This is a genomic window from Actinomadura xylanilytica (assembly GCF_030283145.1).
Taxonomy (GTDB): domain Bacteria; phylum Actinomycetota; class Actinomycetes; order Streptosporangiales; family Streptosporangiaceae; genus Spirillospora; species Spirillospora xylanilytica.
Genome location: NZ_JASNWE010000001.1, coordinates 2,030,276 through 2,143,313 on the forward strand (window position 1 = coordinate 2,030,276; position 113,038 = coordinate 2,143,313).

Here is a 113,038-nt window from a genome sequence, read left to right on the forward strand (position 1 = left end):
GACCGGCGGGGCGGGGGTGCCCGCGCAGGACGGCGGAACCGTCGAGGTCGGTGAAGGGGAAGCCGGCGTGACCGGCGGCGCTCAGGAGGACAAGGTCCCGGAGATCGCCGCCGGCTGACCGGTGCCGTCGCCGGACGCTCCCGGCGACGGCACCGCGACCGGTACTACCAGGCGTGCAGCCGGCGAAGCCGGAACACCAGTTCCAGGTCGTCGGCCCGCTGGGCGTGCGGCGCGTCGACGTGCACGGTCCACGGGGCCGAGTACGCCTTGACGTTGTTGCTCTCGCAGCCGGGGCAGGGGTGATCGCTCCAGGGGTTCATGCACCGGTGGCCGTCATGCTCGTACACGATGCCCTCTTCGTGATGCCCCCCGCCGATGTGCTGGACCTCGAACTCCTCGTTCCAGGTCGTGAAGCAGCACAGGCACTCGTAAACCCAGCTCTCGTGGCTCGACCATGCATCGCGCACGGCTACCACCTCCTCGGTGACCGCCACTCTTCGCGCTCGGAGCTCCATAGTCGCCCCATACGCGCTACTACGGGGGGTTGTTCCCGTAAAGATTGAGTTGGGTGAGGTGACTATCTCCGCGCGGTGACGACGGCGTCGTACACGACCCGTTTCGGCAGCCCGTTCGCCTTGGCGACCTCGCCGATGGCCTGCTTGCGGGGCGTCCCGGCGTCCTCCCTCGCGGCGACGGCGGCGACCAGGTCGGCAGGTTCGGACAGGCCCTCCGGCTCGGGGGCGCCGCCGACCACGAGCGTGATCTCCCCGCGCACGCCGTCCGCGGCCCAGCCGGCCAGCTCACCGAGGGGGCCGCGGACGACCTCCTCGTAGGTCTTAGTCAGCTCGCGGCAGACCGCGGCGGGCCGGGCCGCGCCGAACGCCTCGGCCATCGCGCCGAGGGTGGCGGCCAGCCGGTGCGGCGCCTCGAAGAACACCATCGTGCGCGGCTCGGCGGCCAGCGCGTCCAGCCGCCGGGACCGCTCGCCGGGCTTGCGCGGCGGGAACCCCTCGAAGCAGAACCGGTCGGTCGGCAGCCCCGAGACCACCAGCGCCGTCGTCACCGCGGACGGGCCGGGCAGCACGGTGACCGGCACGCCCTCGGCGACGGCCGCGCGGACCAGCCGGTAGCCCGGGTCCGACACCCCGGGGAGCCCGGCGTCGGTGATCACCAGCACGTCCCGTCCGGCCAGCAGGTCGGCGAGCAGCTCGGCGGCGCGGGCCCGCTCGTTCTGGTCGAAGTAGGACACCACCCGGCCGCGCACCTGCACGCCCAGGTCGGCGGCCAGCCGGCGGAGCCGCCGGGTGTCCTCCGCCGCGACGATCGGCGCGGCGGCCAGCGCCGCGCGCAGCCGCGCCGAGGCGTCCTCGGGCCGGCCGATCGGCGCCGCGCCGAGCAGCAGCGTCCCGGGGGCCTCGCCGGACGGGGCCTCGCGGGCCGCTCCGTGGTGAGTCGCTCCGTGGTGGGCCGGTCCGTGGTCGGTTCTGTCGTCCGCTCCGTCGGTCGTCACCCGGCCATTCTCCCGCCACGGCGCGGTGGCGGGACCGCGGGACGCCCGAGCCGTACCGGAACCGACCGTACGATGACGTAATGGCGATGACGGATAACGCCCCGGCGACGGTCCCGGCGGAACGCATGGAGCGCACCCCGCTGCGCGTGTGGCTCGCCCCGCCGATCCCGGGCGGTGCCGCGTGGGGCTGGCTCGGGCCGCTGCTGGTGACCGTGTTCGCCGGGTTCCTGCGGTTCTACCGGCTGGGCGACCCGAAGGCGGTGGTCTTCGACGAGACCTACTACGCCAAGGACGCGCTGGCGCTGCTGAAGTTCGGCTGGGAGCACAACACCGTCAAGGACGCCGACAAGCTGCTCATCGCCGATCCGGACGCGCGGATCTGGGCGGACGGGGCCTCGTTCATCGCGCATCCCCCGATGGGCAAATGGATGATCGCCATCGGCGAGTGGATGTTCGGCGCGACACCGTTCGGGTGGCGGTTCGTGCCGGCGCTGGTCGGCACCCTGTCGGTGCTGATCCTGGCCCGGGTGGCACGCCGGATGACCGGTTCGACACTGCTGGGCTGCGCCGCGGGCCTGCTGCTCGCGCTGGACGGGCTCCAGTTCGTCACCAGCCGCGCCGCGCTGCTCGACATCTTCGTGATGTTCTGGATCCTGGCGGGGTTCGCCTGCCTGGTGAACGACCGGGACCGCTCCAGGCGGCAGCTCGCCGACAAGATCGAGAACGGCGCCCGCAGGTACGGTCTGTACGGTCCGTACGTCCTGCACGGCTGGCGGATCGCGGCGGGCGTCTGCCTCGGCCTCGCCTGCGCGACCAAGTGGACCGGCGTCTTCTACATCGCCGCGTTCGGCCTCATGGTGGTGTGCTGGGACTTCGGCGCCCGCCGGGCCGCCGGGGTCCGCAACCCGCTCGCCGGGGCGCTGACACTGGACGCCGTGCCCGCCTTCTTCCAGCTCGTCGTGGTCGCCGCGATCGCCTACCTGGCGTCCTGGTGGGGCTGGATCTTCCGGCCGGGCGGCTGGGGGCGCGGCGAGGTCTCGTCCAACCCGCTGTGGCGGCCGTTCGAGGCGATGCCGAAGCTGTGGCACTACCACTCCGAGATCCTCAACTTCCACACCGGGCTCGACTCCAAGCACCCCTACCAGTCGTGGCCCTGGGACTGGCCGATCCTGCGCCGGCCGGTGGCGTTCTTCTACAACGAGCCCAAGGGCGCCTGCGACGCCGCGCGATGCTCCCGCGAGATCCTCGGCATCGGCACGCCCGCGCTGTGGTGGGGGGCGCTGATCGCGCTCGTCGCGCTCGTGTTCATCTGGGCGATGGTCCGCGACTGGCGGGCCGGCGCGATCCTGCTGGGCTTCCTGGCCGGATGGCTGACCTGGTTCCCGTCCGCGTTCGCCGACCGCACCATGTTCCTCTTCTACGCCACCCCGATGATCCCGTTCATGGTGCTGGCGATCGTGCTCGTGTTCGGCTACCTGATCGGCCCCGCCCCCAACACCGCGGGCGCCCATGCCCCGTCCGCCGCGGGCGCGCACGCGGCCGGCGTGCCCGCGGCGGACCATGGGGCGGTGGGGTACGGCCCGGTGGGTTATGGAGCGGGCGACGGCGCGTTGATGGGGCTGTCGCCCGAGGACGACGACCCGGCCTCCGAGGCTCTGGTGGGGGCCACGGCCTGGCAGCCGCCGGCACCGGGCCCGCCGCCGCCCGCACTGCCCGCGGGCATGCGGCGGGTCGTCGGCGCGGCGGCGGTCGGCGCGTTCATGCTCCTGGTGCTGGCCAACTTCGCCTACTTCTACCCGATCCTGTCCGCCCAGGTGCTGCCGTACGACTCCTGGCACGCCCGGATCTGGCTCAGGACCTGGGTCTGACCCGCACCGCCCGGCCGGGGGCTACTTCTTCAGCATCGACCGCATCGTGGCGATCTCGGTCCGCTGCGTCGTGACGATGGCCTGCGCCAGCGTCTTGGCGGGGCCGTTGGCGCCCTTCGAGAGCTCGTCCCCGGCCATGGTGACCGCGCCCTCGTGATGCTCGATCATCATGGTGAGGAACCGCTCGTCCAGCGCGGCGCCCTTGAGCCCGGAGAACTTCTTCATCTGGGCGTCCGACATCATCCCCGGCATCCCGGCGCCGTGGTCCATGCCGGGCATCTGCCCGCCGGCCGCGGGCCGCTCGCCCGCGCCCCACTGCTTCAGCCAGCCGGTCATGGTCTGGATCTCGGGGGCCTGCGCCCGCTCGATCCGCGCGGCCAGCCGCTTGACCTCGGCGTCGCCGGAGCCGGCGGCGACCACCTTGGACATCTGCACCGCCTGCCGGTGGTGCGGGATCATCATCTGGGCGAACATGACGTCCTGGTCGTTGTGGTCGCCCTTGGCGGCGGTGCCGGCGGACATGCCGCCCATGTCGTGGCCGGGCATGTCGTGGCCCGCAGGCTTGCCGCCCGCCTCGCCGTCGCCGCCACCGCACGCGGCGGCACCGATCAGGACCGTTGCGGCGAGCACCAGAAATCGCTTCTTCACGTCGTCTCTCCTCCTGCTGTGACCTTCGGGCATGCGGACGGGACCGGCGCGCGTCAAACGGACGGCGCACCGGCTCACCGGCCTGTCACAGCCGCAGCACGGAGAGCTGGTAGACGCTGGGCGGTCTGGCCCGGGGCGGGCGCCCGCGTCGCCACCGCAGCACGGACGCGGCGCCGGGACGGGCGGGGATGAGGTCGAGGTCGAGGGCGCGTCCCGCCAGGGCCGCCAGGACGAGGGCGGCGGCGGTCAGCAGCGCGAAGCAGATGGCCCCGGCGATGCAGCCGTTCATGTCCATGCCGAGGCCCATGGGGGCGGCGCCCGCGATGTCCGCGTGGGCGCCCGGGACCGCGCCCAGGACCGCCGCCGGATTCGCGTCCGGGGCCGCGTCCATGCTCATGGCGGGTGAGCCCTGGTGGGCGGTGTGCGCCATCGGCTGGACGAGGACGGGCTCGGACACGTGGAGCGGCGAGGGGGTGGCGGTGACGCCGTGCATCATGAACAGGCCCGCGAGGAGGAGGCCGAGGCCGAGCAGCATCGGCCACGCGCCGCGTGATACCCCCCGCCCGTTCATCCTCCCAACTCTAGCGCCCGATCTCCCGGGAGTGGGCCGTCCTGGGCGCCGGTTCCGTCCGACGGGCGGGACTCGCCGGACGGGCGGAGGGCGCGCATGCCGAGGAGGCAGACGGCCAGGGCCAGGACGCCGCCGGCCGCGGCCCCGGTGAACGCGCCCGGCACCCCGGCCAGGCTCTGGCCGAGGCCGGAGACGGCCGAGCCGAGCGAGCTGCCCGCGCCGACCGCCGCGACCACCCAGGCGAACGCCTCGGTCACGGTGCCCTGCGGGGCGAGCCGGTCGACCAGCGAGAAGCAGCAGGCCAGCACGGGCGCGAGCATGATGCCGCTGAGGAAGGCCAGCACCAGCATGACGGTCAGGCCGGGCGCCCAGATGAGCGGCAGGTAGCCGGCCGCGAGGGCGGCGAGGAGCCAGGGCAGGCGGTGGTGCGGCCCGCCGGGCCAGGAGCGGGCGCCGTAGACCAGGCCGCCGAGCAGCGCCCCGGCCGACATCGAGGCCAGCAGCAGCCCGGACGCCAGGTCGTCGTCCAGGCGTTCGGCGTAGGCGACCACGGCCACCGCGTACACGCCGAGGGCGATCCCGGTGCCCGCGAGCGCGACGAGCAGCACCCGCAGGCCGGACGAGCGCAGCGGGCCCGCCCAGCCGGCGGTCCGGGGCGCGCCGCGCCAGGTGCGGGACGGCCGGGAGAGGGCGACGACGAGCGTCCCGGCGATGCCGAGCGCGCCGGTGAGCAGGAGCGCGGCCTCGGTGGACAGCGCCGCGGCGGCGACGACGAGCAGCGGCCCGACGGTGAAGAGGATCTCCTGGGCCGCCGCGTCCAGCGCGTAGGCGGCCTGGACCTGGGACGGGCCGGACAGCACCATCGGCCACAGCGCCCGCAGGCCCGCCTCCAGGGGCGGGGTGGCGAACCCGGCGAGGACGACCGCGCCGATCGCGACCGGCAGCGGGCTCGCGCCGGCCCAGGCGAGCAGCGCGAATCCGGCGGCGGACGCGCAGGCGGCCGGGAGCAGCACGCGGGACTGGCCGAGCCGGTCCATCGCGCGGCCGAGGACGGGCTGGCCCGCCGCCATGGACAGGCCGAAGACCGCCGCGAGCGTCCCCGCGAGCGGGTAGCCGCCGCCTCCGGCCCGGACGTGCAGGACGACCGCGAGCATCCCCATCCCGTTGGGAAGCCGGCCGAGCAGGGTTCCGGCGAGGAGCCGTCCGGCGTAACGCGCGCGCAGGAAGTCGGCATAGGCGCGCATTTCAGGCTCCCTGAGACGTCGAAGGCCAGTCATACGTACCACTGGATGAGTCATACGTACCACCTCACCCCCCGGCGGCTCTACCCTGTTTCCGACCCGAAGGCTCGCAGGGAGGCACCCGTGCCGGCGACCAGCCGTCCGACCAGCAGGGACGTGGCACAGGCGGCCGGGGTTTCGCAGTCGACCGTTTCGCTCGTCATGGGCGGCAAGTGGACCGGCCGGGTGTCCCCGGCCACCGCGCGCAGCGTGCGGCGGGCCGCCGCGGAGCTCGGCTACCGGCCCAACCTCGCCGCCCGCAACCTGCGCCTCGGCACCACCCGCACGGTGCTGCTGATGGTCCCGACGCTGACCGCGCCGTTCTTCGGCCCGGTCTACACGGGCGCCGCGCGGGTCGCGGTCCAGCACGGGTTCGGCGTCGTGGTGTACCCGTGGCCCGACGACGCGCGTCCGGCCGACAGCCCGTTCGCGGTGCCGCACGAGGCGATCGACGGGATCCTCGCCTCGTCGATGGCCGTCGCCGCGCTCGACCGGTTCCACGGCACGCCCGCGGTGATGCTCGACAGCGATCCGGAGGGCGCCGCGCCGACCGTCGACTTCGACGTCGCCGGCGGGATGCGGGCGGTCGCCGCGCACCTCGCCGGGCTCGGGCACCGCCGGATCGGCCATGTCGCCGCCGCGGTCGACCAGTGGACGTTCCGGGCCCGGGGCGACGCGCTCGCCGCCGCCGTCGCCGCGCTGCCCGGCGGCGTCCTCACCCGGGCGACCGCGGCGATCGAGGTCGGCTCCGCCAAGGCCGCCGCCGGGCGCCTGCTCGACCGTCCGGCCGCGCCGACCGCGCTGGTCTGCGACGACGACCTGATCGCCGCCGGGGCCTACAAGGCGGCGCTGGCGCGCGGGCTGACGGTGCCGTCCGACCTGTCGGTCACCGGGTTCGACGACGTGCTGCTGGCGACCGCGCTCGAACCGGAGCTGAGCACGGTCCGGCTCCCGGCCGAGGAGCTCGGCGTCCAGGGGATGACCGCCCTCATCGAGCTGCTCGGCGGCGGACGTCCGGCCGCCCGCTCGCTCCCCGCCCGCCTGGTCGTGCGCGGCTCGACCGCGCCGCCCCCCGCCGCGTAGGCCGCGCCGCCCCCACCGCGTAGGCCGCGCCGCATCCGGCCGGGCGGGCCGCGTCGCGTGGGCCGCGCCGGGCAGGTCCGCGCCGAGCGGGTATAAGAGGCCCCATGGCACACGCCCCCACCGAGACCGACCCCGATTCCCACCCCGACAACCGCATCGGCACCCGGCCGCCACGGACCCGGGCCTGGCGGGACGGCCGGGTGGAGGCCGAGGGGTTCGACGTCGCGGACGTGAGCGACCACCTCCAGCGCGAGCGGGTCACCGTGTGGCTGGACCTGTGCGGGCCCGGCCAGCACGATCTGCGGGTGATCGGCGACGAGCTGGGGCTCGACCCGGTCGCGGTGGAGGACGCGGTGTCCTCGCACGAGCGGGCCAAGCTCGACCGCTACAGCGGCTACCTCTTCCTCAACGTCTACGTCCCGGTGGTGATCAACGGCGCGCTGACGATGCACGAGGTCTCGGCGTTCGTCACCGAGCGCGCGCTGGTCACCGTCCGGCAGGACGCGGGCTTCGACGTCGACGCGCTGCTGGAGCGCTGGGACGACATCCCGGCGATCGCGCGCGCCGACGGCACCGGGCCGCTGACGCCGCTGCTGCTGTACGGGCTGCTCGACCTGGTCGTCGACCGGCAGCTCGACGCGGTGCAGGGGCTCGACGACGAGGCCGACGAACTGGAGGAGCTGGTCTTCGACGACCGGTTCCCGGTCCGCGAGATCCAGCGGCGCAGCTTCCGGCTGCGCAAGAACCTGGTCATGCTGCGGCGGGTGGGACTGCCGATGCGGGAGATCCTCAACACGCTGCTCCGCCGCGACCTGGAGTTCGTCTCCAAGGAGCTGACGCCCTACTTCCAGGACGTGTACGACCACGCGCTGCACGTCGGCGAGTGGACCGAGGGCCTGCGCGATCTGGTCGGCAACCTGCTCGACACGCGGATCGCCCTCCAGGGCAACCGGCTGAACGAGGTGATGAAGAAGGTCACGAGCTGGGCCGCCATCATCGCGGTGCCGACCGCCGTCACGGGGTTCTACGGGCAGAACGTCCCGTATCCGGGGTTCAGCCAGGGCTGGGGCTTCTACCTCAGCACGGTCATCATGATCCTTTGCAGCATCGGACTGTACCTCGTCTTCAAAATCCGCGACTGGCTTTGATCGGGGGCGGCGGACTCGTACCCAGCGTCGATATTGATTTGGATATGAAAAGGCATCCAATATCAATATTGGACATCACTCGCGCGGCTCTGCTCTGCTGTTCCGCATGCGCCTAACCAACCCTTCGAGATTCCGGACGATGCTGGGCTCGACCACGCTGGCGGTCGCCACGGCCATCGGCCTCGCCGGATGCGGCACCACCTCCGCTCCGGCCGTCCCGCAGAGCGCCAAGTCCCAGATCACGGTCGACACGTCCCGTCCCGGCGAGGCGCGGGCCGCGCAGGCCACCGTGGAACGCCGGCTCCGCGAACTGGAGAAGTCGTACCAGGGGCGCATCGGCGCGTTCGCCGTCGACACCGGAACCGGCCGCGTCGTCTCCCATCGGGCGGACGAACGGTTCCCGATGCTGTCCACGTTCAAGACGATGGCGGCGTCCGCGGTCCTGCGGAAGGCCCGCGAATCCGACCCCGGCCTGATCAACCGGGTCGTCTACTGGAAGGATTCGGAGGTCGTCGACAATTCCCCGGTGACCAAGGACCACGTGAAGAGCGGCCTCACCATCGCGCAGCTCTGCGAGGCCGCCATCACCCAGAGCGACAACACCGCGGGCAACATGCTGCTGAAGCAGATCGGCGGACCGGCCGGGCTGACCCGGTTCCTCCGCTCGATCAAGGACCCGGTGTCCCGGCTGGACCGCTGGGAGACCGATCTCAACATCTGGAAGCCCGGCCAGCGGGGCGACACCACCACGCCCGGCGCGATGGGGCGGAACCTGCGCGGGACCACCGTGGGGGGCACCCTCACCGCGCCCGACCAGGCCCGGCTGAACGGCTGGCTGCGGGGCAACCTCACCGGCGACGAGCGGATCCGCGCCGGGGTGCCCAAGGGCTGGGTCGTCGGCGACAAGACCGGCACCGCCGGCAACTACGGCGCGGCGAACGACATCGCCGTGGCGTGGCCGCCGTCCGGCGCCCCCGTGATCATCTCCATCTACACCAACCGCGACGCCGCGGCCGGCACGACCGACAACACGGTCATCTCCCGGACCGCGTCCATCCTGGTGTCCGGCCTGGGCAAGACCCGCTGACCGGTCAAGACGCCCCCGGCGGGGCGGGCGCGATCGCGCCCGCCCCGCCTGAACGTGCCCCGCTCCGGCGGTCGACACGGTGGTCATCGACACGGTGGTCATCGACACGGTGGCGCGCGGGCGGCGACGGGCGGGTGATCGCGGTCGTGGTGAGCGTGCAGCTCGCCGCGTCGCTCGGCTACTACGCGGTGATGACGCACGTCGTGGCGCACCTGCGGGACGACGTCGGCCTGCTCGCCGGCACGATCGGGCTGATCCTCGGCGTGCGGATCGCGGTGCAGTACGCGCTGTTCCTGCCGGTCGGCGCGCTCACCGACCTGATCGGCGCCCCCCGCGTCGGGGTGCTCGCCTGCGTGCTGCGGACGGCCGGGTTCGCGCTGCTCGGGACGGCGGGCGGACCGGCCGGGCTGCTCGGCGCCGCGGTCCTGCTGGGGACGGGCGGCGCGCTGTTCCACCCCGCCGCGCAGTCGCTGCTGGCGGGCACCGCCCCGGCCCGCCGCGACCGCGGCTTCGCCGTCTACGTGATCACCGGCCAGATCGCGGCGGTGGCCGGTCCCCCGGTGGGGCTCGCGCTGCTCGCGGCGGGCGGCGACGGCGGCGGCGGGTTCGGGCTGGTGACGGCGGGCGCGGCGGGCACCTGGTCGATCGCGGCGCTGCTGTTCGTCCTGCTGCACCTGGGCGGGGCCACCGCCGCGAGGCCGCCGCGGAACGGCGCGGCGGCCGGGGCGCGCGAGCTCGCCCGGAACGTCGCGGGAGTGCTCCGCGACAGGACGTTCTTCAGGTTCGTGGTGGTGGCCGCACCCACCACGCTGCTCACCGAGCAGACCATGACGGTCGTCCCGCTGAAGGACGTCGGCGCGGGCCTCACCACGGCGTTCCTGTGCCTGTCGGCGGCGGTCGCGGCCTCGATCCAGCCGTGGTGCGCCGCGCGGGGCCGCGCCGGACGGCCCCGCGTGCTGCGGGCCGGGCTGCTGTGCTCGACGGCGGTGTACGTGCTGCTCGCGCTGCTGCCCGGGGCCGGTCCGCCGCTGGCCGCGGGCCTGCTGGCCGCCGCGGTCCTCAACGGGCTGGCGACCGGGGTGTTCCAGCCCTCGGTCTTCCAGTCGATCACCCGGCACGCCCCGGCGGCGCGGATCGGCGCCTACCTCGGGGTCTACTCCTGGTGCTCCGGACTGGTCGTGTTCTCGGGCGGGCTGGGCGTCGGGCACCTCTTCGACGCCGGCCCCGCGGGCGCCGCGACCGCGCTGGCGGCCCTCGCCGCGGTCGCGCTGGCCGCCGCCGTCCGCTGCGGGACGGGACGCGGTCATGCAGATCCGATATCGTCCGCCGGACGATATGAGCCTTGATATCATCCCTGGTCGTGAACCTGGTGGGGCATCTGACCTCCTTCGTCGCCGTCGCCGAGGAGCTGCACTTCGGCCGCGCGGCGGAGCGGCTCGGCATGGCCCAGCCGCCGCTGAGCCAGCGGATCCAGCGGCTGGAGAAGGAGCTCGGGGTCCGGCTGTTCGACCGGTCGCACCGCAGGGTGGAGCTCACCGCGACCGGGCGGCTGCTGCTCGACGAGGCGCGTGACATCCTGCCCCGGGTGGACCGGATCTACTCCCTCGCCGAACGGGCGCGGCTCGGCGAGGCCGGGACCGTCCGCGCGGGCCTGCCCGCCGACCTCGGCGGCACGGTGGTCGCCGCGCTGATCGCCGCGTTCCGCGAGCGACGTCCCGACCTGCGGCTCGACCTGCGCGAGACCGACACCGCCGAGCAGGTCCGCGCGCTCGCCGACGGCGCGCTCGACGTGGGCGTCGTCCGGCACCCGTTCGACACCCGCGACCTGGAGCTCGGTCCGATACTCGGCCAGCCGGTCGGCGTCCTGCTCCCCGCCGGACCGCACCGCGACGACGGCGGACGGGACGCGCCGGGCGGACGGGGCGCGCTCGCCGACGCGCCCGAGGTGCACCTCGCCGACCTGGCGGGCCGCGACCTCGTCGCGTTCCCCCGGGACGAGGCACCCGGCCTGTACGACGAGCTGCTCGCGGCCTGCCGCCGGCACGGCTACGACCCGCCCGCCGTGCACGAGGCGCGGCATCCGCAGTTCGCCCTCGGCCTCGTCCTGGCCGGCACCGCCGTGGCGCTCGCCCCCCGCACCGCCGACACCGCCGGGGTCGCGTGGCGGCCGTTGCTCGGCGACCCGCTCACCTGGCGGGTGTCGTGCACGTGGCGTCCGGGCGACGACCCCGCACGCGCGCGGGCGGTGGCCGAGTTCACCGCCGTCGCCACCGAGGTGCTGCGCGGCGAGGCCGGCATGACGCCCCTCGGCGCAGCGCCGTCCCGCCGCGTCGTCCCCCGTCCGGCCTCGGGGTTCCTGGCGTGAACGGCCTGGACGCCGGGCGCGCCGGACTACGCGGCGAGAGGCGGGACGTGGACGCCGCGGCACGGATCGAGGCGGCGTTCCGCGACGCCGGGGTCACCGGCCGCCTGCACGCGGCCGACATCGACACCGGACGGGAGGTCGGCGTCCGGGGCGGCGAGCCGATGGTGCTCGCGTCGGTGTTCAAGGTGCCGCTGCTGGTCGCCTTCTACCGGAGCGCCGCCGCGGGCCTGCTCGACCCGACCGAGCCGGTCACGCTGCGTCCGGGCGAGCGCAGCATGGGCCCGACCGGCGTCTCGGCGATGCTGGACGAGGTGCGGATGTCGCTGCGCGACCTGGCCTGCCTCATGATCACGGTGAGCGACAACGCCGCCGCGGACGCGCTGCTCGACCGGGTCGGGATCGAGGAGGTCAACGCGACCTCGGCACGCCTCGGCCTGCCCGGTCTCCGGGTCGAGACCAACGGGCGCGACCTGCACGCCGGGCTCCTCGCCGACAGCGGCGCCGGCAGCCTGGGCGAGCTGTGGGGGCGGCTGGACGAACCCGGGATGCTCGGCCGGCTCAGCGCGCTCGATCCCGCCCGCACCAGCCGCGGCACCCCGGCCGAGATGACCCGGCTGCTCGGCCTGATCTGGCGGGACGAGGCGGCGCCCGGCGGCGAGTGCGCGGCGATGCGCCGCCTGTTCGGCCTCCAGGTCTGGCCGCACCGGCTGTCCTCCGGCTTCCCCTACGACGACGTGCTGGTCAGCGGCAAGACCGGCACCCTGCTCACGATCCGCAACGAGGTGGGCGTGGTCGAGTATCCCGACGGCGGCCGGTACGCGGTCGCGGTCTCGACCCGCTCGCTGCTGCCGATCGCGGTGCTCCCGCAGGCCGACGCGGTGATCGGCACCGCGGCCCGGATCGCGGTCGAGAGCCTCCGCCGCCGCCCGTCCGGCTCGTGATCCGGGCACGCGGGCGAGCCGTGTAGGGTTCTGCCGCTCTTCTCCCCTTATGCACGTTCTATCCGGAGGTATGCCCGCGTGACCGGCCAGAGTCCCCCGCCGCCGCCCGACCCGAACTCCCCGCCCCAACAGGGACCCGCGTTCCCGCCCCCGGGCGCGTATGGACCGCCCCCCGGGCCCCCGGGACCGTCCGGGCCGGTTGGACCGTCCGGGCCGCTCGGGCCGCCGGGGCCGCTCGGGCCGCCGGGACCGGTGGGGCCGGTTGGGCCGCCGCCCGCGCCGCTTCGGCGTGGGCGGTTGATCGGGTTGATCGTGGCGGGGGTCGTCGTCCTCGGGCTGGTGTTCACCGCCGCGACGGTCGTCGGCAAGCAGCGCAGGGACGCGGCCGGTCCCACCGGGCCCGTGAAGGCCGAACACTGCGTGAACCTTCGCACCGAGTCCGCTCCGTCGTCGTCCACCAAGACCATCCGGCAGGCACGCCGCGTCTCCTGCACGGCCAAGGACGCCAAGGCCAAGGTCGTGAAGGTCGTGAAGGCCGGAGAGCGGTCCGCCTTCGTCCTGCCCATGGGGCAGTCGGAGCCCGACTGCCCGGACGGCGCGGACGCCGTCATGAACGTGACGCTGAACGACAAGGACAAGCGCTATTGGGAGACCTGCACGCGCAACCTCGCGGGTCCGCACCCGGGCGACCCCGGCGCGGGCGGCGGGATGCTGGGTGCGGGCGACTGCGTCGGCGACCTCCAGATCATGGGGTCGGAGGAGCCGTGCACGGGCACCGGCTGGTACGGCAAGGTCGTCGCGCGCGTCCCCGCGGAACGCGACTGCCCCGCGTCCCGGACGCTGGAGACCGCGCGGCTGTCCAGGTTCGGCGGCAGCACGGTGCCGCGTCCGGTGGTGTGCATCGGCGCGGGCGGGAAGGTGCTGTCATCCGGCGACTGCATCGGCGACATCTCGTTCATGGTGAACGGGCCCCAGAAGCAGGCGTGCTCGTCGCAGAGCGCGATCGCCAAGATCACCGCACGGGTCGACACCCGGAAGGAGTGCCCGAGCGGGTCGGACAAGTTCCTGGAGGCCGAGAACGCCTACCGCCCCGTCCTGTGCCTCCACCAGATCCGCCCCACCTTCGACGAGAAGATCAAGTCACTGGGCGGAGGCTGACGGAGGCTCGCGGGGCCGGCCGGGGCCGGCGGTCACCGGGCGCGGTCCAGGGCCTCGGCGGCGATGCCGAGGGCCGCGACGCGGGTCGTGTGCGCGAACCGCTGCGGGGCCAGCACGCTCGCCGCGGCGATGTGCCGGTCGTACCGGAGCGTGATCGTCGCGGCGCCGACCTCGTTCAGGATCGCGGCGGCCCGGCCGGCGTCGAGCGACTCGCCCGAGTGCGGTCCCTTGGCGGTGAACACCACGACCGTCCGGGCCAGGAGGTGGCCGAACCCGTTGCCGGCGAGCAGGTCCAGCGCCCGCCCGGCGCTGCGCGCGCCGTCCGGCGTCGCGGGTGTGACCAGCACCTGGGCGTGCGCGCCGCCCAGGACCGCCTGGATGAGCTCGCCTTCGACGCCGGGACCGCAGTCGATGAGCGTCACGCCGAAGAACCGCGTCAGCGGAACGGCGGTCGCCCCGTAGGCGGCGGCGTCCAGCCTGCTGTCGCCGATGCCCGCCCGGTGCCCCGACAGCGCCCACAGCCGCTCGCCACCGCGCAGCAGGTACGGCTCGACGCCCGCGAAGGTCCGCGCCGCCTCCGCCTCGTCCGGCAGCTCGGCGAGGGACCGGCGGGCCCGGATGCCGAGGCGCGGCACCAGCGTGCCGAGATCGGGGTCGATGTCGAGGGCCAGCACCCGGTCCCGCCGGTGGTGCGCGAAGACGGTGGCGAGCAGCGCGGTGACGGTGCTCTTCCCGGCGCCGCCGCGGATGCCGGTCACCGCGATGCGGCGGCCCGTGGTGATCGGGCGCTGGATCCGCGCGGCCGACTCGGTGATCTCCCGGACGTCCTCGGCGGGCCGGAACGCCTGCGCCGCCCCGCGCCCGACACGCCGCCACCCCGGGTCGCCGTGGGTGGTGTCGCCGCGCTCGGACAACCCACTCCCCTTCAGAACGTGTCGAGTAGGCGCGAGAAGACGCCGAAGGTGCCGATGGCGACCGGGAGGAGCGCCACCACCGCCACGGCCTCGATCCGGCTGGTGATGCGGCGCAGCCGCGCCCGCAGATGCTCGGGGGGCTCGGCGGTGAGCACCACGATCGGGATCACCAGGGGCGCGAGCAGCATACCCAGCGCCGGGATCAAGGACCAGGACGGTCCGTCCGCCCACCGGTAGGCGAGCGTCCCCCACACCGTCAGGGCCGCCGCGAGCAGGACGGCCTTCTGCGGCATCAGCGGGAACAGCCGGGCCCGGCTCGCCACCACGACGGCGAGGAGCACCACCAGCGCGCCGGTCCACCCGTCCGGGCCGGACCCGTGGTCGCCGGACGCGGCGGGCCACCCGGCGACCACGACGGCCACCGCGACCGCCGCCGTCGCGATCACCAGGCTGCGGTGCGCCCCGGTGAGCGCGGACAGCACGTCGCCGCGCGGCACCCGCGCGCCGCCGCTGCGCCGGTCGTCCAGCGAGGTCAGGCCGGAGAGGGCCAGCGCGACCCGCGGCATCACGTTGAGCAGGACCACGCACAGGACCGCGAGCACCGCGCCCGTCCGCGCGCCGTCCAGCCCGAAGCCGGCGCAGGCCGTCCAGACGAGGCCGAGCAGGACGGTCTGCACCCCGCCGATCAGCCCGCCGCGGCCGAGCGACGAGGTCGAGCCGAGCCCCGTGACCAGCAGCCCGGTGAGGAGGGCCAGCGCCCCCCAGCGGCCCCAGCCGGCCCAGTGGTGCAGGTCGGCGGCGGACCAAACGGCGACCCCGCCGAGGGCGCCGCCAGCGAGGGTCAGCGCGGTGCCGAGCGACTCCCGCCACAGCGAGCCGGCGGCCAGCCCGCCCACGAGCAGGAGCACGGCGGCGGCGGACGCGGCGGCCAGCCCCGCGGTGCCGCCGAGGGCGTCCTTCAGCACCAGCCCGAAGGCCAGCGCCAGCCCGACCGTCGCGACGCCCGCGGCCCACTCGGCGGCGCGCGGCGACCACCGCCACAGATGGTCGGCGATCGCGCCGTCGACCGCCTCCGGGACCTCGTGCACGACCGGCGCGGGCAGCGGCTCGTCCGCCCGGACCATCCGCAGGACGGCCCCGTCGTGGATGCCCCGTCCGGCGAGGGTGGCGTCGCCGTGCAGCACCTCGCCCGTGGTGGTGACCAGGTGCCGTAGCCGCGCCGGATGCTGGACGGGGTCGCCCAGCAGCTCCAGCACGTCCGGCATGAGGGCGCCGATCGGCTCCCCCGCCGGGAGCACCGCGTCGACCCTGCGCTGCTCTCCGACCAGGGTGACCCTGCTCCACATGGTTCTCAGCACCCTTCGGTCTCTGTCGGGATCGGCCCGCGCCGGCTCGGGGTCCGGGGGCCGTCGTCGTACCCGCCGCGGCGGCTCACTTGGGGACGGCCGAGACCCGGGCCCGTTCCAGATAGCCGGCGCGGAGCAGCCAGCGGACCGTCGGGATCGCGGGCGGCCTGGAGAACAGCCCCGCGTTCAGCGTCAGCCTCGTCCCGCCGCCCGGGACCAGCGCGGTCGGACCGGACAGGGACGCCGCGACCTGGAACGGCTTGGCCACCCGGTAGCGCCGGTAGCCGGACGGCGTCTTCGGGTCGACGGTGGCGCGCGCCGACGGGGGCAGCCCGCGCTGCCCGAACGGCATCCCGTAGGGGAACAGCACCGACCCGCTCTCCTGTCCGAACTGGTCCACCTCCTGCCCTTGGGGCAGGAGGTAGGTCGCCGAGCCGCCGCCCGCGGCGGTGATCTTCGCACGGACGTCGGCGGCGAGGGCCGCGCCGCGCTGGAGCGCCTGCGGTTCCTGATCCGGCGGCGACGGCGGCGGCGGGGACTCCTTGACCACCAGCTCCCCGTACAGCCACCGGCTCGCCTCGTCCTCGGTGGCGAACTCGGCGCCGATGCGGCCCTGCTCGTACTCGACGACCCCGCCGGAGAACCCGTTCGCGCCCCGGGCGAGCACGTAGTAGCTCGACGTCTTGCCGGCCGGGGGACGCGGCTGCCCGGGGAGCACGAACAGGCCGGGTGGGACCTCCTCCTCCTCGAGCGCGGCGCGCAGCATCGGGAAGGTGACCCGCGCGCCGACCCAGCCCGCCGGGATGGGAGCCGCCCCAACGTCGGGGGCTGGGGCCTGCGCCTGCTGGGCCCGCTGCTGCTCCTTCTTCTGCGTCGCGAGATGGGACCGGAGGAAGGACCACCCCACCGTCCCCGCGCACAGCACCGCCGCCACGCACAGCCCGGCCATGACCTTCATCAGGCTCTCGTCGAACGTCCGGCGGGCCCGCTGGGGGCCGAAGAGCACCGCGTCGCGGAGGCGCCGGCGGCGCACCGCCACCGATTCCAGGAGCTGGGTGTCGTAGTCGCGTGCCAACGGCACCTCCTCTCCGGCTCAGGGGCCGCATGCCGTCCGTGGGTCCCGGACGGGCCCCGCCTGGATCAGATCGCCGCGACCGCCGCGCTCGCCTTGCCGAGCGCGGTCTGCGCCGTCTGGTCGTTGGAGGCGAGGGTGGCCTTCAGCAGCCGGATGATCTCACGCGTCTCGTTGGCGGCCTTGTTCCACCTGGCCTCCTTCGCGGCGTACTCGGGGGACACCCCGGTGGCCTCGAAGTCGGACAGGGCCGCCTTGACGTCGGACTCGTGCTGGCCGATCAGCGCCTCCAGCCGGGCGATGACGGCGTGGATGTTGGTCTGCGCCTCCTGGGAGGCGCCGGTGTCGTAGCTGCGTCGTCCGCCTGTGCCCATCGAGTTCTCCTCTCGGCCCGCGGCTCAGGCCCCGGTCCGGAACTTGGCGCCGTCGAAGTTCGCCGCGCCCATGTTGTGCTGGGCGTCCGCGGCCATGGTCTGGTCTCCGGTGACGAACGCCTTCTCCATGCCGGCCTGCCCCTGGTTCACCGAGCCGAGCCCGGTGGTCAGGTCCGCGATGATCTGGTCCGAATGGGCCTTGAACGAGTCGAACGCGGCCTTGCCCGCGCCGTCGAACTTCCCGGTCAGCGGCTCGGCCGCCGCGATCAGCTGCTTGACCAGCGTGGCCAGTTCCTGAGCCGAGCCCCCGGTGTTCTTCGCAAGGGTGACCAGGGTCTCCTGGCCGTAGTCCCATCGCCCCACGTGACTCCCCACCTATCAGTCGGTTCGCAGTTCTGTCGCAGAAGCCGACGGTGATCGCCAGGGCTCCATGCTCCCATACGTGACATCTGAGAGATAAGGCCCAAAGCCTAATCCAGTGGGCCGATCATCTCTCCCGATTTCCGCGCCAAATCCCCTCCCGCAGTGGCTCGGCCGGACGAGTCGGCGCACTTCGCGACGGGTTCTCGGGCGCCTGATCCCCTGGCCCCAAGTGGACGACCAGTTCGTCCAGAACGGTCCACGCCGCCTCCGCCGTCCCGTCCGTCCGGCCGTCTCCCAGCGGATACCAGACCGCGGGGAATCGGCCAGGGCCGAGCGGCACGGCCCGCGGGAAGTCCAGGGCCCGCTCCCGTCCGATCTCACGCACGGACGCGGGGCCCAGCGCCATGCCGATCGGCGCGGACGGCCCCGTCCAGTGCGGGACGGCCGTGAGGTCCGGACGTCCCGGCCTGACCTGCGCCTGCACGTCGACGAGGTGATGTCCGGCCGCCAGTTCCTCGACGAGAACCGCGACCCGCTCGACGGGCACGTCCTGCCCCGCCCGGTATCCGGCGTGCAGGGCGACCTCCTCGTCGACGCCCTCGGTGTTGCGGGTGACGTGCGTCGTCCCGATGGCCCCGGCGGCACCTGTGTGGCAGAACCGGGTGCCCTGCGGCGCCCGCTCGCGGCACAGCGCCGTGATGTCGTCCGCGTTCCAGGTCCTCGCGACCGGCTCGCCGGTGCCCCACCCGGACGGCCCCGCACCGGTGAGCAGCCGATAGGCGGCCTCGGTCGCGGCGCCCAGCCTGGTGGACTCCGAGGCCGGGTGGCGGACGCGGAAACTGAGCATCAGCCGGACGCCGTCCGCGCCCTCCGGGGTCTTCAGGAAGGGCCCGGCCCGCCGTCCAGGGTCCACCGGCACGAACCACGAACCGTCGAAGTCGAGCGGCTCCCCGGACAGCCCGTCGTAGAAGCCGTTCGGGTGCCCCGCCACCCAGCGCAGGAGAGGCGGCTGGAGGAGCGAGTGCAGCGGCATGGTGAGGCGCGCGTCGTGCGGCGTCACGATCTGCAAGGGGAGCCCGGCCTCCGCGGCGGCGCCGATCGCGTCGGCGATCCACCGGGTGAGCGGCACCAGGGGGCGCTTCTGCACGATGAGCGCCGCGCTGCCGGTGACCAGATCGATGGCCGGATGAGGACGGGTCACCGGTGCTCCTCCGGGTCCCAGACCACGCCGCCGAGCCCCGCGACCAGAGCACCGGCGAACACGCGGGCGCGGTCCCGGGCCCCGTCGCGCTCGGCGGCACGCGCCTCCACCCACCACAGCGGCGGGTCCAGCCCGGCGGCCACCGGCCCCAGCAGCCGCTCGGCCTCGCCGCGCACCTGGATCAGGACGGGCTCCTCGATCGACAGCAGGGTGCCGCCCTCGGCGTCGCACAACTGGACCACGCCGCCGTGCTCCAGCACGTCCACCAGGAGCTCCTCCCCGACCGCGCCGAGAGCGTCCAGGACGGCCCGCTGATCGGGCGGTTCCCTGATCAGCGCAACGACGTCATAAGTCACCAGGTCACCCTTCATCCGCGGGCCGTTGGAGATCATCTTGACATGGAAATCTGACACTAAGGGCCGATATATTCGCACTTTGATCCATGGTCGGTCACGGAGGCATGCGGCGTGGGAACCTACATAATCCACCCCGGCAACATTGAATCGATCCTCAATCGGACACGCGTCCACATACGTCCACTCGAAAAGCAGCGGAAGGCCCTCCGCGTCAACCTCGCCGACGCCGCCGAGGGGTGTCACAGCCCGATCGTGGGCGCCGCGCTGCTGCGCTTCGCGCAGCAGGTCGACCCGCGCCTCCTCGGGATGGGCAACCGGATCGTCCGCGCGACCGACGGGGCGTTCAAGGCGACCGGCTTCTACCTGGCCGCCGACCAGGAGATGGGCGAGCGCGCCCGCCGCCACGCCCGCAAGGGGGCCGCCGCCCAGCGCTGGGGACTCGTCATGCCGGGCGCGGACGGGCAGTTCGGGAAATGACCAGCATCGACCTGCGGACGCTGCCCGACTACACCGGCGTCGCCGAGAAGGTGCAGGCCGCCGCCAAGGGAGTGCGCAAGGCCGGGGGCGAGGTCCACGAGACCGGAGCCGAGGTCGCCAAGACCTGGACCGGCCTGGCCCCCTTCTACAAGGCGCCCGAGGCCGGCACGCTCCTGGCCGCGATGGGCCCGGTCAAGGCTCAGGGCGACACGGTCGGCTCCCAGAGCGGCACCGTCGCGAGCGCCCTGGAGGAGTTCGCGCAGGAGGTCGCGAAGATCCAGCAGCAGATGGTCAGGTTGCAGGGCGAGGTCGTCGCGTTCAACCAGGACGTCATGGGCGACCCGGACGCCATGAAGGACGACGGCAAGCGGGACCGCTACAACAGCCTCGTCAACCAGATTAAGGGCTGGGGCCTGATCGCGTTCCAGCGCGCCGAACGCGACTGCGCCAACAAGATCAACGCACTGACCGGCGGGCCGCACTACGTCCCGGGCGACTTCGGCGACGACCATGGCGGCAGGCTCCCCCCTGGCTACCAGCGGTACGGCTGGATCACCGTCCCTGGAAACGTCCCCCTCCCCTGGGGCAGGCCCATCGAGACGCCCGACCCCTGGTGGCAGCGGACGCTCAAGGGCTTCGGCGGCGCGGGCTGGGGCATGGTCACCGGCACCTTCTCCCTGGTCGACGTCACCGATCCAGAGGGCCTCGAAAGATCGTGGAAGGGCCTCTACCAGCTCGCCTACGGCGCGTCCCCCAGCACCTGGATCGAAGGTGCGGCCGGCGACAAGGAGGCCCGGAAGGCCCTGACCGCCTGGAAGCACCTCGGCCAGGAGCTCATCGGCTGGGACAAGGCCAAGAAGGGCAACTACGCCGGCGCCGCAGGCCAGGCCGCCTTCAACATCCCGACCACGATCTTCTCCTTCTCCAAGCTGGGACGCGGCGGCGCCGCGGCCGGACGAGGCGTCGGCAGGGCAGCCGGAGCAGTCGCCCCCACGCTCACCGGACTGGGCAATGCCGGAGCCAAGCTCGTCCGCAACGTGGCCGACGGCATCAATGGCCTGCGCGGTGGGAAGATGCCGCAGATCATCGACCCCAAGACCGTCCGCCTCCACCTTCCCGACACCCCCGCCCGGAACCCGGCCGGCCTCCCCACCGTCGGCGGCCTCCGCCGCGAGATCGACCAGATCGGCAAGCCCCACGAGCCGGCCTTCAACGAACTCGACCGCCGCCCCCGTCCGCCCGGCGACGACCTCCCGAACAGCGCCAAGCCCGGCTCCCCCGCCGACCACCCCAAGGTCCCCGCCATGGCCGGCGGCGCCCGCCCACCCCACGAGATCAACGCCGGCCACTCCCCGCCAGGCAGCAAACCTCCAGGCGGAGAAGGCACACCCCCCGGCCCCGAGGGCCACCCCGAAGGCCCGTCCCAACCCCCGGATCCCCACGAGGGCACTCCCGGTCATCCGGACAGTAATGGCTCAGAAAATCCGCCTCCCCACGAGCGGACTCCAGAAGATCCCGACACGACACCGCCAGATCTCTACCGAGCCGAAGACGGAAAACTACATCGCACAGGTGACATCAAAGACGGGAGTTACCGCACCCCGGACGGAAAGCTGCACTTCGACGGCGACCCGCCAGGGTCGCACCGAAATGACATAAATCACAGACTACATGGCCCCAGTGGGGGCTTTCTCAGCGATCCTCACGCCAGCAAGCCCTACGACCATCTGGCAAAACCAGGCAAGTCCCATCCCCATATCCCAACCCCGGATGCGGCCTCAAAAATCGCCGAACTGATCAGAGACCGAAACAAGTTCGCCAACATACGCAAGGACATCCGCGCCGACATTCGAAAGATTCTCGGCATCAGTAAATTTGGCGAAACGAACTACTTCGGCATCAAAGATATTCACGATCTCGGCATTGAAAAATGGGAGAAGAAGGAAGAGCAGATCCGACTGCGGATCGAGCGCGATCCCAATCTATCACCCTTGGAAAAAGGTCGACGGCTTGACGCTCTGGATTCGCTCAGTGACCTCACAGAGCACTACCGGGAAAGCGGTGTCGATCTTAATAGGACAAGCGAGCGAATGGGAATGGTCGGCGCAGAAGATCTTCTTAGAAAACTCGGTCCGCACACCAAGCTGACGCCACTGAGCGACGCCCCAGGCAGACCCGGAACGGTCGATATGGCCGCCGTCTCAGCTGACCGCTCTAGACTCACCATCATCGAAGCCAAAGGGGGAACCTCAACACTCGGCGGAAGGCTCGTCGAGGGACTGAAGCGCGCCCAGCAAGGGAGCCCAGAATATCTTGAGTTCATTCTCGCCCACGACCCCGACCTGGGCAGAGCATTTGGCGCCGACTCACACCTCAAAGACATATTGATGAAGAAACTGCAAAAAAATGAGCTAAGAATTGACGCATATCTAGTGAATGTGGACCAGACGGGGCGGGTATCATGGTCACAGTTCGACCTGACCCGTCACGGCAACCCCTTCGCGCCGAAACGAATCTCTGGACTCAATCCGACAGATTGACAAATAATGACCAATTTGAAATCTATGCCCTATTCGGAAATAATTGCCCTGGTCACGGATTTTCACGATCTCCAGTGGTCCTGGAATCCGGAAGAAGTGGACCAACTAGTCGCTCGCTTTGGCTGGACGGTCGAAGCCCGGCGGCGTCGAGGAATGCGATTGAACACCGGGTTTGGCATGGCCAGCGGAGACATCAGATTTCACCGACTAGAGCGTGTTGGTGAAATATCCACTAGGGTGTCATCTTCCGTGGCCGGTGAGACGGAAGATGAACGCGCCTGGCTTCAGGACATCTTCTTTCAGGCGGTGTCGGCTGCCGAATCCGTCCTGGGGGAGCCGACGGAGCGCCGCCCCGGAGAATCCCGGCAGGTGCGATGGAGGGCGGAAAACACTACCATCGCTGTCTCCTGGCTGTCTGTCGTTGTAAAGCTATCCATTTTCACCAACGAATATATCGACGAGCATGACGAGGCGGTGAGACTGGGGCTGTGACAAGCATGGACTGGGACGAGTTCAGCGCCAAACTGACGGTAACACTGGCCGACCTCCCGGCCGGGGCGCTAGTAGTCATATCCGAGGCCGAGGAAGTAGAGGACGGGCACTACACTCAGTTCGCCCAGGGTGACGACCATCTCCTCGCCTATGTGGTGGCCAACTGTTTTCTGGCATCGCATCTCCAGGCGTCCCAGGAAGGCGAACACATCATCTCGCAGGCTGGTTGGCATGAATCACCACCCGGCCATCCGGCCGACAACTGGTGGTACCAACTGCAGTGGCCGGCCTCTTCAGCTCAGTACCGTGAGCTGGCGGACATGGCGATCGTCGCTCTTCGGGACGGATACGGAATATCGAACCCCGACGGCTGGTGGTATCGCGCCTGGAATGAGAGAACCGGCAACGAAGCCATCGAGCTCCCGAGACTGGGCCTGCCACGAAAGCTCTGACATCCTCAACCGGTAAGAGTTCCCGACGAAATGCGGGATGGCCACAACCCTCCGATCGCGTAAATCGGCCTACTCGAACAGAATGCTTCTTCATTGTGTCCTCTATCGCGCAGCGGTGTAGATTTCGGCGGCATGGCTGATGACGGTGTGAGCGTCCTGCTGGTCCGTGCGAGCCGCTCGCTTGGCGAGTGTGAGTACTGGCTCCGGCATTTCGGGTTCGAGGACGGTGGTCTCGGGCCGCTGGCGGATGCGCGGCGCTGCTGCGACGAGGCCGAACGGAAGAATGTCCTCGGCGATACCGAGACTGCCGCGACCATTGCCGTCCTTCGCTCCACGGCGGCGGCGTTCGCGCTGCGGCACTGCGCGTGCTCCAAGGTGAACTGCGATTTCGACGACGCTGACGGCACACTCCTCGATGGACTGGGTGAGCACGACAAGGAAGGTCTCAGCCGTCCGCTCACTGAGCAGGCCATTCGAGCTGCGCGAGCAGCCCTGAACGCCGACCCCGAAGATGCCCTCGTGCCGCTGCACCTGGGGCACGCGCTGACCTGGTCCGGCGACCGTGACGGCGCCATCGCGGCCTATGAGGAGGCGCTGCACCGGGACCCGGGGGAATCCTGTGCCCGCTCGTGCCTGGAATATTTCGACGCGCTTCCCGCCGGACACTCGTCGCCCAACGAGATGTCATGGGACGAGGCGAGGATGTGGGGCGAGGAGCCACATATTTCAGAGATAAGTCACGGTCGCCACGGGTTTGCCCTGCTCCGTGTCTTCTTCGAGGTTAACAACAACGACTCGGACCATCGCTTCCTCCTGTTCAGCTCCGTCGCCGATGCGCGTACATACGCCGATGAGAGGCTGAGCATCCAGGGCATAGATCCGGCCGAGGATGACGAGGGAGAGGACGACGGTGCCGTTCTGCACATTCACCGGCCCGGACGTCCAGTCGCCGGGTACGACCTGAGAAGCCGAGTCCGAGCCGCACCGGAGGGCGGATCGTCCCGCGTCGACTGGTCGGACATTCCGGTGCACGAACCGCTGGAGTCACCGCTCCCACCCGGGCGCCCCCTCCGAATCAACACCAGAACCTGTTTCTAGCGAGTCCTCGGATCAAAGGTTCTCCCGCGCAAGGAGAAGTTGCTCGTGGTGGTGCATGGCCGCCTCGACGACGTCGTTCAGGTCCGCGAAGGGGCGCTGGTGGTGGGTGCCGTTCGGGTGGGTGTACCAGCGGAAGGTACCCGGGGGTTCGGACGAGATCGTCACGCCCGGGATCATCACAAAGGAGTGTTGGGGGTCGTGCTCGCACCGAGCCGCGTTCAGGCCACGGGCGGCGAGATGCTCTTGCAGCACCCTGGCGGCCTGTGTGATCGGTAGGTGGGGGGATCGGGGAGGGGTGCAGGATCTCGGCATCGGGACGCAGAACCAGGTCACCTTGCCGGACGTCGGTCGAGGGCTGAGCCTGGATCGGCTCTGATGCCAGCCCCACCGCGATGACAGCGCCTCGACGATCGCTATCCCTCGGCCCCGTTCGGTGTAGAGGCCGCCTTGGGCGGGATCGGGCTGGGTCCAGCCTGGGTTCGGGTCGAAAACCTTGAACACGAGCTGGCTGGTGGGGGTGGACCGGTGGTACGCCCATAGTTCGAGGGGGCTGCCGGAGGAAGCGGACGTTCGCCCGCCGACCAGCCCGTACCGCAGGGCGTTGGTCGCCAACTCGGATGCCGCGAGGGTGATGTCGTCGGCCACGCCGTCCGGCACGTCCAGGACTTTCAGCGGTGCGCGCAGGGACGAGCGGGCCGTGGCCGCGCAGGTCTCGTCCGCGGGCAGTGGCCAGGCCGAACATCCGCCGGTGAGCAGGTCGGGAAGGTGTCCAGTGGTCATCGGGACACCTCTATGAGTGAGATCCGCATATCTCCACCTGGGGGTGTGGCTGCCTCATCGGAGATCCGATCGCGCAGCTTCTTGATCGTTCTACGTAATCGCCTGCGAACGTTCCGTGACGAGCTAGATACTGCTCTCACCGCATCAAAGCTTCAAGTGGTTCGAATTAGATTCTCGAAATTTCGATGACTGAGTGTCGACTTTGGGAGGGACGACCGGGATGGCGAAGATCCAGGCGAGCGGCTACAGCCCGACGATCAAGAAACGCGCCCTCAGTCGGAAGCTCGTCGAGCTGCGCGAGCAGTGCGGCATGACGACCAGCGAGGTGTGCAAGCGGCTGCACTGGAGCCCGTCCAAGCTGAACTACATCGAGAAGGCCAAGTGGGTCGACCCCAACAGCGATGCCGTCGCCGACCTCTGCGAGCTCTACGGCGTGAGCCCGGCCGATACGCAGTCGCTGATCGAGCTGACCCGCGAGGCGCGACAGCGAGGCTGGTGGCGAAAGTACAACAACGTCTTCCGGGACGACTTCGTCGGACTGGAGGCCGGGGCGGCGGAGATCCGCACCTTCGAGTCAGTCTTCATACCGGGGCTCCTCCAGGTGCCCGGCTACATCCAGATGGTCACCCGCATCGCCGGAATCGAGGATCCGGACGAGATCGGGCGGCATGTCGACGCCCGCCTACAGCGACAGAAGATCCTTACCAGGAGACGCGATCCGAGCCGGTTGAAGGCTCTGATCGACGAGAATGCCCTGCTCAGGATCAGCGATCGCGAGGTTCTCGGCGACCAGGTACAGCACCTCATCGACATGTCGGCCCGTCTCAACATCGACATCCAGGTCCTGACGATCGCCGACGGGATCTATCCGGGAACGAGCGAACCATTTGTTCACCTGCGCTTTCCCGATCCCACCGACCGGGACATCATCTACCTCGAAACCACGGTCGACGATCGGATGTTGGAGGAGAAGGATGAGCTTGCGCGCTATATGGTCAGGTTTGACCGGATGTGTGCGGCTGCTCTCGACCCTGTCGCCACGTATGAGCACCTGACCCGACTGATTGAGTGAACTGAATGGACATTTCCAAGACGAGGTGGCGCAAGAGCAGCAGGTCCAGCGGTGGCGGCCAGAACTGCGTAGAGGTCGCACGCATGGGAGGCTCCGTGATGATCCGGGACAGCAAGGACGAGGCGAGCCCCGTCCACCTCCTTCCCTCCCCGGCCTTCCGGATGCTGGTCGGGCGGATCAAGCAGGGTGGGCTGGACCTGTAGGGCGACGGCGGGGCCGTCGCGAACTGGCGCAGGCCGACCGAGTTGGCCGATCGCGCGTACCTGACGAAACAGCTCGGGTGAGGCGACATGGATTCATCGCAGGCAGTCTGGCGTAAGAGCAGCAGGTCGCAGGTTGGAGGCAATGAGTGCATCGAGGTTGCCGCAGCCGGGTCGACGGTCATGATCCGGGACAGCAAGGACGGGGCGGGGCCCGTCCACCTCGTCCCCTCCCCGGCCTTCCGGAGGCTGGTCGGGCGGATCAAGCGGGGTGGGCTGGACCTGTAGGGCGGTGGGGCGCTTGCATCGATTGCGCAAATCAATCGCAGAACGGACACGGACCGCGTTCTCGGGGTGGTTCCGAGGAATATGGTCGTGCGTGACATCTGGGGTTGAGATTGGTCAAGCCGCCTAGGAGGCGACGTGACGGCGCGTATCGTCCATCGGCCGGCGCGGACGGTGCATCCGCTCCCTTCGCGGGACGTCCGGCAGGTGGAGGCGCCCCCCACGCTGCCCGAGGCGGGCGGGACGGGGAGCCAGCTGTTCGCCATCCTGCCGATGGTCGGGATGATGGGATCGCTCACCGTGATGACGGTGCTGCGCAACCCCGCGTTCATCGCGCTGGGCGCGGTGATGCTGGTCGTGGCGGTGCTGGCGGGCGGGGCGCTGCTGGTGTCGCGACGGGGGCAGGTGTCGCGGCAGCGGCGGGGGCAGCGGGAGCGGTACCTGGAGTACCTCGAGGAGCTGCGCGAGGACCTCGGGCAGGTCGAGCGGGACGCGCGGGCGCACGGGCGGCTGCTGCATCCGCCGCCTGAGGCGCTGTACGACGTCGTCCGGGATCCGGCGCGGTTGTGGGAGCGGCGGCGGCCCCATCCGGACTTCCTCCAGGTGCGGGTCGGCACGGGGACGGGGCCCGGGACGCCGCTGGAGCTGGGCGAGCAGGGGACGGCGCTGGTGCCGACCGATCCGTTCATGCTCGCGGAGGCCCGGGGCGCGATCGGGCGGTTCGCGACGGCGCCGGATATGCCGCTGACGGTTCCGCTCGACATGGCCGGCAACGTGAGCGTGATCGGTTCGCGGGACGACGTGCTGGCGGTGAGCCGGGCGCTGCTGGTGCAGCTCGCGTCGTTCCACGCGCCCGAGGACGCGGCGCTCGGGGTCGCCTGCGGGAGCGACCGGGTCGCGGACTGGGACTGGGTGAAGTGGCTCCCCCATGTGCTCGATCCGGCGCGGCGGGACGGGCCGGTGCCGGTGCGGCTGATCGCGTCCGGTCCGCAGCGGCTGAGCTCGCTGCTGGCCGACGATCTGCGCGACCGGACCGATTTCGCGACCGAGATCCGCCGTGGGCTCGGGCAGCGGGACGCGTACCGGTCGCTGCGGCGGCTGGTGCTGATCCACGACTCGTACGGGGAGACGGCGACGGAGCTCGTCCGGCCGGACGAGACGATCGGGCCCGGGGGGCTCGCCGCGACCGTGGTGCATCTGCTGGCCGACCGGACGCACGAGCCCGGGGACGTCGGGGTCCGGGTCATGGTGCGGGACGGGCAGGTGCAGGTGGAGGACCTGCGGGAGGGCGTCCCGGAGGTCCGGGCGGGGTCGCTGGACGAGGTCCCGGCGCCCACGGCGGCGGGGCTGGCGCGGATGCTCGCGCCGCTGCGGCTGTCCCGGGAGTCCGTGGAGGAGAACGCGGTGCAGAGCGGCGGCGTGGACGTCACGGCGCTGATGGGGGTGGAGGACGCCGAGGCGCTGCCGCTCGGGCGGCTGTGGGCGCCGCGGAGCGAGCGGGCGTTCCTGCGGGTGCCGATCGGAGTGGACGACACCGGGCAGCCCGTCATCCTGGATCTCAAGGAGTCGGCGCAGCTCGGCATGGGCCCGCACGGGCTGTGCGTGGGGGCGACCGGGTCCGGCAAGAGCGAGCTGCTGCGCACGCTGGTGCTGTCGCTGGCGGTGTCGCATCCGCCCGAGCAGGTCAGCATGGTGCTGGTCGACTACAAGGGCGGCGCCACGTTCGCGCCGTTCGCGTCGCTGCCGCACGTGGCGGGGGTGATCACGAACCTGGAGGACGACGCGGGGCTGATCGAGCGGGCCTACGCGAGCCTGTCCGGGGAGGTGCAGCGCCGCCAGCAGGTGCTGCGGGACGCGGGCAACATCGCCAACATCGGTGACTACAACCACCAGCGGACCCATGGGCGCCCGGAGCTGCCGCCGCTGCCGCACCTGCTGGTGATCATCGACGAGTTCGGGGAGCTGCTGACGGCGCGGCCCGACTTCATCGAGCTGTTCCTGTCGATCGGGCGGATCGGGCGGAGCATCGGGGTGCACCTGCTGCTGTCGAGCCAGCGCATCGAGGGCGGCAAGCTGCGCGGGCTCGACACCTACCTGTCGTACCGGATCGGGCTGCGGACGTTCTCGGAGGAGGAGAGCCGCACGGTCCTGGACTCCCCCGACGCGTTCCGGCTGCCCGCGCTGCCGGGGTTCGGCTACCTCAAGGTCGACACGAGCCTGTACCAGCGGTTCAAGGGCGGCTACGTGTCGGGGCCGTACCGGGGGCCGATGGCCGCGGAGGACGAGGTGGACGCGGGTCCGGCGCCGGTGCGTCCCTACGAGGCGTACAGCGCGGCGGACGCGGCGGAGCCGTCGGGCGATCCGCAGGAGGAGGACCGGCTGCCCGAGCGGACGGTCGGGCCGACGCTGCTGGACGTGCTGGTCTCCCAGCTCGTCGGCGAGCGGGTGCAGAACATCTGGCTCGCCCCGCTGCCGGCCGCGACGACGCTGGACGCCGTCGCCGGACCGGTGCGGGTCACCGAGCTGGGGGCGCGGACGGCGGCGGACGCCCAGCCGCTGCGGGTTCCGGTCGGGCTGCTCGACGAGCCGCGGCGGCAGTGGCAGGGCCGGTGGGATCTCGATCTGACCGTGGCGGGCGGCCATGCCGCGATCATCGGGGCGCCGCAGACGGGGAAGACGACGCTGCTGCGCACGCTGGTGCTCTCGCTGGCGCTCACCCATACCCCGGCGGAGGTGTCGGTGTACGCGCTCGACCTGGTGGGCGGGGGGCTCCAGGCGGTGGCGGGGCTGCCGAACGTCGGCGGGGTCGCGGGGCGCACCGACCGCGAGCGGGTGCGGCGCACGGTCGAGGAGGTGCGCGGGATGCTGGAGCGGCGGCAGGAGGTCTTCCGGCTGCACGGCGTCGACTCGGTGGCCCGGCTGCGGCTGCTGCACGCGGCGGGGCGGGTCCCGGAGCTGCCGTGCGCCGACGTGGTGCTGGTGATCGACGGGTTCGGCGGGCTGCGGGACGACTTCGAGGAGATCGACGATCTGGTGTCGGACCTGCTGCAACGGGGCAGCGGGTACGGGATCCACATCGTCGCGGGGATGCTGCGCTGGAACGACGTCCGGATCGCGATGCAGTCGAACTTCGGGCAGCGGGTCGAGCTGCGCCTGAACGACGCGACCGATTCGTCCATCGACCGGAAGCTCGCCGAGACCATCGGCGCCGGGCTGGCGGGGCGGGCCCTCACCGACGGCGGGCTGTTCGGGCAGGTCGCGCTGCCCCGGGTCGACGCGGTGCCGGACACCGGTGATCTCGGCGAGGCGGTCGAGGCGACGGCGCAGGCGGTCCGGGGCGCCTTCACGGGCACGGCCGCGCGGCCGGTGCGGGTGCTGCCGCACCGGCTCGCCGCGGCGTCGCTGCCCGGTCCCGGCCTGGCACCGGACGCGGTGCCCGTCGGCGTCGACGAGCAGGCGCTCGGAACGGTGCTGCTGGACCTGTTCGACGGCGACCAGAACCTGCTCGTGCTCGGCGACGGGGAGTGCGGCAAGACCAACCTGCTCAGGCTCGTCGCGGCCGGGCTGGCCGACCGGCATCCGCCGGGCGAGGTCGTGTTCGCGGTGATGGATCCGCGGCGGACCCTCGGTGATCTGGTCTCCGAGCCGTATCTGGGCGGGTACGCGACCAACGCGCGCGCCTGCGCGGGGCTCGCCGCAGGGGTCGCCAAGGAGCTGGAGGGGAGGGTCCCCGAGGCCGCGGGCGGCGGCGCGGTGGCCGGGCCGCGCGTCGTGGTCCTGGTGGACGACTACGACCTGCTGACCGCGGCCGGGCAGCAGCCGCTGGACGCGTTCCTGCCGTTCGTGGCCGCCGGACGCGACATCGGGCTGCACTTCGTGCTGACCCGGCGGGTCTCCGGGGCGAGCCGGGGGCTCTACGACCCGCTCGTCCAGGCCGTCCGGGAGACGGGGGCGACCGCGCTGGTGATGTCCGGCGACCGGTCCGAGGGGCAGCTCTTCCCGCCGCTGTACCCGGCGCCTCAGCCGCCCGGGCGGGGGATGTGGATCCAGCGCGGGCGCCCGGCCCGGCTCGTCCAGACCGCGCTGCTGGACCCCGCGGCGGGGCCGGACGAGGGGACGGGAACGGCCTCGGCGCGGCGTTGACCATGTTGTCCGGCTTCCGCCTGGAGCGGATGACCGGACCGGAGCCTCTTTCTGAAACGTAGGCTGATACCTCGGTTTTGATCTCTATTGGGGAGAACGTGTGCGGCTGCCGGAGCACCTTGAGCTACTGCTCACCGACGAGCCGGTCCTGGACGTCTACTCGCACGGGCCGTGGCGGGTGCCGGACGGGCTGTTCGAGGAGATCGGCGCGCGGATCGACGGGCTGGCCGCCGATCCGCGGTGCGCGGAGCTGACCACCGACGAGCACAAGCTGCTGACACTGCCGGCCTCGCTGGTGACCGCGGAGATCTTCGGGATCCTGGCGTTCCTGCCGGGCGGCGGGGCGATCAAGGCGGGGTCGCGGTCGCAGCTTCCCGAGCGGCTGCTGCACCGGCACCTGGTGAACCCGGGGCCGCTGAGCACGCGGATGACCAGGTGGGACGCGCCCGGCGGGCGGTGGCGTCCGCCGGTCGACTGGCTGATCGAGACGCCCGACCGGAAGCTGGCGATCGAGCTGGCCCGCGACTGCCTGGTGGCGCTGGAGGGCATCGAGCCGCTGGAGGCCCGGCGGACGGCGCTGCTGCGGCTGTACGACGAGCCGCCCGCGTGCGATGTGAACCTGCCCAAGATGGAGCTGCGGGAGCACTGGAACGCGCACGCGTCCGACGACACCGTCGCGGCCGTCCCCGAGCTGCTCGGGCCGGTCGGGTACCTGGAGTGGGTGTGCTCGGGGCTGCTCGCCGCGTACGAGCACCTGGTGCAGCTCGCGCCGCGCGAGGAGACGGTCGAGGGGCATCTGATCCAGCTCCTGCTCCAGGGCAGCCTGGAGCACGTCCCGGCCGAGCTGGTCGCGGCGCTGGGCGAGGACCGGTACCGCGATCTTCAGCAGCGGTTCGCGCATGAGCGGCGCGGGTTCAAGGCGGGGTCGTGGCAGGAGCAGACCCGGGCGTGGCTGGCCCGCGCGCTGGTGTCGGGGGGCGCGGACGCGTGCCGGGCGTGGCTCGACATGGCGATGCGGTTCGTCGCGATCGTCCAGGGGCTGCCGGGCGACCCCTGGTTCCCCAAGCCGGAGTGGATCCCGGTGAGGCAGTTCCAGACCGATCTGCGCCGGCTGTACGCGCCGCGGCGGCGGGTGGTGAACCCGCTGACGACCGGGCTGCCCGCGCCGGCCGAGCGGCCCGAGCCGCAGGCGCGGCCGGAACTGGCCAGCGCGCTGGTCGGCCAGCCCGAGGTGGCCGCCGCGCTGGCGGAGCTCAGCCAGGGCAGCGAGCCGGTGCGGCTGCTGCTCGCCGGGCCCGACGGGACGGGCAAGCGCGACGCGGCGCAGGAGCTCGGCAAGGCGCTCGCGCTCGGCCGCGATCCGCTGTGGGTGACCGACAACCTGTTCTCCGGGCAGCGGCTGCCCGACGCCGTCGCCAAGCTGCACGCCGACGTGCGGGACTGCACCGGCGACCGGCTGCTGATCATCGAAGGGCTGGACGCCATCGTCGCCGAGCCGGGCAACGGGGAGGCGCTCGCGGGCGAGCTGCACCGGCTGCTGGCCGTCCACCCCGACCTGCATCTGGTCGCGCTGTGCGGGGCGGGCGGCGACGAGCGGATCCGGGAGGTCAACCCGGTGCTGCCGCAGCGGTTCCGGATCGCGCACACCGTGCCGTTCACCGCTGAGGGGCACGCCGAGCTGTTCCGGCGGGCGGTGGAGCGGCGCGGGGCGCGCGCCACCCGGCACGCGATCACCGCGGCGGGCACGGTGCTGGCCGCGACGCCGCCGGTCCAGACTCTGCGGAACGCGCGGCTCGCGCCGCAGCTCGCCGACCAGGTCGTCCAGGCGGCCCGCGCCCGGACCGCAGCGTCCGCAGGGGCGTCCGGAGGGGCCGCGCCCGGGGCCGGGGCGGGCGCGGAGCTGGTGATCAGGAAGCAGGACGTCCCGGCGACGCTGGACACCGCGCAGGCGGCCGGCGACCCGCTGGCCGAGCTGCGCGAACTCACCGGGCTCGACACGATCAAGCACGAGATCGCGCTGCTGATCGCGGGCACGCACGCGGCGCGGCTGCGCGGCGAGTCGGGGCTGCGGGTCACCGCGCCGACCCGGCACATGGTGTTCACCGGCAACCCGGGCACGGGCAAGACGATGGTGGCGCGGCTGCTCGGCCGCATCTACAAGAAGCTCGGCGTGCTGTCGTCCGGGCACCTGGTCGAGGCGTCCCGCGCGCATCTGGTCGGCGAGTACATCGGGCAGACCGCGCCGCGGACCCGGCGGCTGGTCGAGCGGGCGATCGGCGGGGTGCTGTTCATCGACGAGGCGTACACGCTGACGCAGTCGCCGCTGAAGGGCGACTACGGGCACGAGGCCATCGCCGAGCTGGTGAAGCTGATGGAGGACCACCGGGAGGACCTGGTGGTGATCGTCGCCGGATACCAGCAGGAGATGGCCGACTTCCTGGTCGCCAATCCGGGGCTCGACTCGCGGTTCCCCAAGCAGCTCCACTTCCCCGACTACGCCGACGACGAGCTGATCGCGGTGTTCGAACAGCTCGCGGGCGCCGACGGGTTCCGGCTCTCGCCGGGCACCTCCGACGACCTGCTGGCGATGCTGCGCCGGGCGCCGCGCGGGCCGTCGTTCGGGAACGGCCGGCTGATGCGCAACCTGCTCGACGTCGCGGTGGCCAACCAGGCCGAACGGGTCGCGTCCGCGGCGCTGCGGGCCGCGCGTCCGGGCGGCGAGGACGGCGGCGAGAAGGTCGTGCCGCCGACCACCGACGAGCTCGTCACGCTCGGCCCGGAGGACCTGCCGCCGCTGATGGACCACCCCGAGGAGCTGTACGGCCTCTACCTGTAGGCGCGACCGCCCGCCAAGCCGCGGCCACCCCTAGGGGAGATGTCCCCTTCTCGTGGGTATGACGGTATGTGCGAGTCCCGGACCTGGCCGGCTTCCCCAGCCGACGGCGAGGAGGGCGTGCATGCCCGGACCCGACGACCAACGCCTGCCCGCGCTGCTGCGCGGGATAGCCGAGCGGGAGACCGCGCGGCTCCGCGACGGGACGCTGCCCTGGACCTGGTGGCTGGAGCACGCGGCCAAGCACGGACGGTACGGCTTCACCAACACGCTGCTGATCTGCGCGCAGTGGCGGGCGGCCACCGACGTGCGCGCGTACGAGGAGTGGCGCACCGCGGGACGGCAGGTCAGGAAGGGCGAGACGGGGATCCGGATCCTGCCGGACGCGAACGGTCCGCTTGGGCGCCGCACGACCCGGACGGCTGGGCCCCGGGCCGTGTTCGATTTCGCTCAGACGGACGGCCTCCCGTTCGGCCCGTCCGCTCCGGCGACCCCCCGGCAGGCATGGGACCGGCTACTTCCCCTCGCCGTCCGCTACGGCCTGCACGCCGAGCGTCCACAGGACGACCTCGATGCGGTCTGGCGGGTGGCCCACCAGCTCGCTCACGCACTAAGAAGCGGCGACCGAATCGACCCACCGGACCCGTCCGCCTGCGACGGGCTGCGCAGGATCGAGGCGGACTCAGTGGCGTTCCTCGTCCTCGCCCGGTGCGGGCTGGCCCCTCCCCGCACGGCGTTCCCGGCGTCCGCGCCGTGGGCCGCCGCGCCTCTGGGCGACCGGATTCTGCGGCTCGTCCAGACCATCCACGAGCAGGCGTGCTTCGCGGGCGACCTACTGCCTGCGGCGCATCGCTTCTTCCGGGCCCGTCTGGCGGACGGGTGGGTGCCCGCCTATCTAGAGGGGCGCGGTTTCCCGTCCAGCGTCCAGCAGCAGTGGCGGATCGGATACGCGCCGCGCGGGACGCACGCCCTCACCGACCACCTGCGGGGCCTGGGGCACGACGATGCGGCGATCCTGGCGGCGGGACTGGCCCGCCGGGGACGCGGCGGCCGGCTGTACGACGTGTTCCGGGACCGCGCGATGTTCGCCATCCGCACGGCGGACGGCAGGATCGCCGGGTTCATCGGCCGCCTGCCCGACGGCGGCACCGGCCCGAAGTACCTCAACAGCCCCGACTCGGCCTTCTTCCACAAGGGCGACCTTCTCTACGGGCTGCACGAGGCCCGGGAGCGGTTCGCGGGCGGCGCCCGTCCGGTCCTGGTCGAGGGGCCGCTCGACGCGATCGCGGTCGGCCTCGCGGCGGCGCCCCGCGAGCACGCGGCCGTCGCGGCGTGCGGGCTGTCCCTGACCGCCGCGCAGCTCGCCGCGCTGGGCCGGGCCGCCGATCTCGACCGGACGGGGCTCGTCCTCGCGCTCGACGGCGACCCGGCCGGGCGGACCGCCGCGCTGCGCGCCTGGGAGACCCTCGCGCCGGTCGGCGGGCCGGTCGAGGCCGTGCCGTTCCCGGCCGGACGCGACCCCGCCGACCTGCTGCGCGAGGAGGGCCCCGGCGCCGTCCGGCGGGCGCTGAGCGGCACCGCCGGGCTGATGGACCTGGTCGTCGACGGCGCCGTCGAGCGGTCCGGCGGGACGCTCGGCACGCCCGAGCAGCGGCTGGCCGCGATCCGGGCCGCCGCCGCGGTCATCGCCGCCGGGCGTCCGGCCGAGGCCGCCGCGCAGGTCGTCCGCGTCGCGGCCCGCCTCGGCGTCGATGCCGGCGCCGTCACCGACGCCCTCGTCGACGCCGTCAGCCCGGCCGCCCCGCCCTGACCCCGTCAGGCGGAGGATCCGGCTGTGACGCGTTCCGCCGCGGCGAACAGGAGGTCTTCGGCTCCGGCCCGGGTGACGAGCTGGACGCCGACCGGGAGGCCGCGCGACGTCCCGGCCGGGACGCTCAGCGCGGGCAGCCCCAGCGCGTTCCACGGGCACGTCAGGCTCATCAGGGCCGGCAGCAGCGGGCCGAACGGGCTGTCGCGGGTCCCGATCGGCACCGCGGTGAGCGGGACGGTGGGCAGCGCCAGCACGTCGTGGCGGGCCAGCAGGCCGGCGACCTCGCGGGCGAAACGATCACGGTCGCGGACGGCCCGCACGTACTTCCAGGCGGGCACCTCCCCCATCCGCCGCAGCCGTCCGAGCACCTCGGGCTGGAAGAGCTCCGGGGCGGCGGCGACGCGTTCGGCGTGCACGTCGTAGGTCTCCGCCGCCTGGAGCGCGGAGAACGTGCGGAGCAGCGGCGCCAGGTCGAGCCGTTCGGCGGGCGCGTCCGGGAAGGCGGCGCGGGCGACGCGTCCCACCTCGGCGTCGACCTGCGGCGGCTCGATCCAGCACACTCGCGGGGCGCTCTCCGCCCGGCCGTCCGCCGCCCGGCCGTTCGCCGTCACGCCGTCCGCGGCCCGGCCGGTGAGCACGCGGTAGGCGGTGCGGCAGTCCGCGGCGGTGGCGGCGAGGACGCCCACGTGATCGAGCGAGACCGCCATCGGGAACACACCGTCCGCGGGGATCTCGCCGTACGCGGGCTTGAACCCGGCGATCCCGCAGAGCGCGGCGGGGATCCGGATCGAGCCGCCCGTGTCGGTGCCGAGCGCGAGCGGCACCATGCCGGCCGCGACCGCGACGGCGCTCCCGCCGCTCGACCCGCCGGAGATCCGCTCCGGGTCGCGCGGGTTGCGCGAGGGGCCGTCGGCCGACACGTCGCCGCTGGACCCGGCCGCGAACTCGTGCGTGACGGTCTTCCCGACGATCACCGCGCCCGCCGCGCGCAGCCTGCGCACGCACTCGGCGTCCTCGGCGGCCAGGTGGCCGCGGAAGTGCGCCGAGCCCATCCCGGACGGCAGCCCGGCGACGTCGACGATGTCCTTGATCGCGACCGGGACGCCGTGCAGCGGGCCGTGGTCGGCGCCGCCGGCCAGGTCCGCGTCGGCCCGGCGGGCGGCGGACGCGGCGCCCCCGGCGTCGACGGTCACGAACGCGTTCAGCGCCGGGTCGATCGACTCCAGCGCCCGGCCCAGCAGCTCGGCGGCCGTCGTCCGGCCGGACCTCAGGTCGTCGCCGAGGCCGGCCAGCGTGCGTCCCGCGAAGAATCCGTGCATGCCGCCCCCGTCGTCACCGTCCGTCCGGGCAGCATGCTCCGCGCGGCGATCTTCGGTCAAGGCCGCGTCCGGACGGGCCGGGGCCATTCGCCGCACTCCAGGGACCGCTCGTCGCGCGGGGGTGCGGTCCGGTCAAGTTACGGACTGGTACGCGGCAAGCTTCTTCCCACCTGGAGGGCCGGCACCGGTTCCGTGGGGGGCGGGGCGGCGGCCCGGCGAGGACGCCGCCCCTGAAGCCGGTGCCCGGCCCGTGGACCGGGCGGGGAAAGGGGTCGCGGCGGACGGTCGAGGGCGCGCACCGTCCGCCGTGGCCCCATCGCGGGAATCGGCGCCGCGGCCCCCCGGCCGGGACCATGATCAGTTCCGGCGGCTGCCCGCGTCGATCCTCGAAGACGGCTCCGCCGCGGGTTCCGTCCGGACCGGCTCCGTTGTGGCCGGCTCCGCCGAGGCCGGTACCGATGTGGCGGTCTCCGATCTGGCCGGTTCCGGTGGCGCGGCGCCCGTCCTGCGGGTGGACCGCGCGAGCCGCCGGCCCATCCCCTGCATCGGCAGCTCGACGTACCGGTGGACGACCGCCGAAGCGGCCAGGACGCAGCCGACCAGCCCGACCGCCCATCCGATCCGCTCCAGGACGCCCGGCCTGCCGGGCACCTCACCGACGAACCGCCAGACGAGCTGCACGATCGGCGGATGCAGCAGGTAGACGGAGTAGCTGATCACCCCGAGCCACGGGAGCGGGCGCGGGAACCGGCGGTTCCGCACCGCCAGGCCGAACACGAAGGTCAGCCACGCGGCGCCGACCGCGATGCACCAGCCCCAGCTCGCGGGCAGCGCGGGTCCGCCGTCCGGCCCGAGCAGCGCGCTGCGCACCCCGGCCGCCACGGTCAGCACCGGGACGAGCGCGAGCATCACGAGCGCGGGCCCGCGGCGGACGCGGCGGTGCTGCACGGCATGCACCCCGGCCCCGGCGAACATCGTCGCGATGATCGCCATGCTCTCCATCCCGCCGATCCGGTTGTTGAAGGCGAGCAGCACCAGCGCCGTCCCGGCGAGCGCGACCGCCCCGCACCGGCGGGCGGCGGGGCGTCCGCTCATCACCGCGAGGAGCCCGCCCGCCATGAGCACCGCCGCGCCGATGACGGTGCCGGTGCCGGAGTGCGCACTCAGCACTCCCTTGGGCAGCCCGATGCCGACGAGCACCGCGCCCGCCGCGAACCCCAGCCCGGCGCCCGCGCCGGCGCCGTTGCGCCGGATCCCGACGACGAACAGCGCCGTGATCAGCAGGTAGAAGACCATCTCGTAGGAGAGCGTCCAGAAGACGTTCACCACGTTCGGCACCCCGAGCAGGTCCTGGAGCATCGTCAGGTGCGCCAGCAGGGAGATCCACGGATGCTCGACCAGGCCGTTCGGCGGGGCCCAGGCCAGCCCGCCCAGCGTGACGGCGAGGCCGATCACCGCGGCCAGCGCCCACGGCGGGTAGAGCCGGAACATCCGGCCGATCCAGAACTCGCGGACGCTCCGCCGCCGCTCCAGCGACGCGGGGACGATGTAGCCGCTGATCAGGAAGAAGACGAACACCCCGTAGCGGCCGAAGTCGAACCACGGGCTGGCGGTGCTGCGGACCTCGGGGAAGAGCACGTCCAGCGAGTGCTCGAAGACCACGACCAGGGCGGCGATCCCGCGCAGCCCGTCCAGCCAGTCGAGTCTTCGCCGGCCCGGAGCGCCCTCGGTCGCGGGGACGGCGGGAGCGGTGCCTGCGTCGGAGGTGATGGCCGAGGCTGCGGTGCTGGAAGGCATTCCGAGCCACATTAGGGGACGAACCTCCAAGCATGCTCCCACCGACCTGAACACTTCCTGAAGCCCGGATGGCGCGGCGGGGCCGGACCCGGCGCCGCGGAGCTAGCTCGGGCGCTCGCGGCCGGGGAATCCGGTGCCGAGCAGGCCCAGGACCGGCGCGGCCTTGACCGCGGTCTCCTCGTACTCCGCCGCCGGGTCCGACAGCGCCACGATCGCGCCGCCGACGCCGTAGCGGACGCGGCCGGGCGTGACCACCGCCGTCCTGATGACGATGCCGAGGTCCACGTCCCCCGTGACGGCGAAGTAGCCGATCGCCCCGGAGTAGACGCCGCGCGGGCCGCGTTCGAGACCGTCCAGGATCTCCATGGTGCGGAGCTTGGGCGCGCCGGTCATCGAGCCGCCGGGGAAGGCCGCGCGCACGCACTCCACCGGGGAGACGCCCGCGCGCAGCCGCGCCCGCACCGTGCTGACGAGCTGGTGGGCGCCCGCGTACGTCTCGACCTCGAAGAGCCGGTGCACGTGCACCGAGCCGAGCTCGGCGGTCCGCCCGAGGTCGTTGCGGACCAGGTCGACGATCATGAGGTTCTCGGCGCGGTCCTTCTCGCTCGCCGCCAGGTCCTTGCGCAGCACCTCATCCTCGGCGGGGGTCGCGCCGCGCGGGCGGGTCCCCTTGATCGGGCTCGACTCCACCCGCCCGTCCCGGGTCACCCGCAGGAACCGCTCGGGTGAGGCGCTCAGCACCGACAGGGTGCCGAGGGTCAGCAGCGCCCCGTGCGGCGCGGGGTGGGCGCGGCGCAGCCACCGGTAGGCGAGCCAGGGGTCCAGGCGGGTCCGTGCCTCCAGCATGTTGGTCAGGCAGACCTCGTAGCTCTCCCCCTGCACGATCGCGTCGTGGCAGGCGCCGATGAGGTCGAGGTAGCCGCGCCGGTCGTGCCGCAGGGACACCCGCGCGGGGACGGTCCCGGGCTCGGCGGCGGGCATCGGCTCGGGGGGACGGCGGGCCAGGTCGTGCAGCGTCCGGGACGTGTCGTCGATCCAGCGGCGGGCGGCGGCCCCGTCGCCGCGCCGGGCCAGGGCCAGCAGATGCGTGACGCCGGTGAGGTGGTCGAAGACGAGCGCCCGGTCGGCGAAGATCATCGCCGCGTCGGGGTCGCCGGACCGGTGCGCGGCGGCCCCGCCGCACTCGGCCTTCAGCTCGTAGCCGAGGTAGCCGACCCAGCCCGGGGCGAACCCGAAGGGCAGGTCGGGGGCCCGCGCCCGGGTCGCCTCCAGGTCGTCGCGCAGCCAGTCGAAGAAGCCGGCGCGCACCTCGCGCGACCGGCCTCCGGCCGAGCGGACCGTCACCACGCCCCGCGTCACGTCGGCGGTCGCCACGCGCGCGAGCGGCCCGGACGCGTCGCCCATCATCGAGAACCGGCCCGTCTCGCCGTCCCGCCGGCCGCTGTCCAGCCAGAACGAGGACTCGGCCGGACGGAACAGCGCGTCGAAGACCACCTCGTCCCGCAGCGGCACCCGCACCTCCCCGGCGAGGACCTCGAACGCGGGCGGGCGGAGCCGCGACCGGGCCTCCTGCCCGGCCTCCCGCCGGGCCTGCGGGCGGGCGCGGTGGCGGCTCCGGGGGCGGGACGAGGCTGTGAGGTCACGGAAGTTGCGCAGCAGGTGGCGGCCGTGCTCGGTGCAGATCGACTCGGGGTGGAACTGCACGCCCCAGCGGGGCAGCGTCCGGTGCCGGAGGGCCATGACGACGCCGTCCGGGGTCCGCGCGATCACCTCCAGGTCGCCGGGCAGGTCCGCGGCCATCAGCGAGTGGTAGCGGACCGCCTGGAACGGGGACGGCAGCCCGGCGAACAGGCCGGTCCCGTCGTGTTCCACCGGCGAGGTGCGGCCGTGCCGGGGCTCGGGCGCCGGGACGACGTCCGCGCCGTGCGCCAGGGCCAGGCCCTGGTGGCCGAGGCACACGCCGAGGAGCGGGATCCGGGCCGTTTCGAGGACGGCGCGGCAAAGGCCGAAGTCGCGGGGTTCGCGCGGGGTGCCGGGGCCGGGCGAGAGGACCACGTTGTCGAAGCCGTCCAGCCCGGCCCCGCCGGGAAGGGCCTCGTCGTTGCGGACGACGGCGGGCGGCTCACCGTTCACCTCGGCCAGCAGGTGGAAGAGGTTGTAGGTGAAGGAGTCGTGGTTGTCGACCAGCAGCGTGCGCATGGCCACCTCGTTCGCGGGCGCTCGGGGACGCCAGCCTCCCGCATCGGCCGCGGCCGTCGCCGCGCGGGGCGGCGTTGCGCATCCCTCGACTCGGCTTGACGCTCGCCATACCCGCCCCGGGGGAGGCCAAGGGGAGGACGGAGGGCGCCATGACCGGACCGGAACAGGTGATCGCCGGCTACGACGGGTCGACGGAGAGCGAGGACGCCCTCGCCTGGGCCGTCGAGGAGGCCAGGCTCCGGCGCCTGCCGCTGACGGTCTGCCACGCGTGGCGCTGGCCCTACCCCGCCAAGTACACCGACGCGGCGGCGCGGGCGGTCGTCCAGCGGATGGGCCAGCACGTCCTCGAGCACGGCGAGTTCGTCGCGCGGCGGAGCGCGACCGGGATCACGGTGCAGACGCGGCTGATGGACGGGCCCGCCAACGCGGCGCTGGCCTTCCAGTCCACCGGGGGCGCGCTCGTGGTGATCGGCTCGCGCGACCCCGACGAGGTCCCGGTGGGATCGACCGTGCTGCGGCTGCCGGCGCACGCGCACGGCCCGGTGATCGTCGTCCGCCGGGAGGGGCCCGCGGACGGCGCGGTCGTCGTCGGCGTCGACTCCTCCGCCGCCGACGCCGGCTCCGACGCCGCGGTCGGGTTCGCGTTCGAGGAGGCGGCGCTGCGCGGGCGGCGGCTGCGGGCCGTGTCGGGCTGCTGGGACCCCGGCGGCCCCGGCGAGGACCTGGCCCCCTACGCCGACCAGGAGGCGCTGCGGCGGCGCTGCGGCGCCCGGCTGGAAGGCTCGGTCGCGCCCTGGCGGGTGAAGTACCCGCAGGTGGACGCGCACACCTCACTGATCATGGACGGGCCGCGCCCGGCCCTGCTGGACGCCGCGAAGGACGCCGCGCTGCTGGTGGTCGGCGACCGCTCCGGTCCGCACGCGCACCCCCAGAACCTCGGGGTCACGGCGCTGACGATGCTGCAACGCGCGCCCTGCCCGGTCGCGATCGTGCACGCGATCCCGCGGGTGTGACACCGCGTCCGGAACAGGGAGATGACCATGCCCGAGGTGCTCGAAGCCGTCCTGGTCGGGACGGACGGATCGCCCGGCGCCGAGCGCGCGGTGGCCTGGGCGGCCGACGACGCGGCCCTGCGCGGACGGCCGCTGCACGTGGTGCACGCCGTCGAGACCTGGCCGTTCGACATCCCGGTGGTGCCGCCCACCCCGGGCGCGTACCGGCTCGGCGACAACGGGCGCGGGATCCTGCGGGCCGCCCGCGACCTGGCGCAGGCGCGGCAGCCGGGCGTGCGGGTGTCCACCGAGGCGGTCACCACGGGCATCGTCACGATCCTGCACGATCATTCGGAGGGGGCCTACGAGACCGTCGTCGGGCACCGCGGCCACGGCGGCTTCGCGGGCCTGCTGGCCGGGTCGGTGGCGCTGCGGGTCGCGGGCCGCGCGGCCGGGCCGGTCGTCGTCGTCCGCGGCACCGGCCCGGACTGGGACCGGCGGGCGCTGGACGAGCACCGGTGGGACGCGCACAGGGAGGTCGTCGCGGGCGTCGACCTGACCGACGCGTCGTATCCGGTGCTGGCCTACGCCTTCGAGGCCGCCGCCCTGCGCGGCGCGCGGCTGCGCATCGTCCACGCCCACCGGCTGGACCCCGCCTTCGTCCAGTCCAGGTACGGGGTGGACCTGACCGAGCTGGAGTACACCCTGGCGGCGCGGCTGCGGGACGCGTACGGGCGGTTCCGGCAGCTCCACCCGTCCGTGGAGGTGGTCGAGTCGCTCGTCCGGGACCATCCGGTGCAGGCGCTCGCGGAGACGTCCCGGAGCGCCGACCTGGTCGCCATCGGCGCGCGGGGCCGGCACCCGGCGGGCGCGGCGCTGCTCGGCTCGGTCAGCCACGGGGTCCTGCACCACGCGCACAGCCCCGTCGCGGTGGTTCGCCCGCGCGAGTGAGCGTGGCCTCACAGGTCCCCGCCGCATCTACCCTCGGGGTGCGGGGTCTCCCTGCGGTCCGGAGTCTGGGGAGGGGTGTTCGATGAGCGGCTCACGCCGGCGAGTGCTGGTGGCGGCGGTCGTGGCGGTCCTGGTCCTCGGGGTCATGGCGGTGGGCACCTTCACCGGACGTGACCCGGAGCACCGGTCCGGCACCGCGTCCGGCAACGCCTCCGACGACCCGTCCGGCGATGCCTCCGGCGACGGAGAGGAGGTGGCGCCGTCCCTGGACGGGGCCACCCCCGGCGGGCCGGCGACGATCCCCGGGCCGACGCCGCCCCCGGTCGACCAGACCGTCCGGCAGGGCGTGCCGAACGCGGCGGTCACCATCGTCGAGTTCGGCGACTACCAGTGCCCGAGCTGCGGGACGTTCGCCCGGCGCACCAAGCCCGAGCTGGTCCGCCGGTACGTCGACACGGGCGTCGCGCAGTTCATCTGGCGCGACTTCCCGTGGGCGGGCAAGGAGTCGACCCGGTCGGCGGTCGCGGCGCGGGCGGCGGGCCGCCAGGGCAGGTTCTGGCAGTTCCACGACGCGCTGTACGCCAAGCAGTTCCCGGAGCGGTCCGGCCACCTCACCGACGGCTACCTGCGCGGGATCGCCGGGCGGCTCGGCCTCGACCTGGCCCGCTTCGACACCGACCGGCGCGACCCGGCGCTGCGCCGCGCGGTCGACGAGGACTACGGGTTCGGGCAGCGGCTCGGCGTGCCGGGCACCCCGGCGTTCCTGATCGACGGCACCCCGTTCTTCGGCGACCAGCCGATCAAGGAGTTCGTGAAGCGGATCGAGGAAGCCCGGCGGGCCCGGTGATCGGATACCTCGGGGCGTTCCTCGGCGGGCTGTTCACCCTGGTCAGCCCGTGCGGGGCGCTGCTGCTGCCCGCGTTCTTCGCCTACGGCGTCACCGGCCGCGCGGCGCTGCTGGCCCGCACCGGGGTGTTCTACGCGGGCCTGGCCGCCGCGATGGTGCCGCTCGGCATGGGCGCCGCCCAGGCCGGACGGCTCGTCTTCGGGCACCAGCGGGCGCTGAGCGTCGTCGCGGGCCTGCTGCTGATCGGGTTCGGGGTGCTCCAGTTCGCGGGCGGCGGCTTCTCGCCGGTCGCCCGGCTGCGCGGCCGGGTCCGCGGCGACTCCTGGCCAGCGATCCTCGCGCTCGGCGCGGTGTCGGGCCTCACCGGCTTCTGCACCGGGCCCATCCTCGGCGCCGTCCTCACGGTCGCGGCCACGTCGGGCCAGGCGCTGCGCGGAGGGCTGCTGCTGGCCGTCTACGCCGCCGGGATGACCGCCCCGCTGTTCGTGCTCGCGGCCCTGTGGGAACGCTACGACCTGGGCCATCGCCGCTGGCTCCGCGGCCGGGGCGTCCGCCTCGGCCCGCTCCGGCTGCACACCACCACGCTGATCTCCGGCACGGTCTTCGCCGCACTCGGCGTGCTCTTCCTGGCGTCCGGCGGGACGACCCTGTCGGTCGTCCCCGCTCCTCCGTCGTCCTGGACCGACGCCCTGAACGACCTGGCGACCGGCGTCCGGGTCCCCGACCTGGTCCTCATCGCCGTCCTCGCCCTGGTCGTGGCCGCGCTGACCCTCTGGCGGCTGCGCGCCGCCGCCCCGAAGCACCGTCCGGACCCGGCCGAGACCTCCGACCCCGCCGACCCCTGAAGGTGCGGCCCGGCCGGGTCAGGCGGCCCGCGTCGCCGCCCCCTCGGTGAGCCGGCCGTCGGCCATCGAGTAGACCCGGTCGACCGCGCCGAGCTGGGCCAGGTCGTGCGTGACCATGACGGTGGCCAGGCCGTGCTCGCGGGTCAGCCGGCCGAGCAGGTCGACGATCCGCGCACCCCGGTCGTGGTCGAGGGCGCTGGTCGGCTCGTCGACCAGCAGCACCTCGGGCTCGTTCATCAGCGCGCGGGCGATGTTGACCCGCTGCCGCTCCCCGCCGGAGAGCTGGTGCGGGCGCTTGTGCGCCTGGCCGGTGAGGCCGACCGCGTCCAGTAGCTCGCCGGCCCGGCCCGCCGCCCGCCGCGGCGACCGGCCCGCCAGGTGCGCCATCACGGCGAGCTGGTCGAGCGCGGTCAGCGAGGCGAGCAGGTTGGGCTGCTGGAAGACGATCCCGATGTGGTCGCGGCGCAGCCGGGCCCGCGCGGCGGGGCCGAGCTCGGACACCTCGCGCCCGGCCACCGCCACCCGCCCGGACGCCGGGGCGATCAGCGTCGCCGCGACGGCCAGCAGGCTGGACTTGCCCGACCCGGACGGGCCGGTGACGGCGGCGAACTCGCCCGCGCCGACGCCGAGGTCGACCGCGTCGAGCGCGGTCAGGGTGCGGTCGCCGTCGGGGTAGGTCAGCGTGATCGAGGTCAGGTGCAGGGTCATCGGGAGGCTCCCAGCGCGGTCAGCGGGTCGACGGAGGTGATCTTTCGGATGGCCAGGGCGGCGCCCGCGGCACCGAGCAGGATCATGATCGCCACCGGGACGACCGTGGTCGCGGCCGAGAGGACGAACGGGACGCCGCCCTGCGCCAGCAGCCCGCCCGCCGCGGCGATGGCCCCGCCCGCGCCCGCGCCCAGCAGCAGGACGATCACCGCCTGGGCGAGCGCGTCGCGCAGCAGGTAGCCGGTGCTCGCGCCGAGCGCCTTGAGCACCGCCACGTCGCCGCGCCGCTGGATCGTCCAGACGGTGAAGAACGCGCCGATGACCAGCGCCGAGATCACGAACAGGAACCCGCGCATGAGCTGGAGCGAGCCGTTCTCGGCGGAGTACGAGGAGATCGCCGCCGGCGCGTCCGCGCGGGCGACCGTGGTGGTGCCGAGCTTGCGGTCGGCCGCCGCGAGGTCGGCGCCGCCGCTGGTGCTCAGGGCGAGCACCGTGCCCACCTGGCCGGGCCCCTGGGACGAGATCGTCCGCCAGTCGGACAGGTTCAGCCAGGCCACCGGGGCGTGGCTGTAGGACGAGGCCGCGCCGGTGCCCGCGACCGTGAGGGGGTGTCCGGCCACCTGGACCTTCGTCCCCGGCTTGAGGCCGCTCTCCTCGGCGAGGCCGGCCGACAGCACGACCGTCCCGGCGGACGGCGCCGTGCCGGCCGGGGCCGCCGCGGTGCCCGGCCGGACGCCGAAGAGGGCGGCGGACGCGCCGCTCTCGCCGCTCGCGCCGAAGGTGAGGCGGTTCATCGAGATGCCGAGCGGCTCGGCCCGCACCCCGGGGACGTCCTGCCAGCCCTGCCACGCGCGCTCGGTGATCCGGCTGTCGGAGAAGGAGATCTTGCCGTCGCCCTCCCCGCCGGAGAAGACGAGGTGGTCGGCCCGCAGGTCGCCGATCGCCGAGATGTTGTCCCGGGCCAGCCCGGCGGTGAGGCCCGACAGCATGGTCACCAGCACGGTGATGAGCAGCACGACCGAGCCCATGAGCGCGAACCGCCCCTTGGCGAAGCGCAGATCCCTGAGCGCGACGAACACGTCCCACCTCCGTTCTTTCGAGGGTCCGATCTGGACTCCTCCCAGCGTGCGGCGCCGGGCGGGGCCGGCGCATCGTGCGGTCGATCCGCCGGAATCAACCTTTCGATCGATGCGGGCACCGCACCTGACGCCTACGCTGAGTGAGACATGAGGGACGATCCGTTCTCGCCGGCGGTGCGCCTGCTCGGCTGGGCCGTGCACGGCACCTTCCTCGTGCTGCTCGCGATCGCCGCCGTCCAGGTGCTGAACGACGGCCTGTACGCGGCGGCGGCCGGCGGCCTGGCCCTCGGCGCGCTCTACGTGGCCGGCGTCACGTTCGGCCACTGGCGGACGTCGGCGGCCCAGGGCCGCGGCTGGCTGGCGCTGCTCACCCTCGCCTGGATCGCGCTGGCGCTGGCGTCCCCCGACTTCGTCTGGCTGGCGTTCCCGCTGTTCTTCGTCTACCACCACCTGCTGCCGCTGCCGGTCGCGCTGCCCGGGGTGGTGCTGATGACGGCCGCCGCGGTCGCGACCATCGGCTGGCACACCCACACCCTCACCCTCGCGCAGGTGCTCGGGCCGAGCATCGGCGCCGCGGTGGCCACCCTGATGTCCATGGCCTACCGGGCGCTGTACCGGGAGAGCGAGGCGCGCCGGCGGCTCATCGGCGACCTGGTCAGCACCCGCGAACGGCTCGTCCGGGCCGAGGGCGACGCCGCCCGGCTCGCCGAGCGCGAGCGGCTGGCCCGCGAGATCCACGACACGCTCGCCCAGGGGATGTCCAGCATCATCCTGCTGCTCCGCGCCGTCCGCCGCGATCTCGACACCGACCGCGCCGCCGCCGACGCGCGGCTGCTGGAGGCCGAGGAGGCCGCCGCCGAGAACCTGGAGGAGGCCCGCGGGTTCGTCCGCGCGCTGGCCCCGCCCGCGCTGCGCGGCTCGTCGCTGGCCGACGCGCTGCGCCGCGTCACCGAGTCGGCGGCGGCGCGCACCCCCACCCGGGTGCGGTTCGAGGTGTCCGGCACGCCCGTGGCGCTGCCCATCGGCCACGACGTGGCGCTGCTGCGCATCGCCCAGGGGGCGCTCGGCAACGTCGCCCGGCATTCCGGTGCCGGGAACGCGGGCGTGACGCTGACCTTCCTCGACGACCTGGTCGTCCTCGACGTCTACGACGACGGGTGCGGCTTCGACCCGCGCGGCGCCCCCGGCTCCGACGGGACGGGCTTCGGGCTGCGCGCCATGCGCGAGCGCGCCCGCGCGGTGGGCGGCACGCTCACCGTCGAGTCCGCGCCGGGCGAGGGCACGGCGGTGGCCGCCACGCTGCCGCTCCCGGACGAGACCCCGCCCCCCGGCGGGACCCCGCCCCCGGACGGGGACCCGCTGCCCGAGGAGGCGACCTGATGAGCGGCGCGCCGATACGCATCCTGCTGGTGGACGACCACCCGGTGGTGCGCTCGGGCATCCGCGCGATGCTGCTCGACCAGCCCGACTTCGAGCTGGTGGGCGAGGCCGCGACGGGCGAGGAGGGGGTCGCCGAGGCCGGGCGGCTGCGGCCCGACGTGGTGCTCATGGACCTCCAGCTCGGGCCGGGCATGCACGGCAGCGACGCCACCCGGCAGATCACCGGCAGCCCGCCCGGGGCGGCGGCGCCGCGGGTGCTCGTGCTGACCACCTTCGACACCGATTCCGACATCCTCGCCGCGATCGAGGCCGGGGCGACCGGCTACCTGCTCAAGGACGCCCCGCCCGACAAGCTGCACGCCGCCATCCGCTCGGCCGCCGCGGGCGACAGCGCGCTCGCGCCCAGCGTCGCGTCCCGGCTGATCGGGCGGATGCGCGCCCCCGCCGCGCTCACCGGCCGCGAGCTGGAGGTGCTGGGGCTGGTCGCCGAGGGCCTGTCGAACCGGCAGATCAGCAAGCGGCTCTTCCTCAGCGAGACCACCGTCAAGACCCACCTGGTGCACATCTACGCCAAGCTCGGCGTCGACTCGCGCACCGCCGCCGTCGCCGCGGCGACCCGGCGCGGCCTCATCCGCCCCGGCTGAGACCGGCGCCGCCCAGCGGAACCGCCGAACGCCCGCACGAACCCCCTGGCCGGCCGTTTGCGCAGCTCAAGCAGGGTGGCGTAACACGAAGGCGGGTAGCGTCACGCCCGATCGCCCGGCACCGCGACGTCCCGTGCGCCCGACAGGAGGAGGGCCGATGCGGCGGACGCCACCGGGCCGGGACGGCTCCCGTCCCGGCCCGGCGTCCTGCGGTCATGTCGCGGCGAGCGCCTCGGTGGGCGAGAGGCGGGAGGCGCGGATCGCCGGGTAGAGGCCGGCGAGGGCGCCGATGGCGAGCGTCGCCGCGATGCCGCCGAGCACCGCCCACGCCGGGACGACGACCGGCCAGCCTTGGACGAGGGCATAGCCGGAGGTGACCGCGGTACCGATCAGCGCACCGCCCGCGCCCCCGAGGGCCGACAGCAGCAGCGACTCAGCGAGGAACTGGCCACGGATCTGTCCCCGGGTCGCGCCCAGCGACCGGCGCAGCCCGATCTCCGCGCGCCGTTCCAGCACCGAGATGACCATGGTGTTGGCGACCCCGACGCCGCCGACGAGCAGCGCCACCGCGCCGAGCCCGAGGAGCAGCCCGGTGAACGCCTCGCCCGCGGCCTGCTGGGCCGCGAGCGCGTCGGACGGCCGGGACACCTGGACCTCGTTGGGCGCCTCCGGGTTGGCGGTGGCGCCGAGCAGGTCCCTGACCCGCTCCACGCCGTCCTCGGCCGAACGGGTGTAGACGGTCGTCGGACGCCCGTCGAAGGCCAGTGCCGACTGGGCCGCCGGCCAGCCGATCAGCACCGCGGCGTCCAAGTCGGGCGCGAGCTCGGACGGGGCGAGGATGCCGACCACGGTGAACCACCGCCCGCCGGCCAGGATCCGCGCACCGGGTCCGGCGTGGCCGATGCCGAGCCGTTCCGCGGCGGTCGCGCCGAGGACGGCCGCCGGGTACCGTCCGCTGGCGCCGTTGAGCCAGGTGCCGCTCCTCAGCCGGACGCCGACGGTGGCGGTCAGGTCGGTGCGCGCGGCGTAGACGCCGATCCCGTTGGTCTCGCTCTTGGGGATTCTGCCGGTGCGGTACACCTTCGCGTCCGCGATCCGGCCGACCGCCGACACCGACCGCACCGACCCGATCCGTTCCACCATCGCCTCGGCCTCCAGCGGCAGCCGGGCCTGTTCCCCGGTCAGGGTGGTGCCCGGCGCGACGGTGAGCAGGTTGGTCCCGAGCGCGGACAGGGTGCGGTCCAGGCCGGCGCGGGAGGAGGAGGAGATGCCCACGACGGCGACCATCGCGGCGATCCCGATGGCGATCCCGAGCGCGGACAGGAACGCCCGCATCGGACGGGTGCGCAGCCCCACCGCGCCGACCTTGACCACGTCGCCCGGCCCCAAGCGGGCCGGACGCAGCGTCCCCGCGGCCGGTGTCGGTGCTGACCCGGCGGCCATCAGCCCGCCCCGGACGCGACGTCGGCACTTCCGGCCGCGGCCGGAGTGATGCCGGGGACGGCCGCCGTGCCGCCGGGGACCGCGGAGATGCCGCCGGGGGCCACCGAGTCGGCCACGACGAGGCCGTCGCGCATCCGGATCTGCCGGGGCAGGGCGGCGGCGATCTCCCGGTCGTGCGTGATGATCACCACGGTGGTGCCGGCGGCGTGCAGGTCGCGCAGCAGCCGCATCACCCCCTCGCCCGAGACCGAGTCGAGGGCGCCGGTCGGCTCGTCGGCCAGCAGCAGCGGCGGATCGCCGGCGACGGCGCGCGCGATCGCGACACGCTGCCGCTCGCCGCCGGACAGCTCGTGCGGCTCGTGGTCCACGCGCTTGGCCAGGCCGACCCGCGCCAGCGCCGCCGCGGCCCGCCTGCGCCGCTCGCCCGGCCGCAGCCCCGAGTACAGGAGTCCGTCGGCCACGTTGTCCAGCGCGGAGGTTCCCCGTGCCAGGTGAAACTGCTGGAACACGAAGCCGATGCGGGTCGCCCGCAGCGCCGACAGCTTCGCGTCCGACAGCCGTCCGGCATCGTGGCCGTCGATCCGCACGGTGCCCGACGTCGGGCGATCGAGCGTGCCGAGCACGTTCAGCATCGTCGACTTCCCGGACCCGGACGGGCCCACGATCGCCACCAGTTCCCCGCGGGCGACGTGCAGCGAGACGCCGCCGAGCGCGGTGACGCCGCCCGGGTAGGACTTCGTCACGTCCGTCAGAGAGATCATTTCGCCGTCCCCACCACAGTGCCCTCGGCGATGCCCGCGCCGGAGACCTCCACCCGGCCGGCCGCGAACAGTCCGGCGGTGACCGGGACGTAGGACGTGCCGGTGCCCCTGACGACCTCCAGGCCGAACCCGCCGCGGTCGAGCGCCACCAGCGCCGCGACCGGCACGGTGAGCACGTCGTCGCGGGTGCCGGCGGTGAAGGTCACGTCCACGGCGGCGAGGGCGTAGGCATCGGCCGCGCGTTGCGCCTTCGCTCCCACCAGCTCCACGATCACCTCGACCTTGGTGGACGGGTCGTCGTCCGGCCCGGCACCCGGCTCGATCACCGTGGACACCTCGTCGATCCGACCCTTCACCGTGGTGTTGTCGGGGAGGTCGACGTCGACCTTGGCGCCCTTCTTCGCGAGCCGCCGGTCGGCGGCCTCGAGGTCCACGGTGACCGCCTTGGACGTGCCGGTGAAGGTGAGCACCTTGCGGCCGGGCGCCATCGGGTCGCCCTCGCCCGCCTGGAGAGCGTCCACCCGGATCGGGCCGGGCGTGAACACCACGCGGCCGAGCTCGACGACCCCGGTCTCCTTCAGGCCCTTGTCGTCCTGCCACCGCTCGACCGCGGCGGCGGTGTCGGCGTCGTACTCGTCGTCGACGGTGAAGCCGCTGTACCCGAGCGCCTTCAGGTTCTTCTCGAGCCGGCGGACGTCCGGGCCCTCGGTGCCCTGCTTCAGCGTGCGGTAGGCGGGTTTCTCGCCGTACATCAGGACCACCGGGTCGTCGTCCACCGAGTACAGCGCGTGGCCGCGGGTGATCTCGCCGCCACTCTCGGGCAGCCGGGTCAGCGTCCCGGGGAGCCGGCTGGTGGCGGTGAAGGTGGTGCCGAATCCGAGCTTCCCGTCGGCGGTCTGGGTGTCGTTGAGGGTCTGCCTGGTCACCGTCGCGGTCCGCGGCGGCAACCCGTTGGACACCGAGCCGCCCGTCGAGGCGCCGCCGAGCCCGAGCATCGCGGCGACGGCGGCGCCTCCCGCCCCCAGGACGGCCACCGCGACCGCGGACCGGCGGACGCGGCGTCGACCGCGGCGGCGGCGCACCCCCTGGGGCCCCGCCGCCACCTCCGCGCCTTCTCCCGAGCCCGAGGACGCGCCGGGTGCCGTACCGGACACGCCGGACGACGCACCGGACACGTCGGGTGACGCGCCGCCCGTGTCGTCCGGCGGGTCCGTGCGGTTCTCGACGGAGGTGTCTCCGGTCACTTGCCGGCCCCGCCGCCGGGCCCGGCGGAGAAGCCGCCGGGGCCGCCGGCGAAGACGCTCTGGCACGCCTTCTGGGCCTTGGGGAAGTCCGGGTCGTCGCCAACCTTCTTGTCGATCTTGATCCCGACCTGGCCCGGCTCGGGATCGGGGAAGTCCACCCCGTTCTTGCGCATGCACGCGGCGAAGTCGGCGGCCCTCTTCTCCTGCTCCGGATGGGCGCCCGGCGACGCGTTCGCCTCCGGGCCGAACTGGCGGCAGGCCGCCATCGCCCGGTCCATGGCTCCCTTGTCCGAGCCGGGCGTCGACTTGACCATGATGCCCTTGCCGGGTTCGGGGTCGTCCATGTCGACGCCGTTCTTGCGCATGCACTCGGCGAACTTCACCTGCTTGTCCGCCACATCGCCGCCGGGGCCGCCCGCCGCGGGGCCGCCGGCCACCCCGCCGGCACCCTTGCCCCCATCCTCGTCGCCGGAACCGCATCCGGTCAGCGTCAGGGCCAGTACCAGGGGCAGCAGCGCCAGAGCACCGCGAGTTCGGGATCGCATCGTGTCGTCTCCTCGTTCTCCGGCCGGACGTGCTCCGGCCTGGCAGAGGTCGATGCAACCGGGCGGGGCGTTTCCCCTGCGTTTCCTCCGTACTTCCACTTTCCAGGGCGGACGTTCCTAACAGAAAGGAAACGCCGCGCCCGAGAGGATCATGGGCGCGGAGGCCCGGCGGCCATCGCCGAGCGGCCTGAGAAAGGAACGGACACATGCGGGTGCTGGTGGTGGAGGACGAGCCGTTGCTCGCCGATGCGATCGCCGAATGGCTGCGGGCCGAGGCCCACGCCGTCGATCTCGCCCGCGACGGGGAGGCCGCCCTCGAACGGGCCGGCGTCAACGACTACGACGTGGTGATCCTGGACCGGGACCTTCCGGTGGTGCACGGCGACGACGTCTGCCGCGAGCTGGTCGAGGCCGGAGCGGCGCCGCGGGTGCTGATGCTCACCGCCGCCGCCGAGGTCACCGACCGCGTCGCCGGGCTCGGCCTCGGCGCCGACGACTACCTGACCAAGCCGTTCGCCTTCAGCGAGCTCGCCGCCCGCGTCCTGGCGCTCGGCCGGCGCTCCCGTCCGGCCGCGCCCCCGGTGCTGCGCCGGGCCGGGATCAGCCTCGACCCGGCCCGCCGGGAGGTCTTCCGCGACGGCCGCTACGTCCCGCTGGCGAGGAAGGAGTTCGCCGTCCTGGCCGAGCTGCTGGGCGCCGACGGCGCGCTGGTCTCCGCCGAACGGCTGCTGGAGAAGGTGTGGGACGAGCACGCCGATCCCTTCACCGGCGCGGTCCGGCTCACCGTCCTCAAGCTGCGCCGCAAGCTCGCCGACCCGCCCCTGATCGAGACCGTCACCGGAGCGGGGTACCGGATCCCGTGAAGCTCCGGAGACTGCTCCCCCGCCGGATGCCGCTGCGGGCCCGGCTGACCCTCACCTACGGCGGGCTGTTCCTCATCGCCGGGCTGATCCTGCTCGGCTCCACCTACGTGCTGTTCAACCAGCAGATCTCCAAGTCCGGCCCGAAGGTCATGGCCCAGATCCGCAAGACGCCGGGCGCCCCGCCCCCCACGTCCGCCCCGTCCGGCAGGCCCGCCGCCGCTCCCTCTTCCTCCGGCACCGCTCCCTCTTCCGCCGGCAGGCAGGTCTTCGCGTTCACCCCGGACGGCATGGTCAGCGGTCCCGCCGCCGATCGGTGGATGCGGCGCGAGCAGGACCGGCTGCACGACGCGGCGACCACGTCCCTGATCACCCAGGGCGGGATCGCGCTGCTGGTGGTCGGCGGCGCGGCGGCGGGGCTCGGCTGGCTCATCGCGGGGCAGATGCTCGGGCCGCTGCACCGGGTCACCGAGACCGCCGGGCGGATCGCGAGCGCCCCCGGCGCGGGCCGCGGGCTGCACGAGCGGATCGCACTGCGCGGCCCCGACGACGAGGTCAAGGAGCTCGCCGACACCTTCGACGCCATGCTGGAGCGGCTGGACCGGTCCTTCGACGGGCAGCGCCGCTTCGTCGCCAACGCCTCGCACGAGCTGCGCACCCCGCTCACGCTCGGCCGCGCGCTGGTCGAGGTGGCGATGCACCGCCCGTCCGCCTCAGCCGACGTCCGGCGGCTCGGCGAGCACCTACTGGAGATCAACTCACGGCACGAGCGGCTGATCACCGGGCTGCTGCTGCTGGCCGGCTCGGAGAACGAGCTGACCCGACGCGCCCCGGTCGACCTCGCCGACATCGTCGGGCACGTCGTCGCACAGACCGTGCCGGAGGCCCGGCAGGCCGGGATCACCGTGCACGAGGACGCGGGCGAGGCGCCCTGCACGGGCGACGCGCTGCTGCTGGAACGGCTGGTGCAGAACCTGGTGGAGAACGGCATCAGGCACAACACCGGAGACGGCGGCTGGGTCCGGGTCACCAGCCGCACCCGCGACGGGCGCGCCGAAGTGGAGGTCTCCAACTCCGGCCCGGCCGTCCCGGCGTACGAGATCCCCGCCCTCTACGAGCCGTTCCGCCGCCTCGACACCGACCGGCTCGTCACCGCCAAGGGCGTCGGGCTCGGCCTGTCGATCGTCCGCGCCATCGCGCTCGCGCACGACGGCGAGGTCGGCGCCGTGCCCCGACCGGGCGGCGGCCTGACGGTCACCGCCACCCTCCCGCCGCGCTGAGTCCGCGCGTACCCCCGATGCCGCCGGCGGCGCCGTCCCGTCGTGATCAGTCGGCGTGGTCGAGCGCGGCCTGGACGATGGCGTCGGCGTCGATGCCGTGGTGGCGGTAGACCTCCTCCAGCGATCCGGACTGGCCGAACCGGGTGACGCCGAGCGAGGTCACCGGAACCTGGTTGACCGTGGCGAGGAACGTCAGCGTGTGCGGATGCCCGTCCAGGACGGTGACCAGCGGCGCGGCGCGTCCGGCGGGGAACGCCTGGTCGAGGATCCAGCTCGGCGCGTCCTCCTGCCCGCCCCGGGCGCGCAGCGCCCGGTACAGCAGGCCGGGGCTGGTCACGCACACCACGTCGGCGCCGATGCCGAGCCGCTCCAGGTGGTCGGCGGCGGCCAGCGCCTCGGGCACCACCGCGCCCATGGCGGCGATGGTGACCCGGGCGTCGGCGGCCCGCCGCAGCGGGTAGGCGCCCGCGACGGACTGGCGGCGGCGCCGCTCCCTGGCCGCCGGGTCGCCCGGCACCGCGGCCAGGGACTGGTCGACCGGACGGGTGGACAGCCGCAGGTAGGTCGACGTGCCGTCCGGGCGGCCGAGCCGGGCGAGCCCGGCCAGCAGCGCCCACTCGACGTCGATCGCGAAGGCCGGCTCGTAGGTGACGCAGCCGGGCTGCTCCAGCCCGAGCGACGGCGTGGTGATCGACTGGTGCGCGCCGCCCTCGGGCGCCAGGCTCACCCCGGACGGGGTGCCGACCAGGATCGACTGGCCGCCCGCGTAGATCCCGAACGACCACGGCTCGAGCGCGCGCTGGACGAACGGGTCGTACAGCACCCCGATCGGCAGCAGCGGACGGCCCCAGCGGCTCCACGTCGCGCCGAGCTCGCCGAGCAGGCCCACCAGGTTGGTCTCGGCGATGCCGAGCTCGATGTGCTGGCCGGTCGGGCGCTCCTGCCAGTGCAGGATCGTCTCGGCGTCGTCGGCGAACCAGTCGCGCCGCTCGCTCGGCGACCACACGCCCACCTTGTTGACCCAGCCGCCGAGGTTGGTGCTGGAGCTGACGTCGGGCGAGACGGTCACCACGCGGCCGGCCGCCTCGGGCGCCTCCCGGGTCAGGTCCATCAGCGTCCGGCCCAGGGCGGCCTGCGTGGTCGCGGTGCCGGACGGGGTGCGGCCGATGTCGGCGGGCAGCTCGGGGACGGCCTCGCAGGGCCGGTCCTCGCGGCGCAGCCGCTCGGCGACCTCGGCGCACAGCCGCCCGGCCGCGCCCTCGCCGCCGAACCGGCTCCAGGGACGCTCCGGGTCGGTGCCGAGCGTGGCGGCCAGCTCGCGCATCTGCTCGGCGGTGAGCAGCGAGGAGTGGTTCTGCGGATGGCCGCGGGTGGGCAGCCCGTACCCCTTCACCGTGTACGCGAAGATCACCGTGGGCCGGGTGTCGTCGATCGCGCCGAACGCCTCGTCCAGCGCGCCGAGGTCGTGGCCGCCGAGGTCGCCGATCGCGGCCAGCAGCGTCGCGTCGTCCAGCCCGTCGGCGAGCGCGGCGATCTCGGCGCGGCCGGCGCCGTCGCCGGGCAGCCGCCGGCGCAGCTCGGCGGCGTCGCAGCGCAGCAGCCGCTGGTACTCGGGGTTGGCCATCCCGTCGATGCGGGCGCGCAGGGCGCCGCCGCCGGGACGGGCGAACAGGTCCTCCAGCACCCGCCCGTACTTCACCGACAGCACCTGCCAGCCCGCCGCGCCGAACATGCCCTGGAGCCGCCCGGCGGCGATGCCCGGGACGACCCGGTCGAGCGACTGCCGGTTGAGGTCGACGATCCACACGATCTCGCCGAGCTGCGCCACGGCCGGGTCGAGGATCGCCTCCCACACCGCGCCCTCGTCCAGCTCGGCGTCGCCGAGCAGCGAGTACTGGCGGCCGGACGGGCCGTCCTCGCGCTCGACGTAGCGGCGGGCCAGCGCGCCCCAGATCGGCGCGGTCGCGCCGATGCCGACCGAGCCGGTCGAGTAGTCGACCGCGTCGGGGTCCTTGGACCGGCTCGGGTAGCTCTGGAGGCCGCCGAACGCGCGCAGCGTCGGCAGGTAGGCCTCGTCCAGCCCGCCGAGCAGGTAGTTGATCGCGTGCAGCACCGGGGAGGCGTGCGGCTTCACCGACACGCGGTCGGCGGCGGTCAGGTGCCGGAACCAGAGCGAGGTCATGATCGACACCATCGACGCCGACGACGCCTGGTGCCCGCCGACCTTCAGCCCGGACGGGTTGGGCCGCACCCGGTTCGCCTCGTGGACGATCGACGCCGAGAGCCACAGGACGCGGCCCTCGATCTCGCGCAGGGTGCCGGACACGGCGGGTGCCGCAACGGTCATCTCTCTCACCGGCCTTCACCGAAGACGCGCTCCGCGCAGCGCCGGCGGATCCGCATCCTCCCTCGGAGTGTGCACTGACTGCTCGGAGCACACCATGACGTGCTCTAATGCACAACACGAGCCAAGAAACTTGAGCATAATGCACTCTCCCCCCGCCCCCTGCCCCCGTGAAGGTGAGCATCGTGCAAGACGACCAGCGGATCGATCCGGCCGACGCGCGGCTGCTGCTGGCGATGGTCCGGCACCCCCGCGCCACCATCGTCGCGCTCGCCGAGAAGGCCGGGCTGTCGCGCAACACCGCGCAGGCCCGGATCACCCGGCTCGAACAGGAACGCGGCCTGGAGTCGTTCGAACGGCGCGTCTCCCCCGGCGCCCTCGGCTACCCGCTCACCGCGTTCATCACCGCGCAGGTCACCCAGCGGCGGCTGGGCGAGGTCGCGGGCGCGCTCGCCGAGATCCCCGAGGTGCTCCAGGTGCACGGCGTCAGCGGCGCCACCGACCTGCTCGTCCACACGGTCGCGGCGGACGCCGACGACCTCTACCGGGTCGCCGGGCGGATCCTGGCCGTCCCCGGCGTCGAGCGCACCCAGACCGCGCTGGTGATGCGCGAGCTCGTCGAGTACCGCGTCACGCCGCTGCTGCGCCGCCTCGCCGAAGAGGGCAGGACGCCCCGCTGACGCGGTTCCCCGGCCCGGACGCGATAACGTCGCGCAGTTCACCCACCAGGAGGCTTCATGAGCGACGCGCGTCCGTCCATCCCCGAGCTCGACCTGCTCAAAGGGTTCGCCGACCGGCAGAGCGGGCCCTTCGCGCCGGGGTTCGAGCTGTTCTACCCGGCCCGCCGGGAGATCACCTGGTTCGGGCCCGATCCCGACCGGGCCCGCCTGGACCAGCTGATCCCCTTCGCCACCGCGGGCGGCCCCGACTCGGTCTACGCCCTCTGGCGGTGCGACGACCGGGCCGAGCTCGGCACGCTTCCCGTCGTCTTCTTCGGCGGGGACGGCGACCTCAGCGTCGACGCGCGCGGGCTGCGCGAGCTGTTCGAGCTGCTCACCGTCATCGAGGACGGCGACGCGGGGCTCGTGCCCGCCCGCCGCGAGTACCTCGACTGGGTGCGCCGGACCTTCGGGCTCACCCCGCCCGGCGACCCCGCCGCGATCGTCCGGGCCGCGATGCTGGAGTACGGGCCGAGCTTCGCCGAATGGGTCATGGAGTTCAGCCCCGAGGAACTGGTCGACGACCTCCTCGACCAGCTCGACACCATGGCGGGCAAGCGCTAGGCCGTCCGGCGGGGCCGGTTCCGGAGGGCGGCCCCCGGCCGCGCGAGCGGCGGTATTCCCGGTGGCCTAAGATCGCCACGTGATCATGTCCGGCCCGATTTCCGCGGGCCGGCGTGCCGTCGACGTCCTTTCCCCCGGAGGCGCTTCGTGGCCGATTCCCCCTTCCAGTTCCCCGTCGCCGGCGAGCCCGTCCGCCGCACCCTGGCCCGGCTGCGCGACCTCGGCCCGGTCGTCCGCATCGAGCTTCCCGGCGGCGTCCCGGCGTGGGCGGTGAACGGCCACGACGCGATCGCCGAGCTGCTCGCGCACGACAACAAGCTCGTCACCCGCAACCCGCGGCACTGGGCGGCCCTCCAGAATGGCGGCGTCCCGGCCGACTGGCCGATGCGGCCGCTCGTCACGGGCGAGCACCTCCAGGTGCTGGACGGGGCCGACCACCGGCGGCTGCGGACGCTGCTCTCCCGCGCCTTCACCCCGTCCCGGGTCGAGGCGCTGACCCCGCGCATCGAGGCACTGGTGGCCGAGCACATCGACGGCCTGCTCGCGGCCGGCGGCACGGCCGACCTGGTGCCCGGCTTCACCGAGCCGCTGCCGATCTCGGTGATCTGCGAGCTGTACGGGGTGCCGACGGCCGAGCTGCACCAGTTCCGCGGCTGGGTCAGCACGCTGATCGCGCACACCACCACCGGCGAGCAGGCCGCCGCCGCCAACCAGGACATGCTCGGCTACCTGGCCGAGCTCGTCGACCGCAAGCGCCGCGAGCCGGGCGACGACCTGACCAGCGGGCTGGTCCGGGTGCGCGACGAGGACGACGCGCTGTCGGACGCCGAACTGGTCACCAACCTCTGGCTGATGATCCTCGCCGGGCACGAGACCACCGTGCACCTGCTCGGGCAGGCCATCGTCGCGCTGCTCACCCACCCCGAGCAGCGGGCCCTGGCGGTCGAGGGGGACCGCTGGCCGGACGTGGTGGAGGAGACCCTCCGGAACCGCACCCCGGTCACCGCCTCGCCCTTCCGGTACGCGATGACCGACCTGACGCTCGCGGGCGTGCCGGTTCCCGCCGGCGACGCCTTCCTGACGTGCTACGGGGGAATGGGGACCGACCCCGACCGGTACGGCGCGGAGGCCGAGCGTTTCGACATCACCCGGGAGAACCCCGCGCACCAGGCGTTCGGCTACGGCCCGCATTTCTGCATTGGCGCGCCGCTCGCCCGGCTCGAAGGCCGCATCGCCCTTTCCGCGCTGTTCAACCGGCTCCCGGAATTGCGGCTCGCCGTCGATGCGGACGATATTCCCTACTCGCCTTCGTTCATCACCCACGGGCCGCTGTCCATTCCGGTGGAACTGCGCGCCAAGGCCGCGGTCCCCGGCTGATTCGGAACGGTCCCGGCGGCGTCCCGGCACCCGCCGGGGCGCCGCCGCGCACCCGTCCACACCAAACGGACACACGCCCCATAAGCCCCGATCTCGGACGGTGGGGCGCCCTCTCTCGGCGCTTCTCCCCATTCCGCCGGAATCTTCCCTAGGGTTCCACCCTGGAGACCGGCGGGCCGCCGCCGCCGATCGGGCGGCGCGCGACCTCCGTGTCCCAGCGAGGAGTGATGACCATGCACCTGGCCGGCGCCGGACCGACCGAGCCGTCCTTGGAGTCGATGGCGGCCGAACCCATGTTCACGCGGGAGTACGAGGCCCGTCCCGCCGAGTTCTACCAGCGGCTGCGCGACACCTACGGGCCGGTCGCACCGGTCGACGTGCTGGGCGTGCCGGCCTGGCTGGTGCTCGGCTACACGCAGGCGCTCGACGTCCTCCAGGACCGGCAGGGCCGGTGGACCAAGCACATCTCGAGCTGGCCGGCGTGGTCGGACGGGCGGGTGCCGGCCGACTGGCCGCTGCGGCACGCGTTCGGCAACGACTGCCTCCTGGTGTCGGACGGCCGGAAGGCCGACCGGCTGCGCAGCGCCTGGATCCTGGGCCTGCGCCCGTACCAGGACCGCACGCACCGCCAGGCCCGCGAGCTGGAGAACACGGTCGGCCGCTACGCCGACGAGCTGATCGACGTGCTGTCGGAGGGCTCCAGCGGCACCGGCTGGGCCGACCTGTCCGCGCAGTACGCCCGGCCGCTGCCGCTGATGGTGCTGAACCGGATGATCGGCTTCGCCGACGACCGCGGCGACGACCTGCTGATGGACCTGTGGCGGGCGATGGACGCCGGCCCCGAGGCCGTCGAGGCCATGGGGCGGATGTACACCGTGACGGCCGAGACGATCGAGGCCAAGCGCAAGACCCCGGGCGAGGACCTCACCTCCTACCTGATCGGCGCCGATCCCGGGCTGTCCACCGAGGATCTGTGCAAGGAACTGATCCTGGCGATGTCGATGCTCGGCGACTTCACCGGGACGCTCATCTCCAACACCGCCGCCGCGGTGATCGGTGGGGACCACTCCACCCGGGAGAGCCTGTCGGCCGGGATGCTCCAGGAGACCGTCAACCGGGTGGCGATGGCCAACCCGCCGATGGCCAACATCTCCTTCCGCTTCGCGCAGGCCCCCGTCCGGCTGGGCCGGTTCGCCATCTCCGTCGGCGACCCGGTGTTCATCTCCGTGGCCGCCGCGCACATGGACCCGGTGTTCACCGGGCACATGAACCCCGACTCCATCACCAGCTCCCGCGCGCACCTGGCCTGGAGCACCGGCCTGCACGGCTGCCTCGGCCGCGACCTCGCCACCACGATCACGACGATCGCGATCGGCCGGCTGTTCGAGCGGTTCTCCGCGCTGAAGCTGGCCCTGCCCGCCGACCAGCTCCCGTGGCGGTCCTCCCCCTTCCTGCGCAGCCTCCGCTCGCTCCCGGTCGAGTACGAGCTGTCGGGTCCGCCGCCCGGAGCGCGGCAGCCGGCGGGCGGCGCCCCCGGCCAGCCCGCGAACGCCGGCGCCCAGCCGCCGCGTTCCCGGATGTGGCGGTTCCTGCGCGGGCTGCGGAAGGACTCGCAGTAGGAGCCGCCCGCACGGGGCCGCGCGGCCCGGCCTCCGGACGCCCCCTGCGGAAAACCGCAGGGTCGTCGCTGCGGAGGACGGCCGCCGGCCGGGCGGGCGGCCTCATGGCCCTGGGATCGGCGCGTCCCTAGCGTTCACGGCATGATCAGAACATCACGCAAGATCCTGGTCGCGGCGCTGTCCGGCGCGGTGCTGGCCGTCACCGCCGCGTCCGTGCCGCTGGTCGCCTCGCGGGGCGCCGAGCAGACCGCCCGGCCGCAGGCCGGTGCGAGCGCCGACGTGCAGGCGCTGCTCGACGACCTGGTGGAGAGCAAGGCGGCGACGGCCGCGCTGGTCCGGATCCAGCGGGACGGCCGGGAGCAGGCGGCCGGCGCGGGGGTGGGCGACCTGGCCTCCGGACGCCGCGCCGACCCGTCCGGGCACTTCCGCATCGGCAGCGTGACCAAGACGTTCGTGGCGACCGTCCTGCTCCAGCTGACCGACGAAAAGCGGCTCGGGCTGGACGACCCCGTCGAACGGCATCTGCCGGGCGTGGTCCCGGACGGCGGCCACATCACCGTCCGGCAGCTCCTCGACCACACCAGCGGCCTGCACGACTACATGAGCGAGCCCGGGTACTCCACCAACCGCTGGCGCGGCGCGGACCGGTTCCGCTCCTACACGTCCGCGCAGCTCCTGAAGGTGGCCTTCGCGAAGCCGCCGAACTTCCCGCCGGGTACGCAGTGGCGCTACTCCAACACCAACTACGTCGTCCTCGGGCAGCTCATCGAGAAGATCACCGGACGGCCCTACGGGCAGGAGGTGCAGCGCCGGATCCTGGGCCCGCTGCACCTGACCCGGACGTCCGTCCCCGGCGACCGGCCCGGACTGCCCGCCCCGTACGCTCACGGCTACAAGACCTTGCCGACCGGCCGGACCGTCGACGCGACCCGGATGAACCCCTCGCTGGACGGGCCCGCCGGCGAGATGATCTCGACGGCGGCCGACCTCGACCGGTTCTTCGACGCGCTGCTGTCCGGGCGGCTGACCAGCGCTCCCGCGCTCGCCGCGATGCGCACCACGACGCCGACCGGGGCCGGGTTCGACTACGGTCTCGGCCTCCAGCGGTACACGCTGCCGTGCGGCGCGAGCATGTGGGGCCACAGCGGCGAGCTGATCGGCTACATGACCTTCGCGTTCCGCTCCGACGACGGCCGCCGGATGACCCTGTCGCTCAATCCGGGCGCCCGGAACCCGACCGAGGAGCAGATCCTCCCGATCGCCGCGGCGGCGATCTGCGACTAGCAGGTGTCACCCGTCCCGCCCCGCGGCACTCGCCCGCGGGGCGGCGGGCCGAGCATCGGCGGGACGTTGGGATACTCGGTCCGTGCCCTCCACGTCTCCAGCCCCGCGGCCCGCCAAGCGAGGGCGGCCCGGACACGACCTCGCATCGGTCCTGTCGGTCGCCGTCGCCCTGTTCAACGAGCGCGGCTACGAGGCCACCGGGATGGAGGCGATCGCCCGCGGGCTCGGCCTCACCAAGTCGGCGATCTACCACCATGTCGATAGCAAGGAGGAGCTGCTGCGGATGGCCACCGACCGGGCGCTGGACGGCCTGTTCGAGGCGGCCGGGCAGGCCCGCGACCTCGACGGCCGGGCCATCGACCGGCTGGAGTTCCTGGCCGAGCGCAGCGTGCACGTGCTCGCCGAGCGGCTGCCGTTCGTCACGCTCCTGCTGCGGGTTCGGGGCAACACCGACGTGGAGCGCCGGGCGCTGGAGCGCCGCCGCGCGTTCGACCACCTGGTAGCCGAGCTGATGGAGCAGGCCGCGGCCGAGGGCGACCTGAGGCGGGACGTCGACCCGGCGATCGGCGCCCGGCTGCTGTTCGGCATGGTCAACTCGCTGGTCGAGTGGTACCGCCCGTCCGGCGGCACCGACGTGGACGCGCTGGCCGTCCTGGTCCGCCGCACCGCCTTCGACGGCCTGCGCGCCTGACAATCCGGGCGCCGCCCTGTTCTCTTCCGCCGCCCGCGGGTAGCATTACTTACCGAACGGACGGTTGGTAATCGGGTGAAGGGACCACGGCATGGCAGCGCTGCGCAGTTACGTCTCGGGGGCCTGGCACACTCCGCCCGACGAGGGCGTCCCGGTCCACGACGCGGTCACGGGCGAGGAGGTCGCCCGGGTCTCGTCCACGGGCGTCGACTTCGCCGCCGCGCTCGACCACGGCCGCCGCCGCGGCCGGGAGCTCCGCGCGCTGACCTTCCACCAGCGGGCCGCGCTACTGAAGACGCTCGCCTCGCACCTGAACGAGCACCGCGACGAGCTGTACGCCCTGTCGCGCCGCGCCGGCTCCACGCTCGCCGACGCGCGGATCGACGTGGACGGGGGCATCGGCACCCTGTTCGCCTACTCCAGCAAGGGCCGCCGCGAGCTGCCCAACGACACCGTCCACGTGGACGGCGACGTGGAGCCGCTCGGCAAGGGCGGCACGTTCGTCGGACGGCACCTGATGACCCCGCTGCACGGCGTCGCCGTGCAGATCAACGCCTTCAACTTCCCCGTCTGGGGGCCGCTGGAGAAGCTCGGCCCGGCCTTCGTCGCGGGGATGCCCTCGCTGATCAAGCCCGCCGGGCAGACCGCCTACATCACCGCGCGGCTGGTCGACCTGATCGTCGACAGCGGGATCCTGCCCGAGGGGTCGGTGCAGCTCGTCTGCGGCGACGCGGGCGACCTGCTGTCGCACCTGACCGAGCAGGACCTGGTCTCCTTCACCGGTTCGGCCGCGACCGCGCGCACGCTGCGCGCCCACCCGGTGATCGTGGAGCGGGCCGTCCGGTTCAACGCCGAGGCCGACTCCCTCAACTGCTCGATCCTCGGTCCGGACGGCGACGTGGAGCTGTACGCCAAGCAGCTCGTCACCGAGATGACCGCCAAGGCCGGCCAGAAGTGCACCGCGATCCGGCGGGCGTTCGTGCCGCGAGACCGGCTGGAGGAGGTCACCGCGGCGGTGCGCGAGCGGCTCGGCCGGATCGTGGTCGGCGACCCGGCCGCCGAGGGCGTCCGGATGGGCGCGCTGGCGAGCCTGCGGCAGCGCGACGAGGTGCGCCGCGCGGTCAAGGCCATCGGCGGCACCGTCCTGTTCGGCGACCCCGGCCACGTCGAGGCGGCCGGCGCGGACGGCGAACTCGGCGCGTTCCTGTCCCCGCTGCTGCTGCTGGGCGACCCCGAGCGCGACGAGCCGCACGAGGTCGAGGCGTTCGGGCCGGTCAGCACGCTGCTGCCCTACGACACGACCGAGCAGGTCATCGAGTACGCGGCGCGCGGACGGGGCAGCCTGGTCGGCTCGGTCGTCACCGAGGACGAGGCGTTCGCCCGCGAGGTCGTCCTCGGGCTGGCCCCCTGGCACGGCCGGCTGCTGGTGCTGAACCGCGCGGACGCCAAGGAGTCCACCGGGCACGGCTCACCGATGCCCGCGCTCGTCCACGGCGGCCCCGGCCGGGCCGGCGGCGGCGAGGAGCTGGGCGGCGTGCGCGCCGTCCTGCACCACATGCAGCGCACCGCCGTCCAGGGGTCGCCGGACGTGCTCACCGCGATCACCGGCCGCTGGACGCCGGGCGCGCGGCGGAGCGACGACGACGTCCACCCGTTCCGCAAGAACCTCGCCCGGCTCCGGGTCGGCGACTCGGTCACCGCGGGGCCGCGCGCCGTCACCCTCGCCGACGTCGAGCACTTCGCCGAGTTCACCGGCGACACCTTCTACGCGCACACCGACGCGGAGGCCGCCGCCGCCAACCCGTTCTTCGGCGGGCTGGTCGCGCACGGCTACCTGGTCGTGTCGTTCGCCGCGGGCCTGTTCGTCTCGCCCGAGCCCGGTCCCGTCCTGGCCAACTACGGGCTGGAGAACCTGCGCTTCCTCACCCCGGTCAAGCCGGGCGACGAGCTGACGGTCACGCTGACCGCCAAGCAGATCAGCCCGCGCGAGGGCGCCGCCTACGGCGAGGTGCGCTGGGACACCGACGTGACCAACCAGGACGGCGCATCGGTCGCCAAGTACGACGTGCTGACCCTGGTGGAGAAGTGAGCACGTTCGAGGAGGTGATCGCCGCCGACCGGCGGATCGAGCCGCGCGACGCGATGCCGGACGCCTACCGCGCGACGATGGTCCGGCAGATCGCCCAGCACGCCCACTCCGAGATCATCGGCATGCAGCCTGAGGGGTACTGGATCACCCGGGCGCCGTCGCTGCGCCGCAAGGCGATCCTGCTGGCCAAGGTGCAGGACGAGGCGGGCCACGGCCTGTACCTGTACGCGGCGGCCGAGACGCTCGGCGTGGACCGCGCCGAGCTCGCCGAACGGCTGATCGACGGGCGGCAGAAGTACTCCTCGATCTTCAACTACCCGACGCTCGGCTACGCCGACGTCGGAGTGATCGGCTGGCTGGTGGACGGCGCGGCGATCTGCAACCAGGTCCCGCTGTGCCGCAGCTCCTACGGGCCCTACGCCCGCGCGATGATCCGGGTCTGCAAGGAGGAGTCCTTCCACCAGCGGCAGGGCTACGAGCTGCTGATGACCATGATGCGGGGCACCGCCGCGCAGCGCGAGCTGGTCCAGGAGTCGGTGGACCGCTGGTGGTGGCCGTCGCTGATGATGTTCGGGCCGCCCGACGGCGACTCGCCCAACACCGCGCGCTCGATGGCCTGGAAGATCAAGCGGCACACCAACGACGAGCTGCGGCAGCGGTTCGTCGACATGACCGTCCCGCAGGCCGGGCGGCTCGGCGTGACGCTGCCCGACCCGGAGCTGCGCTGGAACGCCGAGCGCGGCCACCACGACTTCGGCACGCCCGACTGGGACGAGCTGAAGCGGGTCATCCAGGGCGACGGCCCGTGCAACGCCGAACGCGTCGAGCACCGCCGCCGCGCCCACGAGGACGGCGCCTGGGTCCGCGAGGCCGCCACCGCCCACGCCGCGAAAGCCGCGCGGGCCGCGGAGGCCGCGGAGGCCGCGCGGGCCGCGCGGGCCGCGGAGGCCGGACGCTCCACGAAGGAGGAGGTGGCCTGATGTCCTGGCCGCTCTACGAGGTGTTCGTCCGCGGCAAGCGCGGCCTGAACCACGTCCATGTCGGCTCGCTGCACGCGGCGGATGACGAATCGGCCCTGCACAGCGCCCGCGACCTGTACACGCGGCGGAACGAGGGCGTCAGCATCTGGGTGGTCCGCTCGGCGCACATCACCGCGTCCAGCCCGGACGAGAAGGACCCGTTCTTCGCGCCCAGCGGCGACAAGGTCTACCGGCATCCCACCTTCTACTCCATCCCCGACGACGTCCCGCACATCTGATGGGCCCCGACGACGACACCCTCGCCGCCGACGGCCACTGGGCGTTCGGCACCGGCTTCAGCGACCCGCTGAGCGGGCTGCCCATGCCGCCCGCGGGCGCCGACCTGGCCGCGCTCTGCCTGGCCCTCGGCGACGACGCGCTGATCATGTCGCACCGGCTCCAGGAGTGGTGCACCCGCGCGCCCGAGCTGGAGGACGAGGTGGCGCTGGCCAACATCGCGCTGGACCTGCTCGGCCAGGCCAGGCTGCTGCTCGCGCGCACCGGCCGGGACGAGGACGAGCTGGCCTTCCGGCGCGGCGCCGGGGAGTTCCGCAACGTCCGGCTGGCCGAGGTGCCGAACGGCGACTTCGCGCACCTGGTCGTCCGGCTGCTGGTCTTCTCGACCTGGCGGCTGGCGCTGCTGACCCGGCTGCGCGACAGCGACGACGAGGCGCTGGCCGCGATCGCCGCCAAGGGGGTCAAGGAGGTCGCCTACCACCGCGGCTACGCCGCCCGCTGGACGATCCGGCTCGGCGACGGCACCGCGCACTCCCACGAGCGGACGCGGCAGGCGCTCGCCGCCGTCTGGCCGCTGGTCGACCAGCTCTTCGCCGCCGACGGGAACCCCCGCTCCCCCGATCCGGCGGACCTGCGCGAGGAGTTCGACGCGGTCGTCGGCCACGTCCTCGCGGAGGCCACGCTGACGATCCCCGAGACCGCCGCCGAGACCGCCGCCGAACGCGCCTCCCGTGACGAGCACACCGGGGCGCTGGCGGTGCTGCTGGAGGAGATGCAGTCCGTGGCCCGCGCGCTGCCGGGGGCGACATGGTGACCGCGCGGCAGGTCGCCGAGACCGTCACCGACCCCGAGCTGCCCCAGCTCACCCTGGCCGAGCTCGGCGTGCTGCGCGAGGTCGCCGAGCGGGACGGCCGGGTGACGGTGTGGATCACCCCGACCTACAGCGGCTGCCCCGCGCTGGACGCCATGCGCGACGACCTGGTGCGCAGCCTCACCGGCGCCGGGTACGCCGAGGTGGACGTGCGGGTGACGCTGAGCCCGGCGTGGAGCAGCGATCTGATCACCGGGCCGGGCCGCCGCAAGCTCGCCGAGGCCGGCATCGCGCCGCCCGGCCCCGCGCCGCGCCCGGCCCCCGGCCCGGTCCCGCTCGTCCTCGGGCCGGTCAGGACGGCGGCCTGCCCGCTGTGCGGGTCGCCCGACACCGAGGAGCTCTCGGAGTTCGGGGCGGCGCCGTGCCGGGCGCTGCGCCGCTGCCGGTCCTGCCGTGAGCCCTTCGACCACTTCAAGGAGATCTGACCGTGGCCGTCCTGCCCGACCGCCGCCCGCGCGGACTCCGCGTCGGCAGCGTGGAGCGACTGTGCGACGACGCGGTCGCGCTGACCTTCGAGGTGCCCGGCGACCTGGCCGAGCTGTACGCCTTCCGTCCGGGCCAGTCGCTCACGCTGCGGCGGACGGTCGGCGGGCGGGAGGAGCGCCGGTCGTACTCGATCTGCGCCCCGGCGGGCGGCCCGCCGCGGGTGGGGGTCCGCGAGGTGCCCGGCGGGCTGTTCTCGTCCTGGCTGGTGCGGGACGTGCGGCCGGGCGACGAGATCGACGTCCTGCCGCCGAGCGGCTCCTTCACCGCCGACCTCGCCCCGGGCGCGCGGCACGTGCTGATCGCCGCCGGGTCGGGCATCACCCCGGTGCTCTCGATCGCCGCCTCCGCGCTGGCCGTCCCGGACTCGCACGTCACCGTCCTGTACGGCAACCGCAGCAGCGAGACGGTCATGTTCGCCGACGAGCTGGCCGACCTCAAGGACGCCCATCCCGAGCGGCTGAGCATCGCGCACGTCCTGTCGCGCGAGCCCCGCGAGGCCGAGCTGTTCAGCGGACGGCTGGACGCGGCCAGGCTCCGGACGCTGCTGCCGCTGTCGGTCCCGGTCGCGGACGTCGACCACTGGTGGCTGTGCGGGCCGTACGGGATGGTCACGGACGCGCTGGAGGTGCTCGCCGAGCTGGAGGTGCCGCGCGACCGCGTTCACCGTGAGCTCTTCTACGTCGAGGACGTCCCGCCCGCCCGGCGGGAGGCCACCGTCGTCCCGGCCGGCCCCGGCACCCCGGTCACGGTGATCCTGGACGGCCGGACCACACCGCTGGACCTCCCCGCGGGCGCCACCGTGCTGGAGGGCGCCCAGCGGGCCCGTCCCGACATGCCCTTCGCCTGCAAGGGCGGCGTCTGCGGGACGTGCCGGGCGCGGGTCACCGAGGGCGAGGTCCGCATGCGCCGCAACTACGCGCTGGACCCCGCCGAGCTGGACGCCGGCTACGTGCTCACCTGCCAGTCCGAGCCGACCGGAGGGCCGGTCACGGTCGACTTCGACAGCTGAGCGACCACCCGGTCAGGGGACCGGGGGCCACGGCGAGTCCCGCAGCACCATGTCGTCGGACGACTCCTCAAAGATGATCATGGTGCGGGTGTTGCGCACGCCCGGGATGGAGTGCAGATCGTCGAAGACCAGATCGCGCAGCCCGGCCTGGTCGGGCACCCGGACCAGCGCGATGACGTCGAAGTCGCCGCCGGTGAGCGAGTAGTGCCGGATGGCCGGGATCTCCCGCAGCCGGTCGCGGACCCGCTTCCAGGAGTTCTGCTCGATCGTCAGCGTCACGTAGGCCGAGAGCGCGAGCCCGATCCCGACCGGATCGAGCCGGGCCGAGAAGCCCCGCACGACCTGGTCCCGGGTCAGCCGTTCGAGCCTGCTGTAGGCGTTGGCCCGCGAGATGTGCAGCCGCTCGGCGAGGGCGCGGACCGACAGCCGGCCGTCGCGCGACAGCTCGGCGACGATCCGCCGGTCGACCTCGTCCAGGGCGGAGACCGTTCGTCTCACCGCCGCGTCGGTCCGGGCCGTTTGTACACCCGAATCCAATGGATCGATCCACTCGTCTCGTTCCATCCACCACCCCTGGACATTCTGCGCCGCTCACCTGCACCGTATCGACAAATAGCCTCATTGTGGAGGAGTGCCGTGGTCGTCAAGCCCGGGAGCGAGCTGCTTCCCACCGCCAGGCCGATCCAGCTCATCGACGAGAACGGCGACCGCGCGACCCGCCCCCGGAGCGGCGGCCACACCCTGCCCCCGGCCGACGCCCTGCTGGCGGCCTACCGGGCGCTGGTGGTGGGACGGCGCTTCGACCAGCAGGCGAGCAGCCTGGTCAAGCAGGGACGGCTCGCGGTCTACCCGTCGTCCCACGGGCAGGAGGCCAGCGAGGTCGGCGCGGTGCTGGCGCTGCGCCCGACCGACTGGCTCTTCCCCACCTACCGCGACAGCGTCGCGCTCGTGACACGCGGCATCGACCCGGTCGAGGTCCTCACCCTGCTGCGCGGCGACTGGCACTGCGGCTACGATCCGGCCGCGCACCGGACGGCACCGCAGTGCACGCCGCTGGCCACCCAGGCGCCGCACGCCGTCGGGGTCGGCTACGCCGCGCGGGCCAAGGGCGAGGACACCGTCGTCCTGGCCTTCCTCGGCGACGGTGCGACCAGCGAGGGCGACTTCCACGAGGCGTTGAACTTCGCCGCCGTCTTCCGGGCCCCGGTCGTCTTCTTCGTCCAGAACAACCAGTACGCCATCTCGGTGCCGCTCGACCGCCAGACCGCCGCGCCCTCCCTGGCGCACAAGGCCGTCGGGTACGGCGTGCCCGGCGTCGGCGTCGACGGCAACGACGTCGCGGCCGTGCTCGCGGTGGTCGGCAGGGCCGCCGAGCGCGCCCGCGCGGGCGAGGGGCCCACCCTGATCGAGGCGCACACCTACCGGATCGAGGCGCACACCAACGCCGACGACGCCACCCGCTACCGCGCGGACGGCGAGGTCGCCGCCTGGCTGCGCCGCGACCCCGTCGAACGGCTGACCGCCCACCTCCGGCGCACGGGCGCCCTCGACGACGCCGGGATCGCCGCGGTCGCCGACGAGGCCGAACGGCACGCCGCCGATCTCCGCGACCGCCTCCCCGCCCAGACGCCGCCGGACCCCGCGGAGCTGTTCGCGCACGTCTACGCCGCCCCGACCCCGCAGCTCCGCGAGCAGGCCGCGCGGCTCGCCGCCGAGGAGAACTGATGACCGCGCTCAGCATGGCCCAAGCGATCAACACGGCCCTCGCCGACGCCCTGGACGAGGACGACCGGGTCGTCGTCTTCGGCGAGGACGTCGGCGCGCTCGGCGGCGTCTTCCGCGTGACCGAGGGCCTGACCGCCCGGTTCGGCGAGAGCCGCTGCTTCGACACCCCGCTCGCCGAGTCCGGCATCGTCGGCATGGCCGTGGGGATGGCGATGAACGGCCTGCGCCCGGTCGTGGAGATGCAGTTCGACGCGTTCGCCTACCCGGCGTTCGAGCAGATCGCCGGACACGTCGCCAAGATGCGCAACCGCACCCGCGGCGCGATCACCCTGCCAATGGTCATCCGCATCCCCTACGCGGGCGGCATCGGCGGCGTCGAGCACCACTGCGACTCGTCCGAGGCGTACTACGCCCACACCCCCGGCCTCACCGTCGCGGCCCCGGCGACGGCCGCGGACGCCTACAGCATGCTGCGCGAGGCGGTCGAGCTGCCCGATCCGGTGATCTTCCTCGAGCCCAAGCGGCTCTACTGGTCCAGGCAGGAGGTCGCACCGCGCGCCCGCACCCGGCCGTTCGGCGAGGCGGCGGTGCGGCGCGCGGGCCGCGACGCGACGCTCATCGCCTACGGCCCGAGCGTCCCGGTGGCGCTGGAGGCCGCCGAGGCCGCCGCCGCGGAGGGCCGGGACCTGGAGGTCGTCGACCTCCGGACCATCGTGCCGTTCGACGACGCGACCGTCACCGCCAGCGTCATGAAGACCGGCCGGGCCGTGGTCGTCGCCGAGGCCCAGGGCTTCGCCGGCGTCGCGTCCGAGATCGCGGCCCGGGTCGGCGAGCGCTGCTTCCACGCCCTGGAGGCCCCGGTGCGGCGGGTGACCGGGCTGGACATCCCGTATCCGCCGCCCAAGCTCGAGCACCACCACCTCCCGAACGTCGACCGCGTGCTCGACGCCGTCGCGGCGCTCCAGTGGGAGGACGCGTGACCGCCCGCGTGTTCCCCCTGCCCGACCTGGGCGAGGGGCTCACCGAGGCCGAGATCGTCCGCTGGCTCGTCGCCGTCGGCGACCGGGTGGACACCGACCAGTCCGTCGTGGAGGTCGAGACCGCCAAGGCCGTCGTGGACGTCCCGACGCCCTACGCCGGGACGGTCACCGAGCTGGGCGCCGCCGCCGGAGCCGTCCTGGACGTCGGCGCCACCCTCCTGGTCATCGAGGACGGCGTCGCGTCCGCCCCCACCCCGGACCCCGCCCCGGACCTCGGCCCTGAGGCGGCCCGCTACGTCGAGGAGGAGAGGGCGGGCTCCGGCAACGTGCTGGTCGGGTACGGCACCAGCACCCCCGCCCGGCGACGCCGCCCTACCCCGACCCCGTCGCCGCGCCCGTCCCCGTCCCGGGCGGCCACGGCCCGGCCCCTGGTCATCTCGCCGGTCGTCCGCCGCCTGGCCCGCGACCACGCCGTCGACCTGACCACCCTCGAGGGAAGCGGCCCGGACGGCCTCATCGTCCGGGCGGACGTCGAGCGGGCCATCAACCCCCCGGCCGAGCCGTCCGCGCTGGCCGGCGGTCCCCCGTCCGGCGGCCCGCTCCCGATCTCCGAGCGGATCCCGCTCAAGGGCGCCCGCAGGGCCGCCGCCGAGGCGTTCACCCGGAGCCGGCGCGAGATCCCCGAGGCCACCACCTGGGTCGACGTCGACGCCACGGCGCTCGTCCAGGCCCGGCGGGACATCAACGCCCGGAGCCGGACCCCGATCGGCCTGCTGCCCCTGATCGCCCGGTTCGTCGTCGCCGGCCTGGCCCGCCACCCCGAGCTCAACAGCCGGGTCGACGCCACCGAGATCGTCCGGTTCGACGGCGTCAACCTGGGCGTCGCCGCGCAGAGCGAGCGCGGCCTGCTCGTCCCCGTCATCAAGAACGCGCACCGGCACAGCGCGCGCGGCCTCCAGGACGAGCTCACCCGCCTCACCGGGGCCGCCCGCGCCGGGACGCTCGGCGCCGCCGACCTGACCGGCGGCACCTTCACCCTCAACAACTACGGCGTCTTCGGCGTCGACGGCTCGGCCCCCATCGTCAACCATCCCGAGGCCGCGATCCTCGGCATCGGCCGGATCATCGACCGTCCCTGGGTCGTCGACGGCGAGGTGACCGCGCGCAAGATCGTCCAGCTCTCGCTGGCCTTCGACCACCGGGTCTGCGACGGCGCCCCCGCCGCCGCCTTCCTCCGCTTCGTCGCCGACTGCTTCGAGGACCCCCAGGAGGCCCTGACCCATCTGTGAGACCGCCTCCGGGCCGGCGTCCGATTCCGTGCATGCCCGGATACGGGCGCCCCCCGGCCCCCGTCTCGCCTTCACCGTCCCTTGTGCGTGTAGGCACGGGTCGACAGCGGGACGAACACCACCAGCAGCGCGGCCGACCAGAGCAGGACGGCGGCCACCGGATGCGCGAGCGGCCAGGCCGCATCTTCCGGCGGCACCCCCGGATTGCCGAACAGCTCCCGGGAGGCGGCGGTGATCGCGCTGACCGGGTTCCAGTCGGCCAGGAACCGCAGCCACCCCGGCATGCCGTCCGTCGGGACGAACGAGTTGGACAGCATCGTGAACGGCAGGAACAGCGGCACCATCTGGTCGGCGGCCTGTTCGTTCTTCACCACCAGGCCCACATAGACGCCCACCCACCCCAGCGCGTACCGCAGCACGATCAGCAGCAGGAACGCCTCGGCCGCCGGGATCAGGCCCCGATGCGGCTGCCATCCCACCAGCAGGCCGGCCCCGGCCATGATGGCCAGCGACAGCAGCCCGGCCAGCAGGTCGGCGCCGGTCTGCCCGAACGGCACCGCCAGCCGCGCCATCGGCATGGACCGGAACCGGTCCATCACGCCGCGGGAGGCGTCGGTGGCCACCCGCATCATGAGCGTCATGACCGCCGTGAAGGTCACCATCGAGAACAGGCCCGGCATCAGGTACTCGCGGTAGTCTCCGCCGCCCGGCACCTGGATCGCGCTGCCGAAAACGTATCCGAACAGCACCACCATGATGGCCGGGAAGATCAGCATCGAGACAAGCTCCCCGGGCTCCTGCCGCAGCCGTCCGAGCTCGCGGCCGACCAGGGTCAGCCCGTCGGTGAACGTCCAGCGCAGGCGGTGGCCCGGCGGCGGGGCGAGAGCGGTCATCAGAGGACTTCCTTCCGGTCCGTGAGGCGCAGGAACACCTCGTCGAGAGAGGGGCGGCGCAGGCTCACGTCGGCCGCGGCGACCCCGGCCCGGTCGAGTTCGCGCACGATGTCGGCCAGCCGGAGGCCGCCGCCGGGCAGGGCGACGCTGAGCCGGTCCGCACCGGTCATCGTGGGATCGGTCCCGGCCAGGGCGTTCAGCACGGTCGCCGCGGGACGCAGCGCGGCGGGATCCTCGAGGACGACGTCGAGGCGGTCCCCGATCGTGGCCTTCAGCTCGTCCGGAGTGCCCGCGGCGACGACCCGCCCGTGGTCGATGACGGCGATGTCGTCGGCCAGCCGGTCGGCCTCGTCCAGGTACTGCGTGGTGAGCAGCACCGTGGTGCCGTCCGCCACCAGCTCGCGGACGCTGTCCCAGATCTCGCCGCGGCTGCGCGGGTCCAGGCCGGTGGTCGGCTCGTCCAGGAAGAGCACCTCGGGGCGCAGGATGAGGCTGGTGATCAGGTCGAGGCGGCGGCGCATGCCGCCGGAGTAGCCTGCGACCTGGCGGTCGGCGGCGTCCATCAGGCCGAAGCGTTCGAGCAGCTCGTCGGCCCGCCGGTGCGCCTCGCGCCGGGACAGGTGGTAGAGGCGCCCGAACATGCGCAGGTTGCCGCGGCCGGTGAGCTTCTCGTCCACGGCGGCGTGCTGGCCCGCGAGCCCGATCCTGGCCCGCACCTTCCCGGCCTCACGGACGACGTCGTGTCCGGCGATGCGGGCGTGCCCGGCATCGGGATCGGACAGGGTCGCCAGGATGCGCACCGCGGTCGTCTTCCCCGCGCCGTTCGGCCCCAGCACGCCGCAGACCGTTCCTCTCGGGACGCTCAGGTCCAGGCCCCGCAGCGCCTGGACGTCGCCGAAGGACTTGTGCAGCCCCTCGGCCACCACGATCGGATCCGCCATGATCCCTCCACTGGGTACTCCGTACGCGGTTAAGGCGGCCAGGCTAAGTTACTGGGTACCATGTACGCAAGTAGGGGGTGGAACGGTGACCGACGCCGAGTACGTGAACATCTGGATGCGGCCCGAGCGCCCGGCCCGCGGGCCGAAACCGGCCTACAGCCGCGCGCAGATCACCGAAGCGGCACTCCGGATCGCCGACACCGAGGGGCTGGAGGCCGCCACCATGCGGCGGATCGCCGCCGAGATCGGCGCGGGCACGATGTCCCTCTACCGGTACGTCCCGGGCCGCGACGACCTGGTCGAGCTCATGGCCGACCGGCTGATGGGCGAGATCGACGTCGAGGGCGTCCCCTCCGGCGACTGGCGCGCGGACCTGGCGCACTACGCCGACGAGGTGCGGGCGATGTGGCTGCGGCACCCGTGGATCGCCACCGTGAACCGGTCGCTCCCCAGCTTCGGCCCCAACCAGCTCCGCTTGATCGAACGGGTGATGGGGGTCCTCGACGCCCACGTCCCCATCGACGAGAACCTCGGCCTCACCGGCCTGCTGAGCAGCTACGTCGAGGGCGCCGTCCGCGAGGAGATCAACTGGACCGAGGAGATCCGCCGCAGCGGGCTCAGCGAGTCGGAGTGGATGGAGCGCAGCGGTCCCTACATCCACTGGCTGCTGGCGAGCGGAGAGCACCCGATCTTCGCCAAGATCGTGATGGACGCCGGCCGACCGCACCAGAGCCAGGACGACCGGTTCCGGAACGGGCTGGAACGCGTCCTCGACTGCATCGCCATGGCCCTCCCCTCACCACCCGCCTGACACATTTATTGAACCAATACAGAAATGATAATGCATTGCCGTAATCTCCTTTCGTTCGATACTCCAACGAAAGGTGAGGCAATGATTCGAACGGCGTCCCTGCTGGCTGGAATGGCTGTGAGCGGGAGCATGGCGCTGGCGCCGATACTGCCGGCCCAGGCGAGTGCGGAGCTCCCCAGCTTCGATAGGTACGGCAAGAGCTGGGTGACACCCGACCCCTACGACAAGGGCGGGTATGACGCATACAGTGCGTTCAAGGTCGCCGGCACCAACAACAAGACCGGATTCAAACTCCACGCGAAGGGCAATTACGCGAAAATCTACAAGAAGGGCAAGGGCTTCACGCTCGGCAGCGACATCTACGGATGTCTCAGGATGGTCGGAGACAGCCAATACGTCTGCACCAGCCCCGGGCGGACGACCATCGACACCACGGGTGCAGAGGGACGCGAGGCCGAAGTGCGGACTTGCGCGTCGGTCCTCGGGAAGTCGATGTGCACGAAGTGGTACCGCGGACGATTCTGATCTGCTCGTCGATGGCCGTCCCGTGCGTCGGCCCGACGGGCGCGACCGGGACGTGGTGGCCGCTGCCCTCCGGCGCCCCGACGTCCGCCCCCGCCATGTCCACCCCGCCGGGCCCGGGCCGGCACCACCACGCACGACGACCCCGGTCAGTCCAGCGGGATTGATAGTCGAGGAACACGGAACCCTCCATGCAGGCCCGTCGGAATGCGAGCTACATCTAGTTGGCGGGGCCCGCACCATATCCTGTGGCCGTATAGCCCGACGAGATCGATCCGCACAGCGCGATGCGCGCATGGACGGCGAGCCTGTCCAGGGCGTTTTCCAATAGCACACCGCCCACATTTTCAAAGACGGCAGTGAGCCCGTCGGGGGCGAATTCGCGCAACACATCCGGAACGTAGTCGGTGCGGTAGTCAACGCAGGCGTCGAGCTTTGCGACGTCCTTCACCCAGGTGACCTTCTCGGCCGAACCGGCGGTGCCCGCCGCGCCGGTGACCAGCACCGTGTCCGCGTCCGTGACGTCGAGCACGCTGGACATTCCGATGAACGCCGTCAGCCCGCTCACACCGAAGACGGTGCATGTGACGCGGATCGATTCCGTCCGGCACCGGATTCACACCGAACAGCATGAATTCAGTCTCTCTTCAGGGGGCGGGTCTTCAGGGGGCGGAGCGTGTCGCTCGGCTGAACGTCGCGATCAGCTCGTCGATGACGGCGTCCACGGGAGCGCCGTGTGCGACCCGCGCTCCCTCGGCGTCGAGGGTGCGGCGGATGATCCGGGCCATCATGAGGGGATCGAAGTCGCGCAGCTCGCCGTCACGCTGCCCCTCCTCCAACAGCGCGACGACGCCGGAAAGGGACGCCGTCACGAGCTCGTCGTAGACGTCGCAGCGGCATGGGTGTGGTGTTCCTGGGACGTTCTCCCAGCGGCAGGGCGGTGGCCATCAAGATCGTGCGTCCGGAGCTGACGACCGACCAGCAGTTCCGGCGGCGTTTCGCGGCCGAGGTCGAGGCGGCGTTCGCGCACTACGCGGGCCACGCTGGGGAGGCAACGGGTAACCCGTCGAATGATCGGCGCGGTAGCCGATGCCGGCGATCACACGGATCCCGGTGGCACAAGGACAGAGGCCGGTTCGAGGGTCTCGAACCGGCCTCTGGCCTGTACTTCCTTGTGGAGCTGAGGGGATTTGAACCCCTGACCCCCTCGATGCGAACGAGGTGCGCTACCGGTCTGCGCCACAGCCCCAAGGACTCCGTAAGATTAGCAAACATCCGGGAGTACTCGCGCATCCTTATCGCGGGTCACTCGCCCACGGCGCGGCGGTCGTCGGCGTACTGGTCGAAGACGTCCTCCTCTGGACGGGCGACGAGCTCGATGACCTCGGCCTGCTCGGCGGTCTCCTCCTCCGCCGCGGCGGCCTCCGCCTCGAGGACGCGGGCGCGTTCGGCGGCGCGGGCCTCGGCGGCGGCGCGGGCCCGGGCGACGTCCATGCCCACGGCCACCCGCAGGAGCGCCAGATGGCCGCCCAGCGCGGCGAACGGGGGCAGGGTGGCCCACCAGGGCACCACGCCCGCGATCACGACGACCACGGCGGTCAGGAAGAGCAGGGTCAGGCCGGCGGTACGGCGGCGGCGCCGGGCGATGATGGCGGCGCGGCTCGTCCGGCGGCGGGGCTCTTCTGGGGCTGCTTCCTCTTCGATGGGGTCGTCGGCCTCTTCTGTGGCGGGTTCCTCGGCGGGACGCTTGTGGAGGAGGCGGGAGATGCCGGTGGACTCGGTGTCGCGGCGGAGCCACATCGGAACCAGGACGATCGCCCACACCGCGACGATGGCCAAGTAGAGCACGGCGCTGCTCATCGGCCCACCGCCCCGGGGCGTCCCAAGGCACGGCGATCGGACGGGCCGACTTTCGGCGCGCGCACGTGCATTGGGAGTAGGGTCACGCCCCGCACGGTACGAGCCGGTGTCAGAGGTTGACGAGCATAAGGGGCGGTGTGTCGCGAGATCGATCCCGCAGTTACTCTCCGTTTGCCAAGCCTTCTCCAACGCAGGATTCTTACGGCCCGCGCGGACCCAAAAGTCACCGCGGGCTCGAGTGTCATGGGGACGATGACGATCGTGGAAATGCCTGGTCGCGGCTGGCGAGCCAGCGGGCGCGCAGGCCACCGGGCACGTCCTCGACGGTGAGCGCGTAGCAGATGTGGTCGCGCCAGGCCCCGTCGATGTGGAGATGGCGCCGGCGAATTCCCTCTTCACGGAATCCGAGTTTTTCCACGACGCGGCGGCTGGCGGCGTTCTCGGGGCGGATATTCGCCTCGACGCGGTGCAGCCCGACGGTGAAGAAACAGTGGTCGACGGCCAGGGCGACGGCGGTGGGGATCACCCCGCGGCCGGCGACGCTCCGATCGACCCAGTAGCCGATCTGGGCCGACCGGGCCGAGCCCCAGACGATCGCGCCGACGGTGAGCTGCCCGGCGAACCGGCCATCGCGCGTGACCACCCAGGGGAGCGCGAGGCCCTGCCTGGCCTCACGGCGCATGGTGTGCACCATGCTGAGGTAGGGGCCGAGGCCGCTGCGGAACAGGGGTGTCTCCGGGTTGGTCGGCTCCCAGGGGCGGAGCCAGTCGGCGTTGCGGACCCTGAGCTCGCGCCAGGTCGCGGCGTCGCGATGCCGGAGGGGACGCAGCCCTACCGGGCCTTCGGCCAAGGTGACCGGCCAACCCCGCAAACGTTCCACGGCTCCATGATTCCCTGGTCGAAGGTGCGGACGCCATCAATTGTCGCCGACAATCTGCCCGGCGAGCAGGTCCGCCGCACCCCGTCCGGTGCGTCAGGCCCCGAGAACGCCTAGAATCCGCGCCACTTCGCGCGCCATCGCGGCGCGTCCGGGGCCGAGGTACCTGCGCGTGTCCACCAGCGCGGGGGACGCATCGAGGGCACGGCGGACCTCGGCGGTGAGCACCTCGTTGAGCCGGGTGGCGACGTTGATCTTGGTCATCCCGCGGGCCACGGCGGCGGCCAGGGTCGCGTCCGGCACCCCGGACGAGCCGTGCAGCACGAGCGGGACGGGGACGGCGGCGCGGAGCTCGGCGATCAGGCCGAGGTCCAGGACGGCGTCGCGGGTCAGCATCGCGTGGGAGCTGCCGACCGCGACGGCGAGGGCGTCCACGCCGGTGGCGGCGACGTAGGCGGCGGCCTCGGCCGGGTCGGTGCGGACGCCGGGGGCGTGCGCGCCGTCCTTCCCGCCGACCTCGCCGAGCTCGGCCTCCACCCAGACGCCGCGGTCGTGGCACCACGCGGCGGTCTCGGCGGTCGCGGCGACGTTGGCGTCGTAGGCGAGGGTGGACGCGTCGAACATCACCGAGCCCGCGCCCAGGTCGACCGCCTCGCGGACCAGCTCGGGCGAGGTCGCGTGGTCGAGGTGGACGGCCGCCGGGACGGCCGCGACGGCGGCGGCGGCGAGCGCGGCGGCTATGACCGGGGCCGCCGCGCCGTGGTACTTCACGCAGTTCTCGCTGATCTGGAGGACGACGGGGGCGCCGGCCTGCTCCGCCCCGGCGACGATCGCGGTGGCGTGTTCGAGCTGGATCACGTTGAACGCGCCGACGCCGCGCCGGGAGGCCGCGGCGGGGCCGACGATCTCGCCGGTTCCTACGAGGGGCATGGGTCTCCTTCGATGACGATCTCGGGGAGCAGCCGGGTGTACGCGGCGGCGTCGTAGTCGCCCGCCACTGGGGCGCGGACGGCGGCGGCCGACAGCGCGACCGCGTGCCGCAGCAGCGCGGTCCACGACTCGCGGGCGGCCTGAGCGTCGCGGACCGCAGGAGCGCCGGGGACGGGCCGGGCGTCGGGGGCGGAGGTATCGGCGGTCAGGGCGACTGCGGCGGCGGCCACGGCCGCGTCACCGGCGCCTGTGGGGTTGCCTGCCATGGGGCCGGGGGGTGTGGCGCGCCAGGTGCCGTCCGGGGTGACGGCGAGCATCCCGTCCGGGCCGAGCGAGACCAGGACGGCGCGGGCGCCCGCCGCGCGGAGGGCCTGCGCGCCGGCGACGGGTGAGGACTCTCCGGTGGCGCGGGCGAGTTCCTCGGCGTTGGGCTTCACCAGGGCCGGACGTTCCCGCACACCGGCGGAGAGCGCCGCGCCGTCGGCGTCGATGATGACGGGAGCGGTGGCCATTGAGGCGAGCACTGCGTACGCGTCGTCCGGGACACCTGGAGGGAGGCTTCCGGAGAGGACGACGACGTCCGCCTCAGGGAGCAGTGACCGGTAGTGGTCCAGGAACGCGTCCCACTCCGCAGCGTCGATGCACGGCCCAGCCTCGTTGAACAGCGTCGTCTCAGCGCCGCCCACCACTGCGAGGGTGCTTCGGGACGTTCCCTTGACGGACGAGAAGTCGTGTCGTATCCCGGCATGGTCAAGGTCATTACGGATGAGGTCGCCGGTACTGCCGCCTGCCAGGCCGGTTGCCAGGACGGGGTGTCCCAGGGTCGCGGCCACGCGGGCGACGTTGACCCCCTTGCCACCCGCGCGCCGCCGAACGGCGCGGACACGGTTCGTCCCGCCCCAGGCCACCTCCCCTGTCGCGTAGGTGACGTCGAGCGCGGCGTTCAGCGTCACGGTGAGGATCACAGCCACCGGCCGTCCTTCATCACCCGGGCCACGCCGAGCTCGTCGTCCAGGACGACCAGGTCGGCGGCCTTGCCGGGGGCCAGCGAGCCGACCCGGCCGGCGATGCCGAGCGCGCGGGCGGGGGTCAGCGCGGCGGCCTCGGCGGCGCGCTCGATCGGCAGGCCGACGACGGTGACCGCGCGGCGGAACGCGTCCGCCATCGTGATCGTGCTGCCCGCGATGGACGAGCCGTCCGCGAGGGTCGCCCGGCCGCCCCGGACGCGCACCCGCATCACGCCGAGCCCGTACTCGCCGTCCCCCATGCCGGTCGCGGCCATCGCGTCGGTGATCAGCGCGACCCGTCCCGTCTCTGCGCCCCCACCGGTCGCGGCGGTCGTGGCGGTCGTGGCGGCGAAGGCGAGGCGGGCCACCTCGGCGGCCACGTGCACGCCGTCGTTGATGAGCTCGACCGTGACGCGGGGGTCGGTGAGGGCGGCCGTGACCGGTCCGCCCTCGCGGTGGTGCAGCGGGCGCATCGCGTTGAACAGGTGGGTCGCCACGCGCGCGCCCGCGTCGAACGCGGCGCGGGTCGTGGCGGCGGTCGCGTCGGTGTGCCCGACCGCCGCGACCGCCCCGGCGTCCACCGCGTCCCGGACGAGGTCCAGCGCGCCCGGCAGCTCGGGCGCGAGCGTGATCATGCGGACGTGGCCGCGCCCCAGCTCGGCCAGCTTCCGGAACTCCGCCCGGTCGGGATCGCGCAGCAGGGCCGGATCGTGTGCCCCGCAGCGGTCCGCCGCCAAGTAGGGGCCCTCCAGGTGGATCCCGGCGATCACACCGTCCGCGGCGAGTTCGGCCAGGCCCGCGACCGCGTCCCGCAGTTCCCGGACGCCGCCGGTGACCAGGCTCGCCATGGTCGTGGTCGTCCCGTGCACCCGGTGGAAGCCCGCCACGCGCGACGCGTCCTCGGCCAGCCCGCTCTGGTACGAGGCGCCTGCGGCGCCGTGCACGTGGAGGTCGACGAATCCAGGGACGACGTACCGTCCGGCCAGATCGACGACCTCCTCCTGCTGGGGGGAAAGCGCTTCGGCCACCGGCTCCGCGATGAGGCCGTTCGCGATGCGGAGCCGTCCGGCCTTCACCTCTCCAGGGAGGACGAACCGGCCGTTGGTCAGAACCGTCATGGCCGCGTCACCCGTCGGCGTCCAGGATCACCGACCGGGTCAGGTTGCGCGGGGTGTCGGGGTCGGCACCGTGCGCGCGGGCGATGGCGACGGCGAGCCGCTGGACCCGGACCAGGTCGGCCAGCGGGTCCAGGCCGCTGACGGCCATCATGCCGCCGACGCCCACGACCTGTTTGGCGAGGCCGTCGGGCGCCTGGCCGAGCATCCAGGTGACGCGGCCGGGGGCGGTGATGCTGATCGGGCCGTGCCGGTACTCCATCGCCGGGTACGACTCGGTCCACGCCCCCGCCGCCTCGCGCATCTTGAGCGCGGCCTCGTGCGCGAGGCCGATCGTCCAGCCCCGGCCGAGGAAGGTGAACTGCTCCGCCTCGATCAGCTCGCTGGGCAGGTCCTGTGCGAGCGCCCGTTCGGCGTCGGCGACCGCGGTGGAGAGGTCCTCCCCCAGGTGCGCGCGCAGGAGGGCGAGCTGCGTGGTGGCGAAACGGGTCTGCACCACCGACCGCTCGTCGGCGTACTCCAGCACGACGACCTCGTCCGCGGCGTCCATCACCGGGGTCACCGGATCGGCTGTGATCGCGACGGTCGGGACGGTGCCGGCGACGCGCCCCAGCACCTCCAGCACCTCGCTGGTCGTGCCGGACCTGGTGAGCGTCAGCAGCCGGTCGTAGCGGCGGCCCAGGGGGAACTCGGAGGCCGCGAAGGCGTCGGTCTCGCCGTGCCCGGCCGCCTCGCGCAGCGCCGCATAGGACTGGGCGACGAACCACGACGTCCCGCAGCCCACCACCGCGACGCGCTCGCCCGCCCGGGGCAGCACCGGCGCGAACTCCGCGGCCGACGCGGCGGCGCGGCGCCAGCACCCGGGCTGGTCGGCGATCTCCGTCTCGGTGTGGCCGGCGCCCTGCGGGGGATTCGCCATCCTCGCCCTCCTCTGCACACAAATGTTCATTGGTGCTTGATCTATACCAAGATGACGCAGAAAAGAGCAAGCACGCGCACGGCTAGACTCCCGGGACGAACAGCTGCGCGCACCGCCGCGCGCAACCACCTGGAAGGAGGCCGGAGTGACGCGGCACGAGCGCTGGAACGCCCTGCTTGAGCTGCTCGCGGACGCCGGCCGGCTGAGCGTCGAGGACGCCGCGTCCCGGATGGCGGTCTCGGCCGCGACCATCCGCCGCGACTTCGACCAGCTCGCCCAGCAGCAGATGCTGACCCGCACCCGCGGCGGCGCCGTCGCGCAGAGCGTCAGCTACGACCTGCCGCTGCGCTACAAGAGCGCGCGGCACGCCTCGGAGAAGCAGCGCATCGCCGCCGCCACCGCCGAGCTGGCCGCGCCCGGCTCGATCATCGGGCTGAACGGCGGCACCACCACCTCCGAGGTCGCCCGGGTACTGGCCGCCCGCGCCGGCCTGCACGCGGGCGGCGGCGCGCCCGCGCTCACCATCGTGACCAACGCGCTCAACATCGGGAACGAGCTCGCGGTCCGCCCGCACGTGAAGATCGTGCTGACCGGCGGGGTGCCGCGGCCCCAGTCCTACGAGCTGACCGGCCCGCTCGCCACCGGCCTGTTCGACCACGTGGCCCTCGACGTCGCGGTGCTCGGGGTGAACGGGGTGACCGTCGAGCACGGCGCCACCTGCCACAACGAGGGCGAGGCCGACGTCAACCGGCTGATGGCCGGGCGGGCGGGCCGGGTGGTGGTGGTCGCGGACGGGTCCAAGGTCGGGCGGCGCGCGTTCGCCAAGATCTGCGACACGTCCGAGATCGACGTCCTGGTGACCGACGGCACGGTGTCCCAGGCCACCGCCGACGCCTTCGCCGAGGCGGGCGTCGAGGTCATCCGCACCTGACCGCCCTCGCCCGGGCGCCGACGCCCGGGCTGTCCCGGGACGGTGTCCTCAAGTACACCCCGCTCCGGGGTTCAGGGCCATGTCGGCGGCGGGACGGCTCGACCAGAGTCGATCGCGTAAGCGACCCACTCACCAGGAGCGTCCCGTGCCGAATCTCCCCTCCCCCTCCCGCACCCGGCGGGCCCTGCTCGCCCTCGCGACGGGGACGGCGCTCACCGCCGTCCTCGCCCCCGCCGCGACCGCCCTCGCCGACACCGGCCGCGGTCACAACGGCGGCCACGGCAGTGGTCACGGCAGCGGGGAACGGCCGCCCGCCGGGCTTCAGCGTGCGGCCGACAAGCTCGTCGCCGACGGGCAGCCCGGCGTGATCATGATGACCCGGCGGGACGGCCGCGTCGCGCACGTCACCTCCGGGGTCGCCGACCGCGCCACCGGCCGTCCGATGGACGCCCGGTTGCAGTTCCGCATCGCCAGCGTGACCAAGTCGTTCACCTCCACCGTGCTGCTCCAGCTCGCCGCCGAGCGCCGGGTGTCGCTGGACGACACGGTCGAGAAGTGGCTGCCCGGTGTGGTGCGCGGCAACGGCAACGACGGCTCGAAGATCACCCTCCGGCAGCTCCTCCAGCAGACCGGCGGCCTGAACGAGTACGTCCGGGACCCTCGCATCATGGGCGACCCGCGCCGCACGTGGAAGCCCGCCGAGCTGGTCGCCATCGCCATGGAGCAGCCGCCGCGGCACGCCCCGGGCGCCGGCTGGAACTACGCCAACACCAACTACGTCCTCGCCGGGATGGTCGTCGAGAAGGCGACCGGCCGGACGTTCGGCGCCGAACTCCAGCGCCGGATCATCGGCCCGCTGAAGCTGCGCCACACCTCGCTGCCGGTCGAGAGCCGCACCTTCCCCGGCCCGTACGTGCACGGCTACTGGGAGGACTTCGGGGACGTCAGCACCGAGGTCAGCCCGTCCAGCGGCTGGACGTCCGGCGGCATCGTCTCCACCGTCGACGACGTCGCCCGGTTCCACCGCGCGCTGTTCACCGGACGGCTGCTCCCCCGCGCGCAGCAGCGCGAGCTGACCACCACCCGGCCCGTCGACGACGAGGGGATCGTCGAGGACTACGGCCTCGGCGTCGCCCGGATCAGGTTCTCCTGCGGCTACGGCTGGGGCCACGACGGCGGCTGGCCCGGCTACCGCACCTGGACCTACACCAGCGCCGACGGCAAGCGGCAGGCGGTGGTCACCTACAACGACTCCAGCGCGGCGATGGAGACCGACCCGGGGTTCCGCGCCGACCTGGCCAAGGCCGCCGACACCGCCTTCTGCGCCTGACCCGCGCCCCGCATCGCGCGTCGCCTTCCGCACCCGCCCCGCGTCGCCCGGCCCGCGTCGCCCGGCCCGCGTCGCCCGGCCCGCGTCGCCTGGCCCGCGTCGCCTGGCCCACGCGCCTGCCCCGCATCGGCGCGTCGCCGCCGCCGGTCAGGCGCCGGGCGGGCGGGGGTGGTCGCCTCCGGCGATCTGGTCGACGGCGTGCGCGAGGACCCGTCCGAGCACCGTCATGCCGTCGCGGACGCCGCCGGTCGAGCCGGGCAGGTTGACGACCAGGGTGCGCCCGGCCACGCCCGCGAGGCCGCGGGACAGCATCGCGGCGGGCACCAGCGCACGGCCCTCCGCGCGGATCGCGTCGGCGATGCCGGGCACCTCGCGTTCGATCACGCGGCGGGTCATCTCGGGCGTCCGGTCGGTCGGAGTGAGGCCCGTCCCGCCGGAGGTCACCACGACGTCGTACCCGGCGGCGACCGCGTCCCGGAGCACGGCGGCGACAGGCTCCCCGTCGGGGATCACGACCGGGCCGTCCACCTGGCAGCCGAGATCCTCCAGCATCTCCACCAGGACCGGCCCGGACCTGTCCTCGTACACGCCCGCCGCCGCCCGGTTCGACACCGTGACCGCCATCGCCCGGATCAACCCGCCGGTACCGCCGCCCGGACCGCCCATCGGGTCGTCGTCCGGGCCCCGCGCGCCGGTGGCGGTCATGCGCGCCGCCAGGCGCCGGTCTTGCCGCCGAGCTTCTCCTCGACCCGGACGTCGGTGATCACGGCGGCCGGGTCGACGGCCTTGACCATGTCGACCAGGGCCAGCGCGGCGACGGTGACGGAGGTCAGCGCCTCCATCTCCACCCCGGTGCGGTCGGCGGTACGGGCGGTGGCACTGATCGCGACGCCCTCGTCCCGCACGGCCAGCTCGACGGCGACGCCGTGCAGCGCGATCGGGTGGCACAGCGGGACCAGGTCGGGGGTGCGCTTGGCGCCCATGATCCCGGCGATCCGGGCCACCGACAGCGCGTCGCCCTTGGGGACACCGCCCGCGCGGAGCAACCCGACGCACTCGTCGGAGAGCCGGACGAACCCGGTCGCGGTGGCCGAGCGCGCGGACACGCTCTTGCCCGACACGTCCACCATCCGAGCCGCGCCCGACTCGTCCAGGTGGGTGAACTCCGAGCCCATCGCGCTCATGACGGCATCCTCATCACCTCGACATGCGTGCCCGCCGGCAGCGCCTCGGCGTCCTCGGGCAACTCGATCAGCGCGTTGGCCGCCGACAGCGAGCCGAGCTGGTGCGACCCCTGCCCCTCGGCGGGGGCGACGCTGAAGAAGCCGCGGTTGAACGACAGCCGCCCGCGCAGGTAGTGGCGCAGGCCCGCTGGGGACTTGACGTCCTCGGCGAGGACGGCGCTGACCGTTGGAAGCGGCTCGGGCTCCAACCCCTGCATGGCGCGCAGCGCGGGCCGGACGAACACCTGGAACGACACGTACGCGCTCACCGGATTCCCCGGCAGGGTGAAGACCGGGACGCCCTGCAACAGGCCGAACCCCTGAGGCTTGCCCGGCCGCATCCGCACCTTGTGGAACCGCACCGTCCCCACACCGGTCAGCACCTCTTTCACCACGTCGCGGGTGCCCATCGAGACACCACCGGAGGTCACGATCGCGTCGGCCCGCGTCAGCAGGTCCTCCAGCGTCTCCAGGACCTCGGCGGGGTCGTCGCCGACAGTGGGCTGCCGGTGCCCGACACCGCCCGCCTCGATCACCGCGGCGGTGAGCATGAAGCTGTTGGAGTCCCAGATCTCGCCGGGCGCGAGGTCGGAGCCCGGCTCGCGCAGCTCGCTGCCAGTAGACAGCACCACCACCCGCGGCTTGGGCCGCGCCAGGACCCGCGCCCGCCCGACCGCGGCGAGCATGCCGATCTGCGCGGCGCCGAGCCGGGCGCCGGGCCCGGCGACGACCTGGCCCGCCAGGACGTCCTCGCCGGCGCGGCGGATGTAGTTGCCCGGCGGAGCGGGACGGGTGATCCGCACCGTGGCGGCGCCGCCGTCGGTCCACTCCACCGGGATCACCGCGTCGGCGCCGGCCGGCATCGGCGCGCCGGTCATGATGCGCGCGGTCAGGCCGGGCCTGATCGCCGACACGCCGGGGTCGCCCGCCAGGATGTCGCCGACGACCGGGAGCACCGCGGGCTCGGCCTCCGACGCCGCCGCGACGTCCACCGCGACCACCGCGTAGCCGTCCATGGCCGAGTTGTCGAAGGGCGGCAGCGGCACCGGCGCCGGGACGGGTTCGGCGAGCACCGCGCCCTCGGCCTCCAGCAGCGCGAGGTCCAGCGGCGGCAGTACCGGAACGTTGTCCAGGATCTCCGCGAGGTGCTCGTCGACCGTTCTCATGCCCACGGTCCCCTAGTCTGGCGTGCCGTCACGCCTCTCCGGGCCCGCCCACGCCGTCGTGCTCGCGGACGAAGTCGCGCAACCACGGCATGAAGTCGGGCGCGAGGTCGGGCCGCTCGGACGCGAACTGGACGACGGTGCGCAGGTATTCGAGCTTGTTGCCGGTGTCGTAGCGGCGCCCGCGGAACTTCACCCCGTACACGCCGCCGCCCTGCCCCGCGGGCGTGTCGGCCAGCGTGCGCAGCGCGTCGGTGAGCTGGATCTCGCCGCCGCGTCCGGGCGGGGTCTTCTCCAGCACGTCGAAGACCGCCGGGTCGCACACGTACCGGCCGATGACGATCCAGTTGCTCGGGGCCTCCTCGACCGACGGCTTCTCGACCAGGTCGGTGACCCGGACGACGTCGTCGTCTCCCGTGCCCTCGATCGCGGCGCAGCCGTAGGCCGAGACCTGGTCGGGCTCGACCTCCATCAGCGCCACGACGCTGCCGCCGTACTGGCCGCGCACCTCGATCATGCGCTTGAGGAGCTGGTCACGGGCATCGATCATGTCGTCGCCGAGCAGCACCGCGAACGGCTCGACGCCCACGTGCTGGCGGGCGCAGTGCACCGCGTGGCCGAGACCGCGCGGCTCGCCCTGCCGGACGTAGTGCATGATGGCCAGGTCGCTGGACTCGCGGACCGCGGCGAGGCGCTCGTCGTCGCCCTTGGCGCGCAGTGCCTCCTCGAGTTCGTAGGCGCGGTCGAAGTGGTCCTCGATGGACCGCTTGCTCCGCCCGGTGACCATCAGCACGTCCGTGAGGCCGGCGTCGACCGCCTCCTCGACGACGTACTGGATCGCCGGCTTGTCGACGATGGGCAGCATTTCCTTGGGCGTCGCCTTGGTCGCGGGCAAGAATCGGGTACCGAGACCGGCCGCCGGGACGACCGCCTTGAGTACAGGTGCTATGTCGGCCATGTAGAGACCCTAGTCATCCATGAGGACCCAGCGTGCACGACATCGATTCCAAACCCGCCCTGCGCGCGAAAGTACTGGCCAGGCGCGCCGCCATGGACCCGGAAGCGCGTTCCGCCGCCGCGCGGGAGTTGCGCGACGGGCTGCTGTCGGTGCCCGAAGTCGAGATGGCCGGGACGATCGCGGCGTACATCTCGGTCGGCACCGAGCCCGACACCCGCGCGCTGCTGTTCGCGCTCTGGAAGCGCGGTACGTATGTGCTGCTCCCCCTGCTGCTGCCTGACGGCGATCTCGACTGGGCGTCGTACGAGGGGCCCGACTCGCTCACACCCGGGCCGCGCGGAGTGCCGCAGCCCACCGAACCGCCGCGCGGCCCGCAGGCCGTCGCCAGCGCGGACGTGGTTCTGGCCCCGGCAGTGGCGGTCGACCGCAGGGGCATGCGTCTCGGACGCGGCGGCGGTTCGTACGACCGGGCGCTCGCGCGCGTAGGCCCGGCGATCCTGACGGTGGGGCTGGTGTACGACGCCGAACTGGTCGACGTGCTGCCCTCCGAACCGCACGACCAGCGCGTCCGTGCCGTAGCGACCCCGTCCGGCGGCCTCGTCCGCCTGCGTCCGGCGTGATCTGACCCGGACCCGGTCGGCGCGCCGGGGACGGAGCGGGGCTTCGCCTAATCTGCGTGATCACTGAGGTCGTCCACCCGCGGGCGCACCGACATCACGCGAAGAGGTCGAAGCCCATGACAGCGCCCTGGCGGATCCTGGTCCTTCCCCCGCTCGACGAGGACCTGGTGCGCGGGCTGTTCGCCCCGCTCGGCGACACCGCGCGGCTCATGTTCCCCGCGACCCGCGACCGGGCCGGTCTGCACGCCGCGCTCGGCGACGCCGAGGTGGTGGTCGGCGACTTCACCGGGCTGCTCGCGCTCGACGCGGACGCCGTGGCCGCCGCGCCGCACCTGGCGTTCGTCCAGATGCCGGCGGTCGGGACCGACAGCATCGACGTCGCGGCGCTGGCGGACGCCGGCGTCCCGGTCGCCAACACCGCCGGCGCCAACGCGCGGGCGGTCGCCGAGTGGGCGGTCGGCGCGGCGTTCGCCCTCTGCCGCAGCCTGGTGTGGGGCGACCGGGCCGTGCGCGCCGGCGGCTGGCCGCAACTGGACGTGCTGGCCCGCGCTCCCCGCGAACTCCACGCGCAGCGTGTCGGGATCGCCGGGTACGGGGCGATCGGCGCGGAGACGGCGCGGCTGTTCCAGGCGCTCGGCTGCGAGGTGTCGTACTGGACGCGGCGAAGGCGTCCCGAGGCGTCCGCCACCTATCGCGGGCTGGACGACCTGGTCGCCGGCTCCGACGTCCTCGTGCTCGCGCTGCCACTGACCGACGAGACGCGTGGCCTGTTCGGCGCCGAACGGCTCGCGCTGATGCCCGAGAACGCCCTGCTGGTGAACGTGGCGCGCGGCGGGATCGCGCCGGACGACGCCGTACTGACGGCCCTGGAATCGGGCCGGCTCGCTGGGGCGGCGCTGGACGTGTTCGACGAGGAACCGCTCGCCGCCGACCATCCGCTACGCGCGCACGAGAACGTCCTGCTGTCCCCGCATACGGCGGGCGGGACGGGGCAGGCGCAGCTGAACGTCGTCGCGGCCGTCCGGGACAACGTGGTCGCGGTGGTCGAGGGCCGGCCGGTCGAGAATGTTGTCAACGGGGTAAATTCGCAGGTCAGACGCCGATAAGCCGCGACAGACCCGGCTCGTCACTCAATCACAAATGTGCAATCGGCACGTGATTCTGTAGGATTCCTAAACGATCACCGAGACCGGCTGTGAAGGGTGGGATGTGCAGCTCGACATCTGGCTACTCCTTGGAGCCATCCTCATACTCTCCGCCATCCTCGCGGTCCGGCTGTCCTACTGGTTCGGGCTCCCGTCCCTGCTGGCCTATATGGGGATCGGCCTGTTCATCGGCGAGGGCGGCCCCTTCCACATCGGGTTCGACGACGTCGAGCTGGCCGAGACGCTCGGCCTCGCGGCGCTCGTCCTGATCCTGGCCGAGGGCGGCATCACCACGAGCTGGCGGCACGTCCGCCCCTCGGTGCCCGCCGCGCTCTCCGTCTCCACCCTCGGCACCCTGATCAGCATCGGGGTGGTCGCGGGCGCCGGCCACTGGCTGCTCGACTTCGACTGGCGGCTGGCGTTCCTGCTCGCCGCGGTCCTGGCGCCGACCGACGCCGCGGCGGTGTTCTCGGTGCTGCGCCGGCTGCCGCTGCCGTCCCGGCTGAGCGGCCTGCTCGAAGCCGAGTCGGGGTTCAACGACGCCCCCGTCGTGATCATCGTGGTTGCGCTCAGCGCCACACACAACGGCGTGCCCAACCTCGCCGAGCTGTTCGGCGTGATGGTGTACGAGCTGATCGCCGGCGGTGTGATCGGCATCGCGATCGGCTGGCTCGGCGCCTACGCGCTGCGCCGGATCGCGCTGCCCGCCTCCGGCCTCTACCCGATCGCGGTGCTGTCGCTGTCGGTCGGGGCCTACGGCGCCGCGAACCTGCTGCACGCCAGCGGATTCCTCGCCGTGTACGTGAGCGCGCTGGTGCTCGGCAACTCCCGGCTCCCGCACCGCCCCGCCACCCGCGGCTTCGCCGAGGGCGTGGGCTGGCTGGCGCAGATCGGGCTGTTCGTCATGCTCGGGCTGCTCGCCTCGCCGGGCGACCTGCCGGGGCAGATCCTGCCCGCGCTGGCGATCGGGTTCGTACTGCTGCTGATCGCCCGTCCTCTGTCGATGGTGCTGTCCACGATCGGTTTCGGGCTGTCGTGGGGCGAGAAGGTGTTCGCGTCCTGGGCCGGGCTGCGCGGCGCGGTGCCGATCGTGCTCGCCACCATCCCGATGGTGGAGCACGTCCCTGGCTCGTGGACGCTGTTCGCCATCGTCTTCAACATCGTCGTCGTCTTCACCGTGCTCCAGGGGCCGACGCTGCCGCTGGTGTCGCGCTGGTGCCGGCTGAGCGCCGACGAGGCCACCCGCGAGCTCGACGTCGAGGCCGCGCCGCTGGAGCAGCTGCACGCCGACCTGCTGGAGGTCCGGGTCCCGGTCGACTCGCACCTCAGCGGCGTGGAGATCTTCGAGCTGCGCCTCCCCCAGGGCGCCTCGGTCACGCTGGTCGTCCGCGACGGGTCGAGCTTCGTCCCGGAACCGACCACGGCGCTGCGCACCGGCGACACGCTGCTCGTGGTGACCACCGACGCCGTCCGCGACGTCGCCGAGCGCCGGCTCCGCGCGGTCAGCCGCCGCGGCAAGCTGGCCGGCTGGTTCGGCGAGACCGGCGCGTGACCGGCCGGGGCCGCGGCCCACGGGCCGGGCCGGGGCCGGGGCCGTGGCACAGGAGGCGGGCCGTGGGGCGTACGGTGAACCGCGGCCGGGAACAGACCCGGGGCGAATCCCGTTCAAGTCACGGGTAGCATTAGCAGTCGTTCGAAGTGAGTGCCAGTCCGGATCGCGCCGGGCTGAGTCAGCGAGGAGGAACCGTGCCGACGTACCAGTACGTTTGCACCGAGTGCGCCGAGCCTCTCGAGGCCGTGCAGAAGTTCAGCGACGACGCGCTGACCGAGTGCACGGCATGCGGCGGCAGGCTGCGCAAGGTCTTCTCCGCCGCCGGGATCATCTTCAAGGGTTCCGGCTTCTACCGCACCGACAGCCGCGGCTCCGGCAAGTCCTCGACCGTCGGCACCTCGTCGAACGGCTCGTCGTCCTCGGACGGCGGCTCGGGCGACAGCGGGAGCAAGTCCGAGTCGTCCTCGGGCAGCGGCGACAGCGGCGGCAAGAGCGACGCTTCGTCCACCTCGTCGTCGTCCTCCTCCGCTTCCTCCTCGTCGTCGACGTCTTCCTCGTCGTCCTCAGAGAAGGTCGCCTGACCGCTTAGACGGTCCCTTTCCCTTCACGAGACCGGAGGGACGCGCCCGGCAGATGCCGGGCGCGTCCCTCCGGTCTTCGTCATGTCCGCATCCATCGCGCGACCCGCACTGGCAGCGTCCCTGATGGCCCTGCGGCCCCTTTCCCGCGCCGCCACGCGCCCGCTCCCTACGTCTTGAGAGGTATCCGCCCGCGGGCCGCTACCCCGTTAGAGCCATCGCAGGCACCCTCTTCCGCCTGACGCGCCGGCCTGGGCCACCGGCCGATGATGGGGCCGACAACGAGATAGTGCTTGACATATCTCGAAAATAGAGACATTCTCGTCCCGTTCGAGACATATCTCAATGCTCGGACCATCTCGACATTCGGTCCCACACCGAGCGCCAGGAGCGACGACCATGAACACATCCAGCCCGCCCTCCCCCGAGACCGGGGGCCATCGACTGGCCGGAGTGATCGCCGGCCGCCGCACCAAGTGGGCCGTGCTGGCCCTGTGGATCGTCCTGCTGACCGCGCTCGGCCCGCTGGCCGGCAAGCTCGGCGACGTCCAGAAGAACGAGGCCGCGAGCTGGCTCCCGGGCGGCGCCGAGTCCACCCAGGTGGTCAAGCTGGAGGAGCGGTTCCGCAAGGACGAGATGATGCCCGCCGTGATCGTCTACGAGCGTCCCGCGGGGATCACCGCCGCGGACCGTGCGAAGGCCACCGCGGATCTGGCCGGATTCGGCCGCCTGCCCGGCGCGCAGCAGGCGCAGGGACCGTTCACGTCCAAGGACGGCAAGGCCCTCCAGACGCTGGTGCCGCTGACCGACAAGGACGTGGTCAAGGCCGTCGACGAGGCGCGCGACCTCGTCAAGCGCGGCCCGCCCGGACTGGACGCCCACGTCACCGGCCCGGCCGGCGGCGGCGCCGACCAGTTCAGGGTCTTCCAGAGCATCGACGGCTTCCTGCTCATGGCCGCCGGCCTCGTGGTGATCGTCATGCTGCTGTGCATCTACCGCAGCCCGGTGCTGTGGTTCGTCCCCGTGCTGAGCGCGGTGTTCGCGCTCGGGCTGTCCCAGGCCGTGGTCTACCTGCTCGCCAAGAACGCCGGCCTCACCGTGAACGGGCAGAGCGCTGGCATCCTCACCGTCCTGGTGTTCGGCGTCGCCACCGACTACGCGCTGCTGCTGGTCGCCCGCTACCGCGAGGAGCTGCACCGGCACACCGACCGGCACGAGGCCATGGCGTTCGCGCTGCACCGCGCCGCGCCCGCCGTCATCGCGTCCGCCGCGACCGTCGCGATCGGCCTGCTCTGCCTGCTGCTCGCCGAGATGAACTCCACCGCCGGCCTCGGGCCGGTCGCCGCCGCCGGCGTGATCATCGCGCTCGGCGCGATGACCACCCTGCTGCCCGCGCTGCTGGTCATCTTCGGCCGCTGGATCTTCTGGCCGCTGGTGCCGCGCTACGACGCCAAGTACCTGCGTCCCGAGGCGTACGAGTCCGAGCACGGCGTGTGGAGCCGGATCGCGCGGCTGATCGGCGCCCGCTCCCGGCTGCTGTGGATCGCCACCACGGTCGGCCTGATCGCGCTCACCTTCGGGCTGACCTCGCTCAAGGCCGAGGGGCTGTCGGACGCCGGGCAGTTCACCGGCCGTCCCGACTCCGTCGCCGGTTCCGAGGCCCTCGCCAGGCACTTCCCCGGCGGGTCGGGCTCCCCCGCCGTCGTCATCGCCGAGGCGGACGCCGCCGGACCGGTCGCCGCCGCCATCGCCGGGACCGCGGGCATCGCCGACCCGGGCCGTGCCGTCACCGCGAACGGGCTGGTCAAGTACGAGGCGACACTCCTCGACAGGGCCGACACCCGGGCCGCGCAGAACACCATCGACCGGCTGCGCACCGCCGCCCACCACGTCCCCGGCGCCGACGCGAAGGTCGGCGGGACGACCGCGATCAACCTGGACACCAAGCGGGCCTCCGTCCGGGACAACAAGGTGATCATCCCGGTCGTGCTGGCGGTGGTCCTGCTGATCCTGGTGCTGCTGCTGCGGGCCCTGGTCGCGCCGCTGCTGATGATGGCCACCGTCGTGCTGTCGTTCCTGGCCTCGCTCGGCGCCTGCGCGCTGATCTTCCGGCACGGGTTCGGGTTCGAGGGCACCGACAGCGGGTTCCCGCTGCTGGCGTTCATCTTCCTGGTCGCGCTCGGGGTCGACTACAACATCTTCCTGATGCACCGGGTCCGGGAGGAGTCGCAGGCCCTCGGCACCCGCCGCGGGATCACCCGCGGCCTCACCGTCACCGGAGGCGTGATCACCTCGGCCGGGCTGGTGCTGGCCGCCACCTTCGCCGCGCTGGCCACGCTGCCGCTGGTATCGATGGCCGAGATGGGCTTCGTCGTCGCCTTCGGGGTCCTGCTCGACACCTTCATCGTCCGGTCGCTGCTGCTCCCGGCCCTGGCGCACGACATCGGCCGGCGCATCTGGGCACCGAGCCGCCTGGCCGCGCACCGCCCCGTCCCCGAGGCCGACCTCAAGGTGTTCGACACCGTCAGCTGAACGTCCCCTCCAGAGGCCCGTATGAAGGGGCCCGGCACTCCGCCGGGCCCCTGTTTCGTTCTCCATCGCGGCTCCGGGCAGAAGCGGGGAGCCTCAGGCGTTGGGCACAGTGATCGGTCGTCTGGGGCGAGGAGTACGCGTGGCGCGAATGCGCGATGACACCGGCATGGCGCCGCTGGTGGGGCGTCGGGAAGCGCTCGCCGGGCTGGAGGCCGCCATCGCGCGCCTGCGCGAGGGGCGCGGCGGGTGTGCGGTGCTGGAGGGGCCGGCCGGTGTGGGCAAGACCCGGCTCCTTATGGCGGCCCTGGCTCACGCGGAAGGGACGGGGTGGTCCGTCGCGGCGGGACGGGCCACAGAGTTCGACCGCGGTATGCCGCCCGCGACGCTGCTGAATGTGCTGGGCTCTCCCCCCACTGCCCCGCCCGTCCTCGGACGATCTGATGCAGCGAACCTGACTTCGATCCTGAACGGTCCGGCCGGCCGGTTCCGTCTCGTGGACCGTATAGGCGAACTCGTCCAGAACCACGCGCGGACCCGTCCACTGGTCATCGCCATAGACGACGCCCACTGGGCCGACGAACTGACCGCACTGGCGCTGGGCGTGCTCGTCCCCGCGCTGCGCACGTCTCCGGTGCTCTGGCTCTTCACGCGGCGCCCGCTACCACCGCACTCCCCTGGACAGGACGTACTGGACTCGCTCGCCGGCGAAGGTGCGCTGAGGTATCCCGTCGCGCCCCTGACCGATGCAGAGTCCGCGGAGCTCTGCGCACACGTTCTCAACGCGGAACCGGACGCCTCCGTCCTCGCCCTGGTACGGCGGACCGGTGGGAGCCCGTTCCTCATTGAAGAGCTCTTCGCCTCCCTGCTGGCGGACGGCCGGGTATCGGTCACCGACGGGCGCGCGCACGTGACGGACGACGACCTTCCAGCCGCCGTGCCCGCCGCGCTGGAACAACGCATGCGCGACCTTCCAGCCGACGCCCGGCTACTGCTGGAGGCCGGTTCGATCCTGGGGAGGCCGTTCTCCTTGCATGAAGCCGCCCGCCTGGGGGACAGCTCGGCCGCACGCCTGGTCGCGCCCGCGCGCGAAGCGGTGCGGGCCGGGCTGCTGGTGGACGACGGCGCCGAACTTGGATTCCGGCACGATCTGATCCGCGAAACCGTCTACGACGGGATGCCGGGCGCCGCGCGCAGAGCGCTGCACCGTGAGGCCGCCGACATCCTGCAAGCCGAAGGCGCCTCAGCGGTGGAGGTCTCCTGCCACGTCGCGCGAAGCGCACGCGTCGGCGACCTGCGTGCGGTCATCACCCTGCGCGACGCGGCGCGCCAGGTGGCCACCAGCGCGCCCAGTACAGCGGCCGACCTGCTGCTGCACGCGTTGGACCTCACCCCGGACGGCCTTCCGGACCGTCCGCTCCTCATCGACGAGGCGGTCCCCCCGCTGGCCCTGGCCGGACGCCTGGACGAGGCGCGCTCCGTGGTCGCCGCATGCGACGACCCGGTCCAGGCCGCACGGCTGCGCACCAAGCTCGCCGAATTCACCGAACTCGACGGGCTCGCCGAGGCCGGTGGCCGCGCGACGGAGGCGGCCTCGACATCTCCGGAGCGGTCGTCCAGGCCCGCGAGCGGCTGGGACAGCCTGACCGACTCCGAACTGCGCGTCGTGCGGGTGGTCGCCGAGGGGCTGACCAACCGCGAGACCGCACGGCGGCTCTTCCTCTCGCCGCACACCGTGGACAGCCATCTCCGGCACGCCTTCGCCAAGCTCGGTATCAGCGGCCGGGTCGAACTGACCAGGCACGTCGTCACCCGCGAGGGCGGCACCCGCGAAGGCGGCATCCGCGACAACGCCCCTACAGCGCACGAGCCGGTCAGGCCGAATCGCCAAGGAGCCGCTAGGGGACCCGCCAGGGGTCAGGCGCTGACGCCACCGTCCACGACCACGTCCTGGCCGACGACGTAGGCGGACTCGTCCGAAGCCAGCCACAGCACCGCGTCGGCCACCTCCTCGGGGGTGCCGATGCGGCCCCGGGGGATCATCCCGGCGTACATCGCGTCCCGTTCCGCGTCGCTCTGGCCAGGGGCGCGGGACAGGTCGGTGGCCACCGGGCCGGGACTGACCGCGTTGATCCGGATGCCGTCGCCGATGTGGGCCAGCGCCGCGGCGCGGGTCAGCGCGGACACGGCGGCCTTCGCGGCGCCGTACGCGCCGATGATCGGCATGCTGGTGTGCGCGCCCACGTTCGACGCCATGTTGACGATCACCCCGCCCCCTCGTTCCCTCATGTGGTCGACCTCGTACCGCAGGGTCAGCCACGTGCCGGTCAGGTTGGTGCGCAGCAGCGCCGACCAGTCGTCCGGCGACAGGTCGACCAGCAGCCCGGCCATGGGGATCCCGGCGTTGTTGAACGCGATGTCCAGCCCGCCGTGGTGGTCCGCCGCGGTCTCGATCAGCCGCCGCACGTCGTCCTCCCGTCCGATGTCGGCCCGGACCGCGGTGGCCCGTCCGCCGCGGGTCTCGATCAGTTCGGCGGTCTCGGCGAGGGGCGCCTCCGACCGGCCCGCGACGACCACCTCCGCGCCCTCCCTCGCGAACGCCAGCGCGGCGGCCCGGCCGATGCCCGAACCCCCGCCGGTGACCAGCGCGACCTTGCCCTTGAAGCGTTGTGTGCTTGTCATGGCGGAGAGTCTGGGCCGACGGCCCCGCGCCGGACATCACGTGATCACGTGATGCGGCGGCCGGTCCGCGGGCGGCAGCGTGATCCGGGTGAACGAGACGACGACGACGGACCCGGCCCGTACCGGCCCGCGAACCCGCGCCTGGCCGGTGTTCTGGCTGCTGGCGACCGTGCAATTCATGATCATCCTGGATACCGGGATCGTCACGATCGCGCTGCCCGCGATCCGGGACGAGCTGGGGTTCACCCCCTCCGGCCTGCCCTGGGCGATGGACGCCTACATGCTCGCCCTGGGCGGCCTGGTCCTCGCGGGCGGGCGCGCCGCCGACCTCGCCGGGCGCCGCACGGCGCTCGCGGTGGGCGTGGCCGTGTTCACCCTCGCCTCAGTGGCGTGCGCGCTCGCGCCCGCACCCTGGGCGCTGGTCGCGGGCCGCGCGGTGCAGGGCGCCGGAGCCGCGCTCGCCGCCCCGGCCGCGCTCGCCGTGATCACCGACCTCTTCCCCGCGGGCCCGGACCGCGCCCGCGCCATGGGGCTCTTCGGCGGGATCGGCGGCGTGGCCGGGCCGACCGGGGTCCTGCTGGGCGGCGCGCTGTCCGCGTCGTCCTGGCGGCTGATCTTCCTGATCAACCTGCCCATCGGCGCGGTGCTCCTGGTGGCGCTGCTGCGGATGGTCCCCGCCCGGGGCCCGCGGGCGACCGGCGGCGCCGACGTGGCGGGCGCCTTCGCCGTGACGGCCGGGCTGTCCCTGCTCGTGTACGGGACCACGCAGGGGGCGGCACACGGCTGGAGCGGTTCCCGCCCACTGGCTGCCCTCGGGGTCGCCGCGTTGCTCATCGCGCTGTTCGTGCTGCGGCAGTTCACCGCGCGCGCGCCACTCCTGCCCCGCGCCCTGTTCGCGTCGCCGAGGATCTTTCTCATCAGCGCGGTGTTCGTTCTCCTGGGGGCGGCCCTCTATGGGACGTTCGTCACCAACGCACTCCACCTCCAAAACGACCGCGGGCTTCGCCCTCTCGTCGCCGCGGCGGTGATGGTGCCGCTCGACCTGGCCCTGCTCGCGGGCTCCCGCTCAGGCGGGCGCCTGATCGGCAAGCTGGGCCCGGTCAACGTCCTCGTGGGCGGCCTGGCCGTGCAGGCGGCCGGACTCGCCTGGCTGGCGGCGGCCCTCGCCCCGGACGGCGGCCTGGCCGTCTCGTTCCTGCTGCCGGGCGTGGTGGCGTGCACCGGGCTCGGGATCGCGATCGTCGGGGCGTTCGTCGTCTTCACCGGCCTCGCCGACGGCGACACGGCCGGCGCGATCTCCGGGCTGACCGTGACCACCAACCAGATCGGCGGCGCGATCGGCATCGCGGTGACCAGCACGATCATCGCTTCGGCCGGTGCGGGCACGGCCGGCGGGGGCGCGGCCGAGGCCCTGTGGACCACCGCCGGCCTCGCCCTGGCCGGGGCGCTCATCGCCTTCCCTCTGCGGCTTTGCCGCAGGTGAACCGGGGTGCGTCGGGAAGTTATCCACAATCGGCGAAGGGTCTCCCGGACGGCCCGGCGGGCTGGCTAAGGTCGGCGCCATGTCCACTTCGACTTCAGCCTCCCCGCCCACCGCCGAGCTCGGCGTCATCGGCGGTTCCGGGTTCTACTCCTTCCTCGACGACGTGCGCGAGGTGCGGGTCGAGACCCCGTACGGCCCGCCGAGCGACCCCATCGCCGTCGGCGAGCTGCACGGCCGCCGCGTCGCCTTCGTGCCCCGGCACGGCCGCGACCACCGCTATCCGCCGCACAAGATCCCCTATCGGGCCAACCTGTGGGCGCTGCGCTCGCTCGGCGTCCGCCAGGTGCTGGCGCCGAGCGCCGTCGGCTCGCTCACCCCCGACCACCCGCCCGGCACGCTCGCGATCCCCGACCAGCTCGTCGACCGCACGTCCGGCCGGCCGCAGACCTACTACGACGACGGCGCCGCGGTCCACGCGCCGTTCGCCGACCCCTACTGCCCGGTCGGCCGCCGCACCGCGGTCAGCGCCGCCACCGACGCGGGGTGGGGCCCGGTCGACGGCGGCACCCTCGTCGTCATCGAGGGCCCGAGGTTCTCCACCCGCGCCGAGTCGCACTGGTTCGCCGCGCAGGGCTGGACCCTGGTCGGCATGACCGGCCACCCCGAGGCCGTCCTCGCCCGCGAGCTCGCGCTCTGCTACACCCCGCTCTGCCTGGTCACCGACCTCGACGCCGGGATCGAGGAGGGCGAGGGCGTCACGATGGAGGAGGTCCTCGGCGTCTTCGGCCAGAACATCGACCGGCTCCGCTCGCTCATGGGCGACGTGGTCAGGGCCCTGCCCACCGGACGCGGCTGCCCCTGCCCGAACGCGCTGGACGGCGTCGAACTCCCCCTGGAGCTACCGTGAGCGCCCGTGCGGCGCACCTCCGCCGCCCGCTGGCCGCGCTGTTCGCCGCGTCGGCGGCGGCGTTCGCCCTCACCGTCCTGGAACCCGGCCCGGCCGCCTCGGTACGCGTCCTGGCCGCCGCCCGCGACCTCCCCGGCGGCACGAGGCTCAAGGCCGCCGACGTGCGCCCGCTCTTCCTGCCACCGGGCTCCGTCCCCGCCGGGGCCCTGCGGTCACGCGTGGTCGGACGCGTCCTCGCGGGCCCGATGCGCCGTGGCGAGCCGCTCACCGACGCCCGCTTCGTCGGCGGTGGCCTGCTCAAGGGCTACGGCCCGGAAACGGTCGCGACCCCGGTCCGCATCGCCGACGCGAGCGCCGTCCGCCTCGTCCGCACCGGCGACCGCATCGACGTCCTGACCGCCCCGCCCCGCTCTGACCAGCCTCTGGCGGAGCCCCCGCCAGAAGACCGGCCGATCCCGCAGAGCCGGTCCGACCCTCCGCAGGAACTCCCCGCAGACCCGCGACCCCAGCCACCCCCCGCACCCCCACCGACCCACCAGGCCGACACCCCACGACCGGCCGCCACCGCCCCACCCCTGCGAACGGCTTCCCTGGTGGAGGGGCGGGAATCGGCTCGGCTGGTGGTGGCGTCCGTGCCGGTCGTGGCGGTGCCCCGGCAGGCCGCAGGCAGCGCCGACGAGGGGGCGCTGGTCGTCCTGGCGACCGACCGTGCTCAGGCGGCGGCGCTCGCCGGGGCGGGGCCGGGCCTGTCCTTCACCATCACTGGCCATTGGTAACCTCGACCAGTCATCAAATGGCTACCAATCGTCATGAGGAAGGTTATGAGCGGCTTCAAGAAGTTCCTGTTCCGCGGCAACCTGGTGGAGCTGGCGGTCGCGGTCGTCGTCGGCGCCGCGTTCAGCGGGCTGGTCACCGCGTTCGTGAACTCGTTCATCGGCCCCCTGATCGCGCTGGTCGGCGGGCAGCCCGACTTCAGCCGGCTGGCCTTCAGCATCAACGGCACCCGGTTCCCGTACGGCGTGTTCGTCACCGCGGCGATCTCGTTCCTGATCATCGCCTCGGTCGTCTACTTCATCGTCGTACTGCCCCTCACCAAGCTGATGGCGCGCATGACCCGCGCCGAGGAGGCCGTCGAGCGGGAGTGCCCCGAGTGCCTCAGCGAGGTGCCGATCAAGGCGGCGCGCTGCAAGTTCTGCACCTCGGAGCTCGTTCCCGTCTGACCGGCCGCGCACGGCCCGCTGAGGGCCGGGCGGAGGGGCCCTCAGCGGTCGCCGTCGGTGCCGTACTCCCAGTGCCAGGGCTCGAACGGGTTGCTGTAGGCCCAGGCCGGATGGATCCACCCGTACACCTTGGCGTGGGACTCCATCCAGTTGAACTGCGACGATCCGGAGCTCTGCACCCCGCCGCACAGGTCGACGGCCTGGCCCTTGCCGTGGTTGCTCGTCCCCGGGACGGCCGCGAACCCGGGCCGCTCGGCGTACACCCGGTGCTGATCGGGCAGGCTGCGGTAGGAGTCGGTGACGCAGATCTGCTGGCCGAACCGGCGCTTGTAGCCGGCGTTCAGCTTGTAGAACGCCAGCGCCGCGTCCGCCCGGAGCTGCGCGCCCTTCTGCGGCAGCGGGCACAGGTACTTCGCCGGGATCAGCCCGTTGGGGAACTGCCGCGATTTCGTCGCCAGGCTCTTGTCGCAGCTGGCCGCGAGGCGCTGGTCGAGCGGCAGCCGGCTGAGCATCGCGGTGAGCTGCTTGGTGAGCGTCGACGACTTCTGCTTGAGCCCGTCGATCTGCTGCTGCACCCGGGTCTGATCGATCGCGTTGCGCGATTGCAGGTCCTGCGCCGCGGACACCAGCGACTGCTTGCGCTTCTGGAGCTCGTCGGCGTGGTCGACCAGTGCCTGCTGCGACCGGGCGAGCAGCGTCACGTCCGCGGTCGAGCGCAGCGCCGCGTCCGGGCTCCCGCCGCCGAAGATCGCCATCGATCCCGCGGCGCCCGGCTGCTGGTAGGAGGTGTTGGCCAGCCTGGCCAGCGGCAGCCGGATCCGGTTGAGCTCGGCCTCGGCGGTCGCCAGATCGCGCAGCGTGCCGCGGAGCTTGGTCTGCGCGGTCGCCAGCGCCTTCTTGCGGTCCTCCATCTCCTTGGTGGCCTTCTCCAGGTCCGTGCGAGCCTTGCTCGCCTCGCGACGCAGCGCCTCCAACGTGTCGCCCTCGCGTTCCGCCGCCCTTCCGGGCGTGAACGGTACGAGTGTCGCCATCACCAGGAAGACCGCGGTCAGCACAGCCGACCGGCGGGGGTTCGGCACTGTGGTTTTCCTCCTGATGCCCAAATGCAGAACAGCGGCAGAACGCTACTACAGGTTCACCGATGATCTCTGAGTAACCGTGCTCATCGCGTACTGTAACCGCGTCGCTGACACCATTTGCGCAGGAAGGGGATGTCGCCCCATCGGCAGGACCGTCCGCGTTCGACCCGCCGCGGCGGTTTGCGCACGGGGGGCTTCGCCGTCACCGGCGGCGGCTGCCTCGCGCGGCGCGGCGCCTGCGCGGTGGTCGGCGGCGGGCGCGGCGGCACGTACTCGCCGCGGACGGGATTGCGCTCCGGCGGTGTCGGGACGGCCTGTTCGGCGGTGATCCCCGCCGGTGCGGGCTTGTCCTCGGGCTTGCCGCGTAACCCGATGCCGACCAGCCCCACCAGCACCAGCGGCACCGTGATCCCCCCGGCGACCAGTGCGGCCTTCCGCCTGCGCGCGGCGCGTCCCGCCGTCGGCTTGTCCAGAGATAGGGGCCGCTCCCGCCCACGATGCCGACCCGTCACGGACCGAAGCGTATCGACCCCCGCCCCGCCCGGCCTAGAGATCCCGCCTCCCCGTTAAGAGGGAGCGACCGGTGGTCCCGTTCCTCTACCCTGGAGGTGCCGTCCGCTACGCTCATCCGGCGAACGGCAGTGCCTCCGTAGCTCAGGGGATAGAGCACCGCTCTCCTAAAGCGGGTGCCGCAGGTTCGAATCCTGCCGGGGGCGCCACGCTCACCAGCAACACCGAGCCCCCGACCAGCGCATACGCCGGTCGGGGGCTTCCTGCTGTGTGCGGTTGTATGCGGCTCGACACGGCCCTATGCGGCTGGCTGTTCCCGATGCGTTCCCACGGGGACCGAGCCAGCGCCGACCTCAGTCGTCCCGGAGGGCTTCGGCGATGCGGCGTCTTGCGGCTTCATCCTGGCCAGCGATGCACTTCGCGTAGGTCCTCAAGAGGACTTCCACGCTGTGGCCTGCCCACTCGGCGACCTGGGGCCCCGGAACGCCGGCGTTGAGCCACGTTGAGACGCAGGCATGGCGGAGGTCATAGGGACGCCTGGCCAACGGCGAGGCGCAGTCGCTCGGGGTGAACGCAACCTGGCGGGCGGCGCGCCAGGCTCGCCGGTAGGTGATATTCGGCAGTTCGCCACCACGCACGCCATAGAAGAGTCTGCCGTCCGGGCCGTCCCTGAACTCTTCGAGGTGGCGGCGAAGGATCCTGACGAGAGCGGGCGGGCACGGAACCCTACGGGTGTGCCCATCGGCCCGGTGCTTGAGGGCACGTTCTTCGTACAGACCGCCGTCGTCTGTCCAGGCACGGCCGGCGTACGGAGCGGCCTTGCCGAGGTGAAGCTCCCCCCATGCGTCAGCGGGCTCTTCCATCCGCTCGGACTCGGCATTCCAGCCGAGATCGGGCAACGTGACGTTGCCCGTGCGGAGGTTGCTTACCTCCTCTGGCCGTAGCGCGGCGTAGTACATCAGCGCGAAGAACGCCACAAGGCGCCTACCGCTCGGCTCTTGCGCCTCTACAGCCCTCAACAAGGCACGCGCTTGGGTGTGATTGACCACGCTGCGACGGTCCACCTCGGCCGTACTGAGCACCTTTGGCCACTTGAGCGCCCGCATCGGGTTCTCGGCCAAGAGGTTCATCTCTACGGCGTAATCCATGGCGTTGGACAGCAGCATTCGATGCTTCCTGACCGTGTTGGCCGCGGCCCGCTTGCCGTTCAGCAGCGAGGTTCCCGCATCGACCAGCAACCGCACCGTGACGGGGTCCGCTAGAGCGGAAACAGGCTTGGTGTTCTGCGCCAGCCAGTGCAGGACAGCGGCAGAGTCTTCCGGCGCATTGCCACGGTCCTTGGTGTTGAAGCCCCATCGGTGCATGGCGGCCCTCAACTCGTGGTCAGCGGGCTTCCCCCGGTCTCCCGTGATCATTGCAGGCGTAGCCGCGGTCAGCGCTCGCGCGATGTCCTGGCGGTACTTTGCCGCGGCTCCCTTCCACTTCGCATCCACGTACGCACACGCGAAGTCATACCAGCCCATTTCGGCACTGCTGGCGCGCTCCCATGAGACGGGTTCGCCAGTAACGATGCTGAACGCCTCGCCGCTGCGAGCCGCAGTGACGATGGCGCTTCGGTATGCGTCGGCTTGTGCCTCTTTCTTGAAAGGCCGCTTCCACCCTTTTCCAGCGACCTTCCACAGCACACGGTAGGACGTGACCTTACCGTCCTTGTTCGCGCGGGACTCGGTCTTGAAGACCCGCACATTATAAGTGGTCTTCTCCATCAGGCAGCGCCCTCCCGCGCGCCGAGCCAGCCGTCAAGCTCGCTTCGGCGAACCAGGAGCGCGCGGTTCGGGAGGGAAATACAGCGGGGAGCCCTGCCCTTGGCGCGCCACTCGTAGAAGGTGCGCCGGCTGATACGAAGTTCGGCGCACACCTCCTTGATCGTAAGCATCTCGCTAGTGCGTGCGGCCGTTTTCATACTGCGACCTCGTTGTTCAGGGGCGATCGGTTGGTTAGCGCGACTCCGGCGGCGTGCTTGGTGGCTTGAGCGCCGGCGACGGTGCGTGAGAGCGGTGCGGGCGTGTGGCGGGGCGCGGGGACGGGGGACACGGTGACAGAAGCCGACAGAAGGGCTTGTGTCGCCTTCTGTCACCGTGTCCCGGTGTCCCAGTGACGGGATCAACGGTTGGCGTGGTGACGGGATGTAGCGGCCGGTGGGTGGGCTTACGGCGTGTCCTGGGCGAGGTCGGGGTGGGTCTCGTAGGCGGTGGCGGTGGGCCGTCCACCGCTGGAGGCGCCGGGAACGCTGCGGGTCCATCCGTGGGTTTCCAGGACGCGTAGCGCGGGGTCTAGATCGGTGACTTTGCGGGCGCGGTTCTTGAGGGGTCCGCGCATGAGGTCTCGGGCGGTGAATCGGGTGGTGTCGGTGCGGCGGGCCCAGTCCAGGATGGTGCGAGCGTGGTTGACGGCGGGGTCGGCGCCGATGGCGTCGTAGGCCGCTTGGGCGTGGGCGGTGAAGTACTCGCCGAGTTGGCGGGCGTCTTGGAATGTGGCCAGGTCGATGGGGCGCCCGTAGCCATCGCGCAGGTGCTTGCCCAAGTGCAAGAGCGCAGCGAGGCGAACCACAGCGCCCACCAACTTGCCGCCCCAGTCGGTCATGTGGGCCAGGTCGCCGGAGCCGACGCGGAATCGGGGTTCGGTTTCCTCCAACAGGTCGATGACGGCCTCTTGAGCCTCGTCAGTGAACGTCAGGTTGATCGGGGTTGCGTCGGGGTCACCGAACCGGCGTAGCGACAGGACGAGATCATTCAGGGTGCGTTCGTAGGCGGTGTGCACGTGGGCGGGGATGGGGTTAGGGCGCGCGTTGCGATGGCCGAGCATGGATTCGGGCATTGAGATCAGCAGGCGGCCGAGTAGCCCTTGCTCGCGGAATTCGGGGGTGTCTCCGAGCCCGGCCAGCACTCCGGGTTGCAAGCAAATCCCGATGGTCAGCGCGGCGGCATCGATACTTTCGCCCTCGCGGGTCATGCGTTCGGTCCGGATTTCCTCGCCGGCGTGACCGGACAGGAACACCCCGATATCGACGTTCCCGGAGTAGCGCCCCCCGGCGATGGAAAACAGCTTGCCGCCCTCAGGAGCCAGGACAGCGAAACGACCGTTCTGCTCACCCAACCGCGAAGTGACTTTCTCAACGGTGGAGTCGTTACCGCCGAACAGCCGAGGCTCGGCGGGCACGCGGGCGGCATCGAGGGCGACGCGGGCGGCGGAGGCGTCGGCGAGGCGGTTGGGGTCGTCGGGGTGGTCGATGGCGGCCTTCTCGGTGCGTTCGGCGTCGCCCTCGGCCACTCGCCGCGCGATGACGGCCTCGGCGATGGCGGGGCCGGCCTGGTCGGCCAGGGTGCGTTCGACGGCCCGGATGGGGGCGGTCATGGCCTTGTAGACCTCGGACTTGCGGTTGCCCGGTGGCAGCACCATGACCAGGAACAGGTTCGTCGGCTCGGCCCAGGCGCCGGCATTGACGAGCACGTTGCCGCCGGCGGCAACGGCCAGCGCGGAAAGAGCGAGGCAGCCAGCCAGATCAACCGGGGTCTGAGTGAGTTCGGCGACGCACGCGGCATACTCTCCAGCCCAGTCCGGCAGGCTCCAGACGGGGAAAACCGGGAGGTCAGGTGTCGCCGTCAGGGGTGTGGGTTCGGGCCAGCCGCGCCGGTCGACGGCGGTCACTTGGGCGACCTCGGCGGCGACCTGGGCGCGTAGGTCGGCGGGGCCGTCTGCGGTGTTGCCGGCGAGTTGGATCATCCGGGTTCCCGTGGCGACCACGGCGCGGGCGTAGGCCAGATCCCGCACGATGTGCGCCCAGTAGGCCGCGCTGGCCGCGGCCGGAACCTGGCTGATCAGGGTGTGCAGGTAGGGGCCGCCTCCGACCTTGGCCAGGTTCCGGGCACCGATCTGCGCGCCGACCGCGAGGGGGTCGGCAGGGCTTCCGTGGTCGGCCAGCGCGCACACCGCCTCCCAGACCAGGGCGTGGGCGGGCCGGTAGAAGTCGCCGGCGCTCAGCAGCGGCCGGGCCTCGGCCAGCGCGGCCGGCGAGAGCATGATCGCGCCGAGAACGCATTGCTCGGCCTCGATGCTGTGCGGCGCCATCTGGCCGAGGTCATCGCCCACCGGTTGGGCGGGGTGGACGACACGCAGCGGGGTGGGGTTGGTCATGCGGCGTCCTCAGGAAGGATGACCAAGCCCTCGGGCGTGAGCACGAATTCGTGTCCGTGCTCGCACGTCCACAGGTCACCGTGGTGGTCGGGTTCGATGGCGGCCCAGCAGGTGACCGGGGTGAGGCAGTGCGGGCAGTCGGGGCCGTCCAGCACGGGCCAGTGGGTGATGGAGATCGTCCACGTGCCCAGGCAGTTCCGGCACTCCCACCCGGTGACCTCGGCGCCGGGGTAGGTGGCGGGGCCGGCCCAGCGCACGTGGTCGGGGCGCGCGCAGAACGGGCAGTCGGGGCCGTCCAGTACCGGCCATTGCTGGACGGGCGGGAAGGGCGGCGGGTTCTGCGTCATGATGGGTGTGCTCCTTTCGGGGCCTCGTTGAGGTCCGTGATCGGTTGGAGTAGGGCGGTCCGGCGGCGTGCTTGGTGGCTTGTGCGCCGGGCCGCCCGGCGCTGTCTGTGGGAGGTCACTTGTCGCGGCGGTTGCGGTCGGTGTTCTTGATGTGGGTCCAGATGCGGCGGCCGGTGCGCAGTTGAGCGCCACGGCCCGAACAGCGGTTGCAGTACCGCCAGGCGCGGCCGGACGGGGCGAGGAACCGCCCGGCACCGCGACATTTAGGGCATGCCCGATACGGCCAGATCACGCAGTGGAGCATGTAGCCGGCCGCGGCCAGGATGCCGAGCAGGATGAGCGGTCCGGGGTTGGTGGCGGTGTGGCTAGCGGCGGCGAGCAGGGGGGTCACAGACGGCTCCCTGGGCGGTTTTTGGCGTTGTTGCAGGTGGGGTGTCTAGGTGCTAGATCACTGGTCATAGCGGTGATGAGTGTCTAGAGGGGCCTCTAGGTCTAGAGGTGGTGGCCTCTAGACCTAGAGGCACATCCGGTGGCTACCGGGGGCCGCCGCGGGCGGTTTCCAGGGCGGCGATGACGTGCTCGCGGTGGACGCCCTTGAGGTTGCGGCCCTTGCCGGTTTCGTCCTGTCCCCAAACCTGCGGAGTGCCGATGCCGTAGGGCTTGAGCGCGGCGGCCAGCTGGCGCGCCTTGCCAGTGGGGTCCAGGTCGGCCCACGGTCCGTAGGCGGTGGGGCGGAGTTCGGCGAGGCGGTCGACGATGACCTGTGAGTGCACCTTGTCCTCACTGGGTGCGATGACCGCGGCGAGGTCTTCCAGCAGGGACGCGCCCTGGTCGGTGGTGGGGGTGGGGTCTTCGCCGGCGGCGATGCCGGTCAGGGTGCCGGCGGCCTTGCGGAGCGCGCGGGCGCGGTCGGCGATGCGATCGGCGGCGGGGTTGTCGATGTAGTAGCCGCGGACGATCTGGGGATCGTCGGCTTCGCCGGCCAGGTAGCCGATGCCCTTGTCCTTCTTCGTGAAGGTGGTGGCGCGGATCCCGTTCTTGTACATCGAGGTGCCCAGGATCATGTCGTTCTCGGTCTGGCCCATGACCTTCAGGCAGAACCGCAGTCCCACGTTCGCCGAGACGCCGGTGGGGAGCGAGTCCTTGTCGGGCCGCTGGGTGGCCAGCAGCAGGATGACGCCCAGGGCGCGGCCCAGCTTGATGATGTCGATGGCCAGCCGGGCGGCCTCGTCACCCAGGTCGGGATCGGCGAACAGGTTCTGGCACTCGTCCAGGATGAAGACCAGCGGGTACAGCCCCAGCGATCGCTTGGCAGCCAACTGCGGGGTGACCTTGTTCTCCGGGCAGATGTCCTTGGGCAGCTTGCGGATGGTCTTCGCTCGGCGTTCCAGGTCCTTTCGGACCTCACGAAGCGCGTCCAGGGCCGCGGCGAGGGTCTCGTCATCCTGCCCGGACCCGTACTGGTGGGCGACCTTCTCCATGGCCGACAGGTCACCGGTGCCCTTCAGCTCGAACACCCGAAGTTGGGCGGTCGGGTCGAGGGCCGCGGACAGAGCGAGGATCCGCATGGCGAACGTCTTACCCATGCCGGGCATAGCGCCAATGAGGGCGTTGGCGTACATCAGCTCGACGGTGACGGGCCGTCCGCGCTGGTCGGTGCCGAACGGAACCGCCTTGAACAGGTCGGCGGTCGCTCCGGTCTTGGCCAGCGGCCCGGACAGCGGCTTGACCTGGCTCATGTCCTGATCCCCGACCCACAGGACCAAGCGGCCGGCGTGCTGGTCGTGAGCGGGTTCGGGCCAGACACACCCCATCGGCCGGCGGAGCCCGGAGGCGAGGCGGTCGCGGCGTTCCATGATGTCGGTGGCCGTGACGCCGTACGGAAGGTCGACCTCGGCGCGCCAACCGGGGCCGTCCCGGGTGATCGGCGCGGGAAAGGTGATGCCCTGCCCGCCCTTCCCGACCGCCTTGTTGACCTCGGCGATCCCCAGAGCGGCCAGCGCCCGGACGACGATCTCGCTGGTGAGCTTGGGGGCCTTGGTCGACACAACGGCCGTGTCGAGGACGCGCTTGTCGGTGGGCGTGCCGATCCAGCCGAGCAGGAACACCAGCGCGGCCAGAACCGCGGATTGCGTGACGCCACCGGCGGCGGTCACGGCCGCGGCGGCCAGGCCCACACCGGCCAGACCGGCGCCGGTGGTGAGGGTGCGGGCGCGAACCCGGTCGTTCCGCTCGCTCATCAGCTTGAGGTAGGCATCGTGGTCTTTGCGGTCGACCACGTGGACGCGCAGCGGGCGGGCGTCCATGTCGAACGTCCACCGCCACGTGCCGGCCACCACCCGGTACAGCCCGCGCGGGGACCGTCCGGCCAACCGAAGCGAGTACAGCGGTATGCGGGTGGCGTGGTAGCCGGTGATGTGGCCGGCGTATCCGACCGCCCATCGGACGGTGGCGCGTGCCTCGTCACGGTCGCGCAGCCAGGGCGCGACGATCGGACGGCGCTGCGCTCGCTCGCCGGCCATGCGTCGGGCACGCACGTCCGGGCGCTCGTCGGCGCCGGGCCGGTCGACCAACACGCGGCCCTCAAGCGCGTCCCCGTCCCCGCCGTCGGCGTTGTCGTCCGGGGTGTCGGACGGCCCGACCGGCGGAGGCGGCGGGACGGCTGGCGGGGTGCCGCTTCCGGCGTCCGGCGCCGGTCCGGTCGGGTCGACCTTGGGGGCGGGGGTGGTGATGCCGGGGTGTGGGAGGGGCAGGGGCACAACCTCGCCCATGGCCTTGGTGAAGCTCATCGCGGGTCATCTCCCTCGGCGGTCGGGACCGCGGCCACGGTGGGCCGGTCGAGACCGGCCGGCGGGGTGGTGGGGTCGGTAGGGGCTTCGGTCTTGAGGCGAGCGAGCAGGGTGCCGACGCGGGCGTTTCCGGCGGTGTGGCCGGCCTCCCGGAGCTGGCCGGCGAGGGTGTCGCGAGTGAGCGCCTGGCCGCGGGTGTCAAGGTCGGCGGCGATGCGCCAGCCGAGCGGCATGAGGTCGTCCACGTCGGGCGCCGCGGGCTTCCGCGTCCGCGTGCCGGGGCGAGACGAGCGGGCGGACCGTCCGCCGGTACGGGTGGTGGACTTGGCCGCGGCCGTCCGCTTCCTCGTCCGGGTCCGGACGGTGGACGGCGAGTCGGACGGCGGATCGGACGGAGCGGGGACGGGTGTGGCGGACGGTCCGGCCTCCAGCGCGGGACGGTCCCCCTCGGGCAGACTCGGCGCGCCCGCGGACGAATGATCGGACGGGGCACCGGACGGGGCGGACGTGGCGGGGGCGGGGACGAGTTCGCCGAGTCGGTACAAGGCGCGGACGCGGCGAGGGGCCTTGCGGCGCCACGTCCACCGCCCGTAGGTGTCCTGAAGGTCGGTCAGGGCGAGGAGACGGTCACGCTCGCGGCCGAGGGCGTCGGGGTAGGAGCGGATCTCCCAGAGCACCATGCGGCGCCACAGCTTGAGCGTGGGCCATGGCGCCATGAGCCACCGGGAGGTGCGGATGCCGTCCATCCGGGTACCGGCCTCGATACCGGCGCGGATCCGGATGACGTGCGCGGCGACCTCAACGGCGATGACCCACAGTCCGGGCAGGATCGCGTGGGCGACCTTCCCGAACACGGTGTGTTCGTCGGCGACGTTGAGGTACACCGTTGCGGCGGTCAGGGCCCAGGGGATCAGGCGTAGCCACTTGACCCGCATGTCCAGTCGGGCAAGCACGATGTCCAGTGCAGCGAAGATGCCGATGCCCAGATCGATGCCGAGCGGCACCGTCCAAGCCAGCCGACCGAACGACGAGCGGGACGCATCGGCGACGGCGGTGAAGCTGTTGACGAACCCCAGCACGCCCAGGACCGCGACCAACGCGGCCACGGTCGCAACCGCGGTGAACTCGCTACTGGTCAACGCGCGGCCACGGGCATCGGAGGGGACCTCCCCCTCAGCGCCGAGGGCGGCGGCCAACTCGGGGGCGACCGGGATACCGAGGGACGGCGCCAGGGGCGGGGCGGTGTGTTGTGCGGTCACGCGGCGGCCCTCCCCATGCTCGTTTCGGTGGTGGTGTCGGGGGCGCGGTACTCGATGTCCAGGTCGGCGGCCATCACGGCCTTGCTGCACGGCGCGCACCGGAAGTGGACTGGGCCGCCGTCCAACTCCGCGCGGCACGCGGGGCACCGCTTGGCCGGACCGGCGCGCCGGGGGCGATGGGTCGGGGCCTCGTTGAGATTCGTGATCGGTCGGGGCGCGGTGGTCTCGGCGGCGTGCTTGGTGGCTTGTGCGCCGAGGGCCACGGGGGCGAGGTAGGGGGCGGTCGGGTTCATGCTGCGGTGACCTCCACTTCGGTCGCGCAGTCCAGGCAGACGCCCAGATGGCGCGGAAGGACGTAACCGGCATCGCGTCGGCAGTCGGGGCAGACGCGGCGGGCGGCCAACGCCTTGCCGAGGGCGGCGCGCTGCCGGTCGGTCGGGACGCGCTTGGGCAGGGCAAGGCGCTCGTCGTACAGGTAGGCGGCGCGGATACCACCGGGGGCGTTGTAGCGGCGCGACCGCCACAGCACTTGAGCGACGACCGGCTGTCCACCGGGGCGCAAGCCGCGGGCGGCCAGCTGGCGGACGGTGAGCAGGTGCGGCGGTGCCATCCGCCACGGCCAGGTGGGGATGCCGTACCGGGCGCCGGTCGGGTCGAAGAACATCGCGGAGCTACGGCGCCGAGTCATGACCAGTCCCCCGATTCGGCATCGCCGTCCAGCACGTACAGCCCGGACACTGCGCTCTGCGCCAGACCGAGGGCGCGGGACAGTGCGGACCCTGCGGTGTGGGCCGCGGCCAGCTGCTCGCGGGCGTCCGCGGTGACAACGATCGGGTCGGCGCCGGAGGTGTCGGCGAGATGGCCGGCCGCGGCCTGGTGGGTGAGGAACTCCGCCAGCTGGCCGAGCAACTGCCCCAGCCCCGCGGCGCTGGCCGCCAGGTTCCCGACCACGTCATAGACGGTCTGCGGGTGCTGCAAGCCACGCTCGGCGTGCGAACCGGTCGCGTAGTTCAGTACCCGAACCGACTCGGCCAGCGCGCGGGCCACCTCGGCGGTGTAGTCGTCGCTGTGTGGGCCGTCCGGCCGCAACTCGATGCGCCCGCTCATACCGACACCCCCAGCGAGGCAACCAGCGCGGCTGCAGCCAGCCAGCCGATGTGCCATGACTGGTCGAGGGCGTAGGCGCCGGTTCCGGTGGGTGCGGTGGCGCCGTCTCCGAGTCGAGCGAAGCCGCCCTTGCCGGGGACGAGGGTGCGGCCGAGCCAGTCGGCCAGTGCCACCAGGGTGGTGCGGCGGTCGGCCCAGTAGTGCGACACGGCGTCCACGGCCAGCGCGGCGGAGACCGCGTAGGGGTTGAGGGGCAGTGCCAGCACCATGGCGACCACGGTCAGCGCGGCGGCCTTGACGGCGGTCAGGGTGGCCACGTGCCGGGCGCACAGGAGGCGGCCGGTCCAGCCTGCGGCGCCCTTGCCGCATGCCTGCCCGTTGGTCTGCAACCAGTGGTCCCCGACCTCGTGCGCGGCGTACAGCGCCACGAACACCGACGGGAACACGCTCGCGTCAGCGCCCAACATCAGGCGCCCCTGGTGGTGCGGCGCGGCCGGCGGGCACGCGCGGTGGTGGGCGGGGTGTCGGTGGGCGTGCTCACGTGCCCGGAGCGGGAGGTGGCGTTGATGGTCAGTCCCTCGGCGAGCGCGGCGCCGGACGCGGTGACTGTGACGTCGCCGGACACGGTGCGGGCGCACACGATGCCGCCCTCGGCGGCATGCAGGGTGAGGTCTCCGGAGACGGTGGACATCTTGGCGTGGCCCCCGAAGTCGGCGACCGTGACGTCACCGGAAGTGGAGACGGCCCGGATGTCGTCGGCGCGGCCGAGTCGGATGTCCCCCGACACCGACCGCGCCACCGCCGAACCGTCCACCGCGGCGGCGGCGACGTCACCCGAAACGGTCTTGGCGCGTAGCGCGCCGGTACCGCCCACGTTGAGGTCACCGGAGGTG

110 protein-coding genes and 2 tRNA genes (1 of these 112 only partly in view) are annotated in these 113,038 nt (G+C 73.0%); 57 read left to right on the forward strand and 55 right to left on the reverse strand.

All coding sequences use genetic code 11. The features are described 5' to 3' along the window. Nucleotides 1-164: 164 nt before the first annotated feature. Nucleotides 165-467, reverse strand: a complete 303-nt coding sequence (locus tag QP090_RS09410; protein ID WP_285938172.1) for a hypothetical protein — start codon at nt 465-467, stop codon at nt 165-167. A 110-nt stretch (nt 468-577) separates the two neighbouring features. Next, the gene (gene rsmI / locus QP090_RS09415) at nt 578-1,399 is read right to left on the reverse strand and encodes a 16S rRNA (cytidine(1402)-2'-O)-methyltransferase (protein ID WP_285938622.1); all 822 of its coding nucleotides are present in this window, start codon (nt 1,397-1,399) and stop codon (nt 578-580) included. Nucleotides 1,400-1,590: 191 nt separating this feature from the next. Between rsmI and QP090_RS09420 the strand changes: the two genes are divergently transcribed. Next, nucleotides 1,591-3,378, forward strand: coding sequence for a dolichyl-phosphate-mannose--protein mannosyltransferase (locus QP090_RS09420; protein ID WP_285938173.1), 1,788 nt, complete (start codon nt 1,591-1,593; stop codon nt 3,376-3,378). Between the two features lie 21 nt (nt 3,379-3,399). On the opposite strand, the gene QP090_RS09425 is transcribed toward QP090_RS09420, so the two are convergent. The 3 genes from QP090_RS09425 to QP090_RS09435 form a co-directional block, all read right to left on the reverse strand. Next, nucleotides 3,400-4,026 (reverse strand): DUF305 domain-containing protein, encoded by a 627-nt coding sequence (locus QP090_RS09425; protein ID WP_285938175.1) that lies wholly within the window; start codon nt 4,024-4,026, stop codon nt 3,400-3,402. Between the two features lie 85 nt (nt 4,027-4,111). Then, nucleotides 4,112-4,597, reverse strand: coding sequence for a hypothetical protein (locus QP090_RS09430; RefSeq protein ID WP_285938176.1), 486 nt, complete (start codon nt 4,595-4,597; stop codon nt 4,112-4,114). Further along, on the reverse strand, nt 4,594-5,841 hold the full coding sequence (locus tag QP090_RS09435) for an MFS transporter (RefSeq protein WP_285938177.1): 1,248 nt from the start codon (nt 5,839-5,841) through the stop codon (nt 4,594-4,596). Before QP090_RS09435 ends, QP090_RS09430 begins: the two co-directional genes overlap by 4 nt. A 120-nt stretch (nt 5,842-5,961) precedes the next feature. Here QP090_RS09435 and QP090_RS09440 point away from each other — a divergent pair, with 120 nt between their 5' ends. From QP090_RS09440 to QP090_RS09470, 7 genes are all read left to right on the forward strand, one after another. Beyond that, nucleotides 5,962-6,960, forward strand: a complete 999-nt coding sequence (locus tag QP090_RS09440) for a LacI family DNA-binding transcriptional regulator (RefSeq protein ID WP_285938178.1) — start codon at nt 5,962-5,964, stop codon at nt 6,958-6,960. A gap of 104 nt (nt 6,961-7,064) precedes the next feature. Then, nucleotides 7,065-8,108, forward strand: coding sequence for a magnesium transporter CorA family protein (locus QP090_RS09445; RefSeq protein ID WP_285938179.1), 1,044 nt, complete (start codon nt 7,065-7,067; stop codon nt 8,106-8,108). Nucleotides 8,109-8,247: 139 nt separating this feature from the next. After that, nucleotides 8,248-9,195, forward strand: a complete 948-nt coding sequence (bla, locus tag QP090_RS09450) for a class A beta-lactamase (RefSeq protein WP_285938181.1) — start codon at nt 8,248-8,250, stop codon at nt 9,193-9,195. Nucleotides 9,196-9,329: 134 nt separating this feature from the next. Next, on the forward strand, nt 9,330-10,541 hold the full coding sequence (locus QP090_RS09455; protein ID WP_285938183.1) for an MFS transporter: 1,212 nt from the start codon (nt 9,330-9,332) through the stop codon (nt 10,539-10,541). A 14-nt stretch (nt 10,542-10,555) separates the two neighbouring features. Next, nucleotides 10,556-11,560: a LysR family transcriptional regulator gene (locus tag QP090_RS09460; protein WP_285938184.1), complete on the forward strand. Its 1,005-nt coding sequence runs from the start codon at nt 10,556-10,558 to the stop codon at nt 11,558-11,560. Next, nucleotides 11,557-12,501 (forward strand): serine hydrolase, encoded by a 945-nt coding sequence (locus tag QP090_RS09465; protein WP_285938185.1) that lies wholly within the window; start codon nt 11,557-11,559, stop codon nt 12,499-12,501. The genes QP090_RS09460 and QP090_RS09465 overlap by 4 nt, the downstream gene beginning before the upstream one ends. A gap of 297 nt (nt 12,502-12,798) precedes the next feature. Next, nucleotides 12,799-13,659, forward strand: a complete 861-nt coding sequence (locus QP090_RS09470; protein WP_285938186.1) for a hypothetical protein — start codon at nt 12,799-12,801, stop codon at nt 13,657-13,659. Nucleotides 13,660-13,691: 32 nt separating this feature from the next. Here the strand turns inward: QP090_RS09470 and QP090_RS09475 are convergent, their stop codons facing one another. The 7 genes from QP090_RS09475 to QP090_RS09505 all read right to left on the reverse strand — a co-directional run bounded on the left by QP090_RS09475 (nt 13,692) and on the right by QP090_RS09505 (nt 19,285). Then, nucleotides 13,692-14,573 (reverse strand): MinD/ParA family ATP-binding protein, encoded by an 882-nt coding sequence (locus QP090_RS09475; protein ID WP_285938187.1) that lies wholly within the window; start codon nt 14,571-14,573, stop codon nt 13,692-13,694. An 11-nt stretch (nt 14,574-14,584) separates the two neighbouring features. Continuing rightward, the gene (gene eccD / locus QP090_RS09480; protein ID WP_329519521.1) at nt 14,585-15,931 is read right to left on the reverse strand and encodes a type VII secretion integral membrane protein EccD; all 1,347 of its coding nucleotides are present in this window, start codon (nt 15,929-15,931) and stop codon (nt 14,585-14,587) included. Between the two features lie 73 nt (nt 15,932-16,004). Continuing rightward, the gene (locus tag QP090_RS09485) at nt 16,005-16,994 is read right to left on the reverse strand and encodes a TNT domain-containing protein (RefSeq protein ID WP_285938188.1); all 990 of its coding nucleotides are present in this window, start codon (nt 16,992-16,994) and stop codon (nt 16,005-16,007) included. Nucleotides 16,995-17,059: 65 nt separating this feature from the next. Continuing rightward, nucleotides 17,060-17,365: a pore-forming ESAT-6 family protein gene (locus QP090_RS09490; RefSeq protein ID WP_285938189.1), complete on the reverse strand. Its 306-nt coding sequence runs from the start codon at nt 17,363-17,365 to the stop codon at nt 17,060-17,062. Between the two features lie 24 nt (nt 17,366-17,389). Further along, on the reverse strand, nt 17,390-17,728 hold the full coding sequence (locus QP090_RS09495) for a DUF6507 family protein (protein ID WP_285938190.1): 339 nt from the start codon (nt 17,726-17,728) through the stop codon (nt 17,390-17,392). 124 nt (nt 17,729-17,852) lie between these two features. Further along, the gene (locus QP090_RS09500) at nt 17,853-18,929 is read right to left on the reverse strand and encodes a DUF6177 family protein (protein ID WP_285938191.1); all 1,077 of its coding nucleotides are present in this window, start codon (nt 18,927-18,929) and stop codon (nt 17,853-17,855) included. Then, entirely contained in the window at nt 18,926-19,285 is a 360-nt protein-coding gene (locus QP090_RS09505; protein WP_285938193.1) for a hypothetical protein, read from the reverse strand. Before QP090_RS09505 ends, QP090_RS09500 begins: the two co-directional genes overlap by 4 nt. Before the next feature lie 111 nt (nt 19,286-19,396). On the opposite strand from QP090_RS09505, the gene QP090_RS09510 reads away from it, so the two are divergent. The 5 genes from QP090_RS09510 (at nt 19,397) to QP090_RS09530 (ending at nt 24,344) form a co-directional block, all read left to right on the forward strand. Continuing rightward, nucleotides 19,397-19,762 carry a DUF6507 family protein gene (locus QP090_RS09510; RefSeq protein ID WP_285938194.1) on the forward strand — a complete coding sequence of 122 codons (366 nt, stop codon included), beginning with the start codon at nt 19,397-19,399 and terminating at the stop codon, nt 19,760-19,762. Continuing rightward, a complete protein-coding gene (locus tag QP090_RS09515) occupies nt 19,759-22,302 on the forward strand; it encodes a hypothetical protein (RefSeq protein WP_285938196.1) in 2,544 nt (847 codons plus the stop codon). The genes QP090_RS09510 and QP090_RS09515 overlap by 4 nt, the downstream gene beginning before the upstream one ends. Before the next feature lie 6 nt (nt 22,303-22,308). Beyond that, on the forward strand, nt 22,309-22,794 hold the full coding sequence (locus tag QP090_RS09520) for a DUF6301 family protein (protein WP_285938197.1): 486 nt from the start codon (nt 22,309-22,311) through the stop codon (nt 22,792-22,794). A gap of 5 nt (nt 22,795-22,799) precedes the next feature. Continuing rightward, nucleotides 22,800-23,246, forward strand: coding sequence for a TY-Chap domain-containing protein (locus QP090_RS09525; protein WP_285938198.1), 447 nt, complete (start codon nt 22,800-22,802; stop codon nt 23,244-23,246). Between the two features lie 132 nt (nt 23,247-23,378). Then, nucleotides 23,379-24,344 carry a tetratricopeptide repeat protein gene (locus QP090_RS09530; RefSeq protein WP_285938199.1) on the forward strand — a complete coding sequence of 322 codons (966 nt, stop codon included), beginning with the start codon at nt 23,379-23,381 and terminating at the stop codon, nt 24,342-24,344. A gap of 12 nt (nt 24,345-24,356) precedes the next feature. Here QP090_RS09530 and QP090_RS09535 read toward each other — a convergent pair whose 3' ends face one another. Continuing rightward, nucleotides 24,357-25,124 carry an ATP-binding protein gene (locus QP090_RS09535; RefSeq protein ID WP_285938200.1) on the reverse strand — a complete coding sequence of 256 codons (768 nt, stop codon included), beginning with the start codon at nt 25,122-25,124 and terminating at the stop codon, nt 24,357-24,359. 220 nt (nt 25,125-25,344) lie between these two features. Between QP090_RS09535 and QP090_RS09540 the strand changes: the two genes are divergently transcribed. The 6 genes from QP090_RS09540 (at nt 25,345) to QP090_RS09565 (ending at nt 35,467) form a co-directional block, all read left to right on the forward strand. Continuing rightward, complete coding sequence (locus tag QP090_RS09540; RefSeq protein ID WP_285938201.1) at nt 25,345-26,196, forward strand: helix-turn-helix domain-containing protein; 852 nt, start codon at nt 25,345-25,347, stop codon at nt 26,194-26,196. Between the two features lie 5 nt (nt 26,197-26,201). Next, nucleotides 26,202-26,399, forward strand: coding sequence for a DUF397 domain-containing protein (locus tag QP090_RS09545; protein ID WP_285938202.1), 198 nt, complete (start codon nt 26,202-26,204; stop codon nt 26,397-26,399). An 87-nt stretch (nt 26,400-26,486) separates the two neighbouring features. Further along, nucleotides 26,487-26,684, forward strand: coding sequence for a DUF397 domain-containing protein (locus QP090_RS09550; RefSeq protein WP_285938203.1), 198 nt, complete (start codon nt 26,487-26,489; stop codon nt 26,682-26,684). A 135-nt stretch (nt 26,685-26,819) separates the two neighbouring features. After that, a complete protein-coding gene (gene eccCa / locus QP090_RS09555; protein ID WP_285938204.1) occupies nt 26,820-30,824 on the forward strand; it encodes a type VII secretion protein EccCa in 4,005 nt (1,334 codons plus the stop codon). A 100-nt stretch (nt 30,825-30,924) separates the two neighbouring features. Next, complete coding sequence (locus QP090_RS09560; protein ID WP_285938206.1) at nt 30,925-33,660, forward strand: AAA family ATPase; 2,736 nt, start codon at nt 30,925-30,927, stop codon at nt 33,658-33,660. 121 nt (nt 33,661-33,781) lie between these two features. Continuing rightward, the gene (locus tag QP090_RS09565) at nt 33,782-35,467 is read left to right on the forward strand and encodes a toprim domain-containing protein (RefSeq protein WP_285938207.1); all 1,686 of its coding nucleotides are present in this window, start codon (nt 33,782-33,784) and stop codon (nt 35,465-35,467) included. Nucleotides 35,468-35,472: 5 nt separating this feature from the next. Here QP090_RS09565 and QP090_RS09570 read toward each other — a convergent pair whose 3' ends face one another. The 3 genes from QP090_RS09570 to pabB form a co-directional block, all read right to left on the reverse strand. Beyond that, nucleotides 35,473-36,786 (reverse strand): amidase, encoded by a 1,314-nt coding sequence (locus QP090_RS09570; RefSeq protein WP_285938209.1) that lies wholly within the window; start codon nt 36,784-36,786, stop codon nt 35,473-35,475. A gap of 357 nt (nt 36,787-37,143) precedes the next feature. Next, the gene (locus QP090_RS09575) at nt 37,144-38,583 is read right to left on the reverse strand and encodes an acyltransferase family protein (protein WP_285938210.1); all 1,440 of its coding nucleotides are present in this window, start codon (nt 38,581-38,583) and stop codon (nt 37,144-37,146) included. 102 nt (nt 38,584-38,685) lie between these two features. Then, on the reverse strand, nt 38,686-40,782 hold the full coding sequence (pabB, locus tag QP090_RS09580) for an aminodeoxychorismate synthase component I (RefSeq protein ID WP_285938211.1): 2,097 nt from the start codon (nt 40,780-40,782) through the stop codon (nt 38,686-38,688). Between the two features lie 149 nt (nt 40,783-40,931). On the opposite strand from pabB, the gene QP090_RS09585 reads away from it, so the two are divergent. The 4 genes from QP090_RS09585 to QP090_RS09600 all read left to right on the forward strand — a co-directional run bounded on the left by QP090_RS09585 (nt 40,932) and on the right by QP090_RS09600 (nt 44,417). Beyond that, nucleotides 40,932-41,795, forward strand: a complete 864-nt coding sequence (locus QP090_RS09585; protein WP_285938212.1) for a universal stress protein — start codon at nt 40,932-40,934, stop codon at nt 41,793-41,795. 27 nt (nt 41,796-41,822) lie between these two features. Beyond that, nucleotides 41,823-42,725, forward strand: a complete 903-nt coding sequence (locus tag QP090_RS09590; protein WP_285938213.1) for a universal stress protein — start codon at nt 41,823-41,825, stop codon at nt 42,723-42,725. A gap of 82 nt (nt 42,726-42,807) precedes the next feature. Then, nucleotides 42,808-43,572: a DsbA family protein gene (locus QP090_RS09595; RefSeq protein WP_285938214.1), complete on the forward strand. Its 765-nt coding sequence runs from the start codon at nt 42,808-42,810 to the stop codon at nt 43,570-43,572. Beyond that, on the forward strand, nt 43,569-44,417 hold the full coding sequence (locus QP090_RS09600; protein WP_285938215.1) for a cytochrome c biogenesis CcdA family protein: 849 nt from the start codon (nt 43,569-43,571) through the stop codon (nt 44,415-44,417). Before QP090_RS09595 ends, QP090_RS09600 begins: the two co-directional genes overlap by 4 nt. A gap of 18 nt (nt 44,418-44,435) precedes the next feature. Here QP090_RS09600 and QP090_RS09605 read toward each other — a convergent pair whose 3' ends face one another. Both QP090_RS09605 and QP090_RS09610 read right to left on the reverse strand, forming a co-directional pair. Continuing rightward, a complete protein-coding gene (locus tag QP090_RS09605) occupies nt 44,436-45,125 on the reverse strand; it encodes an ABC transporter ATP-binding protein (RefSeq protein ID WP_285938216.1) in 690 nt (229 codons plus the stop codon). Beyond that, a complete protein-coding gene (locus tag QP090_RS09610) occupies nt 45,122-46,204 on the reverse strand; it encodes an ABC transporter permease (protein WP_285938217.1) in 1,083 nt (360 codons plus the stop codon). Before QP090_RS09610 ends, QP090_RS09605 begins: the two co-directional genes overlap by 4 nt. A 147-nt stretch (nt 46,205-46,351) precedes the next feature. On the opposite strand from QP090_RS09610, the gene QP090_RS09615 reads away from it, so the two are divergent. Together QP090_RS09615 and QP090_RS09620 are read left to right on the forward strand one after the other, a co-directional pair. Then, on the forward strand, nt 46,352-47,584 hold the full coding sequence (locus tag QP090_RS09615; protein WP_285938218.1) for a sensor histidine kinase: 1,233 nt from the start codon (nt 46,352-46,354) through the stop codon (nt 47,582-47,584). Next, nucleotides 47,584-48,228 carry a response regulator gene (locus QP090_RS09620; RefSeq protein WP_285938220.1) on the forward strand — a complete coding sequence of 215 codons (645 nt, stop codon included), beginning with the start codon at nt 47,584-47,586 and terminating at the stop codon, nt 48,226-48,228. The genes QP090_RS09615 and QP090_RS09620 overlap by 1 nt, the downstream gene beginning before the upstream one ends. Before the next feature lie 213 nt (nt 48,229-48,441). Here QP090_RS09620 and QP090_RS09625 read toward each other — a convergent pair whose 3' ends face one another. From QP090_RS09625 to QP090_RS09640, 4 genes are read right to left on the reverse strand one after another with little or no spacing between them, the layout of a single operon-like run. Next, entirely contained in the window at nt 48,442-49,671 is a 1,230-nt protein-coding gene (locus QP090_RS09625) for an ABC transporter permease (protein WP_285938221.1), read from the reverse strand. Beyond that, a complete protein-coding gene (locus QP090_RS09630; protein WP_285938222.1) occupies nt 49,671-50,432 on the reverse strand; it encodes an ABC transporter ATP-binding protein in 762 nt (253 codons plus the stop codon). The genes QP090_RS09625 and QP090_RS09630 overlap by 1 nt, the downstream gene beginning before the upstream one ends. Then, nucleotides 50,429-51,676, reverse strand: coding sequence for a peptidoglycan-binding protein (locus tag QP090_RS09635; protein WP_285938223.1), 1,248 nt, complete (start codon nt 51,674-51,676; stop codon nt 50,429-50,431). Before QP090_RS09635 ends, QP090_RS09630 begins: the two co-directional genes overlap by 4 nt. Further along, nucleotides 51,673-52,221, reverse strand: coding sequence for a hypothetical protein (locus QP090_RS09640; RefSeq protein ID WP_285938224.1), 549 nt, complete (start codon nt 52,219-52,221; stop codon nt 51,673-51,675). The genes QP090_RS09635 and QP090_RS09640 overlap by 4 nt, the downstream gene beginning before the upstream one ends. A gap of 206 nt (nt 52,222-52,427) precedes the next feature. Between QP090_RS09640 and QP090_RS09645 the strand changes: the two genes are divergently transcribed. Next, complete coding sequence (locus QP090_RS09645) at nt 52,428-53,084, forward strand: response regulator transcription factor (RefSeq protein WP_285938225.1); 657 nt, start codon at nt 52,428-52,430, stop codon at nt 53,082-53,084. Further along, a complete protein-coding gene (locus QP090_RS09650) occupies nt 53,081-54,361 on the forward strand; it encodes a sensor histidine kinase (protein WP_285938226.1) in 1,281 nt (426 codons plus the stop codon). The genes QP090_RS09645 and QP090_RS09650 overlap by 4 nt, the downstream gene beginning before the upstream one ends. A 46-nt stretch (nt 54,362-54,407) precedes the next feature. On the opposite strand, the gene QP090_RS09655 is transcribed toward QP090_RS09650, so the two are convergent. Beyond that, complete coding sequence (locus QP090_RS09655) at nt 54,408-56,708, reverse strand: thiamine pyrophosphate-binding protein (RefSeq protein ID WP_285938227.1); 2,301 nt, start codon at nt 56,706-56,708, stop codon at nt 54,408-54,410. Between the two features lie 182 nt (nt 56,709-56,890). Here QP090_RS09655 and QP090_RS09660 point away from each other — a divergent pair, with 182 nt between their 5' ends. The 12 genes from QP090_RS09660 (at nt 56,891) to paaE (ending at nt 68,670) form a co-directional block, all read left to right on the forward strand. Continuing rightward, the gene (locus tag QP090_RS09660; protein ID WP_285938228.1) at nt 56,891-57,385 is read left to right on the forward strand and encodes an Lrp/AsnC family transcriptional regulator; all 495 of its coding nucleotides are present in this window, start codon (nt 56,891-56,893) and stop codon (nt 57,383-57,385) included. A gap of 57 nt (nt 57,386-57,442) precedes the next feature. Then, the gene (locus QP090_RS09665) at nt 57,443-57,988 is read left to right on the forward strand and encodes a CofD/YvcK family protein (RefSeq protein WP_285938230.1); all 546 of its coding nucleotides are present in this window, start codon (nt 57,443-57,445) and stop codon (nt 57,986-57,988) included. 147 nt (nt 57,989-58,135) lie between these two features. After that, the gene (locus tag QP090_RS09670; protein WP_285938231.1) at nt 58,136-59,365 is read left to right on the forward strand and encodes a cytochrome P450 family protein; all 1,230 of its coding nucleotides are present in this window, start codon (nt 58,136-58,138) and stop codon (nt 59,363-59,365) included. Nucleotides 59,366-59,592: 227 nt separating this feature from the next. After that, nucleotides 59,593-60,984, forward strand: coding sequence for a cytochrome P450 family protein (locus QP090_RS09675; protein ID WP_285938232.1), 1,392 nt, complete (start codon nt 59,593-59,595; stop codon nt 60,982-60,984). Between the two features lie 141 nt (nt 60,985-61,125). Then, nucleotides 61,126-62,268 carry a serine hydrolase domain-containing protein gene (locus tag QP090_RS09680; protein ID WP_285938233.1) on the forward strand — a complete coding sequence of 381 codons (1,143 nt, stop codon included), beginning with the start codon at nt 61,126-61,128 and terminating at the stop codon, nt 62,266-62,268. An 82-nt stretch (nt 62,269-62,350) separates the two neighbouring features. Then, nucleotides 62,351-62,959 (forward strand): TetR/AcrR family transcriptional regulator, encoded by a 609-nt coding sequence (locus QP090_RS09685; RefSeq protein ID WP_285938234.1) that lies wholly within the window; start codon nt 62,351-62,353, stop codon nt 62,957-62,959. Nucleotides 62,960-63,050: 91 nt separating this feature from the next. Further along, nucleotides 63,051-65,048 (forward strand): phenylacetic acid degradation bifunctional protein PaaZ, encoded by a 1,998-nt coding sequence (gene paaZ, locus QP090_RS09690; protein WP_285938235.1) that lies wholly within the window; start codon nt 63,051-63,053, stop codon nt 65,046-65,048. Beyond that, nucleotides 65,045-66,028: a 1,2-phenylacetyl-CoA epoxidase subunit PaaA gene (paaA, locus tag QP090_RS09695; RefSeq protein ID WP_285938236.1), complete on the forward strand. Its 984-nt coding sequence runs from the start codon at nt 65,045-65,047 to the stop codon at nt 66,026-66,028. Before paaZ ends, paaA begins: the two co-directional genes overlap by 4 nt. Then, nucleotides 66,028-66,306 carry a 1,2-phenylacetyl-CoA epoxidase subunit PaaB gene (paaB, locus tag QP090_RS09700; protein ID WP_285938237.1) on the forward strand — a complete coding sequence of 93 codons (279 nt, stop codon included), beginning with the start codon at nt 66,028-66,030 and terminating at the stop codon, nt 66,304-66,306. Before paaA ends, paaB begins: the two co-directional genes overlap by 1 nt. Continuing rightward, complete coding sequence (paaC, locus tag QP090_RS09705; protein ID WP_285938238.1) at nt 66,306-67,118, forward strand: 1,2-phenylacetyl-CoA epoxidase subunit PaaC; 813 nt, start codon at nt 66,306-66,308, stop codon at nt 67,116-67,118. Before paaB ends, paaC begins: the two co-directional genes overlap by 1 nt. Next, nucleotides 67,112-67,600: a 1,2-phenylacetyl-CoA epoxidase subunit PaaD gene (paaD, locus tag QP090_RS09710; RefSeq protein ID WP_285938239.1), complete on the forward strand. Its 489-nt coding sequence runs from the start codon at nt 67,112-67,114 to the stop codon at nt 67,598-67,600. Before paaC ends, paaD begins: the two co-directional genes overlap by 7 nt. 2 nt (nt 67,601-67,602) lie before the next feature. Then, the gene (gene paaE / locus QP090_RS09715; protein ID WP_285938240.1) at nt 67,603-68,670 is read left to right on the forward strand and encodes a 1,2-phenylacetyl-CoA epoxidase subunit PaaE; all 1,068 of its coding nucleotides are present in this window, start codon (nt 67,603-67,605) and stop codon (nt 68,668-68,670) included. 12 nt (nt 68,671-68,682) lie between these two features. On the opposite strand, the gene QP090_RS09720 is transcribed toward paaE, so the two are convergent. Next, complete coding sequence (locus tag QP090_RS09720; RefSeq protein WP_285938241.1) at nt 68,683-69,168, reverse strand: Lrp/AsnC family transcriptional regulator; 486 nt, start codon at nt 69,166-69,168, stop codon at nt 68,683-68,685. Nucleotides 69,169-69,306: 138 nt separating this feature from the next. Between QP090_RS09720 and pdhA the strand changes: the two genes are divergently transcribed. From pdhA to QP090_RS09735, 3 genes are read left to right on the forward strand one after another with little or no spacing between them, the layout of a single operon-like run. After that, a complete protein-coding gene (gene pdhA / locus QP090_RS09725; RefSeq protein ID WP_285938242.1) occupies nt 69,307-70,395 on the forward strand; it encodes a pyruvate dehydrogenase (acetyl-transferring) E1 component subunit alpha in 1,089 nt (362 codons plus the stop codon). Then, nucleotides 70,395-71,375 (forward strand): alpha-ketoacid dehydrogenase subunit beta, encoded by a 981-nt coding sequence (locus QP090_RS09730; RefSeq protein ID WP_285938243.1) that lies wholly within the window; start codon nt 70,395-70,397, stop codon nt 71,373-71,375. The genes pdhA and QP090_RS09730 overlap by 1 nt, the downstream gene beginning before the upstream one ends. Continuing rightward, nucleotides 71,372-72,664: a dihydrolipoamide acetyltransferase family protein gene (locus tag QP090_RS09735; RefSeq protein WP_285938244.1), complete on the forward strand. Its 1,293-nt coding sequence runs from the start codon at nt 71,372-71,374 to the stop codon at nt 72,662-72,664. The genes QP090_RS09730 and QP090_RS09735 overlap by 4 nt, the downstream gene beginning before the upstream one ends. Before the next feature lie 71 nt (nt 72,665-72,735). Here QP090_RS09735 and QP090_RS09740 read toward each other — a convergent pair whose 3' ends face one another. Next, nucleotides 72,736-73,557 (reverse strand): ABC transporter permease, encoded by an 822-nt coding sequence (locus QP090_RS09740; RefSeq protein ID WP_285938245.1) that lies wholly within the window; start codon nt 73,555-73,557, stop codon nt 72,736-72,738. Further along, nucleotides 73,557-74,498, reverse strand: a complete 942-nt coding sequence (locus QP090_RS09745) for an ATP-binding cassette domain-containing protein (RefSeq protein ID WP_285938246.1) — start codon at nt 74,496-74,498, stop codon at nt 73,557-73,559. The genes QP090_RS09740 and QP090_RS09745 overlap by 1 nt, the downstream gene beginning before the upstream one ends. Nucleotides 74,499-74,583: 85 nt before the next feature. On the opposite strand from QP090_RS09745, the gene QP090_RS09750 reads away from it, so the two are divergent. Both QP090_RS09750 and QP090_RS09755 read left to right on the forward strand, forming a co-directional pair. Continuing rightward, complete coding sequence (locus tag QP090_RS09750) at nt 74,584-75,309, forward strand: TetR/AcrR family transcriptional regulator (protein WP_285938247.1); 726 nt, start codon at nt 74,584-74,586, stop codon at nt 75,307-75,309. 81 nt (nt 75,310-75,390) lie between these two features. Then, entirely contained in the window at nt 75,391-75,834 is a 444-nt protein-coding gene (locus QP090_RS09755; RefSeq protein WP_285938248.1) for a hypothetical protein, read from the forward strand. Between the two features lie 217 nt (nt 75,835-76,051). Here the strand turns inward: QP090_RS09755 and QP090_RS09760 are convergent, their stop codons facing one another. The 9 genes from QP090_RS09760 to QP090_RS09800 form a co-directional block, all read right to left on the reverse strand. Next, a complete protein-coding gene (locus QP090_RS09760) occupies nt 76,052-76,399 on the reverse strand; it encodes a zinc-binding dehydrogenase (protein WP_285938249.1) in 348 nt (115 codons plus the stop codon). 94 nt (nt 76,400-76,493) lie between these two features. Further along, nucleotides 76,494-76,703: a hypothetical protein gene (locus tag QP090_RS09765; protein WP_285938250.1), complete on the reverse strand. Its 210-nt coding sequence runs from the start codon at nt 76,701-76,703 to the stop codon at nt 76,494-76,496. A 303-nt stretch (nt 76,704-77,006) separates the two neighbouring features. Next, nucleotides 77,007-77,080 (reverse strand) — tRNA-Ala (locus QP090_RS09770). Nucleotides 77,081-77,136: 56 nt separating this feature from the next. Beyond that, nucleotides 77,137-77,691 carry a divisome protein SepX/GlpR gene (gene sepX / locus QP090_RS09775; RefSeq protein ID WP_285938251.1) on the reverse strand — a complete coding sequence of 185 codons (555 nt, stop codon included), beginning with the start codon at nt 77,689-77,691 and terminating at the stop codon, nt 77,137-77,139. Between the two features lie 241 nt (nt 77,692-77,932). Further along, entirely contained in the window at nt 77,933-78,562 is a 630-nt protein-coding gene (locus tag QP090_RS09780) for a GNAT family N-acetyltransferase (RefSeq protein ID WP_349666484.1), read from the reverse strand. A gap of 102 nt (nt 78,563-78,664) precedes the next feature. After that, nucleotides 78,665-79,498 (reverse strand): class II fructose-bisphosphate aldolase, encoded by an 834-nt coding sequence (locus QP090_RS09785; RefSeq protein WP_285938254.1) that lies wholly within the window; start codon nt 79,496-79,498, stop codon nt 78,665-78,667. After that, nucleotides 79,486-80,469: a 1-phosphofructokinase family hexose kinase gene (locus QP090_RS09790; protein ID WP_285938256.1), complete on the reverse strand. Its 984-nt coding sequence runs from the start codon at nt 80,467-80,469 to the stop codon at nt 79,486-79,488. The genes QP090_RS09785 and QP090_RS09790 overlap by 13 nt, the downstream gene beginning before the upstream one ends. After that, complete coding sequence (gene nagA / locus QP090_RS09795; protein WP_285938257.1) at nt 80,460-81,623, reverse strand: N-acetylglucosamine-6-phosphate deacetylase; 1,164 nt, start codon at nt 81,621-81,623, stop codon at nt 80,460-80,462. The genes QP090_RS09790 and nagA overlap by 10 nt, the downstream gene beginning before the upstream one ends. 7 nt (nt 81,624-81,630) lie before the next feature. Further along, nucleotides 81,631-82,539, reverse strand: coding sequence for an SIS domain-containing protein (locus QP090_RS09800; protein ID WP_285938258.1), 909 nt, complete (start codon nt 82,537-82,539; stop codon nt 81,631-81,633). Between the two features lie 145 nt (nt 82,540-82,684). Between QP090_RS09800 and QP090_RS09805 the strand changes: the two genes are divergently transcribed. Further along, entirely contained in the window at nt 82,685-83,470 is a 786-nt protein-coding gene (locus QP090_RS09805; RefSeq protein WP_285938260.1) for a DeoR/GlpR family DNA-binding transcription regulator, read from the forward strand. A gap of 145 nt (nt 83,471-83,615) precedes the next feature. Next, on the forward strand, nt 83,616-84,800 hold the full coding sequence (locus QP090_RS09810) for a serine hydrolase domain-containing protein (protein ID WP_285938261.1): 1,185 nt from the start codon (nt 83,616-83,618) through the stop codon (nt 84,798-84,800). A 147-nt stretch (nt 84,801-84,947) separates the two neighbouring features. Here the strand turns inward: QP090_RS09810 and QP090_RS09815 are convergent, their stop codons facing one another. The 4 genes from QP090_RS09815 to galU are packed head-to-tail and all read right to left on the reverse strand — an operon-like array spanning nt 84,948 to nt 88,144. Continuing rightward, nucleotides 84,948-85,466 (reverse strand): MogA/MoaB family molybdenum cofactor biosynthesis protein, encoded by a 519-nt coding sequence (locus QP090_RS09815; RefSeq protein ID WP_285938625.1) that lies wholly within the window; start codon nt 85,464-85,466, stop codon nt 84,948-84,950. Between the two features lie 35 nt (nt 85,467-85,501). Continuing rightward, nucleotides 85,502-85,975, reverse strand: a complete 474-nt coding sequence (gene moaC, locus QP090_RS09820) for a cyclic pyranopterin monophosphate synthase MoaC (protein WP_432763032.1) — start codon at nt 85,973-85,975, stop codon at nt 85,502-85,504. 5 nt (nt 85,976-85,980) lie between these two features. Then, nucleotides 85,981-87,189: a molybdotransferase-like divisome protein Glp gene (glp, locus tag QP090_RS09825; protein ID WP_285938263.1), complete on the reverse strand. Its 1,209-nt coding sequence runs from the start codon at nt 87,187-87,189 to the stop codon at nt 85,981-85,983. Between the two features lie 28 nt (nt 87,190-87,217). Continuing rightward, entirely contained in the window at nt 87,218-88,144 is a 927-nt protein-coding gene (gene galU, locus QP090_RS09830) for a UTP--glucose-1-phosphate uridylyltransferase GalU (RefSeq protein ID WP_285938264.1), read from the reverse strand. Nucleotides 88,145-88,176: 32 nt separating this feature from the next. On the opposite strand from galU, the gene QP090_RS09835 reads away from it, so the two are divergent. From QP090_RS09835 to QP090_RS09860, 6 genes are all read left to right on the forward strand, one after another. Beyond that, nucleotides 88,177-88,764 (forward strand): 5-formyltetrahydrofolate cyclo-ligase, encoded by a 588-nt coding sequence (locus tag QP090_RS09835; protein ID WP_285938265.1) that lies wholly within the window; start codon nt 88,177-88,179, stop codon nt 88,762-88,764. A gap of 116 nt (nt 88,765-88,880) precedes the next feature. Continuing rightward, on the forward strand, nt 88,881-89,870 hold the full coding sequence (locus tag QP090_RS09840) for an NAD(P)-dependent oxidoreductase (protein ID WP_285938266.1): 990 nt from the start codon (nt 88,881-88,883) through the stop codon (nt 89,868-89,870). A 103-nt stretch (nt 89,871-89,973) separates the two neighbouring features. Further along, entirely contained in the window at nt 89,974-91,461 is a 1,488-nt protein-coding gene (locus QP090_RS09845) for a potassium/proton antiporter (protein WP_285938267.1), read from the forward strand. 194 nt (nt 91,462-91,655) lie between these two features. Continuing rightward, on the forward strand, nt 91,656-92,042 hold the full coding sequence (locus QP090_RS09850) for an FmdB family zinc ribbon protein (protein WP_285938268.1): 387 nt from the start codon (nt 91,656-91,658) through the stop codon (nt 92,040-92,042). Between the two features lie 396 nt (nt 92,043-92,438). Then, nucleotides 92,439-94,571 carry an MMPL family transporter gene (locus tag QP090_RS09855; RefSeq protein ID WP_285938269.1) on the forward strand — a complete coding sequence of 711 codons (2,133 nt, stop codon included), beginning with the start codon at nt 92,439-92,441 and terminating at the stop codon, nt 94,569-94,571. 148 nt (nt 94,572-94,719) lie between these two features. Next, nucleotides 94,720-96,534: a helix-turn-helix transcriptional regulator gene (locus tag QP090_RS09860; RefSeq protein ID WP_285938271.1), complete on the forward strand. Its 1,815-nt coding sequence runs from the start codon at nt 94,720-94,722 to the stop codon at nt 96,532-96,534. Here QP090_RS09860 and QP090_RS09865 read toward each other — a convergent pair. Both QP090_RS09865 and QP090_RS09870 read right to left on the reverse strand, forming a co-directional pair. Further along, on the reverse strand, nt 96,486-97,250 hold the full coding sequence (locus tag QP090_RS09865; protein ID WP_285938273.1) for an SDR family NAD(P)-dependent oxidoreductase: 765 nt from the start codon (nt 97,248-97,250) through the stop codon (nt 96,486-96,488). The two genes, QP090_RS09860 and QP090_RS09865, sit on opposite strands and share 49 nt — an antisense overlap. A 36-nt stretch (nt 97,251-97,286) precedes the next feature. After that, nucleotides 97,287-97,430 carry a hypothetical protein gene (locus QP090_RS09870; protein WP_285938274.1) on the reverse strand — a complete coding sequence of 48 codons (144 nt, stop codon included), beginning with the start codon at nt 97,428-97,430 and terminating at the stop codon, nt 97,287-97,289. On the opposite strand from QP090_RS09870, the gene QP090_RS09875 reads away from it, so the two are divergent. From QP090_RS09875 to mscL, 4 genes are all read left to right on the forward strand, one after another. Continuing rightward, nucleotides 97,429-98,733 (forward strand): MFS transporter, encoded by a 1,305-nt coding sequence (locus tag QP090_RS09875; protein WP_285938275.1) that lies wholly within the window; start codon nt 97,429-97,431, stop codon nt 98,731-98,733. The two genes, QP090_RS09870 and QP090_RS09875, sit on opposite strands and share 2 nt — an antisense overlap. 79 nt (nt 98,734-98,812) lie before the next feature. Next, nucleotides 98,813-99,640 carry an S-methyl-5'-thioadenosine phosphorylase gene (locus tag QP090_RS09880; RefSeq protein ID WP_285938276.1) on the forward strand — a complete coding sequence of 276 codons (828 nt, stop codon included), beginning with the start codon at nt 98,813-98,815 and terminating at the stop codon, nt 99,638-99,640. Further along, on the forward strand, nt 99,637-100,416 hold the full coding sequence (locus QP090_RS09885; RefSeq protein ID WP_285938277.1) for an SAF domain-containing protein: 780 nt from the start codon (nt 99,637-99,639) through the stop codon (nt 100,414-100,416). Before QP090_RS09880 ends, QP090_RS09885 begins: the two co-directional genes overlap by 4 nt. Nucleotides 100,417-100,461: 45 nt before the next feature. Further along, nucleotides 100,462-100,860, forward strand: a complete 399-nt coding sequence (gene mscL / locus QP090_RS09890) for a large conductance mechanosensitive channel protein MscL (protein ID WP_285938278.1) — start codon at nt 100,462-100,464, stop codon at nt 100,858-100,860. 41 nt (nt 100,861-100,901) lie between these two features. On the opposite strand, the gene QP090_RS09895 is transcribed toward mscL, so the two are convergent. Together QP090_RS09895 and QP090_RS09900 are read right to left on the reverse strand one after the other, a co-directional pair. Continuing rightward, nucleotides 100,902-101,939: a D-alanyl-D-alanine carboxypeptidase family protein gene (locus QP090_RS09895; protein ID WP_285938279.1), complete on the reverse strand. Its 1,038-nt coding sequence runs from the start codon at nt 101,937-101,939 to the stop codon at nt 100,902-100,904. 83 nt (nt 101,940-102,022) lie between these two features. Beyond that, nucleotides 102,023-102,451 (reverse strand): hypothetical protein, encoded by a 429-nt coding sequence (locus QP090_RS09900; protein WP_285938280.1) that lies wholly within the window; start codon nt 102,449-102,451, stop codon nt 102,023-102,025. 131 nt (nt 102,452-102,582) lie between these two features. Between QP090_RS09900 and QP090_RS09905 the strand changes: the two genes are divergently transcribed. Beyond that, a tRNA-Arg gene (locus tag QP090_RS09905) sits at nt 102,583-102,658 on the forward strand. A 144-nt stretch (nt 102,659-102,802) separates the two neighbouring features. Here QP090_RS09905 and QP090_RS09910 read toward each other — a convergent pair. The 12 genes from QP090_RS09910 to QP090_RS09965 form a co-directional block, all read right to left on the reverse strand. Next, nucleotides 102,803-104,215, reverse strand: a complete 1,413-nt coding sequence (locus QP090_RS09910; RefSeq protein ID WP_285938281.1) for a tyrosine-type recombinase/integrase — start codon at nt 104,213-104,215, stop codon at nt 102,803-102,805. Continuing rightward, the gene (locus tag QP090_RS37515) at nt 104,215-104,751 is read right to left on the reverse strand and encodes a helix-turn-helix transcriptional regulator (protein WP_349666480.1); all 537 of its coding nucleotides are present in this window, start codon (nt 104,749-104,751) and stop codon (nt 104,215-104,217) included. Before QP090_RS37515 ends, QP090_RS09910 begins: the two co-directional genes overlap by 1 nt. Then, nucleotides 104,658-106,643, reverse strand: coding sequence for a DUF3987 domain-containing protein (locus QP090_RS09920; protein ID WP_285938283.1), 1,986 nt, complete (start codon nt 106,641-106,643; stop codon nt 104,658-104,660). Before QP090_RS09920 ends, QP090_RS37515 begins: the two co-directional genes overlap by 94 nt. Further along, on the reverse strand, nt 106,640-106,990 hold the full coding sequence (locus QP090_RS09925; RefSeq protein ID WP_285938284.1) for a hypothetical protein: 351 nt from the start codon (nt 106,988-106,990) through the stop codon (nt 106,640-106,642). The genes QP090_RS09920 and QP090_RS09925 overlap by 4 nt, the downstream gene beginning before the upstream one ends. Nucleotides 106,991-107,105: 115 nt before the next feature. Continuing rightward, nucleotides 107,106-107,381, reverse strand: a complete 276-nt coding sequence (locus QP090_RS09930) for a hypothetical protein (protein ID WP_285938285.1) — start codon at nt 107,379-107,381, stop codon at nt 107,106-107,108. Nucleotides 107,382-107,523: 142 nt separating this feature from the next. Beyond that, on the reverse strand, nt 107,524-109,779 hold the full coding sequence (locus QP090_RS09935; protein WP_285938286.1) for an FtsK/SpoIIIE domain-containing protein: 2,256 nt from the start codon (nt 109,777-109,779) through the stop codon (nt 107,524-107,526). Then, nucleotides 109,776-111,038, reverse strand: a complete 1,263-nt coding sequence (locus QP090_RS09940) for a DUF2637 domain-containing protein (protein WP_285938287.1) — start codon at nt 111,036-111,038, stop codon at nt 109,776-109,778. Before QP090_RS09940 ends, QP090_RS09935 begins: the two co-directional genes overlap by 4 nt. Continuing rightward, on the reverse strand, nt 111,035-111,331 hold the full coding sequence (locus tag QP090_RS09945) for a hypothetical protein (protein WP_285938288.1): 297 nt from the start codon (nt 111,329-111,331) through the stop codon (nt 111,035-111,037). Before QP090_RS09945 ends, QP090_RS09940 begins: the two co-directional genes overlap by 4 nt. Further along, on the reverse strand, nt 111,328-111,726 hold the full coding sequence (locus tag QP090_RS09950) for an RRQRL motif-containing zinc-binding protein (protein ID WP_285938289.1): 399 nt from the start codon (nt 111,724-111,726) through the stop codon (nt 111,328-111,330). The genes QP090_RS09945 and QP090_RS09950 overlap by 4 nt, the downstream gene beginning before the upstream one ends. Next, nucleotides 111,723-112,145 carry a hypothetical protein gene (locus tag QP090_RS09955; RefSeq protein WP_285938290.1) on the reverse strand — a complete coding sequence of 141 codons (423 nt, stop codon included), beginning with the start codon at nt 112,143-112,145 and terminating at the stop codon, nt 111,723-111,725. The genes QP090_RS09950 and QP090_RS09955 overlap by 4 nt, the downstream gene beginning before the upstream one ends. Beyond that, nucleotides 112,142-112,612 carry a DUF3307 domain-containing protein gene (locus tag QP090_RS09960; RefSeq protein WP_285938292.1) on the reverse strand — a complete coding sequence of 157 codons (471 nt, stop codon included), beginning with the start codon at nt 112,610-112,612 and terminating at the stop codon, nt 112,142-112,144. The genes QP090_RS09955 and QP090_RS09960 overlap by 4 nt, the downstream gene beginning before the upstream one ends. After that, a protein-coding gene (locus tag QP090_RS09965) for a DUF4097 family beta strand repeat-containing protein (RefSeq protein ID WP_285938293.1) crosses the window boundary here: on the reverse strand, nt 112,612-113,038 show its 3' portion. The gene runs 512 nt beyond the window's last position; the window shows 427 of its 939 coding nt (coding positions 513-939); the start codon falls outside the window, past its right edge; its stop codon occupies nt 112,612-112,614. The genes QP090_RS09960 and QP090_RS09965 overlap by 1 nt, the downstream gene beginning before the upstream one ends.

What these genes read in the sequence shown, in the direction of transcription:
- QP090_RS09420 (WP_285938173.1), top strand. Translation starts at nt 1,591, where the DNA reads ATGGCGATGACGGATAACGCCCCGGCGACGGTCCCGGCGGAACGCATG.
- QP090_RS09430 (WP_285938176.1), bottom strand. Translation starts at nt 4,597, where the DNA reads ATGAACGGGCGGGGGGTATCACGCGGCGCGTGGCCGATGCTGCTCGGC.
- QP090_RS09435 (WP_285938177.1), bottom strand. Translation starts at nt 5,841, where the DNA reads ATGCGCGCCTATGCCGACTTCCTGCGCGCGCGTTACGCCGGACGGCTC.
- QP090_RS09445 (WP_285938179.1), top strand. Translation starts at nt 7,065, where the DNA reads ATGGCACACGCCCCCACCGAGACCGACCCCGATTCCCACCCCGACAAC.
- bla (WP_285938181.1), top strand. Translation starts at nt 8,248, where the DNA reads ATGCTGGGCTCGACCACGCTGGCGGTCGCCACGGCCATCGGCCTCGCC.
- QP090_RS09490 (WP_285938189.1), bottom strand. Translation starts at nt 17,365, where the DNA reads ATGGGCACAGGCGGACGACGCAGCTACGACACCGGCGCCTCCCAGGAG.
- QP090_RS09515 (WP_285938196.1), top strand. Translation starts at nt 19,759, where the DNA reads ATGACCAGCATCGACCTGCGGACGCTGCCCGACTACACCGGCGTCGCC.
- QP090_RS09520 (WP_285938197.1), top strand. Translation starts at nt 22,309, where the DNA reads ATGACCAATTTGAAATCTATGCCCTATTCGGAAATAATTGCCCTGGTC.
- QP090_RS09525 (WP_285938198.1), top strand. Translation starts at nt 22,800, where the DNA reads ATGGACTGGGACGAGTTCAGCGCCAAACTGACGGTAACACTGGCCGAC.
- QP090_RS09530 (WP_285938199.1), top strand. Translation starts at nt 23,379, where the DNA reads ATGGCTGATGACGGTGTGAGCGTCCTGCTGGTCCGTGCGAGCCGCTCG.
- QP090_RS09535 (WP_285938200.1), bottom strand. Translation starts at nt 25,124, where the DNA reads ATGACCACTGGACACCTTCCCGACCTGCTCACCGGCGGATGTTCGGCC.
- QP090_RS09540 (WP_285938201.1), top strand. Translation starts at nt 25,345, where the DNA reads ATGGCGAAGATCCAGGCGAGCGGCTACAGCCCGACGATCAAGAAACGC.
- QP090_RS09545 (WP_285938202.1), top strand. Translation starts at nt 26,202, where the DNA reads ATGGACATTTCCAAGACGAGGTGGCGCAAGAGCAGCAGGTCCAGCGGT.
- QP090_RS09550 (WP_285938203.1), top strand. Translation starts at nt 26,487, where the DNA reads ATGGATTCATCGCAGGCAGTCTGGCGTAAGAGCAGCAGGTCGCAGGTT.
- QP090_RS09565 (WP_285938207.1), top strand. Translation starts at nt 33,782, where the DNA reads ATGCCCGGACCCGACGACCAACGCCTGCCCGCGCTGCTGCGCGGGATA.
- QP090_RS09570 (WP_285938209.1), bottom strand. Translation starts at nt 36,786, where the DNA reads ATGCACGGATTCTTCGCGGGACGCACGCTGGCCGGCCTCGGCGACGAC.
- QP090_RS09575 (WP_285938210.1), bottom strand. Translation starts at nt 38,583, where the DNA reads ATGCCTTCCAGCACCGCAGCCTCGGCCATCACCTCCGACGCAGGCACC.
- pabB (WP_285938211.1), bottom strand. Translation starts at nt 40,782, where the DNA reads ATGCGCACGCTGCTGGTCGACAACCACGACTCCTTCACCTACAACCTC.
- QP090_RS09585 (WP_285938212.1), top strand. Translation starts at nt 40,932, where the DNA reads ATGACCGGACCGGAACAGGTGATCGCCGGCTACGACGGGTCGACGGAG.
- QP090_RS09590 (WP_285938213.1), top strand. Translation starts at nt 41,823, where the DNA reads ATGCCCGAGGTGCTCGAAGCCGTCCTGGTCGGGACGGACGGATCGCCC.
- QP090_RS09595 (WP_285938214.1), top strand. Translation starts at nt 42,808, where the DNA reads ATGAGCGGCTCACGCCGGCGAGTGCTGGTGGCGGCGGTCGTGGCGGTC.
- QP090_RS09605 (WP_285938216.1), bottom strand. Translation starts at nt 45,125, where the DNA reads ATGACCCTGCACCTGACCTCGATCACGCTGACCTACCCCGACGGCGAC.
- QP090_RS09615 (WP_285938218.1), top strand. Translation starts at nt 46,352, where the DNA reads ATGAGGGACGATCCGTTCTCGCCGGCGGTGCGCCTGCTCGGCTGGGCC.
- QP090_RS09620 (WP_285938220.1), top strand. Translation starts at nt 47,584, where the DNA reads ATGAGCGGCGCGCCGATACGCATCCTGCTGGTGGACGACCACCCGGTG.
- QP090_RS09625 (WP_285938221.1), bottom strand. Translation starts at nt 49,671, where the DNA reads ATGGCCGCCGGGTCAGCACCGACACCGGCCGCGGGGACGCTGCGTCCG.
- QP090_RS09630 (WP_285938222.1), bottom strand. Translation starts at nt 50,432, where the DNA reads ATGATCTCTCTGACGGACGTGACGAAGTCCTACCCGGGCGGCGTCACC.
- QP090_RS09640 (WP_285938224.1), bottom strand. Translation starts at nt 52,221, where the DNA reads ATGCGATCCCGAACTCGCGGTGCTCTGGCGCTGCTGCCCCTGGTACTG.
- QP090_RS09645 (WP_285938225.1), top strand. Translation starts at nt 52,428, where the DNA reads ATGCGGGTGCTGGTGGTGGAGGACGAGCCGTTGCTCGCCGATGCGATC.
- QP090_RS09655 (WP_285938227.1), bottom strand. Translation starts at nt 56,708, where the DNA reads ATGACCGTTGCGGCACCCGCCGTGTCCGGCACCCTGCGCGAGATCGAG.
- QP090_RS09665 (WP_285938230.1), top strand. Translation starts at nt 57,443, where the DNA reads ATGAGCGACGCGCGTCCGTCCATCCCCGAGCTCGACCTGCTCAAAGGG.
- QP090_RS09675 (WP_285938232.1), top strand. Translation starts at nt 59,593, where the DNA reads ATGACCATGCACCTGGCCGGCGCCGGACCGACCGAGCCGTCCTTGGAG.
- QP090_RS09680 (WP_285938233.1), top strand. Translation starts at nt 61,126, where the DNA reads ATGATCAGAACATCACGCAAGATCCTGGTCGCGGCGCTGTCCGGCGCG.
- paaZ (WP_285938235.1), top strand. Translation starts at nt 63,051, where the DNA reads ATGGCAGCGCTGCGCAGTTACGTCTCGGGGGCCTGGCACACTCCGCCC.
- paaB (WP_285938237.1), top strand. Translation starts at nt 66,028, where the DNA reads ATGTCCTGGCCGCTCTACGAGGTGTTCGTCCGCGGCAAGCGCGGCCTG.
- paaC (WP_285938238.1), top strand. Translation starts at nt 66,306, where the DNA reads ATGGGCCCCGACGACGACACCCTCGCCGCCGACGGCCACTGGGCGTTC.
- paaD (WP_285938239.1), top strand. Translation starts at nt 67,112, where the DNA reads ATGGTGACCGCGCGGCAGGTCGCCGAGACCGTCACCGACCCCGAGCTG.
- QP090_RS09730 (WP_285938243.1), top strand. Translation starts at nt 70,395, where the DNA reads ATGACCGCGCTCAGCATGGCCCAAGCGATCAACACGGCCCTCGCCGAC.
- QP090_RS09740 (WP_285938245.1), bottom strand. Translation starts at nt 73,557, where the DNA reads ATGACCGCTCTCGCCCCGCCGCCGGGCCACCGCCTGCGCTGGACGTTC.
- QP090_RS09745 (WP_285938246.1), bottom strand. Translation starts at nt 74,498, where the DNA reads ATGGCGGATCCGATCGTGGTGGCCGAGGGGCTGCACAAGTCCTTCGGC.
- QP090_RS09755 (WP_285938248.1), top strand. Translation starts at nt 75,391, where the DNA reads ATGATTCGAACGGCGTCCCTGCTGGCTGGAATGGCTGTGAGCGGGAGC.
- sepX (WP_285938251.1), bottom strand. Translation starts at nt 77,691, where the DNA reads ATGAGCAGCGCCGTGCTCTACTTGGCCATCGTCGCGGTGTGGGCGATC.
- QP090_RS09785 (WP_285938254.1), bottom strand. Translation starts at nt 79,498, where the DNA reads ATGCCCCTCGTAGGAACCGGCGAGATCGTCGGCCCCGCCGCGGCCTCC.
- nagA (WP_285938257.1), bottom strand. Translation starts at nt 81,623, where the DNA reads ATGACGGTTCTGACCAACGGCCGGTTCGTCCTCCCTGGAGAGGTGAAG.
- QP090_RS09800 (WP_285938258.1), bottom strand. Translation starts at nt 82,539, where the DNA reads ATGGCGAATCCCCCGCAGGGCGCCGGCCACACCGAGACGGAGATCGCC.
- QP090_RS09815 (WP_285938625.1), bottom strand. Translation starts at nt 85,466, where the DNA reads ATGGGCGGTCCGGGCGGCGGTACCGGCGGGTTGATCCGGGCGATGGCG.
- moaC (WP_432763032.1), bottom strand. Translation starts at nt 85,975, where the DNA reads ATGGGCTCGGAGTTCACCCACCTGGACGAGTCGGGCGCGGCTCGGATG.
- glp (WP_285938263.1), bottom strand. Translation starts at nt 87,189, where the DNA reads ATGAGAACGGTCGACGAGCACCTCGCGGAGATCCTGGACAACGTTCCG.
- galU (WP_285938264.1), bottom strand. Translation starts at nt 88,144, where the DNA reads ATGGCCGACATAGCACCTGTACTCAAGGCGGTCGTCCCGGCGGCCGGT.
- QP090_RS09840 (WP_285938266.1), top strand. Translation starts at nt 88,881, where the DNA reads ATGACAGCGCCCTGGCGGATCCTGGTCCTTCCCCCGCTCGACGAGGAC.
- QP090_RS09855 (WP_285938269.1), top strand. Translation starts at nt 92,439, where the DNA reads ATGAACACATCCAGCCCGCCCTCCCCCGAGACCGGGGGCCATCGACTG.
- QP090_RS09860 (WP_285938271.1), top strand. Translation starts at nt 94,720, where the DNA reads ATGCGCGATGACACCGGCATGGCGCCGCTGGTGGGGCGTCGGGAAGCG.
- QP090_RS09865 (WP_285938273.1), bottom strand. Translation starts at nt 97,250, where the DNA reads ATGACAAGCACACAACGCTTCAAGGGCAAGGTCGCGCTGGTCACCGGC.
- QP090_RS09875 (WP_285938275.1), top strand. Translation starts at nt 97,429, where the DNA reads ATGATCATCCTGGATACCGGGATCGTCACGATCGCGCTGCCCGCGATC.
- QP090_RS09870 (WP_285938274.1), bottom strand. Translation starts at nt 97,430, where the DNA reads ATGAATTGCACGGTCGCCAGCAGCCAGAACACCGGCCAGGCGCGGGTT.
- QP090_RS09880 (WP_285938276.1), top strand. Translation starts at nt 98,813, where the DNA reads ATGTCCACTTCGACTTCAGCCTCCCCGCCCACCGCCGAGCTCGGCGTC.
- mscL (WP_285938278.1), top strand. Translation starts at nt 100,462, where the DNA reads ATGAGCGGCTTCAAGAAGTTCCTGTTCCGCGGCAACCTGGTGGAGCTG.
- QP090_RS09910 (WP_285938281.1), bottom strand. Translation starts at nt 104,215, where the DNA reads ATGGAGAAGACCACTTATAATGTGCGGGTCTTCAAGACCGAGTCCCGC.
- QP090_RS37515 (WP_349666480.1), bottom strand. Translation starts at nt 104,751, where the DNA reads ATGGACCCGCAGCGTTCCCGGCGCCTCCAGCGGTGGACGGCCCACCGC.
- QP090_RS09920 (WP_285938283.1), bottom strand. Translation starts at nt 106,643, where the DNA reads ATGACCAACCCCACCCCGCTGCGTGTCGTCCACCCCGCCCAACCGGTG.
- QP090_RS09925 (WP_285938284.1), bottom strand. Translation starts at nt 106,990, where the DNA reads ATGACGCAGAACCCGCCGCCCTTCCCGCCCGTCCAGCAATGGCCGGTA.
- QP090_RS09935 (WP_285938286.1), bottom strand. Translation starts at nt 109,779, where the DNA reads ATGAGCTTCACCAAGGCCATGGGCGAGGTTGTGCCCCTGCCCCTCCCA.
- QP090_RS09945 (WP_285938288.1), bottom strand. Translation starts at nt 111,331, where the DNA reads ATGAACCCGACCGCCCCCTACCTCGCCCCCGTGGCCCTCGGCGCACAA.
- QP090_RS09950 (WP_285938289.1), bottom strand. Translation starts at nt 111,726, where the DNA reads ATGACTCGGCGCCGTAGCTCCGCGATGTTCTTCGACCCGACCGGCGCC.
- QP090_RS09955 (WP_285938290.1), bottom strand. Translation starts at nt 112,145, where the DNA reads ATGAGCGGGCGCATCGAGTTGCGGCCGGACGGCCCACACAGCGACGAC.
- QP090_RS09960 (WP_285938292.1), bottom strand. Translation starts at nt 112,612, where the DNA reads ATGTTGGGCGCTGACGCGAGCGTGTTCCCGTCGGTGTTCGTGGCGCTG.